Annotated in this window: 93 protein-coding genes (1 of these 93 cut by a window edge); 25 read left to right on the top strand and 68 right to left on the bottom strand. The window is 38.0% G+C overall.

Going from position 1 to position 115,343, the window contains the following annotated elements; genetic code table 11:
* Positions 1 to 2,105 carry the 5' portion of a restriction endonuclease-like protein gene (locus PaeCFBP13512_RS03810; protein WP_137221251.1) on the bottom strand. 343 nt of this gene lie to the left of the window's left edge, so 2,105 of the gene's 2,448 nt are visible here — the first part of the coding sequence; it begins with the start codon at positions 2,103 to 2,105; its stop codon lies beyond the left edge, outside the window.
* A complete protein-coding gene (locus PaeCFBP13512_RS03815; protein WP_137221253.1) occupies positions 2,077 to 4,314 on the bottom strand; it encodes an McrB family protein in 2,238 nt (745 codons plus the stop codon). The genes PaeCFBP13512_RS03810 and PaeCFBP13512_RS03815 overlap by 29 nt, the downstream gene beginning before the upstream one ends.
* A 316-nt stretch (positions 4,315 to 4,630) precedes the next feature.
* Between PaeCFBP13512_RS03815 and dptF the strand changes: the two genes are divergently transcribed.
* Genes dptF through PaeCFBP13512_RS03840 form a run of 5 tightly spaced genes read left to right on the top strand, consistent with a single transcriptional unit; the run spans position 4,631 to position 16,133 of the window.
* On the top strand, positions 4,631 to 6,436 hold the full coding sequence (gene dptF, locus PaeCFBP13512_RS03820; protein ID WP_137221255.1) for a DNA phosphorothioation-dependent restriction protein DptF: 1,806 nt from the start codon (positions 4,631 to 4,633) through the stop codon (positions 6,434 to 6,436).
* 4 nt (positions 6,437 to 6,440) lie between these two features.
* Complete coding sequence (dptG, locus tag PaeCFBP13512_RS03825) at positions 6,441 to 7,853, top strand: DNA phosphorothioation-dependent restriction protein DptG (protein ID WP_161594200.1); 1,413 nt, start codon at positions 6,441 to 6,443, stop codon at positions 7,851 to 7,853.
* On the top strand, positions 7,834 to 13,047 hold the full coding sequence (dptH, locus tag PaeCFBP13512_RS03830; RefSeq protein WP_161594201.1) for a DNA phosphorothioation-dependent restriction protein DptH: 5,214 nt from the start codon (positions 7,834 to 7,836) through the stop codon (positions 13,045 to 13,047). The genes dptG and dptH overlap by 20 nt, the downstream gene beginning before the upstream one ends.
* A 45-nt stretch (positions 13,048 to 13,092) precedes the next feature.
* Positions 13,093 to 14,370 carry an SIR2 family protein gene (locus PaeCFBP13512_RS03835; protein WP_161594202.1) on the top strand — a complete coding sequence of 426 codons (1,278 nt, stop codon included), beginning with the start codon at positions 13,093 to 13,095 and terminating at the stop codon, positions 14,368 to 14,370.
* A 23-nt stretch (positions 14,371 to 14,393) separates the two neighbouring features.
* The gene (locus PaeCFBP13512_RS03840) at positions 14,394 to 16,133 is read left to right on the top strand and encodes a DUF262 domain-containing protein (protein ID WP_137221263.1); all 1,740 of its coding nucleotides are present in this window, start codon (positions 14,394 to 14,396) and stop codon (positions 16,131 to 16,133) included.
* Positions 16,134 to 16,145: 12 nt separating this feature from the next.
* On the opposite strand, the gene PaeCFBP13512_RS03845 is transcribed toward PaeCFBP13512_RS03840, so the two are convergent.
* The 6 genes from PaeCFBP13512_RS03845 to PaeCFBP13512_RS03870 form a co-directional block, all read right to left on the bottom strand.
* A complete protein-coding gene (locus tag PaeCFBP13512_RS03845; RefSeq protein ID WP_137221265.1) occupies positions 16,146 to 17,279 on the bottom strand; it encodes a cysteine desulfurase family protein in 1,134 nt (377 codons plus the stop codon).
* An 18-nt stretch (positions 17,280 to 17,297) separates the two neighbouring features.
* Positions 17,298 to 17,675 (bottom strand): DndE family protein, encoded by a 378-nt coding sequence (locus PaeCFBP13512_RS03850; protein ID WP_137221267.1) that lies wholly within the window; start codon positions 17,673 to 17,675, stop codon positions 17,298 to 17,300.
* Complete coding sequence (dndD, locus tag PaeCFBP13512_RS03855) at positions 17,672 to 19,687, bottom strand: DNA sulfur modification protein DndD (RefSeq protein ID WP_137221269.1); 2,016 nt, start codon at positions 19,685 to 19,687, stop codon at positions 17,672 to 17,674. The genes PaeCFBP13512_RS03850 and dndD overlap by 4 nt, the downstream gene beginning before the upstream one ends.
* A 19-nt stretch (positions 19,688 to 19,706) precedes the next feature.
* Positions 19,707 to 21,209: a DNA phosphorothioation system sulfurtransferase DndC gene (gene dndC, locus PaeCFBP13512_RS03860; protein WP_137221271.1), complete on the bottom strand. Its 1,503-nt coding sequence runs from the start codon at positions 21,207 to 21,209 to the stop codon at positions 19,707 to 19,709.
* Between the two features lie 15 nt (positions 21,210 to 21,224).
* Positions 21,225 to 22,304, bottom strand: coding sequence for a DNA sulfur modification protein DndB (gene dndB, locus PaeCFBP13512_RS03865; protein ID WP_137221273.1), 1,080 nt, complete (start codon positions 22,302 to 22,304; stop codon positions 21,225 to 21,227).
* Between the two features lie 259 nt (positions 22,305 to 22,563).
* Positions 22,564 to 23,397: a hypothetical protein gene (locus PaeCFBP13512_RS03870; protein ID WP_137221275.1), complete on the bottom strand. Its 834-nt coding sequence runs from the start codon at positions 23,395 to 23,397 to the stop codon at positions 22,564 to 22,566.
* Between the two features lie 1,289 nt (positions 23,398 to 24,686).
* Here PaeCFBP13512_RS03870 and PaeCFBP13512_RS03875 point away from each other — a divergent pair.
* A complete protein-coding gene (locus PaeCFBP13512_RS03875) occupies positions 24,687 to 25,289 on the top strand; it encodes a biliverdin-producing heme oxygenase (protein ID WP_137221277.1) in 603 nt (200 codons plus the stop codon).
* Between the two features lie 41 nt (positions 25,290 to 25,330).
* The gene (locus PaeCFBP13512_RS03880; protein WP_137221279.1) at positions 25,331 to 27,886 is read left to right on the top strand and encodes a diguanylate cyclase domain-containing protein; all 2,556 of its coding nucleotides are present in this window, start codon (positions 25,331 to 25,333) and stop codon (positions 27,884 to 27,886) included.
* Between the two features lie 64 nt (positions 27,887 to 27,950).
* Here the strand turns inward: PaeCFBP13512_RS03880 and PaeCFBP13512_RS03885 are convergent, their stop codons facing one another.
* Positions 27,951 to 28,391 (bottom strand): hypothetical protein, encoded by a 441-nt coding sequence (locus PaeCFBP13512_RS03885; protein WP_137221281.1) that lies wholly within the window; start codon positions 28,389 to 28,391, stop codon positions 27,951 to 27,953.
* A gap of 283 nt (positions 28,392 to 28,674) precedes the next feature.
* Between PaeCFBP13512_RS03885 and PaeCFBP13512_RS03890 the strand changes: the two genes are divergently transcribed.
* On the top strand, positions 28,675 to 29,676 hold the full coding sequence (locus PaeCFBP13512_RS03890; protein ID WP_193555934.1) for a cation diffusion facilitator family transporter: 1,002 nt from the start codon (positions 28,675 to 28,677) through the stop codon (positions 29,674 to 29,676).
* 46 nt (positions 29,677 to 29,722) lie between these two features.
* Here the strand turns inward: PaeCFBP13512_RS03890 and PaeCFBP13512_RS03895 are convergent, their stop codons facing one another.
* Entirely contained in the window at positions 29,723 to 30,616 is an 894-nt protein-coding gene (locus tag PaeCFBP13512_RS03895) for a LysR family transcriptional regulator (protein WP_137221283.1), read from the bottom strand.
* Positions 30,617 to 30,758: 142 nt separating this feature from the next.
* On the opposite strand from PaeCFBP13512_RS03895, the gene PaeCFBP13512_RS03900 reads away from it, so the two are divergent.
* On the top strand, positions 30,759 to 31,940 hold the full coding sequence (locus tag PaeCFBP13512_RS03900) for an MFS transporter (RefSeq protein ID WP_069326759.1): 1,182 nt from the start codon (positions 30,759 to 30,761) through the stop codon (positions 31,938 to 31,940).
* Positions 31,941 to 32,177: 237 nt separating this feature from the next.
* Here PaeCFBP13512_RS03900 and PaeCFBP13512_RS03905 read toward each other — a convergent pair whose 3' ends face one another.
* Positions 32,178 to 32,825 (bottom strand): hypothetical protein, encoded by a 648-nt coding sequence (locus PaeCFBP13512_RS03905; RefSeq protein ID WP_241669262.1) that lies wholly within the window; start codon positions 32,823 to 32,825, stop codon positions 32,178 to 32,180.
* A gap of 161 nt (positions 32,826 to 32,986) precedes the next feature.
* Between PaeCFBP13512_RS03905 and PaeCFBP13512_RS03910 the strand changes: the two genes are divergently transcribed.
* From PaeCFBP13512_RS03910 to PaeCFBP13512_RS03920, 3 genes are all read left to right on the top strand, one after another.
* Positions 32,987 to 33,913: a dipeptidase gene (locus tag PaeCFBP13512_RS03910; RefSeq protein ID WP_137221285.1), complete on the top strand. Its 927-nt coding sequence runs from the start codon at positions 32,987 to 32,989 to the stop codon at positions 33,911 to 33,913.
* A 116-nt stretch (positions 33,914 to 34,029) separates the two neighbouring features.
* Positions 34,030 to 34,626: a sigma-70 family RNA polymerase sigma factor gene (locus PaeCFBP13512_RS03915; RefSeq protein WP_137221287.1), complete on the top strand. Its 597-nt coding sequence runs from the start codon at positions 34,030 to 34,032 to the stop codon at positions 34,624 to 34,626.
* Complete coding sequence (locus PaeCFBP13512_RS03920; protein WP_137221289.1) at positions 34,619 to 35,704, top strand: hypothetical protein; 1,086 nt, start codon at positions 34,619 to 34,621, stop codon at positions 35,702 to 35,704. The genes PaeCFBP13512_RS03915 and PaeCFBP13512_RS03920 overlap by 8 nt, the downstream gene beginning before the upstream one ends.
* A 118-nt stretch (positions 35,705 to 35,822) precedes the next feature.
* Here PaeCFBP13512_RS03920 and PaeCFBP13512_RS03925 read toward each other — a convergent pair whose 3' ends face one another.
* The 5 genes from PaeCFBP13512_RS03925 to PaeCFBP13512_RS03945 all read right to left on the bottom strand — a co-directional run bounded on the left by PaeCFBP13512_RS03925 (position 35,823) and on the right by PaeCFBP13512_RS03945 (position 42,282).
* Positions 35,823 to 36,821 (bottom strand): Gfo/Idh/MocA family protein, encoded by a 999-nt coding sequence (locus PaeCFBP13512_RS03925; RefSeq protein ID WP_069326761.1) that lies wholly within the window; start codon positions 36,819 to 36,821, stop codon positions 35,823 to 35,825.
* 326 nt (positions 36,822 to 37,147) lie between these two features.
* Positions 37,148 to 38,656 (bottom strand): alpha-glucosidase/alpha-galactosidase, encoded by a 1,509-nt coding sequence (locus tag PaeCFBP13512_RS03930; RefSeq protein ID WP_137221291.1) that lies wholly within the window; start codon positions 38,654 to 38,656, stop codon positions 37,148 to 37,150.
* 169 nt (positions 38,657 to 38,825) lie between these two features.
* On the bottom strand, positions 38,826 to 39,716 hold the full coding sequence (locus tag PaeCFBP13512_RS03935; protein ID WP_241669280.1) for an AraC family transcriptional regulator: 891 nt from the start codon (positions 39,714 to 39,716) through the stop codon (positions 38,826 to 38,828).
* 155 nt (positions 39,717 to 39,871) lie between these two features.
* Positions 39,872 to 41,278, bottom strand: a complete 1,407-nt coding sequence (locus tag PaeCFBP13512_RS03940) for an NAD-dependent malic enzyme (RefSeq protein WP_069326763.1) — start codon at positions 41,276 to 41,278, stop codon at positions 39,872 to 39,874.
* A gap of 137 nt (positions 41,279 to 41,415) precedes the next feature.
* Entirely contained in the window at positions 41,416 to 42,282 is an 867-nt protein-coding gene (locus tag PaeCFBP13512_RS03945) for a LysR family transcriptional regulator (RefSeq protein ID WP_137221293.1), read from the bottom strand.
* A gap of 163 nt (positions 42,283 to 42,445) precedes the next feature.
* Between PaeCFBP13512_RS03945 and PaeCFBP13512_RS03950 the strand changes: the two genes are divergently transcribed.
* Entirely contained in the window at positions 42,446 to 43,375 is a 930-nt protein-coding gene (locus PaeCFBP13512_RS03950; RefSeq protein WP_069326765.1) for a DMT family transporter, read from the top strand.
* Between the two features lie 41 nt (positions 43,376 to 43,416).
* On the opposite strand, the gene PaeCFBP13512_RS03955 is transcribed toward PaeCFBP13512_RS03950, so the two are convergent.
* From PaeCFBP13512_RS03955 to nirB, 6 genes are all read right to left on the bottom strand, one after another.
* Positions 43,417 to 44,280 carry a MetQ/NlpA family ABC transporter substrate-binding protein gene (locus PaeCFBP13512_RS03955; protein ID WP_137221297.1) on the bottom strand — a complete coding sequence of 288 codons (864 nt, stop codon included), beginning with the start codon at positions 44,278 to 44,280 and terminating at the stop codon, positions 43,417 to 43,419.
* A 45-nt stretch (positions 44,281 to 44,325) separates the two neighbouring features.
* Entirely contained in the window at positions 44,326 to 45,006 is a 681-nt protein-coding gene (locus PaeCFBP13512_RS03960) for a methionine ABC transporter permease (protein ID WP_069326767.1), read from the bottom strand.
* On the bottom strand, positions 45,006 to 45,761 hold the full coding sequence (locus tag PaeCFBP13512_RS03965; RefSeq protein ID WP_137221299.1) for a methionine ABC transporter ATP-binding protein: 756 nt from the start codon (positions 45,759 to 45,761) through the stop codon (positions 45,006 to 45,008). Before PaeCFBP13512_RS03965 ends, PaeCFBP13512_RS03960 begins: the two co-directional genes overlap by 1 nt.
* A 279-nt stretch (positions 45,762 to 46,040) precedes the next feature.
* Entirely contained in the window at positions 46,041 to 47,723 is a 1,683-nt protein-coding gene (locus PaeCFBP13512_RS03970; RefSeq protein WP_137221301.1) for an alpha-keto acid decarboxylase family protein, read from the bottom strand.
* Positions 47,724 to 47,951: 228 nt separating this feature from the next.
* Positions 47,952 to 48,272 (bottom strand): nitrite reductase small subunit NirD, encoded by a 321-nt coding sequence (gene nirD, locus PaeCFBP13512_RS03975; protein ID WP_137221303.1) that lies wholly within the window; start codon positions 48,270 to 48,272, stop codon positions 47,952 to 47,954.
* A 15-nt stretch (positions 48,273 to 48,287) separates the two neighbouring features.
* Entirely contained in the window at positions 48,288 to 50,708 is a 2,421-nt protein-coding gene (gene nirB, locus PaeCFBP13512_RS03980) for a nitrite reductase large subunit NirB (RefSeq protein ID WP_137221305.1), read from the bottom strand.
* 336 nt (positions 50,709 to 51,044) lie between these two features.
* Between nirB and PaeCFBP13512_RS03985 the strand changes: the two genes are divergently transcribed.
* A complete protein-coding gene (locus PaeCFBP13512_RS03985) occupies positions 51,045 to 52,079 on the top strand; it encodes a cupin domain-containing protein (RefSeq protein WP_069326772.1) in 1,035 nt (344 codons plus the stop codon).
* Positions 52,080 to 52,461: 382 nt separating this feature from the next.
* Here PaeCFBP13512_RS03985 and PaeCFBP13512_RS03990 read toward each other — a convergent pair whose 3' ends face one another.
* From PaeCFBP13512_RS03990 to PaeCFBP13512_RS04050, 13 genes are all read right to left on the bottom strand, one after another.
* A complete protein-coding gene (locus PaeCFBP13512_RS03990; protein ID WP_137221307.1) occupies positions 52,462 to 52,923 on the bottom strand; it encodes a DUF523 domain-containing protein in 462 nt (153 codons plus the stop codon).
* A 39-nt stretch (positions 52,924 to 52,962) separates the two neighbouring features.
* Entirely contained in the window at positions 52,963 to 53,595 is a 633-nt protein-coding gene (locus PaeCFBP13512_RS03995) for a DUF1273 domain-containing protein (protein WP_137221309.1), read from the bottom strand.
* A gap of 229 nt (positions 53,596 to 53,824) precedes the next feature.
* Entirely contained in the window at positions 53,825 to 54,040 is a 216-nt protein-coding gene (locus PaeCFBP13512_RS04000) for a hypothetical protein (protein ID WP_069326775.1), read from the bottom strand.
* Between the two features lie 55 nt (positions 54,041 to 54,095).
* The gene (locus PaeCFBP13512_RS04005; protein ID WP_137221311.1) at positions 54,096 to 54,671 is read right to left on the bottom strand and encodes a histidine phosphatase family protein; all 576 of its coding nucleotides are present in this window, start codon (positions 54,669 to 54,671) and stop codon (positions 54,096 to 54,098) included.
* A gap of 65 nt (positions 54,672 to 54,736) precedes the next feature.
* Complete coding sequence (locus PaeCFBP13512_RS04010; RefSeq protein WP_441343314.1) at positions 54,737 to 55,963, bottom strand: VWA domain-containing protein; 1,227 nt, start codon at positions 55,961 to 55,963, stop codon at positions 54,737 to 54,739.
* Positions 55,963 to 58,323: a DUF5682 family protein gene (locus PaeCFBP13512_RS04015; RefSeq protein WP_241669263.1), complete on the bottom strand. Its 2,361-nt coding sequence runs from the start codon at positions 58,321 to 58,323 to the stop codon at positions 55,963 to 55,965. Before PaeCFBP13512_RS04015 ends, PaeCFBP13512_RS04010 begins: the two co-directional genes overlap by 1 nt.
* Positions 58,320 to 59,420 (bottom strand): AAA family ATPase, encoded by a 1,101-nt coding sequence (locus PaeCFBP13512_RS04020; RefSeq protein ID WP_193555935.1) that lies wholly within the window; start codon positions 59,418 to 59,420, stop codon positions 58,320 to 58,322. The genes PaeCFBP13512_RS04015 and PaeCFBP13512_RS04020 overlap by 4 nt, the downstream gene beginning before the upstream one ends.
* Entirely contained in the window at positions 59,420 to 61,321 is a 1,902-nt protein-coding gene (locus PaeCFBP13512_RS04025; RefSeq protein ID WP_137221315.1) for a HEAT repeat domain-containing protein, read from the bottom strand. The genes PaeCFBP13512_RS04020 and PaeCFBP13512_RS04025 overlap by 1 nt, the downstream gene beginning before the upstream one ends.
* A 53-nt stretch (positions 61,322 to 61,374) precedes the next feature.
* Positions 61,375 to 62,829 (bottom strand): SWIM zinc finger family protein, encoded by a 1,455-nt coding sequence (locus PaeCFBP13512_RS04030; RefSeq protein WP_137221317.1) that lies wholly within the window; start codon positions 62,827 to 62,829, stop codon positions 61,375 to 61,377.
* 125 nt (positions 62,830 to 62,954) lie between these two features.
* A complete protein-coding gene (locus tag PaeCFBP13512_RS04035; RefSeq protein ID WP_137221319.1) occupies positions 62,955 to 63,725 on the bottom strand; it encodes an SMI1/KNR4 family protein in 771 nt (256 codons plus the stop codon).
* 134 nt (positions 63,726 to 63,859) lie between these two features.
* Positions 63,860 to 64,357: a hypothetical protein gene (locus PaeCFBP13512_RS04040; RefSeq protein ID WP_137221321.1), complete on the bottom strand. Its 498-nt coding sequence runs from the start codon at positions 64,355 to 64,357 to the stop codon at positions 63,860 to 63,862.
* A 273-nt stretch (positions 64,358 to 64,630) separates the two neighbouring features.
* Complete coding sequence (gene aroD, locus PaeCFBP13512_RS04045) at positions 64,631 to 65,410, bottom strand: type I 3-dehydroquinate dehydratase (protein WP_137221323.1); 780 nt, start codon at positions 65,408 to 65,410, stop codon at positions 64,631 to 64,633.
* Between the two features lie 116 nt (positions 65,411 to 65,526).
* A complete protein-coding gene (locus PaeCFBP13512_RS04050; protein WP_308640681.1) occupies positions 65,527 to 66,504 on the bottom strand; it encodes a potassium channel protein in 978 nt (325 codons plus the stop codon).
* Between the two features lie 212 nt (positions 66,505 to 66,716).
* Here PaeCFBP13512_RS04050 and PaeCFBP13512_RS04055 point away from each other — a divergent pair, with 212 nt between their 5' ends.
* Together PaeCFBP13512_RS04055 and PaeCFBP13512_RS04060 are read left to right on the top strand one after the other, a co-directional pair.
* On the top strand, positions 66,717 to 67,331 hold the full coding sequence (locus tag PaeCFBP13512_RS04055) for a TVP38/TMEM64 family protein (RefSeq protein ID WP_069326783.1): 615 nt from the start codon (positions 66,717 to 66,719) through the stop codon (positions 67,329 to 67,331).
* Positions 67,332 to 67,417: 86 nt separating this feature from the next.
* Positions 67,418 to 68,086 carry a TVP38/TMEM64 family protein gene (locus PaeCFBP13512_RS04060; RefSeq protein ID WP_241669264.1) on the top strand — a complete coding sequence of 223 codons (669 nt, stop codon included), beginning with the start codon at positions 67,418 to 67,420 and terminating at the stop codon, positions 68,084 to 68,086.
* Between the two features lie 175 nt (positions 68,087 to 68,261).
* Here PaeCFBP13512_RS04060 and PaeCFBP13512_RS04065 read toward each other — a convergent pair whose 3' ends face one another.
* A complete protein-coding gene (locus PaeCFBP13512_RS04065; RefSeq protein WP_137221325.1) occupies positions 68,262 to 69,875 on the bottom strand; it encodes a gamma-glutamyltransferase family protein in 1,614 nt (537 codons plus the stop codon).
* 178 nt (positions 69,876 to 70,053) lie between these two features.
* On the opposite strand from PaeCFBP13512_RS04065, the gene PaeCFBP13512_RS04070 reads away from it, so the two are divergent.
* Positions 70,054 to 71,232 (top strand): hypothetical protein, encoded by a 1,179-nt coding sequence (locus PaeCFBP13512_RS04070; RefSeq protein WP_137221327.1) that lies wholly within the window; start codon positions 70,054 to 70,056, stop codon positions 71,230 to 71,232.
* Between the two features lie 84 nt (positions 71,233 to 71,316).
* On the opposite strand, the gene gspM is transcribed toward PaeCFBP13512_RS04070, so the two are convergent.
* The 7 genes from gspM to PaeCFBP13512_RS04105 all read right to left on the bottom strand — a co-directional run bounded on the left by gspM (position 71,317) and on the right by PaeCFBP13512_RS04105 (position 78,853).
* Positions 71,317 to 71,886 (bottom strand): type II secretion system protein GspM, encoded by a 570-nt coding sequence (gene gspM, locus PaeCFBP13512_RS04075; RefSeq protein ID WP_161594203.1) that lies wholly within the window; start codon positions 71,884 to 71,886, stop codon positions 71,317 to 71,319.
* On the bottom strand, positions 71,870 to 73,462 hold the full coding sequence (gene pilM, locus PaeCFBP13512_RS04080; protein ID WP_137221331.1) for a pilus assembly protein PilM: 1,593 nt from the start codon (positions 73,460 to 73,462) through the stop codon (positions 71,870 to 71,872). Before pilM ends, gspM begins: the two co-directional genes overlap by 17 nt.
* 16 nt (positions 73,463 to 73,478) lie before the next feature.
* On the bottom strand, positions 73,479 to 74,270 hold the full coding sequence (locus tag PaeCFBP13512_RS04085; protein ID WP_241669265.1) for a prepilin peptidase: 792 nt from the start codon (positions 74,268 to 74,270) through the stop codon (positions 73,479 to 73,481).
* A gap of 89 nt (positions 74,271 to 74,359) precedes the next feature.
* The gene (locus PaeCFBP13512_RS04090; protein ID WP_069326789.1) at positions 74,360 to 74,818 is read right to left on the bottom strand and encodes a prepilin-type N-terminal cleavage/methylation domain-containing protein; all 459 of its coding nucleotides are present in this window, start codon (positions 74,816 to 74,818) and stop codon (positions 74,360 to 74,362) included.
* A 50-nt stretch (positions 74,819 to 74,868) separates the two neighbouring features.
* Positions 74,869 to 76,074 (bottom strand): type II secretion system F family protein, encoded by a 1,206-nt coding sequence (locus PaeCFBP13512_RS04095; protein WP_137221333.1) that lies wholly within the window; start codon positions 76,072 to 76,074, stop codon positions 74,869 to 74,871.
* The gene (locus PaeCFBP13512_RS04100) at positions 76,074 to 77,123 is read right to left on the bottom strand and encodes a type IV pilus twitching motility protein PilT (RefSeq protein WP_137221335.1); all 1,050 of its coding nucleotides are present in this window, start codon (positions 77,121 to 77,123) and stop codon (positions 76,074 to 76,076) included. The genes PaeCFBP13512_RS04095 and PaeCFBP13512_RS04100 overlap by 1 nt, the downstream gene beginning before the upstream one ends.
* Positions 77,124 to 77,188: 65 nt before the next feature.
* The gene (locus PaeCFBP13512_RS04105; protein WP_069326792.1) at positions 77,189 to 78,853 is read right to left on the bottom strand and encodes a GspE/PulE family protein; all 1,665 of its coding nucleotides are present in this window, start codon (positions 78,851 to 78,853) and stop codon (positions 77,189 to 77,191) included.
* Between the two features lie 212 nt (positions 78,854 to 79,065).
* Here PaeCFBP13512_RS04105 and PaeCFBP13512_RS04110 point away from each other — a divergent pair, with 212 nt between their 5' ends.
* Positions 79,066 to 83,682 (top strand): DUF5057 domain-containing protein, encoded by a 4,617-nt coding sequence (locus PaeCFBP13512_RS04110; RefSeq protein ID WP_137221337.1) that lies wholly within the window; start codon positions 79,066 to 79,068, stop codon positions 83,680 to 83,682.
* A gap of 126 nt (positions 83,683 to 83,808) precedes the next feature.
* On the opposite strand, the gene PaeCFBP13512_RS04115 is transcribed toward PaeCFBP13512_RS04110, so the two are convergent.
* From PaeCFBP13512_RS04115 to PaeCFBP13512_RS04130, 4 genes are all read right to left on the bottom strand, one after another.
* Positions 83,809 to 85,629, bottom strand: coding sequence for a hypothetical protein (locus PaeCFBP13512_RS04115; protein WP_137221338.1), 1,821 nt, complete (start codon positions 85,627 to 85,629; stop codon positions 83,809 to 83,811).
* A gap of 49 nt (positions 85,630 to 85,678) precedes the next feature.
* The gene (locus PaeCFBP13512_RS04120; RefSeq protein WP_161594204.1) at positions 85,679 to 86,257 is read right to left on the bottom strand and encodes a PulJ/GspJ family protein; all 579 of its coding nucleotides are present in this window, start codon (positions 86,255 to 86,257) and stop codon (positions 85,679 to 85,681) included.
* Complete coding sequence (locus PaeCFBP13512_RS04125; protein ID WP_069326796.1) at positions 86,241 to 86,777, bottom strand: type IV pilus modification PilV family protein; 537 nt, start codon at positions 86,775 to 86,777, stop codon at positions 86,241 to 86,243. The genes PaeCFBP13512_RS04120 and PaeCFBP13512_RS04125 overlap by 17 nt, the downstream gene beginning before the upstream one ends.
* 276 nt (positions 86,778 to 87,053) lie before the next feature.
* Positions 87,054 to 88,178, bottom strand: coding sequence for an FAD-dependent monooxygenase (locus PaeCFBP13512_RS04130; RefSeq protein WP_137221340.1), 1,125 nt, complete (start codon positions 88,176 to 88,178; stop codon positions 87,054 to 87,056).
* 311 nt (positions 88,179 to 88,489) lie between these two features.
* Between PaeCFBP13512_RS04130 and PaeCFBP13512_RS04135 the strand changes: the two genes are divergently transcribed.
* Both PaeCFBP13512_RS04135 and PaeCFBP13512_RS04140 read left to right on the top strand, forming a co-directional pair.
* The gene (locus tag PaeCFBP13512_RS04135; RefSeq protein WP_137221341.1) at positions 88,490 to 89,173 is read left to right on the top strand and encodes a hypothetical protein; all 684 of its coding nucleotides are present in this window, start codon (positions 88,490 to 88,492) and stop codon (positions 89,171 to 89,173) included.
* A 93-nt stretch (positions 89,174 to 89,266) separates the two neighbouring features.
* Entirely contained in the window at positions 89,267 to 89,689 is a 423-nt protein-coding gene (locus tag PaeCFBP13512_RS04140; RefSeq protein WP_137221342.1) for a VOC family protein, read from the top strand.
* Between the two features lie 112 nt (positions 89,690 to 89,801).
* Here PaeCFBP13512_RS04140 and PaeCFBP13512_RS04145 read toward each other — a convergent pair whose 3' ends face one another.
* The 8 genes from PaeCFBP13512_RS04145 to PaeCFBP13512_RS04180 form a co-directional block, all read right to left on the bottom strand.
* Entirely contained in the window at positions 89,802 to 90,476 is a 675-nt protein-coding gene (locus PaeCFBP13512_RS04145; protein ID WP_069326800.1) for a deoxynucleoside kinase, read from the bottom strand.
* Complete coding sequence (locus PaeCFBP13512_RS04150; protein WP_069326801.1) at positions 90,454 to 91,095, bottom strand: deoxynucleoside kinase; 642 nt, start codon at positions 91,093 to 91,095, stop codon at positions 90,454 to 90,456. The genes PaeCFBP13512_RS04145 and PaeCFBP13512_RS04150 overlap by 23 nt, the downstream gene beginning before the upstream one ends.
* An 84-nt stretch (positions 91,096 to 91,179) precedes the next feature.
* Entirely contained in the window at positions 91,180 to 91,572 is a 393-nt protein-coding gene (locus tag PaeCFBP13512_RS04155; RefSeq protein ID WP_069326802.1) for a response regulator, read from the bottom strand.
* 124 nt (positions 91,573 to 91,696) lie between these two features.
* Positions 91,697 to 92,416: a Na-translocating system protein MpsC family protein gene (locus PaeCFBP13512_RS04160; RefSeq protein ID WP_241669266.1), complete on the bottom strand. Its 720-nt coding sequence runs from the start codon at positions 92,414 to 92,416 to the stop codon at positions 91,697 to 91,699.
* Positions 92,417 to 92,550: 134 nt separating this feature from the next.
* Positions 92,551 to 93,231 (bottom strand): DUF2294 domain-containing protein, encoded by a 681-nt coding sequence (locus PaeCFBP13512_RS04165; RefSeq protein ID WP_069326804.1) that lies wholly within the window; start codon positions 93,229 to 93,231, stop codon positions 92,551 to 92,553.
* Positions 93,232 to 93,378: 147 nt separating this feature from the next.
* Complete coding sequence (locus PaeCFBP13512_RS04170) at positions 93,379 to 93,786, bottom strand: response regulator (RefSeq protein ID WP_137221343.1); 408 nt, start codon at positions 93,784 to 93,786, stop codon at positions 93,379 to 93,381.
* A 121-nt stretch (positions 93,787 to 93,907) separates the two neighbouring features.
* Complete coding sequence (locus PaeCFBP13512_RS04175; protein WP_069326806.1) at positions 93,908 to 94,582, bottom strand: Na-translocating system protein MpsC family protein; 675 nt, start codon at positions 94,580 to 94,582, stop codon at positions 93,908 to 93,910.
* A 211-nt stretch (positions 94,583 to 94,793) separates the two neighbouring features.
* On the bottom strand, positions 94,794 to 95,564 hold the full coding sequence (locus PaeCFBP13512_RS04180) for an SDR family NAD(P)-dependent oxidoreductase (RefSeq protein ID WP_175425135.1): 771 nt from the start codon (positions 95,562 to 95,564) through the stop codon (positions 94,794 to 94,796).
* 373 nt (positions 95,565 to 95,937) lie between these two features.
* Between PaeCFBP13512_RS04180 and PaeCFBP13512_RS04185 the strand changes: the two genes are divergently transcribed.
* Positions 95,938 to 97,149, top strand: coding sequence for a stalk domain-containing protein (locus tag PaeCFBP13512_RS04185; protein ID WP_441343316.1), 1,212 nt, complete (start codon positions 95,938 to 95,940; stop codon positions 97,147 to 97,149).
* A 152-nt stretch (positions 97,150 to 97,301) separates the two neighbouring features.
* On the top strand, positions 97,302 to 97,883 hold the full coding sequence (locus PaeCFBP13512_RS04190; RefSeq protein WP_137221344.1) for a TIGR00730 family Rossman fold protein: 582 nt from the start codon (positions 97,302 to 97,304) through the stop codon (positions 97,881 to 97,883).
* Positions 97,884 to 97,958: 75 nt separating this feature from the next.
* On the opposite strand, the gene PaeCFBP13512_RS04195 is transcribed toward PaeCFBP13512_RS04190, so the two are convergent.
* From PaeCFBP13512_RS04195 to PaeCFBP13512_RS04205, 3 genes are all read right to left on the bottom strand, one after another.
* On the bottom strand, positions 97,959 to 99,143 hold the full coding sequence (locus PaeCFBP13512_RS04195; protein ID WP_137221346.1) for an MFS transporter: 1,185 nt from the start codon (positions 99,141 to 99,143) through the stop codon (positions 97,959 to 97,961).
* 186 nt (positions 99,144 to 99,329) lie between these two features.
* A complete protein-coding gene (locus PaeCFBP13512_RS04200; RefSeq protein ID WP_137221349.1) occupies positions 99,330 to 100,361 on the bottom strand; it encodes a Gfo/Idh/MocA family protein in 1,032 nt (343 codons plus the stop codon).
* A gap of 14 nt (positions 100,362 to 100,375) precedes the next feature.
* Positions 100,376 to 101,212 (bottom strand): sugar phosphate isomerase/epimerase family protein, encoded by an 837-nt coding sequence (locus tag PaeCFBP13512_RS04205; protein WP_137221351.1) that lies wholly within the window; start codon positions 101,210 to 101,212, stop codon positions 100,376 to 100,378.
* 128 nt (positions 101,213 to 101,340) lie between these two features.
* Between PaeCFBP13512_RS04205 and PaeCFBP13512_RS04210 the strand changes: the two genes are divergently transcribed.
* On the top strand, positions 101,341 to 102,258 hold the full coding sequence (locus tag PaeCFBP13512_RS04210; protein WP_241669267.1) for an AraC family transcriptional regulator: 918 nt from the start codon (positions 101,341 to 101,343) through the stop codon (positions 102,256 to 102,258).
* Between the two features lie 160 nt (positions 102,259 to 102,418).
* On the opposite strand, the gene PaeCFBP13512_RS04215 is transcribed toward PaeCFBP13512_RS04210, so the two are convergent.
* The 4 genes from PaeCFBP13512_RS04215 to PaeCFBP13512_RS04230 form a co-directional block, all read right to left on the bottom strand.
* A complete protein-coding gene (locus PaeCFBP13512_RS04215) occupies positions 102,419 to 103,255 on the bottom strand; it encodes a DUF4261 domain-containing protein (protein ID WP_137221353.1) in 837 nt (278 codons plus the stop codon).
* Positions 103,256 to 103,452: 197 nt separating this feature from the next.
* A complete protein-coding gene (locus PaeCFBP13512_RS04220; RefSeq protein ID WP_069326812.1) occupies positions 103,453 to 103,719 on the bottom strand; it encodes a NifU N-terminal domain-containing protein in 267 nt (88 codons plus the stop codon).
* A 59-nt stretch (positions 103,720 to 103,778) separates the two neighbouring features.
* A complete protein-coding gene (locus PaeCFBP13512_RS04225; protein ID WP_069326813.1) occupies positions 103,779 to 104,234 on the bottom strand; it encodes a HEAT repeat domain-containing protein in 456 nt (151 codons plus the stop codon).
* 93 nt (positions 104,235 to 104,327) lie between these two features.
* Positions 104,328 to 104,504, bottom strand: coding sequence for a DUF3934 family protein (locus tag PaeCFBP13512_RS04230; RefSeq protein ID WP_069326814.1), 177 nt, complete (start codon positions 104,502 to 104,504; stop codon positions 104,328 to 104,330).
* Positions 104,505 to 104,694: 190 nt separating this feature from the next.
* Here PaeCFBP13512_RS04230 and PaeCFBP13512_RS04235 point away from each other — a divergent pair, with 190 nt between their 5' ends.
* Positions 104,695 to 106,944 (top strand): hypothetical protein, encoded by a 2,250-nt coding sequence (locus PaeCFBP13512_RS04235; protein ID WP_137221355.1) that lies wholly within the window; start codon positions 104,695 to 104,697, stop codon positions 106,942 to 106,944.
* 87 nt (positions 106,945 to 107,031) lie between these two features.
* Here PaeCFBP13512_RS04235 and PaeCFBP13512_RS04240 read toward each other — a convergent pair whose 3' ends face one another.
* From PaeCFBP13512_RS04240 to htpG, 4 genes are all read right to left on the bottom strand, one after another.
* On the bottom strand, positions 107,032 to 107,319 hold the full coding sequence (locus PaeCFBP13512_RS04240) for a hypothetical protein (protein ID WP_137221357.1): 288 nt from the start codon (positions 107,317 to 107,319) through the stop codon (positions 107,032 to 107,034).
* Positions 107,320 to 107,405: 86 nt separating this feature from the next.
* A complete protein-coding gene (locus PaeCFBP13512_RS04245) occupies positions 107,406 to 108,023 on the bottom strand; it encodes a DUF6707 family protein (protein WP_137221359.1) in 618 nt (205 codons plus the stop codon).
* 184 nt (positions 108,024 to 108,207) lie between these two features.
* The gene (locus tag PaeCFBP13512_RS04250; protein ID WP_069326818.1) at positions 108,208 to 109,908 is read right to left on the bottom strand and encodes a methyl-accepting chemotaxis protein; all 1,701 of its coding nucleotides are present in this window, start codon (positions 109,906 to 109,908) and stop codon (positions 108,208 to 108,210) included.
* A 359-nt stretch (positions 109,909 to 110,267) separates the two neighbouring features.
* On the bottom strand, positions 110,268 to 112,166 hold the full coding sequence (gene htpG, locus PaeCFBP13512_RS04255; RefSeq protein WP_069326819.1) for a molecular chaperone HtpG: 1,899 nt from the start codon (positions 112,164 to 112,166) through the stop codon (positions 110,268 to 110,270).
* 203 nt (positions 112,167 to 112,369) lie between these two features.
* Between htpG and PaeCFBP13512_RS04260 the strand changes: the two genes are divergently transcribed.
* On the top strand, positions 112,370 to 113,401 hold the full coding sequence (locus PaeCFBP13512_RS04260) for a BtrH N-terminal domain-containing protein (protein ID WP_137221361.1): 1,032 nt from the start codon (positions 112,370 to 112,372) through the stop codon (positions 113,399 to 113,401).
* A 78-nt stretch (positions 113,402 to 113,479) separates the two neighbouring features.
* Here the strand turns inward: PaeCFBP13512_RS04260 and PaeCFBP13512_RS04265 are convergent, their stop codons facing one another.
* Both PaeCFBP13512_RS04265 and PaeCFBP13512_RS04270 read right to left on the bottom strand, forming a co-directional pair.
* Entirely contained in the window at positions 113,480 to 113,860 is a 381-nt protein-coding gene (locus PaeCFBP13512_RS04265; RefSeq protein WP_069326821.1) for a response regulator, read from the bottom strand.
* 57 nt (positions 113,861 to 113,917) lie between these two features.
* Complete coding sequence (locus PaeCFBP13512_RS04270; protein ID WP_069326822.1) at positions 113,918 to 114,961, bottom strand: fatty acid desaturase; 1,044 nt, start codon at positions 114,959 to 114,961, stop codon at positions 113,918 to 113,920.
* Positions 114,962 to 115,343 lie beyond the last annotated feature (382 nt).

The raw sequence follows: 115,343 nt of genomic DNA on the forward strand, positions 1-115,343 counted from the left end.
TAATAGCTTATACCCGTTCTACCTAAGGCTTCAAACTTTCGTCTGGATTCACACATCGCTACATACTCAATCTGTGTAATAACCTGTGTATCTACAAAGTTAGCTAACGGAACATGATAAAAGCGATGGGCAAGAGCCACCTGTATCTGCTCCGGTCCTCGCACCGATCCAATCAGCATATTTTTGTCGACTAATTTGTTTTGGTAATAGGCTTGAGTTCCCCGTGGTGAAGGAGAACGTTCATACGCTTTTTCAGGGCTATCTTGAATTAGCTCATCCAAGAATTGCTCGACCAGACTTGTCGCATTAGGCAAAAAAGGAAAAGCTCCTACATTCAGCTTACGTATACTGCGGTAAAAGTGATGTTCACGGAATTGTTCTTCATCACCATAGGGAAATAATACATACGCTCCAAACATACTACGCTCGTACTTCTCTGCTGTGGACGCATGGACAATCGCATCACGGTAACGATGCATCGTATTAATATCTTCTTCTTGCGGTCCCGGCTTGAGATAAGCAGAAGCATACGGCGAGCCTTCTACTGCGGCATTTAACTTGTATTTGGCATCAAAAATAAAACTATATTCTTTTTTCTGCCCTGCATCTACCTTCATTAAAGACAGCACATTATCCGGTCGCTGTGGCAATGTAGGGGTGACCTCTTTGCTCGGTAGACTGTTGTAATAGAGCACAAACGTTTCATTATTACGCGGATTCAGATATTCCATACGAGATTGCTGTCCTCTGCCTAACGTCACAAATAATCCGCTATGGTTGAGCCGGATCAGATTTTGCTTAATCAATGGATATTTACGGCTAAGCAATTCATTTAACTTCAAAAAACACCAGTATTCATAGATTTCTGCAATATCTTTCATGGATAGACGCAATAGATCGCTTTGGATCGACAAACCTTTTAGTAGCAAAAGGTAATACCGATACATTTCCCGATACCCCGGTGCCATCTGGAGAACCAGACTGCTACTCATTTGTCGCATGGGTGAGATCGCTTGTAACCATTCTAGAGATAACAACTGTTCTAATCGGGAGATCATCTGGTCTACACGCTGTACGAACACCGGATCATACGCTCGACTACGGAAATTCTGTGGTTTTGTTAACTGGTTATACTGATCTCGCAACTGTTGTAACTTGCTTGAAATGCGCTCTAACATCCAACGCAAAAACCGATTTTCTGCGGTATCATAAGAGATGTGCTTGACCGTATCCAGTAAATGAGTCGGTTGGTAACGCTCGGCTCCAATGGGTAACCATCCATGTACAGCATCTTGCTCTACATACTGCGGATGTCTGGCTAAATAAGCATTGTTGCGATTACTGCCCCGCTTGACCCTTGCTGCTGGTCTACGTTCTAGCGATTGATCCAGCTTATGATGAGGTTGTCGATTGATTCGCTCCATCGCCGTCTCCATCTGGTGAAAGAGATGAGTAATCAATGCAAAAAACTCACTCAAACTCTGGTGCTCGGTCTCTCGAATACGCACAGATTGGTATGTTCGTTTGAGAAAGTCGAACGACAGATTATAGACTTGCTCATTCACTTCACGAAGTAACTGGATATAATCTTGCTTATAATCCAGCTTCGAAGGAAAAATTTCCAGTTCGATCGACAACAATCGCTGTCCTCCACTGCGTAATTCCAATTCAGTAAAACCGACTTCATTTTTAAAATTCAACAGACCCGACAATACCTGCTCCCCTTTAGACGTGACAGCCTCACGAAGAGCTAAGCTATCATGGTGAAAAGTTAGAGGTAAATGCATATCATTATCTGACTTAATCAACAAAAATTCATAGTTCTGTTGCTCATAAAAACAAGGAAAAGACGGTGTTGTCCCGTCCCATAGTATCAGTTTATTTTCAGTTGGTGAGAACACAGAGATCTTTTCAATAACTACATCCGGTGAAAGAGAACGACAGATCAGATGCGCATCGACCCATTCTCCTTCTTGGCGGTGCAATTGTAACGTTTCGACCACCGGATGATACGGCTTGCCTTTAATATAAATCGTTCCAATATTACATGTCACTTCTAATAGATCAGTACTATGGTTAAGAAATCCAGTAGGATGTGAATCCATCTTCATCTAACCTCACAATCATATCTACCAGCTTATGTGCTGTCTGTGGATAGTTTGCTTGTGGTGGCGTATTCCCGCGATCCCATTGCCGCCAGAACGCATCATCATCTTCCATCGGTGAAGGAATACGGACACTGTCTTGTAAGCAAAAGCTCAATAATTTCACCAGTACACGTCGTACACCAGACTGGCTTCCTTGAATACGTGGCAAAATCTTCTGCATCACCTGTAGATCAAACGCTTCTTCTTCACTCATCAATCCAAAACGTTCATTATAGATCACATAAAAGCACACCGCATCCCTTATCCGAAAACCCACATGCGCATGGATATCTTCCAGTATTTCATTAACCGTAACCAGTCGCTCTGTAGTACGCGTAATCAGCTCTGCATAATGGTCATAAGCGTCAATCAACTGCAAATAATCTGCTCGTAAAAAAGACTGTTCTACCGGTACTGCTTCTACGATCTGCTGACTTTCTTCTCTTAACTTGGGCAACTGCATCAGATCAATAGTGTTAAATTCAAGCGTATTCGCCCGATCCAGTACTTTTTTGCTAAATGGATACGTTGTCTCATCCATATTTACGGTTCCGATCAGATACACATTTTCTGGTATTCCCAGATTTCCATATCGTTCTAAATCGCTTTCCAATTCTAACGTAGCTGCTGGAATCACCGGATCAGTCACAATATGTCTACCCTGCCACGATTGAGTCTCCAACAGACTCAAGATATCACTGAAATAATGTTCCACTCGCGCCAAATTCATCTCATCCAGACAGATAAAATAAGGCTTATGGCGGTTCTCCGGTTGAGATGCTTCTGCAATTACTAACGTAAGTGGCCCTGGCTTAAATGTGCCAGATAGATCTTTGTACCCGATCAGATCGGTCGGATCGCTCCAATCTGGACGTACAGGAATTAAGCGAAATTGTCCATTGAGCGCTGTAGCACCGACTGCTTCAGCGAACAGACGAATAAGACGCGTTTTCCCTGTGCCAGAGATACCTGCGAGAATAACGAACGGGCGTGTTTTGAGAGACAGGTAGAAATTGTCGATCAGGTGAGAGGGGAAGTAGAATCCACGTTGAGTGATGTATTCGCGGATATTCCCAAGTGTCTCCTGTACATCCCGATCTCGAATATGAGCGGATACTTCTTCTTCGCTTTCTTCATCTTGCACAATTGTAGTCCAGACCGTATTCGGTGTGATCGCCTGACTCTCAATATAGAACATATAACTATCCATCGCATCCCATAGATCGGTAATCAACTGCTCATTATCCGGCATATGTTCCCGTTCATAATGGAAATAAGCAATCGTCGACGTCTGGTAATCATCCCCCAGTCGTCCATCATTCAGTTCAATATCATCCGATCGATTCATCCGATTCTCTGGTAACTGTGCACGTATTTCTTTGGTACGCTCTTGTAGATAGGTTGTACTGTCTGCTCTTCCCAAGTGGCTACGTGCTTCGCCCAATCCTTGATTCAATGTTAGATACACATGCTGCATATCTGCTGAAAATAAATACGCCACATACACCCCACGCTGAATTGTATCCGTAATCTGCGGATACATTACTGCTAGCCAAGGAATCGTCGCCCAATTCCCCCGCCCTACCGATCCTTGCACTTTAAAGTGATTATGGATAAATGGCAATGACTTGAGGTGTTCCGGTACCGTCTTACGCACATATTCAGCAAGTGGATGTCCGGTAAGCGGTTGAGATTTGGCTTGAGTGTAAGATGACATGATGTTCAACAAGTCTTCTCGCAGAGAAAAGTTCGATTGAGGTGGTGCATAATAAGAATCTAATTCATCTTGTGCATACTGGTACAATTCATCCAAAACAGACTGATCCCAACGATCATAATATTCTTTTTTGAAGCCTAAGGTGTAACTACCATTAGGATGATCCAGGATCGATGAGAGTGCTTCGATTTGTGTATCTATAATAGTTTGAACTCGATTTAGAGAAATATCTGCCCAGCGAAAAGCCATACGAGAAGGTGGTGCATCTACAGGTAGGTTATTAGCTTCACGCTCTTGAAAGTAAGACAAAAACCGTTCTTTGATTCTCGTTAATGAAACTTCACGTAAATGTGTTAATTTTATTTCTTCTATTAACACAATAATTAAAATCATTTTATAAGATTTTTGTTTGTGTATAAAAATATTTTGAAGCTCTATTGGTAAAGTCATAGCGATTCTCCCTAAGTTATCATATCTTTTAATTAATCATTACACTTTCACACTACAATTGAGACTTAAATAATGCAAATCTAAGTAATTATAGAATTAATCATTATGAACAATTACTCATTTTCAAATGTATTTGTATGCTATAGAAAAATTTCACATAAAATTGGATTCACATTTCCAATTAAAAAGGATACAATAAAAAAGTTAGTAGCAACTAGCGACCTACGCCCTAAGTACCAATATAAAATTAAATAACTATTAACTACTTAATTATATAATTCACAAAGAATAAAGATTACTCCTTGGAGGATACTGAATGGAGACTAATATTCCAATACATTTTATTGATATGCTAAAAAGATGTAAACAATCGTCAAAAGAAGCAGTAGAAAACCTAGAAAGTTTCAGCGATTTTAAACAATACATGCATATTCAAAGACCAGTAGAAAAGGAATTAGAAGAATATATTAATGAAGCCTATTCTTCTACTACTGCTCAACTTATTTTGGTTTGTGGCGGTGTTGGAGATGGTAAATCTCATATCCTTTCTTATTTAAAAAACAAATATGATTTTTTAAATGATGAAAATATATTCTATTTACACAATGATGCAACAGAAAGTTTTTCTCCCCGTAAAACATCTATTGAAACGTTAGCAAGTGTACTCCATCCTTTTTCTGATGAAGGTTTAGAGCTACATGATACAAAAAATATGGTGTTAGCTATTAATTTAGGAGCATTAAATAATTTTATTGATTCGGAAGAAGGTAAATCCTTTAGTCGATTACGTGAGTATGTCTATCAGAAGAAGATACTTGAATCCGTCATTGACGATGAACCATGCGCAGATGATAACCTGTTCAAATATATTAATTTTAGTGATTATCATATGTACCAGCTTACTGAAGAAGGTCCGAAATCTGATTATATTAAAGGATTATTTCAAAAGATTACTCAACCAACAGATGCGAATCCTTTTTATCAAGCTTATTTAAATGATCTACAAGAAGATAAAGAATCTTCTGCTAAAAATCCTATCATTCAAAATTATGAGTTATTTCAACAAGATGATGTTCAGGATCAAATTATCAGCTTGCTTATTCAAGCCATGGTCAAAGAAAAATTGATTATATCTACACGTGCTTTACTTGATTTTATATATAATATTTTAGTTCCATCTTCTATGGAAAACCTAAATCATTTACAAATTTTAGAAATCGTTAATAATCAAGATTTCAAAACATATACAACTTGTTTATTGCCTTTTCAATTATTTGAAAAATTTGATGCTTCTCCAATTCATCAAGCAATTCATCAAATCAATCCAACACGTTTGAGAACAGAAAAGTTAGATCAACATCTAATTGATTTCAAGTCACGCAAAGATGGATCATACTTGTTCGCACAATATATTAGCATCAATCAATTGCCTTACTTTGCAAGATCATTAATTCCTAATTCACCTTGGAGAAACCCAGTAGATAAAGATCAAAAGTTTAAACAGACTTTAACCAAATTATTTGTATACCTTTATTATCTTATTCCTAACGAAGTCCATGATTCTTTTAAAGATAAAACATACGAAGAATTTATGCGCTATCTATATTTTTGGAATAAAAAGGATATTAGTAAGTTGTCTAAATTGTACCGCGAAGAAGTACGTCAAGCAATTTACAAATGGAACGGTGAAGGTAGTTCTGATTTAATTTATGTGCAAATTGGACAACCTCAAACACAATATTATGCATTACAAAAATTAGAAATCGAACCTTATGTTAAACCAAATGCTATAAATCCAGAAACAAATTTATATAAGTTTTTACCGATGTTAACTTTAAAATTTAAAACTAAAAATGCTCATTATATAGAGGAAACTTCTATTCCCTCTATAGATATTGATTTTTCATTATATGCACTATTGATTCGTATTAAAAATGGATATCGTCCAAATAAAAAAGATAAATTTCAATTTATCAAATTTGTAGAATTTATCGATAACCTTATTAGTTCAGGTAATCAAAGTGAAGAAATTATTTTTGAAAGTAAACAATTTGGTAAATCTACTCGATATGTTTTGAAATATGATACAACGTTTGATCAATACTCTTTTATGGAGATGTGAGTGTATGAGCTATCAAATTAATATAGAAGCGATCAGAAACAAATTTAAATTTGATTCTTCTATCAAACATAATCCAAAAATAGAATTAGAATTACTTCCTTACATCACTAAATTTAAAGATACTCATTATAATTTTAGAGAAGTAACTGGTGAATTTATTCGATCTATTGGAAAAAAGAAATTAGCTGAGGTTGTTGATACAGATCAACTTATCAATAAAGTAATCGATTCTATTGATTTTCAAGATATAAATCAACGTAGCGAGTTTAAACAAATGCTTAAAACTTTATTTTTAGATGAAAGTAATCAACTTTATTTATTCCATCCTCAAACTTTGTATTATATTAATACTGAAGGAAATGAAAATAAGCGCTTAGCTATTTTTCTTTATAACATTTTGTGGGGTTCAGAAAATGCTTGGATAATAGAAGCAGATCTAGAAGAATATTCAGATCTTATGAGTAAGCTTCTATTTAGAGCTTTGCCACAATTAACTGATAATAAAATCAAAAATAAAAATTATATCTCTATGTTACCTGAAATATCTCAATTGTTCAGACAGGACTTTAAATGGCTTGCAACTAAAAATGAATTATTTACTACTCAAGTCGAAAAGCTGATTGCTTATTATTATTTTTTCTATATTACTCAATTTTCTATTAGAAACGAATCATTGTTCAAACCTATAGAAAAAGATATACGTCCAGTATATTTCACTTTTGAAAATGAAGAGCGGTTATCTAAAACAAGAATCAGTTATGAGTACGGTTGGAAAAGTTTAGAAAAGTTAATTAATCGAACCTTTTCACATATTAATTTTTTGAAAATGCTTAATTTAAACGATTCTAATAATGAATCGCAAAATGAACAGGATACCGTAATACTTTCGTATCAAAAAATTACTGAAGAAATCTATTTAATGTCTCCAGAAGAGCAAGATATACTTGATCATCAAGTTTCAATTTTGATTGAAGAGTATAAAGAAAAATTGTCACATGACAGTAAATGGGGTCTGTTGGGAACCATTTCTGAACCATATGATTTACCCGTACTAAATAGACTTTATTTGTTATTTAATATGATTGACCATCAGTTCAATCAGACTTCTCGATCTAAACCTTATAACGAATATAAACAATGGTTTGTTCACTTCTGTCAAAAAACATTTTTAAAATCACGTGGAAGATCTGGAAAAATGTTGATTTTAGATACAGATTATCTATTATTTCTAACTAAACTCATGATTAAAGACGAATCAAAAATTAGACTAAAAAATTTATTTAGTGAATTTGAAATTAGAGGTATTATTTTTGATCGTGATACTCAAGAAGCTATTGTCGATTATTTTGAAAAATTAAACTTGTTAGAGAAAAAAAGCGATAGTGGGGATGCTATATATGTCAAAGCATTTTTATAATTATTTAGCAGAACAAATCCAAAAATTCTTTAATCATATTGATATACAGCCAGGAGAAAAATACCATATTCAATTTGAACGTACTGAACAAGTACAGGCACTTGTAGAACAAGTAAAATTATTAAATCATATTGAGCCTTTTTCAATGCATACAGAAGATGGTTTTTATCAATCTATATGTTTAGTCAATAACTCAACACAAGTTTTAATAGCATCTAATGTGGATGAAGTCACTCCTGATTTTTTGACTACTCTTCGGAATAAAGTAGGAATAAAAGAAGAACCTTTTTCAGACAAAGCAATGTTACTTATTCATAATTCTAATTTAGATAGTTTAATTCAAGGAATGACTTCTTTTTCTAAAGAAGGAATGCCTTTTCATGTTCATTCTATCGAAAAAAATTTACAACAACTAATGGATGATTCTAGTCTTTCCAAAGAGGAAAAATTAGTACTCAATTTTAGTATGTCTAATAACAAAGCACAACAAGGATTACATGAACAGGTAACTCTATTTGATTATGAGAAAGTTCTTACTGTTCTAAATAATCAAAAAATGGATTCTAGCTACTACAAAGATTTTGGATTATTTTACGATTCTGAATTATTTAATACTCCTATGACGGATAAACAAGTAAAAGAACGTTTAAAAGAAAATCAGTCTTTATTTAAGGATGTTGAACTGGCTCATCAATATGGTCCTATTGATATTAGTTTGGAACGACATTTTGATGATGCTGGGGTAAGAACGTTATCCTTATTAGAGTGGCAAGACACCGATTTTGGTGCAGTACGCCGTTCTAATCAAAAAAAATTAGAAGGTAAGGGTTTGGAGTATATAGAACCTAGTAAGAAATTAACTTTTGAAGGATTATCTTATTGGGAAAAATCAGAAGGAGAAACGAAGAGTAAGCAACGTAAAAGAAATATTATTATTTTTAATCCTGAAAAATTAAATATTATTACTATTGAATTTCCATTCAACGATTTTATCAAAAATCAATATATTACTAATAATGTAATTAAAAACAAATTGATTACTGAACAAGCAGGAAAAAAACTAAAAATCCAGTTACATCATGAACCAGGTGAAACAAGCTTTTTTGGTATAAAGTATAAAACTGACGTTTCTCCTGCATATGAATTTAAAATTGCTGTCGTAGAATCATCAGAAAAATTTTTACAATCGATTCAAACTTCATATACAGTTCATTTATCCAAATCAGCTAAATCTAAAGGTTCTCGAATCTTAATTAATTCAGATGATGAACAATGGATTTTTAATAAAGATGCTGAAAAAGTTGTACATGTGGATCTGAATGAAGATTCTGAACAAAATCTGTTTGAATTAAGTGAATCGGATGAACTCGTTATTTCTAAAAATATAGAAAACTCAAATGAAGAAGAACTCATTTACTTCTCTATCAAACTTTTAGATACTGAAATTCCTTTTGCTGTACAAGATGTAATTGAACGTCCTGTACCTATTGGTGGATTTAATGTTTGGAAATTAAAACGTGAGAAACAAGAACATTTTATCTACCGAATTGAGAACGATAAAATGAAAATTATACAAGGTACTCGAGAAACTTATGCACAAGGGGAATTTAAAAAGAATTTAGATCGCGAGCTTACATTAGTCGCGGATAACCAACTTTATTTTATAGAAGAAGCAGGAGAACTAGTACCTGAAAATATTACAATTACAGATACACTAAAGGAAGCGTATTATAATCTTTTGCGTTATTTTAGAAATAATCAATTATTACCTAGTTTAGCTTATTTTGATGAAGAATATATTGATCTAGCGAAAAAGTACATTTCTATTTATTTGCAAGAATTAGAACAATTAAATAATGGTCAATCTCTGGAACAAACTCAAAGAGATTTAGTACTCATTGGAACTATTCGTAAAGGTCTAAAAGAACCTGAGTGGTTATATACTCCACTCCATCCTTTAAACTTAGCTTATCAACTTCAATTAAATGATCTCTTAGGCTCAGAAGTGATTAATGATGAACTACTTCGTTCACTACGTCCAACTAATCTACTACCTTATGTATCTTTTAATTCTTCTAAATTGTATAAAGCCGCAGAACAAAGCGATTCTTTAGAATGGACAACTTACATTGATCAAAGTCTTCCAAGATTTGAATCGTCTAAGTTTTTTGTGAGTAAGTTAGTACAAGAAAAAGTTGAAGAGTTTACAGAACATTTCTCTTATCTATTTGATTTGGACTATAGAGCACCCTTAAAAATTAACACAATTAATATGGGAGATTGTCAAGAAATTCTTCAAGGTATTTTCGAATACTATAAACGACAATTGAAAAAGAATATTGAGAAAACAGATTTATTACCTATCGAAATTCATATTTATGCTGAGAAAGGCATAAATAATTCTTTTGAAGAAATGTCTCAATATTCCGATGCTGACGAGATTGCTAAAAACTTCAATTTAAAATTAGATTTAGAAGAATATCATTCAGAGGAATTACTAAATATTTTTAGAGATCAAGTTAAATTTTACTCTCAAGATGTAAATACAGATCAATATGAATATAGTCATATCACTTTTTATCAAATGAGTAAAATCGAACAAATAGCTACAAGTAATGCTTCTGAAATTATTAGTGGTGTATCTCTATTTGGCTTAGTTTCTGGTATCCCTTCTGTATTTATTAATGAAGATTATAAAACAGGATTTGGTATGAAATACTATCAAACATCAGATTCGCCATTATTGAAATTAGTTCCTAAATTAAATTCTTTATTACGTGTAGCTCGTACATTAGATAACTATCAAGAAAATATGAATATTGTAACTGCAATTTCTGCAACCCATAAACAAAAGTTAGATTTAATATATGATTCTGCACATTGGGTGACATTCATTGAACCTAAAGTCGATCTAAGCTTCTTTAAAAACAATGATATGCAGAAAGAATTACTTGTTATCCATTATAGTGATCAATATACTTCCTCAAGCGGATTTGATGCGATTACAGTGACTAGACGCTCTAAACAATATCAACGCTTAATCGAAGAATTTTTAAGATCCCATACGATCGAAATTGATCCTGATACTTTACCACCTATCATCAATTTCTTTAATGCTATCAATGGTAATTGGTTATTACGTCTATTAGCACAAAAAAATCAATTTCCTAGAGAAAAAATAAGTATTTTATCTGCGGTAAAACTAGCATTAGCTGCTTTTGCTCATCGTGATATTATTTGGATTCCAATATCTATGGAAGAAATTTTGAGAATTTCTGGTGGAACAGGTCTTAGACAATCAGAAGGTTTATTTTCAGCTAGGAACCTAGGTAGATTTGGTTCTTACAGTGATGATTTATTACTGATCGGTATTGAACAGCAAGAAGAACAATTGTTTGTTCATTACTATCCTATTGAAGTGAAGATTGGAAATAACTCAAACAATGTACAAGAAAAAGCAATTAGTCAAGTTGTAGAAACAAAGAACTTGTTAATCGAATTTTTAACAACAGAAAATAGTTTTACTGCTAAATTATATCGTAACTTTTTTATACAGCTAGCTATTTCTAGTGCTGAGAAAATGAATCTGTATTCAATTTGGCCAGAGCAATATTGGAAAAACATTACGGATAGTGAATGCAGAGGTCGATTGCTTAATGATGATTATCAGATTTCTACTAATCTTGATGAATATATTGGCGATGGAGCTGTTATCTCTTTCAAAAAGGATGTAGTCTTTACTGAAATTGAACATTCTGAAAATGTCATGATCTTTAACTACCCTGAAAGGAGTGGATATGATCTTATTGTTAGAAGTGTAGAGGATATTAAAAATCATATTCAAAGTGATTATGGAGATATCCCTTCAGATCAGTTATTGTCCAATTTATATTCATCTGATGGGTCTCAAAATACAGACGAACTTGATAAAGATATCATTTCTTCGAAAGAAAAAATTATTACAGCAGTAAGTGCTCAATTACAAGTTGATCAAATTATCTCAGCAAATTTAAACAAAGAAAGCTCTAATATAGTAGATTTAGATGAACTCGATCAGAAGCCATTAGAAATATTATTTGGTCATAATGCTCAAACTAATGAAGAAATCAAATGGTATCCTACAACTACGGACAAAGTTCTTCATACCAATACAGGCATTATAGGAACCATGGGAACAGGCAAAACTCAGTTCACTAAATCTCTTATTACACAACTTTCACGCAATAGTAAAGATAATGTTAATAGTACACCGATTGGTATTTTAATCTTTGATTATAAAGGAGATTACATTAAGCCAGAGTTTACTGAAGCTACAAATGCTAAAGTATATAATCTCTATCATCTGCCATATAATCCATTGTCTTTGTATGTAACTAAACCAATTAAACCATTATTACCTGTTCATACAAGTGGTTCACTTACAGATACGATTTCAAAATCATTTGGTCTAGGGCAAGTTCAGTCTATCATCCTTAAAGGTATTATTATGGAAGCCTATGCTAAGAAAGGTATTGTACGTAACGATGCAACTACATGGGAGAATCCTGCGCCTACATTAAGTGATGTATATGATCTGTTTGTAGAAAAAGAGGATACAAAAGTAGATAGCCTTTATGCTGCTTTACAAGAATTATATGAGACAGAAGTTTTTGAACCTGATGCTGATAAAACAATTTCATTATTTGACATGATTGATGGTATTACTGTAATCGATTTATCTGGATTTAGTGAAAGTATTCAGAACTTAGTGGTCTCTATTACGCTTGATGTATTTTATAATCAAATGCAAATGCAAGGACATAGCACAATTGATGGAACATATCGCGAGATCACGAAAATGATTTTAGTAGATGAAGCTGATAATTTCTTAAGTAAAAACTTTACTTCTATTAAGAAAATCTTAAAAGAAGGTCGCGAGTATGGAGTAGGTACAATCCTCTCCACTCAATTTATGAACCACTTCTCCACCTCAGATAATGATTATGCAAATTATATTCGTACTTGGATTGTGCATAGCGTAGCTGAGATGTCTACCAAAGAGATTCGTATGGTATTCAGTACTCAGAGTAAAGGTGAAGAAGAGAATATTATGAATCGGATCAAGTCTTTGGAAAAGCATTATAGCATTGTGAAAAGCGGTGCTGAACACCCCGTTTGGATGAAAGATAAGGCTTTTTGGGAATTGAACTTATAATTATATATTTAAATGAATTACATTATTGAAAACAGGAGAACGAATTTGAAAATATATGATGCAGCAATTCTTGCTTTGAAAGAATTAAATACTCCTTCAACACCTTTAGAAATTTTAGAAATAGTTAAAAAAAATGGATGGTATAGTTTTAATACACAAAATGAAATTGGAGTTTTAACACAAGCTATTCGCAGACATATGAAAGGATATGCTGGCGTACAAGCATCAGGAAAAAAGTTTTTTTTACAACAAGGTAATAAATATACTTTAATTAATCAGCAAGCCCAATCTCTTGTAGTTCCTAAAGAAACGATACAACCTAATTGGAAAATGGATCGACAAGATTACATTATGCAAATAAAAAATGCCTTTCAAAGAGATCAGTTATCTTTATTTCTTGGAGCTGGTGTTTCGACATCAGCAGGATTTCCTACTTGGAATGCTCTTTTAGAGAAGCTAAACGATGCTGTAATCGAACAAATGCATAATAGAAAATTTGGTGGAAAGCTGAGTAGTGAAATAGTCAATAAAGATGATAAAAAAGTAATGTCTAATTTGCTCGCCAGTTTGCGTGATGAATCTCCAATTATAAATGCTTTTTTCTTAGAATCAACAATTAATTCTCACGTAAGTTTAGCAAAACATATTCGCCATGCTCTCTACGGTAAAAACAGTAGAAAAAGAACTTTTACATCAGAAACGTTATCTTGGTTAGCTAAGTTATGTAATCATCGTGGAAAATATAGGATTCGATCTGTTGTAACTTTTAATTATGATGATTTATTAGAACAACACCTAAGTAGAGTACCAGTAGATTTCATGACAGTTTTTAAAGAAGATGATGAGATAAATCCAGTATTGTTACCAGTTTTTCATGTTCATGGCTATTTACCGCAGCATAATTCTGAATTTGATGAATCTTCTGATAACTTAATCGTTTTTAGCGAGCAAGCTTATCATACTGTGTATACTGATGCTTATTCTTGGTCAAATATTACGCAGATGCATGTTTTGAAAGAAAATATATGTTTATTTATAGGACTTTCCATGAATGATCCTAATATGAGAAGAATTTTAGATATAGCTGCCCGTAGAAATTTAAAAAAGGTAAAACACTATGCTTTGATGCAACGTTTAGATCTAGAAGATGTAAGCGAAGATTTAAAAAAATTAAAAAATCAAATTAGTAAAGAATTATTAAATTCTTTTTTAGAAGATTTCCATTTTTCAAGAGAACGTTTATTTGCAGAATTCGGTATAAGAATTGTATGGTTTGAGGATCACGAAGAAATTCCAGATATATTAAAATTAATAGTTAAATAAAAGTCATTTAAAGGAGCCTACTTATGAATTTTCATGCCACTCAACAAACATTAGAAACAGTACTTTCAGCTACAAGAAAGTATATTGTGCCCAGATTCCAAAGAGAGTACTCTTGGACAGTTGATGAACTAGGAGAATTATGGAAAGATATCATTATTAATATTAAATATGAAAATAATGAATTCAATGCAACAGATTATTTTATTGGTTCTTTAGTTTTAGTAGGAACTCAAGATGCCCAAACTTTAGAAATTATAGATGGACAACAACGATTAACATCAATAACAATATTTTTAAGTGCTCTAGTACATTATTGTGACAGCATTCAGGAAGAAAAATTAGCAAATGGTTGTCACCATTACATTGAAGGATTGACAGTTGATTCTGATAAATTTTTCAGATTAGAAAATACAAGATCATCAAATTTCATTAAGCAAGTTATTCAGAACCGTAATCCTATTGTAGTAGAAGCAAATACCACAGAAGAAAAAAATTTATTAGATGCGTATAATTTTTTCCTTAAAAAATTGAGAACAAAACAATTAATTATAGATATTAATAATTATACTGGTTCTAAAAAAGAGAATAAAAAGGACGATGAATTAGAATGTATAAAAGCCATACGAAATCAAGTATTGGCTTTTAAAACAATTTATATCACTGAACCTAATGAAGAAGAAGCATATACTATTTTCGAAACGTTAAATGCTAAAGGACTAGATTTATCTATGGCTGATTTGATTAAAAATCAAATTTTTAAAGTTTTAAGAGATACACACCCTGTAGACTCGGCAAGAAACAAATGGGATATAATAACTAAGAATTTATACGAACGTGAAAATCAAGTTGATATAAAAGTTTTTATGAGACACTTTTGGATTTCTAAATATGAGCATGTAGCTGAAGCAAAAGTATATCGTTCATTCACTACGAATGTTAAAGGAACTAAAAGAGAAACTAAAGAATTTTTGGATAGTTTAGTTACTAGCTCTTCATATTATAAAATGATTTCTTCACCTCATAGTGAAGATTGGAAAGATCGTGATGTTAAAGCAATATATCAATCTTTACAAGCTTTAAACTCTATGAGGATTATTTCACCAAGACCACTTATATTAGCACTTTTTGAAGCACATTCTACAAAAAAACTGTCACATATTTATTTAAAAAAAGCTTTGAAAGCCTTAGAAGATTTCCATTTTACTTTCTCGGCAGTTTGCTCTTTAAGTGCTTCAGGGTTAGAAAGTAAATATTCAAGATTTGCTAGAGAATTAAGAAGAGCAGAAAGTAAAAAAGATAAACACGATTTAGTAGATTCACTTGTTAATGAATTATACGAGAAAAGACCAGATTTCACCGAATTCAGTACTCAATTTTCAAATAAACTTATTTTTTCTGAAGAACATACTAAAGAGAAAAAAACAATACAATATTTTTTTAAAAGACTGGAATTATATTTAATAAAAAATAATGAGATAGATATTCTTAATATGAGCCTTGAACATATAACTCCTCAGTCAAAAGCTAGTGACGTAGAATATACAATAGGAAACTTAATTCCACTTGATCCTGATCTTAATAGTAAATGTGGTAGTAAAGACTTTAAAATAAAGTTGGATCATTATAAAAATTCTAACTTCTTATCAGTAAAAAAGTTTATTGAAGAAGTTGGTGATAAACAAGTTTGGGATAAAGCAGACATAAACCATAGAACTGACCAACTTGCCAAATTAGCGTTTGAAGAAATTTTTACAGTGAAATAATTTCTTAATATTCTAATTAATCTGTTTAAAAAAATCTAACTCTACTTTGGGTAACTCTGAGCTTAAAGTAATTCGAATCGTCTGCCTTACTTCTTCCAATGATTTACCAATAGCACTTAGTACATGACTTGGCTTACTAGAACTACAAGCCGATCCAGAAGAAAGAGCCATGTATTGAGAAAGTTTTTTGAGAAGTAATTCATTATTCACACCAATAAACTGTAAACTAATTAATCCAGGAATCTTATCTTTATCATCACTATTAAATTTCACTTTACCTGACAGATTCGTTTTAAAAATATCTGTCAGGTATTTTTCTAATTCATTCAGTTTTTGAATATTTTGATCTAGATTACTAAGAGCTAATTCGGCAGCTTTGCCTAATCCCACGATATTGTGTACTGCTAACGTACCGCTTCGATAATTATTTTCTTGTCCCCCTCCATGTAGAAGCGGAGTCAGACGGGTATATATTTCTTTGGATTGCTTTCTTATAATGACTGCTCCAATCCCTTTTGGTCCACCCATTTTATGAGCAGATAGAGACAAGAAGCGAATGCCTTTTAATTCTTTTAGATTGATCGGTACTTTACCTACTACTTGTGTAGTATCTGTATGGAAAAACAGTTTGTTCTCCTCAAAAATCTGAGAAAGTTCTTGTATAGGATTTAATGAACCAATCTCGTTATTTCCCCACATGATAGAAGTCAATAATGGCTGATTTTGATCAGTTATTTTTTTTATTACTTCTACATCTACACGTGCATATTGATCTACATCCATATAAGTCACTTCATATCCACGTTCTCCAAGAAATTCAAACGTTTCTATTACAGAAGGATGTTCAGCTTTAGAAGTTAACATATTCTTATTAGCTTGGTCTTCTCTACCGTAGTAATCAGCGATACCTTTAATAATCATATTATTACTCTCAGTTGCTCCACTTGTGAAAATAACTTCATCTGAGTCACAACCTACTAAATCTGCTACTTGTTGACGAGCTATAGCCACTGCCTTTTTCGCATTTTCTGCTAATGAATAAAATTTACTTGAAGGATTACCATACTCTTCTTGCAAATATGGCATCATCGCTTCAAGTACTTCTGGATGAATTTTAGTGGTAGCACTATTATCTAAATAAAGCATTCAAGATCACTACTTTCATTAGAGTAGCAACGCACGAACAAAACGTTCGTAATTGCCTGCACTTTTATACTCAGCAGCTAGAGAACGAATACCTCTTTCCAAATGAGCATTAAAATATCCCGGAAAGTATTGTTCATCTGTAAGTTCTTTTCCTGCTGCTTGTGTAATCATTGCTCGGAATACATAATCGTGTTCACCTGTGACCGTATTACGGTTTAATACTAATCCATCTGTAAAATCTTTTACAATTGGCTGAAGTTCTACATCAGCCCTATTGTTTTTCAGAGAGAGAGCCACCGCATAACGTATAAGTAAATTAGGTGTTATTCCTGTAGAAGAATGTAATTGAGTTAATATTTCTTTAGCATATTTGGATGTTTTTAATGTAAAGTTCATAGAGCGCTATTCTCCTCACTAATATTGAAGTAGCGACCTTTAACAATTTCAGCCTGATCTAAGATTTCATTAAACTCTAACGTATAGTAAGTTGAAGTAATATCTTTGATGTATTCGAATTGATCTACACCAATCTCTGAATCTGTTGTAAAAATTAGCACTTGATCGCCACATCGCGGGATAAAATGTTGAATTAATGCTTTTTTATGGTCTTGATCTAATCTTCCTAGCAATGTATCGAATACAAATGGTAATTTCCAACCCGATACTTTGAACATTGATAAAATAACGGTAAGCATGAGCATTTCTTTCTCACCAGCAGATAAACGTTCTTTGGTAATTTCTTGTTTTTGCTTATCATACAAATTCAACTCAAAAGAAGAATGATTAATATGCATTCTTTCAATATATGACTTCTTACGGAATAAAATATTAATTAATTTGGTGGCTTCATTGGATACATCATCTAACTTCTTACGCCATTGTCGTTCTCTGAACTTACGACTTACAGTAAGAAGTTTTTCAGTCATTGCGAAAGAGTTCTCAGCTTTATGGAATTCACGAATTTTATCTGTAATTTTACTTGAAGCTAAAACTTTACTTTGTATATTCTCTCTTAGTAATTGAATATCATAGATCTGTTGCTCAAGTAGAAGTTTGAATTGCTCCGCTTCTTTTGTTTTACTTTCAATACTATTCAGTAGTTCTTTAAATTCACTAGATTGATCATTACGTTCTACAGCTTTACGCAATTTTTGTGACTCTTCTAATAAACTAGCATTTTTATCAAATAGAGTAATATAACTATTGATATCTATAGCTATAATACGATTAAATAAATTATGAATTTCACTACGTTGTGCAAAAGATGCACGATGCAAAAGATGAATATTATCTGGTTTTAAAATATCCAGTATACCGTTATACAATTGATCTACATTTATTGAATTAGAGTCACTTGGAGATGAAAACAAGTCTTTAGATGGGTTCATTGTTTGAATTAATTGATTCAACTTCTTTTTTTCTAAAGCTGTCATCACAAATTCATAGGATTCGTAATTCTTTTCAGCAATTAATTGCTGGTTTACTTCTTCTAATTGCTTGCGTGCAATATGAAAAGGTAGTAACGTATTAATAAAACTTCTAACTTGATCAGAATTGGCTTTACGTTCATTTTCAATTATATTAATACGGTTCATAAGCTCATTTCTTTTTTCTTGAACTAATCCTCCATGAACTTCAAAATCTTTTTTGTCTTGCTTGATTGAATCTTCTAGACGATTGACTTCCTCTTCGTATTCCACAATAGCAATTTCTTTTTCATTTAAAATTACCTTCAAATCATTAATTTCTTTTTCTAAACGTTCTTGTTCTTCAATTTCTTTAGCTGCATCTGCATTTTTCTGAGCATATTGAATTCTATAAGTTTGTAGATCTTTTTCTAAATTCATAAAAAGATCTAGATTAAATAAAATTTTACCTGATTCTCTCAAGTATTCAGGAATTCGCTCTTCTGATACAATTCGTGAGATATCTTCTCCATCAAATAGACACAATTCAAATAATCGAGGAGGCATCTCTTCACGTAATCTGTTTTGAAAATCAGAAATTTCTTGAGCATTTAAATGTTCCCCATTCTTTTGAACAGAAAAGTACTCCCTTATTTTCTGATCTTTTAATCTCCAGCTCCGAACTAACGAGTACTCGTTAGGTTGAAATTCTTCTGTAGATATATAGTTAAGTGCAATTTGAAAATTATTTCCGTTAGCTTGTACAGCTTTTCGGTTCAATAATGATCTTATTTTCCGAAAATAAGGTTCATTGTCTGTCACGAATCCATATGCCATTGAGCCAAACAAGGCGATACGTATAGATTCTAAAATTGTTGTTTTACCTGCACCATTTTTCCCACCTAGTAATACCACATTCTTTTTAGAATTTGTTCGGAAATCAAAAGTATTTAGATCTCCGTAAGCACCAATATTACGAAGAACCAATTTATTAATCTGCATTGAGTACTTAATCCACCTTTTATAAATGTAAGAAATCTTGTTTTAGCGTTTTATCAAATGCTTGGAATAAACCGCGTCTAATTTTCACACCAGAATAATCTTTTTCAACTGAAATTAATTTTTTAAGCAAGCTAAGATTAACGCCTTCTTCTTGACATAACGTTTCTAGATCAGTCAATTGATCTTCTTTGAAAACAGGACGATCATCTTGTTGCCAATCATATACTTCACCAGTCTCCTCTTCAACAATTCGAGGTAAGCGATCTTCCCATTGCAAATCATCATGCCAGTATTTGCGAATAGCTTTTAATTCTTCAAATGTAATTAATTCAATAGTTGGATCATGAAGTTCTCTTATTTCTTTTTGTGTACGTAACAATTTTCTTAATATTTCTTCTCTTGCATCTAATGTAAATGGTCCAACTCCGAAGCGTTTAGGAGTATTATTGTCATCTTCATCAATCACTAAAATATCAAGATCTTCAATCGTTGCTAAATTAATATTATTGGTATCAATATATTCTTTAATTTCTGACTTATAAATTCTTGGATGACTTAAATCTTGTGCATCAACCCCACCAAGATTAGTTGTTAAATAAACTTCACCATTCATACGACGTTTTTGTCTTTTGGAGCGATCTTCACGTACTTCTACTAAGAAGTTTCTAAAATCATACAATGGGCGTAACCAATCTACACCATTGTTAATAAACCCACTTAGAGCTTTATCCTCTGTAACAACTGTACATGTCCAGCATCCAAATCGACTGTTACCACAAGACCCGGCGCTCTCTTTTACTTCTTTATCAACAACTAATGGGCATTCGCTGCTAGAGTCCTGATAAAGCTGTAAGAGTTCATTATTATCGTCTCCCCATGGAGATTCGTATTGAAGTAAAAATTCCCACACATCGTCTACACTGAAGCTACGGATAGGTGCAAATACAAAAGCATTTCTTAAAGTAGAATGCTTCATTAATTTTTTCCCCTCAATAGTGTGAGATTGCATAACTGCTGCACGTGTTGCACTTTCAGAATCACGTACACCTAATAACATAACTACTTCGCCGAACTGGTCTACTTTGTCTAAAATAAAACGGTTAGCTGGTTCGATCTTCAAACGATCTGTACACCATCTGAACTTCTGTCTTGGAGTTGGATAACCTTTACCAATAATAGAAGACCAGAAAGTTTGCTCTGCTTTTGGACGGACTTTTTGTGTCTCAAATGGTAAACCGATCTCTAAAGCTCTCTTCTCGATACGTCCTAACGTTCTAGTTATTTTATCAATAATAAGTGGTGTCTCTACTTGAGTATCTGAAGAAATAACATATACTTTTTTATGAAGTTGAGAAGGTTCTAACTCTTGTAACGCTTGAAAAACAATTTGAACAACTGCTGTGGAATCTTTTCCTCCACTGAACCCAACAACCCAAGGTCTTTCATCCTCAAGATACATTTCTTTTACTAATTCTTTGGCTTCTACAAATTTGCTGCCTGTATTAAATATATTAAGTTCCATGTAGAGAAGCCTCCTTTACGTAATCTTATTTTCTATTTTTTGTTCTTGTTCTGTTAAAGGTAAGCCTATTTTAGCCTTAATAAGATTTGCCGTTAATTGAACGGTCTCATTTGTTTTATTAATTCTTCCTGTTTGACCATAGGCGCGACCTAACCAATCTTGCTTATTGTCGCGACTCCAATCTACCTTTTTAAGCTTTTCAATATATGATTCCCATTCATCTGCATGATAGAAATAAAGATAATGTCCAATAATACCTATAGCTTCTAAAAAAACACCATGAGCAATGATAGAATTAATTCTAAGGTCTCTAGGTGATACTTTCTTATCTAATACATCTTGCCATTCCGTTATCGTATCACATAATAGAATCCAAAACTTCTGTACAAACTCTTTTTCTTGCTCAGAAATAATTTCGCCTTTTCGTTTGCCTAGCAATCGACAATTCGTATTAAAAATATGATTTAGAGCAAATAGTTTAGGTGAGTTCTTAGATAAAGATACTTTTTCTCGATCTGTATATCGTTCTAATAAAGGTATATCTTGTAACAGCCCTTTTGTAATTAAAGAAAGTTGATCCCGATGATCATATAAAATTCCAATAGAAGAGGTTGTATTCACAGCATGCCGATTTAGATCTGAAAACATTTGCTGAGAACGAGTCAAACCTAAATCATGAAAGAAAACTACTGAGATCGTTTCTTCTCCTAATTCAGGTGAAATTTTCAATGCTTCTTCTATAGCTGCTCTACGATGTTGTCCATCATTAATTAAGAATTTAGAATCAAGAGAAATCGTAAGATATCCTATATCTTTCAAATCCTTCGAATGTTCTTGAAATACCATTTCTCCATCTACAGATGCCGTTAACGAAGAAAATATGTATTCTTTAGGATTTTCCAGAATATAATTTGTGATATCTGGAATTCTTGATCTATTCATCACCCGTTGTGCCCGGTGCTCAACTGGAATTTCTTCTTCATCAAAAAGAAAAATTCTAGGAATCAAGCGCATCGGACACATAACTGTATAAAATTCTTTACCAGCCTGTTTACCTCTTAAAGCAGGAAATGTATAATTAAAGTTCATCAGCATATTCTCCTATTACGTACGTAATATTGTGCTTTGCTATTTGATTTTACATTAATACGAACGGATGTTCAATACTTTAAAGAAACAAATTCTGACTCTTTGCATTCTTTATCAATAAAAAACAAAGTCGGTTTTCTAAATAAAAGAAAACCGACTTTGTTTTAATCTTGAATTATTTAGGTTTGACGATAAATACATTTTATTAATACGTATATTTAACAATAAACAAAGATTATAAAAAGTTAACCACTTTTAAATAAAATTAGTTTGAGTTGTTTTTGAAATTTAAATAATCAGAATGAATCTCTTTGAGAATTCTGTCTAATAAAATAAAAGTATTACTCCAAATTACAAAAATTATAAATAAATAAAGAGCTTGATTATTTTCAAAAATCATACTTATATATTCGGAATGAACAATATAAATAGACAAAAATCCTACTATAAAATATCCTATCACTCTTCTAATAAAAACATGACGTTTTTCTATATTGAAAACAAAAAAATTCGTATAGTAAACCCAATATACTCCGTATGAAGGAATTAAAAGTAAACCTACAAAGAAAATATTAATTCCCCAATTCAAGTGTGTCAAAAAAATTAAAGTTAGATACCCAATTAAGCTTATTACGTATAAATCTTTTGCCTGCTTAAGTATTAAATTTATAATATTTTGTAAGTAACTTCCTTCGAAGTATTTTTTGTTTATTGATGTGTTTAAATTTCTACAAAAATTTGTAACAAAAAAATTATGTGATATATATAATTTTCGGGCTTCTATGAGAGTCGAACTCAATAAAAAGAATATAAGCAAAAAGCTCAATGTCGTTATAAGAAAAATTTCGCTAAATCCTCTTGTATCAAAATCCAATCGTATTAAGAAAATTATAAGAGTGATAGGATATAAGAGAATCGATAAAAATGAGGTTAGTTCTATTAAAATTAAAGAAAACTTACTTTTAGTTTTTTTTGCTAAACGTTTTCCAAGATACTCTGTTGATCTTATTATTACTTTATCAAAAATAATATTGAAAATAAAAAAACCTAGCGCCATTGTAATTAATGTTAATCCAATAACTTTAATATTTAATAACATTTAGAGCAACAACCCTTTCTATAATAAGTTTGAAATTTAAATTATTACATAATAATCATAGTACGATACAGTATTACTTTCTATGTAATCAATTGTAAATTAGATACTTAATTATTTATATAAAACACCTGCAATCAATCTGTATTACTTGAGATTTAAATTAATTACATGGTCAATAATATATTTAAGAAAAGAGAATTTGGATATGTCAATTAAATCAAGATAATAATTGTTTTAGTAGGGAAAGGATGTATTTATTTTAGAGAAAAACAAAAAATGAGGAATATCTATTTCAACTAGATATTCCTCATTTTTATTCTAAATAGAATTTTTTCTCAAAACAATATCATGACTAAGATTGCAACCGTCTCTCCCTACGACTCAAAACATAAATCGAAAACACACACGTCATTGGCGCCAAAGTAGCTACGTTGATCGTCCAATCGCGATACATAATTTGCTGTGCTATACTCGCTGTAAAAATAACAAAACAAACTATCATCGCAAGAAACACAATTGTATGCGCAGGATGCTTGGAGCGTTTATAAATCATATGTACAATGCCCCAGATCACCAAACCATAAATGATTATATTAACAAGTATAACCAGAGCCAAACCGTATAGATCTGACATTATATCACCTCCTCTTGCTATTTCTATTGCTCTTTTGATTGTTTATTTTACTTATTTTACTATAAAATGGAATAAAAGATAAATGGATGATCTATAGAGGAGGGTATTTATGGCTTGGGGAGCGATTTTGCCGTTTGTGTTATGGATCGTGATGCTTGGGTTATTTGGACTGTTCTTATACGGGTTTATCGTGTTGATATCTTATTTGAAACGGAAACAGTAAAGCCATACACAATACTATATTGGACATATGCTCTCAAAGACCGAAAGAGATGTTTGAGTAATATTCTTTGTTTTTAGATCAGTCTACTTGTATTTCAAATTTTAGACACTTTTGAATGAATAGATTGGGCTAATTTCACTTAAACAGCACTTTCATCCAGTACGATACACGTGATAAAATAGATAGAATGAAAATAAGTACACAAATGTGTTGCTTCTATAGAAGAAACCTAATTTCGTTATCCTCATTTTGTTGTATTCATCACATGCTTGTACTATACTTTAACTCCCCAGCGATCCAATTTTTTCTATTCGATCGATGTACGATAGTCCGTATTTTCTGGATGATACTAATCGTAAATATAGACATACCTTGTAATTCTATAACTTATTATTAAGTAACTTATTAATCAATATTAAGGTGAGATGATAAATGACAATTGAATTACTTGATCGCTTACGCAAAGATACGGCTGTATACCATGAACAGATAGAGGGTAATTTCTATGCCAAAGGTATTATGGCGAAATCACTCACTTTGGATGAATATCGCACTTATCTTGCGAAGTTCTATGGCTTTTTAAAACCTTTAGAGCAACAAGCTGTTCAGCATATGGACGATTTGGGGTCTAATGCTGGTTTTGATATGAACGTACGTGCCAAATCCCCCTTGTTGGAACAAGATTTGATTCACTTAGGTATGACTGTAGAAGAGATACACCAATTGCCTTTGTGCACAGACTTACCGGATATTTCAACGCCTGCACGAATGTATGGAGCTTTTTATGTGATCGAAGGGTCTACACTGGGTGGACAAATTATTACGAAGCAGTTAATGAAGTTCTTGCCTGTTGATCCTGAAGGTGGTCTGCATTACTTTAATGCGTATGGTGCAGAGACTCGTGCCCAATGGTCGGCTTTTCGTGATCTATTGTTACAGACAGGTGTCACCGAAGACGATAAAGAAAATATCATATCTACCGCTAAAGAAACATTCCGATTACTTGATCTATGGTTAAGTACCCATCCTAACTAGCAAAAGAATAACATCATGATCTACAGGAGGCTAACCAATCCATGGCTGGTACAAATAATAATGAATATGATTTATTAAATCGTACACTTCTTACCGAAGGTAAATTTACAACTCAGGAACCGATCGATCTGACCAATTGTGATAAAGAACCGATTCATATTCCCGGGCAAATTCAACCTCATGGTGTCTTACTAGCCATCACCAAAGATGATGAGCATACCATTGTACAAGCTAGTCGCAATACGATGACTTTATTCGGTGTAGAAGCAGAAGAGTTATTAGGTCAACCTCTCGCTACACTGATCGGTGAAGAACAACTTATCGCTCTACTCCAATATGATCTCAGTACACAATCTACTTCTGATCTACAATATACACGTTTGAATATTAATGTTCAGGATACAATTACTGAATTTTTTGTGATTTTGCATGAAAGTGAAGGGCTGCTTATTTTAGAGTTCGAATTAGATACGATTGACGAACATACGGTAGCGAATGATTTTGAATGGATTCGTACCTTTTTTGGACGGGTCAAGCAGACTAAGAGTCGTAATGAAGCCAGTCAGGTTGCCGCAGAGCAAATTAAACAAATGCTTGGATATGACCGTGTGATGATCTATGAATTCGATGAGAACTGGAATGGTAAAGTCATTGCTGAAGCAAAAGAAGCGGAGTTAGAACCTTTTCTAGGACACAACTATCCGGCTTCTGATATTCCCAAACAAGCTCGTCAGTTATATCTACGCAATTGGTTACGTACCATTGTAGATGTCCATTATACGCCAGTAGAGATTATCCCTACAGTGCAACCGATAACGGGTAAGCCGCTCAACTTAAGTCTGTCTATTTTGCGTAGTGTCTCTCCTTTGCATATTGAATATCTGCATAATATGGGCGTTGGCGCAACGGTAACGATCTCGCTTATTCATGATAATCAGCTATGGGGATTAATTACCTGTCACCATTATTCACCTAAATATATTCCTCACCGTGTTCGTAACCTGTGTAATTTTCTAGGTTCGTTCTTCTCTAGCGAATTGTATCAACGACAACAGATTGATGATTATGAATCTGAAATAGCAATGCGCCGTCAGGCTGCTCGAATTGCAGATGTATTTATACGTAATACCAGCTTTGTACGTGTGATTGAGCAATTACAAGAAGAGGAAAAAACATTGCTTGATCTGATGAGTGCTTCTGGCGCAGCCATTAGCTATCAGGATAAATTATTGTTATATGGACAGACCCCTACTGCTGGACAAGTCCGCGAACTTGCCGGTTGGTTAGGTGGCAAAGCCAAAAATTACGTCTATGCTAATTCGCGTCTTAGTCTAGATTATGAACCTGCCAAAGCCTATAAAGAAAAAGCATCTGGAGCGCTCTATCTTGCTCTTTCTCCAGGGCAACAAAATTATATTATCTGGTTCCGCCCTGAAGTGCTTCAAATTGTAGAATGGGCAGGAGATCCAGTCAAAGCTGTGATTCAAGATAATGATGGTATGCGCCTTTCTCCACGTAAATCTTTTGAGAAATGGAGACAAGTGGTTCAGTCGACTTCATTCCCGTGGAAAACAAAAGAAATCAACATCTTGCCTGAACTCAAAACGATTGTTCATCGGCAAACAGAGAATCAATTGCAACAAGTAGAAGAATTAGCACTGCAAAATGCACGTATTTTACGTCAAAATGAGCAACGCTATTTGCAATTAATGGAGCTGTCTCCTGTTGCTTTTCTGACGATTACCAATGGGCAAATTATCTATTCGAACAGTGAAGCTGTCGAATTATTCGGAGCTAAAACGACACAGGGTCTGATTGGCAAAGATTTCGCTCAATATATCAGTAAATCATCTCAAACAGATATGCAAAAAAGTTTGGAAGAATTGCAGGAAAATGTAGTACAGCTTATCTCAACCAATGGATTCTTTACCGATGTCGATCAGAATGTAATGCAACTGGAAGTAACATTAACTTCGATCACGTATGGTGGTCAACCTTCCGTCATGATGATTGCACGGTTGATGGCTTCCAATGTTGAGCAGACAGAAGCCTATACTACACTATCTGATCAACTGCATAGCTATCTCGCAACCGATCCATTAACGGATATCCCTAATCGACCTGCTTTTGAAAAAGCCTTAGAATTAAACTGGGCAAATGCAATAACCGAGCAAAAACCTCTTGCTTTACTGTTGGTAGATCTGGACGGTCTACGTGCTTACAATGCGGTACATGGACTCAATGGTGGCGATCTATGCTTACAATGGGTAGCTGATGTACTCACGATGATTGGAAGTATCCATGAAGCAACGATTGCTCGATTTAGCGGTGGTTCATTTACGGTGATGTTAGTTGGAGCAGATCAAGAACAGGCAGGAAGTCTGGCTAAAGAAATCAGTCAAAGTGTACTTGCTCTACAGATTCCACGTGACTCATCCAATTCAGGTGAATTTATGACCGTAACGATTGGTGGAGTATCTATGATTCCGAACGCTTCCCTACAACCTACAGACTTGATTGATCAAGTCGAAAGATCGTTAATGAAAGCCAAAAACAAAGGTAAAAATCAGATTTTCTGCTGTGAAGCTCAATATTAATTATTATGTATAGACCAACCCCTCTATCTCTTTCCTTATTTAAGGATTGTAGATAAAGGGGTTTTTAGTCTTGCTTCATATCATTGTATCTTTTCTCATTTTCAGTCCATGAATAGATGCCTGCGATGATTCCCACGGTGACTATAATAATAACGATTGCGATCAACGTTGTTGGCGTAAATAAAGTGAGCCATTCACTCCATGTCGATCCATAACTAAATAATTGAAAGATTGCAATAATCGCCAATAATACCAATGCTGTGCGTATACTTTGCCAGATCATATTAAAAGCAAAGCCTCGTTTTCTTGCTTCATGCCATTTCTGATAAAACTTCTTCTCATACCGTTTGTATGTCACTTCTCTGTATATTGCGATACCTATAAGGATCACCAATCCGATATAGTACCAGATCGGATAATCAATCGTAGTGATGAGTGGAATCAACAATAATACCAGACTTGTGACTATCGTTCCTACAAGTTGTACCGCTCGTTCCCGGTTCATATGTATACTCCTTTCGTCTGCTCATTCTGTTCTGCTACCTTTTACATCTACTCCTATCTATTGTAGCATTACTACATTTGCCATCTCCACTCTATATGTTATTACCTACTTATTGATTATGTTTACAGTATCATATTTATTATAAAATTTCTTGTATCCTATGTTTGCAGACGTTATATTACAAAAAGAAAAGCGTTTCGACTTTTGCTAAAACGTGTATTAATACAGGTTGAAAGGCTTGTCCAAACAACATACATAGAACAGATTAGGGGGCTATATCGAAGTGGCTGAACAACCAAAAAAAGAAAGTTTCATGTCTTTAGTCAAAAAAGGAAACAAATCTTCGGCTGTAGCGATGACAGGTAATGCGGTACTGGCAATTTGTAAAGGCGGAGCCTTTCTGGTCAGTGGTAGTGGAGCCATGTTCGCTTCTGCGATGCATTCACTAGCAGATGCAGTCAATCAAGGATTTGTTTTTGTCGGTAGTGTATTATCTGAGAAAAAGCCAACCCCTCGTTTCCCTACAGGGTTCGGACGAGTCATTAATATTTTCTGTATGATTGCTGTTATTGTCGTTACGATTATGGCGTATGAGACGATTCATGAAGGTATTCACTTGTTGCAACATCCAGTCGCTCATTCTGGTGGGGTATGGATAAATATTGCAGTGCTTGTGCTTAATATTTTGATCGACGGAGCCATTTTAATCAAAGCGATGAAAGAGATTTTGAAAGAAGCACGTGCTCCTGAAGCCAAAGGCTTTGCACTGATGCCTGCGGCTTTCAAAAATGTAGGACGTGCGGCTCCACCTACACGCCTTGTATTTTATGAAGATATTGTAGCTGTACTTGGTGCTCTGTTTGCTTTGATTTCTGTCGTTGTGATTGCTTTGACTAACTTTGCACTTCTCGATGGTATCGTCACTACATTAATCGGGCTACTGATGATCGCTGTCGCTTTCCGTGTCGGTTATGACAATATGATCGGACTGATCGGTGTTGCGGCTCCGCAAGATATCGAAGACAAAGTATCACAAACGATTCTTGCTGATGAACAAGTTGCTGATATTCAAATGATGCGTATTATTCAAGAAGGACGCTACTATCATGTAGAAGGTCTGATTGAACTACACAAAGGATTAACTCTTGCTGATGCAGATGATATCAAGTTCCGTATTCAGCAGAACTTGATGACCAACCCTGATATTGCTGACGCTTCGATTTCAATTATCGAAGACGATGGTATTCATAGTTGGGACAAAAAACAAGCAGATGTGTTGAAATAATCCATGTTCTATCGAGCCTCTAGCCCACTGGTTATCTTACAGTGAACTAGAGGCTTTTTGTATTGTGAGCGAAATGCTTTTGGATCAACTCTATAAACATCTGAGCAGCAACACTCATATAGCGATCGGTACGATGCAATAATTCGATACTGCGTACAGGAGCATCATTCACAATCGGGATCGCTATTAATTGATCATCGGGTAGATCTTCGAGCAACGCATGAGGATGAATACTGAACCCGATACCTGCTTTGACCAGTTGTAACTGTGAAGCGGCTGATCCGTTGTCCATCAATGTCTGTACTTTCCAACCTTTCGATTGAAAACAATCATCTATTAACTTACGTCCAACAAAACCAACAGGATACAAGATTAACGGTAACTGTAACAATTCTTCTAATTCAATCTCCGCACGTTGAGTTAATGCATGACCTGAAGGAACAAATAAACTATAGGTTTCGGTACTCAACGGAACCTGTACCATCCGTCGATCCAGTACACCAGACAATCCTATTCCAATATCCACTTTATCTTCAATAACCATGTCATGAATTTCAATCGTAGGGACAATTTCTAAACGTACATTAGGAAATAACTGATGAAAAGCAATCCAGATCGCTCCCATCCGATAATCCAGATCCGAAGGCAAAACAGCGATTCGTAGTGTTCCCCGTTGATTGATCTGTAATTCAGCAATCGACATTTTGGCATTTTGTAGATCACGTAACATTTGTGTGCTGTATTGTTGAAGTAATTTGCCAGCTTCAGTAATTCTTATTTTTTTGCCGATACGATCAAATAAAGGCGTACTCAGTTCATCTTCTAACACTTTAATCTGCTGACTAAGTGTGGGTTGAGAAATCCCTAATCGGTCTGCTGCTTTGGTAAAATGTAACTCTTCGCATACCGTTATAAAATACTGCAATTGACGTAATTCCATCTTCGTCCTCCTCTTATCCTACTCTTTGCTAATCATAGTCTTGTACTATCATAATAATAGAAACAATAGTATGGTACAATTGTTATTCTTTTCTTATACTATACATAATTCATCAAATGATCTATAGAAAAGGAGCCTTAATATGCGTATACGATATTTAACGATGCTTTTACTATTAGCGGCACTGAACTTACGTCCTGCTATTACGTCGATTTCTCCTGTATTGGAAAATATACGGGCTGACCTTCATATTCAAGGTGTGACTGCTAGTCTATTGGTAACACTGCCTGTATTATGTATGGGACTGTTTGCTCCACTGGCGTTATCATGGAGTCAACGTTGGGGATTAGAAAAAGTAATTACATTCTCTCTTCTATTAATCGGTGGTGCAACTTTACTACGTGTATTCGCTGATTCCACACTCATCTTAATGAGTAGCGCTTTACTCGCAGGCATAGGGATCGGATTGATAGGTCCATTGTTATCTGGATTCATCAAGCAGTATTTTCCCAAGCCAGCGGCGATGGTCAGTGTATATTCCGTTGCTCTCGTGATCGGAGCGGCATTAGCAGCAGGTCTAGCTGTGCCTTTGCAACAAGGTTTAGGATCATGGCAGTATTCGTTAGCGTTCTGGGCGTTATTGGCACTGGTTGCTGGATTTAGCTGGTTACGATTAGCTCGATCTCCTCAGACTGTAACCACGACAACTGCGGTCTCTTTACCTTTACGTCAGAAAAAAGCATGGCTATTAACCGTCTTTTTCGGATTGATGGCAGCGATCTTCTATTCGTTAACCACATGGTTATCGCCTATGATGGCACATGCAGGATACAGTAAAATCGAAGCCGGTTATATGATGACTTTATTTACACTGATCCAGATTCCGATAAGTTTCTTAATCCCGATCGGGGTGAGCAAGTTCGGCAAACGGGCATGGTGGCTTGTTGGATGTAGTGTTATGGAAATGATCGGGCTACTGACGTTGCATTTACCTGTATCTCCATGGTTAGCGATTGCGATTCTAGGTATAGGTGCAGGTGGATTATTCCCATTAGCTCTAATGCTACCGATTCAAGAAGCGAACAATGCAGGTGAAGCCAACGCATGGTCAGCCATGACACAAAGTGGCGGTTATACATTAGGAGCGATTGGTCCATTGATTGTCGGTTTATTATTCGATTATTCTGGAAACTTTGTCACTGCGCAATGGGGACTGGGTGTTATGATCGTGCTAATGGTCATTGTACAATGTTGGATTGGGAATGGCGCCAAAGCTGTCACTCAGCAGAAACCTCTCATCCCTGCGACTGAACAAAGTTCTTAACCCATCTTTATCATTGTTATCCTATGGTTGTCGACCAGTAGCTTTATGTTAGGAACAGCATGCTTTACTTTATATCAGAACTATTTGCACGTTTTATAATGAACTTATTTCTTATGGATCTACACATAAAGGCTTCCTGCTCATCAGTTATATGATGATACAAGGAAGCCTTTTAGGTATGATTTGAATGTAACAATTATCGTGTAGATTACTGCTGTACAGAAAGTGGCTGAAGATTTATCCTCTATAGAAACTTCCTACAATCTTCAAGTGCTTGGAGCGCATAATGCGAAAAGGATAAATATAACCGTGATTACCTAACTTTAATGGACGTGGCCAGACATTGATACCGGATGTGAAAAGATACGCTTGATAAATAAATTTGGAACAGTAGCTCCGTTCGATCTGATCGAGATTCGTATTCAGGCGATACGCTTGCACTTGCTGATAATGCTCTTGCGCCCATAATGCGGCTGCTTGTCCTGCTTCTGCTGATTGAGGACGAAACACAATAAATCGATCTTGATCATAAAATCGCTTTACATACCATTCGACTGAATCTGAAAATACCGGTCCATACGGATGCACATGATACACTTTACCATCTTCGCCCAGTATGCCCATATGCCCGGCATAGTAAGTGGATTCAGAACTCGGTGTATACAAAATATCGCCTGCTTGTAGTGGCAATTGTCTAATTTGGGAAACAGGTAGATCGGCTTGTTGTTGACGGGTAGCTGTCCATTTGCGCGGTTGTTCTACGATCACACGATGGATCGCTCCTACAACCGCCAGATATACTTGTGCCCACTGGATTTTTTGGAACCACGATTTGGAAGCTGTATTTATTTTGTTAAGCTGTAATTTAGCATGTAAATTAATCAAAAGATTCCCACCTTTATCTCAAAGTTGCAGTCATCACTATCTATTGTATATACGTATGATTTGGCATTTGGTATCACATGAATCTATTTTGCAAATTCTTCAATCTACTATATGCTTGAAAGACCACGAAAGTAAAATTTGACCACCAAAGGATGTTAATAATGAATATTATCGATTTACATTGTGATGTGTTATATAAATTTGGAGAAGCTAAAGGGAAATTGAATTTTGCCGATTCGCCTGAGCTGGATACCAATCTAGAACGCCTTCTAACAGGTAAAGTGAAAGTACAGGGATTCGCTGTATTTGTAGAACCTGATCTGAAAGACCCTGAGAAATTCCAATCATGCCTCGATCAGATTCATTATTTCTATACCGAAGTGTTGGAAAAAAATCCACAGATGGTACATATTACGAAGTGGTCACAGATTGAGCAGTTGCAAGCACATCAGATCGGTGCTTTTCTTACGTTGGAAGGTGTCGATCCTATCGGTAATGATCTGCACAAAATGAATATTTTGTATCGACTGGGTATTCTATCGGTAGGGTTAACATGGAATTACGCCAATCTAGCGGCGGATGGTGCGTTAGAAGAACGAGGAGCGGGATTAACTGCTTTCGGAAGAGAGCTAATCTATTTTAATAATAAATATAAGATTCTCTCAGATGTCAGTCATCTCTGTGAACGTGCTTTCTGGGATGTGATCGAGATTGCCGATTACCCAATCGCTAGTCACTCGAATGCCAGTCAGATTTTCCAAAATCTACGTAATCTTAAAAACGATCAAGCTCAAGCTTTATTTGCTAAAAATGCAATGGTTCATGTAGTGTATTGTCCTTACTTTGTCAGCGACCATGAAACGGTAACGATCCCTGAACTGATCAAGCATATCGACCACTTCTGCTCATTAGGCGGAGAAAAGTTGATCGGACTGGGTTCGGACTTTGACGGGATTATGTATCATATTCAAGGATTAGAGCATGCCGGGCAAAGCCAGAATCTAATTAACGAGCTGTTGAAGCATTATAGTGAAGAGCAAGTACACGGATTTGCTTATCAAAATTTTATGAATTATGTATTGAGATAAAGAGGCTGTCATAAGCCTCTTTTCTTTATGTACAAAAATATATCTTAAAAAGTGAACCTTTCGCCAATATCCAGCCAATCTATCGTATACATATCATCAAGGAGGTGCACTTAAAGATGTCTGAAGAAGAATTACAGAGTTGCCTACAACGAGTACAACAAGGAGACAAAGAAGCTTTTGCTCAAATGTACAGTCAGTATAAAGATCATATTTATCGAATGGTAACTTTTCTAGTCAATGATCGCAACGATACGAACGATGTTGTAAGTGAAGTGTATATTGCTTTATTTCGTTCACTGGCTAGTTATGATGTGCAAAAGCCTTTTACTGCTTGGCTTAATGGAGTGATTATGTTCCAGACTCGTAACTGGAATCGCACACTATGGCGTAAATTTCGCTTACAGACCAAAACGAAAGATCAAGCTGTACATAGTATATACCTAGCAGATAGTGCAGATTCAACCTTGCTTCACCATGAGCAACAACATGAACTGCTTCAGATCGTACAGAAATTGCCATTCAAGCTCAAAAGTGTGGTGTTACTAAGGTATTATCAAGAGTATTCTTTTCAGCAAATCGCAGATGTTTTAGAAATACCGTTAGGTACAGCAAAGTCACGCCATCATAAAGCTATCCAGCAATTACGAAAGTATATCGATGTATTGTCCCTGTCCCACTCGCCTTTGCTCAGAAAGGAGAATCGATATGAGTAAATTACCTATGTGTGAAGCTGAATTGACCGAAAAGTTAAAAAAGAATCTGCAACAACAAAGCTTAAGTATCACTTCTCCACCTGAACTAGATCGTAAAATTGAACAGTTGTATGATGCTTATGCCGACTCTTTAAATCATTCTGCTCGTAAAAGTACTAAAAAGAATAGTAAATCTAAAAAGTCCTTCTTTTTCAAACGTCATAAATGGGTGACTGCTATTGTCACTGTACTTTGTATTATTGTTCTAAGTAGTGGTGTCTATGCTTCTAATATGGTCTATTCGATTGTTACAGGTCATACTTTGCTTAGTTATACAACAGACACTAAATATGATGTTACTTTAGAAGAAGGTAAAGAAATCATGAGAATTGTGAAACAAGTTCAACAGAAGCTAGCTCCTGGAGAAGCTGCTTATGTTTATAGTACAAAGGTCAACCCACTTGAATATGGCCCTGTGATTAAAGTGAAAAATCCTCATTCTTATTCTACTTTATCAGAATGGAAAAAAACGATTGGATCTGTTATTCATCAAGTAGCTGTACCTCATAAGTTACCTCAAGGATATACCTTTTCTTACGGAACTGATGATTATATATATGAAGGTGCATACGAAAATGATAAACATCGCCAAATTAAAATGATTAAAGGATTACTCGCAAATAAAATTGAAAATCCGACTGCTGATTACGCATGGATGATTGATGATCGACCAATTAGGAAAAGATATAAAATGCCCACGCTATACTATAATGGCAAACAAGCTAATTCTAACCATGAAATCAGACTAAGTTATTATATTATTGCAAATAATCCAAATAAAAATACTAAAATTGACATAGTAGATCCTAGTGATACCAATCAATCTACTATTTCTTCAAGTAAAGGAAATATGGTATATAGTAAGGTACAACGTACACCTATCATAGGAGAAAATAAAGAGTTTGAAGAATTTTCTCAATATTTGACTTGGAGTGAATATAATAAATATACTCATCAATCTATAATGTATACACTCAGCTCAAATACACCAGAGATCACCAAAGAAGAGCTAGTTAAAATGGCAGAAAGTATCAAATAATAAAACAAAAACTCACCAGATTGCTATGATCGCAATGGTGAGTTTTTTGTCTATCTATTTAATTACTATATTAGATCATGTCATTCAAAAAGTACTCGTGTGGATATTCAGTACATTATTAATCTTCGAAAGAATACTTTAATCCCCATTGTCCACGGACTTGATCCAGTAGACGCATGATATCTAGTGATTCTTCCAGTGAAATGACTTCACTTTCCAGTTCTCCTGCTTGAATCAGGCGACCGACTTCTTCGGCTTCAAATGCATATCCTTCACTTGGACGATCATCTTCGAATTTCTCGACTTCTTGATCGCTCACATGTAGAGAAGCTTCGCGGCTGAATAAGAATTGTGGAATATGAATATAACCTTCAGTTCCATGGATATAGGCTTCATTCGGTAAATCTACACGAATCGCACCATTCAGTGTTGCTGAGCGTCCGCCTTCATAAGCAAGCAAGATCGAGAACTGCTCATCGACTCCTGTCTCACCGATACTTGCTGTACTGTACACCTTCTCAGGCTTCGCACCAAAGATCATCGAAGCAAAAGATACCGGATAGATCCCTGCATCTAGCAATGCGCCTCCACCTAATTCTGGATTTAACAGACGGTGTTCAGGGTCCCAACCCATACGGAAACCAAATTCCGCTTTGACCAAGCGAACTTCACCGATCTTGCCATCGCGAATCCATTCACGCACACGACGAATCGGTGGTAAAAAGCGTGTCCACATGGCTTCCATCAAGAATAATTTTTTCTCACGAGCGACAGCGATCATCGCTTCCAGTTCAGCCGCATTCATGGTAAATGGTTTTTCGCATAATACATGTTTCCCTGCATTCAAAGCATCAATAACATTAATCTTATGTAAAGGATGCGGAGTCCCTACATAGATCACATCTACGTCAGGATCTTGCAATAATTTGTCATAACTATCATACGCTTTGGGAATATTATATTTACCTGCAAATTCGTCAGCGCTTTCTTGATTACGTGAACCCACAGCATAAGCGATACCATTGGATGTGTGTCCCAGATCAGCGACAAATTTGTTAGAAATCATTCCTGTACCAATAATTCCCCACTTCAACTTACCTTCGTTCGATATAGACATGCGTTAATTCCTCCTATCAGTTGATGTTGCATAGTGCAGTATTTCGTTATTCTAATACTTCCCCAATAATGGGTTAGATTAAGCGTACAAGTTCATATTTGCGAAGTATAGCAGTATTCTGATCTTTTATAACAGATATTTGTTGTCACATGGATCATTCACCTATCAAAACTTAGAAAGTACATACCCATAGCACGGATAAAAGAAAAGGTGAAAAGACAGCAACATCCTGCTTTTTCACCTTTGAAGGGTATATGATCTATTTCCACAATAGAATAAGGATGAGATTTATTCTTATATAGATAGTCAATGTTGCTGTCTTTTACCTATTCTTGCTGAACCTTTTCTCGATCTTTACCTTTATCAGACTCGCCTGCATTTTTGTTAGCCGCATCCCGATCTTCTTGCATTTCAGCTACACTTTTCACTTTTAGGCGAGCAGCTCCTGCATACTCCTGAGTCGGAATAAGGTTGCCCGAAGCAAGGCGTTCTTTGGCAGCGACAATCGCATCTGTATATTGAGGTAACCATTCTTCGCCAGCAACCAGCATTTCATCGACCATTTGCCAGATTTCTTTGGGATTACAGACAGCCCCGACCAACGGGTCCATCATAAAGGCTTGACGAAGAAGGAAATCATCGCCTGTGATCGCCGCTTCTACAGCTAAACGTTGCACCGAAATACTCACATTACATACAGCAGCAGGACCGAGCGGTAGATCACCTACATGTGGCATTGAGATCCCGTTGCGATCGACATAACCCGGTGCTTCAATAATGGCATCATTCGGTAGATTAGAGATTACCCCGTTGTTGACCACATTAAAATGCCCCCGATAAACACGTCCAGTCTCCAACCCTTCGATAATGTAGGAACCGTGCTCTTCTCCACGCTTTTCAGGTACAAATCGCATAGGCTCGTCTTTCATCCAATTCGGAAAATCTGTTTCAAACCAATTGCGACCTTCTGTACATACCCGTAGATATCCACCGGTCTCACCATTGATCCAGTTGTTAAGATCGATCCATTCGCCGATTTCTTGTGGACGCTTGCGATACCATGGCACATATTCACTCAGATGACCATTCGACTCTGTACTGTAATAACCGAAGCGGCGCATCATATCGATCCGTACTTTTTCAGTACGACTGTATTCTTCGTGATTTTCAAAAGCGTCCAATAAACCTGCTGTTAAGTCTTTGCCTTCATGAGATGCTTGGATATACCATGTCTGATGATTGATACCCGCGCACACGATATCGACATCTTTCTTTTCCAGACCATAGACTTCTGCAATCTGGTGATGTCCATGCTGTACACCATGACATAGACCGATCGTATTCACGCCACCGTAGACATTGCAAGCCCATGTCATCATCGACATTGGATTCGAGTAATTGAGCAATAATACATCTGGAGAAGATACTTCACGAATATCCTTGCAAATGTTTAACATTTCAGCAATTCCACGTTGTCCATACATAATGCCACCTGCACATAACGTGTCGCCTACACATTGATCGACTCCGTATTTCAAAGGAATATCGACATCGGTTGCAAAAGCTTCGAGTCCACCTACACGAATCGTACACAATACATACTTGGCATCTTGCAAGGCAGCACGTCGATCAGTTGTGGCTTGAATCTGAATCGACAGTCCATTTTCTGTAATATCCCGCTGACATAACTGAGTCACCATATCGAGATTATGTTGACTAATATCGGTAAATGCAATCTCAATATTACGGAACTCGGGCACCGTCAACAGATCACGCAACAATCCACGGGTGAATCCAATACTTCCTGCTCCAACAAAAGCTACTTTAAAAGACATATCATATCCTCCATTCTAAAATACGCTCTATTTGCGTCTGGTGCTCAAAAGGTTTTATATGCTTTTATTGTAGCGTGGTTAGACAAGGAAGCGTTACCAAGATCGTGACTACTTTGATGATTAGTTGTCTAATATCCTAACCTAAGCGCTTGGCAGTTAAAGCGCGATCTTACTCTTCTACATACTGCCGATCATAACGAACCACATTTCCACGGTATTCCGCAGGGGTCTGTCCGGTATGCTTTTTAAATAACAAATGGAAGTATTGCCGACTACTCACACCGATATAATCAGCAATCTCTTGAATCGGAATATCCGTCTGCCCTAGAAGCATCACTGCCTTTTCCATGCGTAAACGGGTTAAATAATCGGTCGGTGTGGTGTTCATATGTTTTTTGAAAATCCGATGGAGGTAGCCGGGATGTACATTGACGGCTGATGCGATATGTTCCACCCGAATCGGACGATCATAATTCTGATGAATATACTGAATACTACGCTTCACATACCATTCGGTCTGAGAAGTACTATGAATCTGGGTATCTTGCCAGAGTCTTGCGATCCGCACCAATAACTGAATAAATAGCAAATCAGCCATCGTACCTGTGCGGTGCTGTTGATCCAGCTCTAACACCAATGATTTCAGTACATAATAGACTTCTTCAGGATCAGAAAGCACAAAATAATGCTGCGGTTGAGATAACAGCTCAGCTAATGCTTCTTCTTCGCCTGCCATTTGAAATAATGAAGGAAGTTGCAACGACGATGGAGCAAAGCCAAATTCAACATTCAGCATACGGCAAGGCGATGATCCTTCAACAATCAAGCGATGAGGGACATTCGCATCGATCATAATAAACTGACCTTTTTTCAACTGCACTTGAACAGGAGCAGACCCATTAGATGCTTGAGCATCTTGCTGAATCTGTAGTTCGATCAGACAATGTCCAGAGATCATATACATAATCTCAGTCGATGGATGTTGGTGGTAAGCCATACTATAATCCTGCCATTGCTTATAATAATAGGCATAAAATTCAGGACGATACTGCTCTGCCATCAACTGTTGACCGAACAAACTTCCTGTTCCTTGTGCAGAAGAGCCTGCATCACGATAAGATTGAATCGGCTGAACTACAGCACTTGCAAAAGCTCGTTCTGACTTGTGCTCCATCGGTTGCATTATTCTTCCCTCCTACCCTAAACAGAGATATTTTAACGGAATTCTGGTGGTGTACGGCGTGCTACACCTGTACGTATAGCCGCTTCTACAACACCTCGACGAACATACTCGACTACTTTTTCGTTAAATACACCCGGAATAATGTAGAGTTCATTCAGCTCATCTTCCTTAACTACTGAAGCGATAGCTTTAGCCGCCGCTACTTTCATTTCTTCATTAATGACTCGTGCACGACAATCCAGTGCCCCACGGAAAATACCCGGGAAACATAATACATTATTGATCTGGTTCGGATAATCACTTCGTCCTGTCGCTAGCACACGAACATGAGGTTCAGCCAGTTCAGGTTCAATCTCAGGATTCGGATTCGCCATCGCAAATACAATCCGATCTTCTGCCATCGTTTTAATATGTTCAACTGTTAGTAGACCCGGGCGAGATACACCGATAAATACATCTGCTCCTTGAATAACTTCAGTCAGTCCTCCACGTTCTTGATGAGGATTCGTATGTTCTGCGATCCAGTTCCACATATCATGTGGATATTCTTCGCCTTTGACCAAAGCGCCACATTGATCGACTGCAATCACATTATGTGCTCCTGCTGATAGTAGCATTTTGATACAAGCTGATCCTGCTGCGCCTACACCTAGTAGTACGATTTTGGCACTTTCAAGCGGTTTGCCGACGATCCGTAGAGCATTTAATAGCCCTGCAAGCACCACCACAGCTGTACCATGTTGATCATCATGGAAAACAGGAATATCCAGTTCTTCTGTTAAACGGCGTTCGATTTCAAAACAACGAGGTGAAGCAATATCTTCCAAGTTGATTCCTCCAAATGAAGGAGCCATCCATTTAATCGCATTAATAATTTCTTCGGTATCTTTGGTATCCAAGCAGATCGGAAAAGCATCGACTCCGCCTAACTGTTTGAACAACATCGCTTTACCTTCCATCACAGGCATTGCCGCTTCTGGCCCAATATCGCCAAGACCCAATACAGCTGTACCATCAGATACCACTGCAATCATATTCCGTTTGATCGTTAGTGAGAATGCTTTTTGCTTATCTTCATGGATTGCCATACATACTTTGGCAACACCCGGTGTATAGACATGGGATAAATCTTCACGGTTTTTAACAGGGAATTTCGGTTGTACTTCTATCTTACCGCCTAGATGGGCAAGGAATGTACGGTCAGAGACGTTAACTACTTTGACCCCGCTTAGTTCTCCAACTGATTTGAGAATACTTTCCCTTACTGTCTCGGGTAGATTCACTGTTAAATCTCGAGTTGTACTTTCAGGGCTAGCATGAATAACGTCAATCGCTACAACGTCTCCACCGGCATCACTAATCGCAGCAGCCACTTCACCAAATGTAACTTGTTTTTTATCCATTTCCAGACGAATGATCATACTTGTTCCGAGCGCCATAAGGATACCTCCTAATAATGTGGGTAAGATGATTTTGCACTATTCATTCTTTTTTAGATAACGCTTACATTATAAAGTTCGGACTTATTATAGCATAGTTTACAGGTAAAAAACTTCCAGTTTCTATAGCCCCTTATTCAGCTATGAGAAGTGCGTATATACTCCAAAAATCGTTTGGTTGCCGGTGATGCTTTTTTCAGTGAATGCACAGCTAACCCTAATGAACGATAGCTTGGATATTCCAGTTCGAGCATTTTGACGTTATGATCTCTGCCTTGCAATACAAGCTCTGGTAAAATGCTGATCCCTAGACTATTTTCGACCATCGCGATAATCGCATAATCATCTCCGACTGAAAATTTGATATCTGGTATAATTGCAAATCGTGACAACAATCGTCTCACATCATAATCTGATCCTTCACGTGGCATAATAAAAGATTCATGCGCAATACGTTCTAACGGAAAGCGATCTAGATGACTGAGCGGATGATCCAGCGGTACTATCGCTAACATCCGATCTTTTTTCAAAGGAATGACTTCGAATGAAGCTTGGCTAGGAATCGTAATAAATCCACAATCGATCTGTCCATTTGAGATCCAATCTTCAATCTCCTGATAATCGCCTTCGACTAATTTGAAATGGATATTCGGGTATTCTTGCTGAAAATACTTAATCATTCCAGGTAGCCAGTGTACCGATACACTTGTAAATGTGCCGATTCGGATCGTTCCTGATTCCAATCCATGAATCGATGTTATCGTCTGCTTCAACTGTTCATTCCAGTTCATAATCTCTGTGATGGGCTGAACTACCTGTTCTCCATTTACCGTTAATCGTACACCTGAACGATCTCGTAATAATAAAGGAAAGCCAAATTCAGTCTCCAAACTATGTATAATATGGCTTACTCCTGATTGAGTAAATCCCAGTGCTTCAGCCGCTTTGGTTAGACTGCCTAGCTCCACGACTTTTAACAGCACTTCGAATTTGTGAATACTCATGCGTGCGCCTTCTTCCCTTATGATCCGCTCTCTCGATGATCTCAAATAGCCATTAGTTTTACTCATGTGATCCATGACAAACATTCAGTGTACTTGAGAATATAATATTACTATACTGAATTTGGAACATTTTGTTAATACGTTATTTTGAAGGTGGGACATCGTGAAGCAGTCTAGAGCAGACTTGTTAATTTTGCTGGTGACGTTATGCTGGGGATCCTCGTATTTATTTATGAAAATGGGGCTAGGATCGCTATCTGAATATAATCTGATTGCGCTTCGCTTCGGGTTGGCATTTATATTAACAGGTATTTTATTTTTTAATCATTTACGCCGGATCGATTGGATAACACTTGGTTACAGTGCACTAATCGGACTTGCGTTATTCGCTGTGTTTGTGTTTATTATGTTCGGACTCAAAACAACCACCACTTCAAATGCTGGATTTCTTGTCAGCCTAACCGTTATTTTTGTACCGCTTATTCATTTTGTCGTATTTAAAAAGAAACTGCGTATGACTCAAACACTAGGGGTATTGTTAGCTATCGTAGGTATCGGGCTTCTGACATTAAGTGGCCCGCTGGGTATTCACTCTGGTGATCTGTTGTGCATTTTGGCATCAATCTGTTATGCCGTGTATATTTTGCTTACCAGTGCAGCAGCCAAAATCGTTCGTAGTACACTGAATCTAGGGATATGTCAGCTTGGATTTGCTGGATTGTATGGATTGATCTTCTCCTTTATATTCGAGTCGCCACATCTTCCGTATACCCTTAATGGTTGGATCGCTGTGTTGGCTTTGAGTGTGGTATGTAGTGCTTTTGGATTTATTATTCAGCCTGTTGCGCAGAAGTATACTACACCAACACGTACAGGATTGATCTTCTGTATGGAGCCTGTATTCGCCGCTTTGTTCGCATTTCTATTTGAACATGAAGTTCTATCGCTTCAAGGTTATATCGGTGCAGGGATTGTTCTGCTGGGTGTTGTCGTATCTGAATGGAAATGGAAACCGCGCTGGACTCGCAATCAGCAACATCAAAAAGTTCAACCGCTAGATATCCAACAAAAAGAACCTGCACACCTCCCATAAAGGGTTGTATCAGGTTCTATTTTTATGCTATTTCATTTCATTTAAAAAGCAGGTACAGCGATATCTGCATATTTATCTTGTAAAAATTGCTTCACTTCAGGGCCTGCCATCCGTGCTTTTAACTTCTGGATCGCTTCTGAATCTTTATTATCTTCACGAGCGACTAGATTAATCGCAAATGTAGAATCTTCTTTTTCTGTAACCAGTGCATCTTTGACAGGTGTCAGATTCAATGGTTTCGCATACGCAGGCGTCATTGCGACAAGATCAGCTTCATCATACATACGGGCTAACATCAATAGATCAACTTCTTTAAATTCGAAGTTTTTGGGATTGGATGTAATATCGGCTTGAATCGCGTTCATACCTACACCGTCTTTCAGTGTAATCATTCCTGCTTGTGCAAACATTTGTAAGGAACGACCGATATTGGAAGGATCATTTGCAATTGCAATCGTTGCTCCTTCAGGTAAAGCATTGATATCTTTATACTTTTTAGAGTAAGCACCATAGATAGCATTGTAGATCGGTTGAATAGCGACTAGATTTGCACCTTTACTTTCATTGTATTGCTTCATATAAGGGGCATGTTGGAAAAAGTTCGCATCTACTTCTTTATTTGCTAATGCATCATTGGGCTGAATATTATCAGACAACACGATTACATCTAGATTAATACCATCTTCTTTGAGCAAAGGTTTAACCACATCCAAAATTTCAGTCATTGGTGGAATCAATGTAGCAATTTTGAGTGTAGTTTCTGTAGATGCACCTTCTGTTGCTATAGCTGGATCATTAGATGTTGTTGTCGTTGTGTCTTGCTTCTGACCACATGCTGCTAATAAAAGCATCATAGCGAACATCAAGATCATAATAGATTTGCGAGTTGTTAAAATATTGTTCATTTTTAAAGTTAGCCTCCATTAAAATATAATATTTCAAACCATTACCTAGCGTTTATCAAGCACTCTAGCGACCGTACTACCGATCAATTGTACCGCTTGTACCAAAATAATCATCAAAATGATCATATACACCATTACATCGGTCTCAAATCGCTGATAACCGTATCGAATCGCAAAATCACCAATTCCACCACCACCTACGATGCCAACAACGGTTGAATATGAAATAAAGCTAATCGTTGATGTGGTTAATCCAAGTACCAATCCAGATCGAGCTTCGACATATAAAAATTTGAAAATAATCTGCCATTTGGATGCTCCCATCGCTTGCGCAGATTCAACCACACCCCGGGGCACATCCAATAATGATTGTTCGACTAACCGTGAATAATAAGCAATTGCGATAATCGATAACGGTACTGAAGCCGCTTCGGTTCCTATCGCTGTGCCAACCACTAGACGTGTAAATGGAATCAGAAATACAACCAGTAACAAAAATGGAAAAGAGCGAATCACATTAACCAGTGTATTAAGCACAGCTGCCACATACGTATTCTCGTATAATTGACCTTTTTTGCATAAATAAAGCATGGTTCCAAGAGGCAATCCCACTATAATAGCTGCTAATAGTGAAATACCGACCATCGAGAACGTTTCACCTATGGCTGACCAAATCTGCGACTGATACAGATCAAGCATTTCGCTAAACGTACGATCTTGATCCATTATTCACCCTCCTTATAGCCAAGCAATTGCTCGCGATAAGATAAGGTATATGCAGGCGATGCTGTAAATCCATCTTGCGCTCGTGAAAAGCTTTCGGTGATCTTTCCTTGTTCCATCACAGATACGGTATCGCATAGACTACGCACCACATCCATCTCATGCGTGACAATCACAATGGTAACTCCTAATTGTTGATTAATCTGACGCAATACATCTAGAATACCGGCAGTGGTCTTAGGATCAAGCGCAGAGGTAGGTTCATCACATAATAACACTTGAGGATGGTTAGCGATTGCTCTAGCAATACCGACACGCTGTTTCTGTCCACCGCTGAGCTGTGCTGGATAATCATTACCTTTATCCAGTAAGCCTACGAGCTCAAGACATTCTAGCACTCGTTGTTGCCGCTTTGACTTGGGTACTCCAGCCAATTCAAGCGGGATTTCAATATTTTTGCGAACTGTGCGATTATGAACCAGATTGAATTGCTGAAACACCATTCCAATCTGTTGTCTGGCTAAGCGAAGTTGATGATCTGATAATCCGGTTAAACGCTTACCATTTACAATGACTACACCTTGATCGGGACGTTCTAGAATATTCATCATCCGTAGTAATGTAGATTTACCTGCTCCACTACTGCCAATAATGCCATGAATCATACCCCGCTCAATATGCAGACTGACATCTTGCACAGCTGCATTCGTATTCCCCATCTTGCCAAAATATTTGCTCACGCTTTCCAGCGAAATCATTCCAGTTCCCTCCTCATCTCATAGCCGGTCTGATGAGAAACTTTTTATTCAATGTGTAATACAAATCTAGTGAAGCTGTTATACTCTATACTTCTGCTATATTATAAGGAATGTTATATGCTGTGTCACTACTTTTATTTATATCATCACTAAATATTCATTTGTTATGCTGTTCTGCTTTATGTAGACAAAAAAACATCTTCTCTATACGCAGAGAAGATGTTGATATATCGATTCATTTGATTGTATCACTTAAACCATTTTTTATCAGTTTGGATGTTATTGTTGCTGTTCTTGTTTTTGCAAAAACTCACGTGTTTTGCGTAGATACTTCGGTGCATCCATCGGATCATCAATCATCATTTCGATCAAGCATAGTTTTTGATTTTGCTGTTGTTCAGCTTCTTGAATCGCTTGATCTAATTCTTGATTGGTATGCACTTGCATTGTATACGCATCTCCACCGAAGGCTTCGATTAATTTGGTATACTGCCATCTCGGAATATCGTTATACATTTGCTTATCAATATCTACTTTTACATTCAGATACTTTTCAATCGTATAACCTTTATTATTGAGAACGAAAATAATCGGTTTGCATCCTTGTTCTAACATAGAGCTGATCTCTTGCACGGTTAATTGTAAAGATCCATCTCCTGTAAATAACAACACACGACGATCAGGAGCCGCTATACATGCACCAAAAGCAGCCGGTGTGGCATATCCGATACTTTGCCAGCCCGCTTGCCCGATATATGTTGCACCTTCAGGCAATTGAAGCTGAGAAATACCATATGTGAATGTACCCGTCTCTGCGATCACAATGTCATTTGCTGCTAATAATTGTTGAAAACGTGGATAGTAATTGCCTGCGTGTAACGGTTGGTCTTTTTCAGCAGATAATAGCTTCTCCGTATCATATAGGAATTCAGTTACTACAATCTCTGCCTGACTTCTCCAATCCAATTGAGCTAGCGCTTCTAACATGTCTTTGGCAAGAATATTAGGATAAACAGATTCACCAATTTTGACATGATCCGGTTGGATATTAATCACTTTTTGAAAATCTAATTCAGCTGTAAAATTGGCTGTATTCAGGTCAGACCAGATCAAGCCTGCCGCAATCACAAAGTCTGCATTTTCGACTGTATGACGTACTTCCTCACTACCAAAAGTCCCTCCGTACATTCCGATATAATGCGGATGACGTTCATCAAATCCACTTTTACCCATCATCATCGAAGCCGCTGGAATATTCAGATTCTCAGCCACTTGTTGAACAGGCATTTGTAGATCGTAACGAAGAACAGGATTATCTGATAAAAGAGCCCCGTTATTCGAGGATTGAATTAACTGATCTGCATGCTTCACTGCCGCTTGCAACGAATTGGAATGAGTAGATACTTGTAACGACGGTTCAATATGAGTCGTAATCGATTCTAATACCTGATCCAGAGCAAGCACTAGATAAACAGGCTTTTTAGTTGTCTTGGCAATATGAATCGCCTGTGGAATCTCTATCATTGCATTTTCTGGCGTTACGACTGCACTATAAGCTGTAATAGGCTCATACGCTTGACGGAACACATCATAATTTCCATCGAGTAAGCTATGATGCATCAACTGATGATCTTGCTGTGCTTGAGACTTGGGAGCACCTACAATATGAATAATCGGTACACTTTCACTATAAGCGCCTGCAATCGCATTACATGCGCTCATTTCTCCAACACCAAATGTCGTGATTAAAGCAGATAGCCCTTTGATTCGGGCATAACTATCTGCCGCATATCCAGCATTCAGCTCATTGCGTCCGGTTATAAATTCAATACCTTCGTATTCTTCTAACGTATCTAATAAAGTGAAATTATAATCACCAGGTATCCCAAAAACTTCAGTCAGTCCTTCACGCTTGAGACAATCGAGTAGATATTGACCTAACGTAATATTTGTTACAGACATTATTTTTTCCTCCTGTGTATTGCTAATGGTTAAGCTTTGTTATCGTTGTATACTTTCCATAGTCCCTGTCTTGCTTTAAAGACATTACCCTATTTCAGAAGAATTATTGCCATTTTTTGATATTTTCTTTAACTGATCTTTAGTTTCGTAAGTATAATCAACACAAAAAAAGCGGTCTTCTAATAGATAGAGACCACTTTTTGTTGGATTATTTTGTTGAAAATCAGATTAGAGTTGTACCCATACCACGTCTGCTTCTAGTTTGGTTGGGAACACAGTCACCTGTCCTTCATCCGGTGCTTGCACAAGACCTGTTCGCAAATCAATCTGCCAATCATACAGCGGATCATATAAGATATGCCCGGATACAATCCCTTCTGCAATAGGGCCACCTTTAGGATGAGGGCTTTTATTTTCTAATGCAAAGACTTCTTCATTGGAGGTACGGAAAATAGCCAATTCTATCTCTTTCAATTGCACCACACGTCCAATCTGTGGCAAAAATTGATCAATGGATCCGATTGGATAAAATGTTTGAGTATCATTCATTATGCTTCTTCTCCTTTAGACTTCCATTTTATGAAAAAGAGCTTCACGAGTTGGTGTATCGTTAATCACTTTTTGCCAAGGATCTTCGACTTGTGCCAGTGCAAGATTGACCCGTTCGATCAATTGTTGACGATTTTCTACATTGGTCACCACTGCTTCATAAATAGTTGGTAGACCGATACGTTCTACCCATTCCGATGTTCTTTCCAAGTATTTACCTGTTTCGCGGTAGTATTGAATAATCGCTCCACAAAGATCAATCAATTCTTGATCGGTTTTCACTTTGCAGAATGAATCGGCTAGACGGGCTTTGATCCCTCCGTTGCCTCCGATAAAGATTTCCCAGCCGCCATCGTTACCAACGATTCCGATATCTTTAGTACACGATTCTGCACAGTTACGAGGACAACCGTTGACTGCCATTTTGAATTTGGCAGGGAAATCTAAGCGTTCAAAGCGACGTTCCAGATCAGCACCCATACCCATCGAATCCTGTGTTCCAAAACGGCAATATTGAGCACCTACACATGTTTTGACTGTTCGTAACGATTTGGCATACGCATAACCGGAAGGCATATCTAATTCTTCCCAGACTTTTGGCAAATCTTCTTTCACTACACCGATCAAGTCGATCCGTTGTCCACCCGTCATTTTCACTGCTTGTACATTATATTTGACAGATACATCAGCGATCCGTTTTAATTCTTCCGGTGTAGTTACCCCACCATACATACGAGGTACAACAGTATACGTACCGTCTTTTTGAATATTTGCATTCATCCGTTCATTCACAAATCTAGATGATTTCTCATCTTGATATTGTGCTGGATCAAGCATACCTAGATAATAGTTGATCGCTGGACGGCATTTCGAACAACCTTCAGGTTGCTTCCACTCTAGTACATTCATTACTTCTTTAATGGTTTTAAGTCCTTTTTCTTTGATTCCAGCAACTACTTCATCACGACTAAGTGGTGTACAGCTACACATGCCCTGACTGGCTCCAATCGTGGCTCCGTCACCCAGTACATATTGCAAAATTTGTTCAACAACAGGCTTACATCCACCACATGAACGGCTTGCTCCGGTACATGCTTTGATCTCATCGACCGTTGTTAATCCTTTTTCTTGAATAGCACTGACAATATCAAGCTTGGTGACACCGTTACAACCACACACAATCTCACTATCTGCCATCGTATCGACAGATGATTTCTTTTTGCTATGATCGCATCCGCCTGTACCCATCAATTCGGCATATAATTCATCGGTCATCGGTGCACCATCACGAATCAACTTTTGCAATGGAGCGGCATCCGTAATATCTCCAAAAAGAACAGCACCGACAATCGTTTGATCTTCTAAAATGATTTTTTTATACGTGCGTTTCCAATCATCACGCGCTGTAATCACTGATTGGTGTTCATTTTCAATAAATACGCCTGCTGAAAATACATCTACACCGGAAATTTTGAGTTTGGTCGAGACCACTGAACCTTCATACGGCTGAGTATCAATCCCGCATATATGTTTCGCCAAAATCATTCCTTGTTCAAACAGTGGAGCAACCAATCCATAACAACTTTCTCTATGTTGTACACATTCACCTACAGCGTAGATGTTATCTACAGAAGTCTGCAAATAGTCATTCACAATAATGCCTCGACCGGTCTCGATGTTGCTTTGTTTGGCGACTGCAATATTAGGCTTAATTCCTGCCGCCATAACGACGAATTGAGCAGGCAATGTCGTACCGTCTTTGAATACCAATTGCTCTACTCGTTCTCCACCTAGTAGTTCAACTGTCTGTGCACCCGTCAAGAATTTGATACCTTGACGTTCTAATTCTTTACGTAACATCGATGCGGCTACAGAATCCAATTGACGCTCCATCAGATCATCCATTAAGTGGACGACTGTGACATCCATTCCTAGACTCACCAATCCTTTAGCGGCTTCTAGTCCTAACAATCCTCCACCAATAACAGCGGCTTGTGGATAATGGGCAGCAGCATCGATCATTTGATGGCAATCGGCGATATCACGGAAACCAACAACTCCTTGTTTGTCATGACCCGGTATCGGTAAAATAAACGATTGCGATCCTGTGGCGATAATCACTTTGTCGTATGGAACCATCATTCCATTATCCGTATGAATTATTTGTTGCCCGGCATCGATACGTGTCACGGTTGTACCTGTATGCAGTGTGATTTGATTTTGCTCATACCATTCATGACTATTCAAAATAATATCGTCTATTGTCTGTGTACCTTCCAAAACATAAGACAACATAATCCGGTTATAGTTCGGATGTGGCTCACTGCCAAATACCGTAATATCGTATTGTCCACCTAATTTAATAATTTGTTCTAACGTTGCGACCCCCGCCATACCGTTACCTATTAGAACCAGTCGTTCTCTTGTTGCTGTCATATCAAAATCCCCCTTTTTTGATGTGAATCTATATGCCATTTGTTCCATGAGTATGTTATATATAAAACAATCTTTAATATCTAAAATTTATTGGTTTATATTCAGTATATCCATCTTACTTTCTATATGTAGTGATCTAAATCACAAGCTTTTCGAAATATAAAGACACAAAATAACCCTTTTTATCAAATTGGTCATTAGAATGTATCCATTTTGCAAGGGAAACCGTCTATTCGACACGATAGATGGGCTTATAGTGCCATGTGCAAAAAAAGAAGCTATGACAAAATACAAATTAGCTTAGAAGATTAATCATAAAAGCAATGGAGGGTTATAATGACCAAAACATTTAAATACAGGCTTGAACAACAAACAGCCTATGAACATAGTGGTGGCCAAATGCGTGAGGTGTCTGTCGCAGACTTTCCTGTATCCACAGCGATGACTGGTGTATCGTTACGACTGGCTCCGGGAACATTAAGAGAATTACACTGGCATGCCAATGCTTCTGAATGGGGTTATGTCGTTAGTGGCAGTTGTCGAACAACGATTCTACATCCTGATGGAACAACGTACATAGATAACTTTAATAGTGGAGATGTATGGTATTTTCCCAAAGGCTACGGTCATTCGATTCAAGGCATGGGACCGGATGAATGTCATATTATTCAGATTATGAATAACGGTTCGTTTACCGAAAAACATACCTTTAGTATTACCGACTTTATCGCCCAGACTCCGATCGAATTAGTCGCTCAGAATCTAGGTATTTCGATTGAAGATGCACAACGTTTGCCGAAAAAGGAATCTTATTTTGCTTACGGGCAGGTACCGGATGATTCTACTTTGGATGCTACAGCACGTAGCGCTACAGGGCTTACCAGTATGCATCGCTATCCACTAATGGCTCAAGATCCCAAGCGTGTTCCCGGTGGAGGTACAGAACGGGTCGCTTCTGCACGCCTATTCCCGATTTCTACCAATATGACAGGAGCGATTATTGAGATTCAGCCGGGCGCACTACGAGAAATGCACTGGCATCCAAATACAGACGAATGGCAATATTATATAAGTGGTACAGCACGTATGGCTGTTTTTTTGGGTCAAGGAGAATTGATTGAAGATCAGTTTGAAGCTGGAGACGTGGGTTATGTTCCAGAAGGAGCCGGGCATTACATTTATAACAATGGAACTGAAGTGTGTCGTATCTTAGTAGGCTTTAACCACGGGCAACATGAGACGATTGATCTGACCAAATGGATCTCCAGTACACCAAACGATGTTCTAGCGACTAATCTAGAAATCAACCGTGAACAAGTGAGTCAATTGCCTCAACGTCACTGGTTTATCGCTCCTGCTGCTTTGCAGTAAACCGTTTAATATTGCATTTTACATCTACATCTACATCTACATCTACACATGATGCTATTTGAGAATGTGGATACTTATACAGTTTGTAGAAATAAGATTATTGATACTATTTATTGATATATACTGAACCTGAATATTATGCTAATGATGATTTTAGTTTGTCCCAAAGATTGACTGCACTTATCCTATTTCTATAAAAAAGATCATGCCAATACACCATTATCTACATTAAGATATCCAAGTACGTACGGTACCTGGCGTAGAGTGTATCGCATGATCTTTTTTTATATGGATTTGTATATGGAAAGGAACATGATTGTTCGTTATTGATAAAATTATCGCTCTCTAGTATTACTCTATTAAAATAAGAAGGCAGTGACTCCTATTGTTCTAGCAAAAAATCACAGGTATGTTCATCGACAACTTGAATATGATTTTGCCGAAAAAGAGCGGCTGTTAAGCCAGAGCCAATGATCTTATTTCCGCTAAATGTACCATCATAGACCATCTGACTTCCGCAAGAAGGGCTGTTGGCTTTTAGTACTGCTACTGTAATCTTTGCTTGTTGCGCTTGTTCCAAAGCGACCAAAGCTCCTGCTTTGAATGATTCGGTGACATCTTCACCCGATACAGTCATCACTTTGGCTGTTCCAGACCAGACATCTTCGGCTGTTCCGCCTACAATTTCTGCCGGTTCGCGTGGTGTAGTCAGACCTCCTAACACTTCCGGGCAAAAAGCGATCGCTTTGCCTTGCTGAATCAGTTGATCTAAAGGTTGCACTAAATTGCTTCTGCCATCATACCTACAGGCTATTCCTGTCAGGCAAGCACTGATGCCAATCATGCTCCACTCCTCCTTTTTACCTACTTTTTTCCAAATCGATCAAATCTCTTCAAAAGGATCGTGATTAGGATGGGTTCCATCGATCGTTTCGGTCGGAGATTCTGCAAACGATTCTTCCAATTGCTGATCGAGTTGCTGTTCATCGGCAATACTTTGAATGTCTTCTGAGCTAATACTGATATAGATATAACCATCTGCTTGTTGCTTTTTCAACGCTTTTTCTTTAAAAAATCGAGGGCTTCCTTCGCCTCCGTCTTCATCATAAACCAGTAAAATACCGTCTGTTTTGCGAAATAACAAATCATCCCGAGCTGTAAATTGCCAGATTCCTTGATAGGGCTGTTTACTGACTAGACCGTAATAATCGACACCTTTACAAATCTCTTCATAATACGTCTTTTTATCTTCACTCCACTTTTCTTCAGGATTCGCAAAAGCAGAAAGAATGGATAGTCGTAACTGAGGATATTGTTCTTTCAGTGCAATCACCACTTCACAAGCCCAGAGATCAACACCATACTGCCCGGGCGTAATCACCCACTCTAATCCTTCTTCGATCAGTGGTATTAATTTGCTTCGTAGTGCCTGCTGAATAAAGGGAATCCCTTCATGCTTTTGTCCAAAAATATTCAATTCATGTGCACGATAACCGGTCACCAATAAATTCTTCATGCCTTGCTGTCCTCCGCTTCTGTTCATGCTCTTATTCCATCATAACATGAAGCGAAATAAAGCAAAAATCGATCGGTATGGAATACGAAGAATAGTCAATTTTGATATATGATAAAAAAAATAAACCTACTCAGTATCAACACTGAATAGGTTTACTTCATAAGATTCGATTATTTTCTGTATACCATTATCTTTTATTGCATGTGGTCACACTGATATTACAAAGTGCTTAGGTTCCCATTTTCTTACGTTGGTTATTTACTTTTTTGGTCATCTGGCTTTTCATCTTTTTACCGCCGCCATCAAATCCATTATTAGAGCCTTTACCTTGTTGGTTTGCTTGCTTTTTCATTGCTAACAAACGTTTAGCCGCTTCAGCCTGGCTGACTTTTTGTGCTTGCTTGGATTCTTCTGTTACTTCATTGTGTTCTTGTTCTGTACTCATTGTGTTCACCTCAATTTCATCATAGCATAAGGGATGGTTCAACTCCACGAATACTTTATCTTCTTAAGCTATTTATACCTTTAAAGGATTGCCATATACGTTCCATATGAAGCAACTGATATTCATCATCAAATACCAATTGATACACATCTGGATTAGACAAAGCTTGCCAGTGTTCAAATTGAATCTGATCATTATAATATTTGAGTAAAAGCGATATTAAATTGCCATGCGAGACCACTGCAATCTGCTTGGCATCTGTACGTATAGCTTTATCAAGCACAGCGATCCCTCGATCCATCGCTTGCCGACTCGATTCTCCACCGGCATAACATAGATCCAAATCGTCAAATGTTAACTTTAACTTTTCTAACCAATCGGGTAGATTGTCCTGAGATAAGACTCGTTCTTGCAAATTGATATCGGTATGAATCGATAATGATTTTTTAACAGCAAGCGGTTCGATCGTGCGATAAGCTCTCTCATAAGGACTAGATACAATATAATCGATCGGAATATCATTGAAACAATCAGCTAGCTGGAGTGACTGTTTTTGCCCGAGTGTAGTTAAGCGTGCATCAGGTGCTTGTCCTTCTGCCTGACAATGACGAATAAGAAAAATATGCTTCATCGGTCACGTCTCCTTGATCTTGCTTCATCTGTGCGATCCAAGGCTGATACATACATATATCAAGATTAATCGATAGCAATACCCAAACGCTTCACCAGATCAGTCAAATCTTGCCCTTTCAACGCACCTTCTACTAATGCCGGTAATAGAGCTGGTGTACAAGCAAAGCTAGGCGTACCATCACGAGTGAACTTTTGAGCTAATTGCTTATCATAAAAAGGCTTACCTTCATCAGACAGAGCAAGCAAACATAGTGTTTTGACACCTGCTTCTTTCAATTCACGCATCCGGCGAATTAGACGGGCTTGACTGCCACCTTCATAAAGATCAGAGATCAGAATAAACAGCGTTTTTTTCGGTTCCTCGATAAATTGTTCGCAATAAGCGACTGACTTATCAATATTGGTTCCTCCACCTAGCTGTATCCCGAATAACATATCAACCGGATCGTTGTTACATTGTTCTGTCAGATCCACAACACTCGTATCAAAAGCCACCACTCTTGTATCGAGTGCAGGCATACTCGCAAAAATAGAAGCAGTCACCGACGCCCAAATAATCGAATCTGCCATGGAGCCACTCTGATCAATATCAATAATGACTTTCCATTCGTGACTACGACGTGCACGATCGAAATAATAGAATTTCTCAGGAATGATCTGACGACGTTCTTGATTATAATGTTTGAGATTACGCTGAATCGTGCGCTTCCAGTCAATTCCACTTAACGAAGGCAATGGTGAATGTTGACGACGATTAAGTGCTCCTGTTACAGCACGACGTATATCTTGTTCTAATCGTTTGACCAGATCATCGACAACAGACTGGATCAGTAAGCGCGCGGTTTCTTTTGTTTTTTCAGGAATTTTACCTTTTAACGCCATTAATGTACCCACCAGCGTAATATCCGGCTTTACTTGAGATAATACTTCAGGTTCAAATAAAAGCTGTTTCCATCCTTTACGTTCCATCGCATCATTCTGGATAATAGATACCACATCTTCTGGAAAAAAAGTACGTACATCTCCCAGCCAGCGTGTTAATGTTGGCGAAGAAGGACCTTTACCTGCTCCTTTTCCACCTGTATTACCGCCTCCGGAATTACCTCCCTGACCTGATGTATCATCATAAATAGCTGCCAATGCTTGATCCATAATCTTTTCTTCTTCTGTAAGTGTAATTCCTTCGATTGTACTTGAAGTCTGACGCTCCAATTGTTGCTCGGCATCAGCTCCTAGAATCAATCGCCAACGGGACAATCTTTGATGTTCATTATCAGTAGGATTCATCATCAAAAGTCTTCGAAATCAAAATCATTCAGGTCATCAATCATTTTGGCTTCTTCCTCCTTCAATTCTTCCGTCAGGATTTCAGCAGCTTGTTCGGTATTCACACCCCATAATTCGCCTAACAGTTCAGCAATCATATTTTTCTCAGATGGCGAAAAGGTACTAAATGCACGTCTTAAAAATACAAGAGCACGTACAAAATCATCATCTTCTAATGATTCAATATATTGATGAAGTTGCTCCCATAAGCTTGTACGTGACAATAACATATAGCGATTACGACTGGATAGTCCTTCGAACCAACCTGCTCCCAGATCAGCAGGTACACCTGGCGATAATCGTCTCGATACCTCTGCCGCTAGTTGTGTTGCCGACACCTGATTACGCTCAATCAATAACGAACAAGCGAACCCGGATAATTTGGCATTCAAATCGTCTCGTTCCATCACTTCAGTAAGTTGCTCTATCCATAATTGGTAATCCAGTTGCTCGCTATGATCCAGTCCTATCGTATGCAGTTCGCTAATCGACTTCATCATTTCATGGGCTACTTCATCATTACACTGACAGCTAGTCACCAGAAATAAAGAAGCACGCGTGAATAACTGCTCTAATAATGGGATCAAAGGCATCGTATCTATGCGGCGAAGATCACCATATTGAATAATTTTGGATAAGCTTCTGGCGGCTAATGTAATCTGGATAACATCTTGATTATCGACAGCCAGTCGTTGTAGCGTCTGGCGACCATTTTCTAACTGCGTAACCATGCCACTTTCACAAGCGATTAAGATCAGGTCAGATGCTTCTGCAATCGTCAAACAATGATCTAACTTTTGCTGTAATACATAAGCGGCGGCAATTTCTACCGTTTCACCTAGCAACGTCGATTCTACCACTTGAATCTCCACTTCAGGCGACCACTGAATAATCCAACGTTCTGCCCATGTGGCTTGATCTTGCTGAGTCTGTTGTTGTTGAACAAAATGGATATTTAACAGACGTAAGCGATGAAATAAAAAAGAGCGGTGAAGATCCAAAAAAGCCGACTCTTTCGATTGCACACGCCGATTTTCACGTAAATCTAGCATCAGGTCTTGGGCGATTGTGGTTTTGTATTTGGTTAATTTCAATTGTTGTAATAAGCGATTGAGATCATCTTGAATCGGAGTCTGACTGACCCCTTCAGCAAGCTGTCCAATCGTTGTTCCTACGTTGATCTGAGCTAACGATTCAGCGATCACCGATAGATCACCATGTCCGAGTAAAGTCTGTGCCGCATCCTGTAGATCACGCAACACTGGAATACTTCCTCCATGTAGAGCAGATAAAGATTGTGCCATCCGTACCGCTTCGATCACTTCAGCCGTAGAACGATGGGTACCTGCTTTACGCAATAATCGAGCTACAGAAGATAAATAAAGATGAGGCAATTCATCTAAAGCCTCACGGTTCATCTGTTGCCACATCATTTCATAATAATGAGGAGCATGATTCCCTGCACCATAGCCAGACATCGACGACAATTTATAGTAAGAATAAGGCATCAATGTTAGCTTGGTTGAAGATGAAGGCAGACTTTGTAATTCTTGATCTGTCATGATATCTGATACATGACTAAGTGCGGCAGCATGATAAGCACCGCAGACTACGAGAATGTCTTCTGGTTGATAACCACTTTCAATCGTTTGCTTAATCTGTCGACGCATATACGATTCTCGAATCGCATTATAAGCATGCTCGCTAGCGGAAGAATGTTGTTCTTCTGCTTCTGTTAATTCACGCATCTGCTCTGAAAACTGTAAAATAGCTTGTCGATACGCATGTTCATTTAAATTATGTTCATAATTGCGTTCCCAGTACATATCATAGTCATCTTCACCAGACAATTGCGCAATCCGATCATACAGCGATTCATGCACAGTTTCATGCAAGACTTCTGCTTGAGGCGTGACTTGCTCGGGATCAGGTGTAGGCGATGATTCTGCTCGTTGCTGTTGTTCACGCTTACGCATATCTTGTAAAGCAATCATGACCGATGAAGGTAAATCGATAAATACAGATTGAGCTTTATGATCGGCTGCCCATTTCATCGCCTGATATTCAGGAGAGTATGACGCTAGCGGCCATAATGCAGTACGTACAGGCAATTCTTCGGTAAAAGCTAGAATCGCAATTGGCGGCTTCGTCTGGCGCTGTGTAATATGCCTAATCTCTGAACTGGCATCAGAAGGACCTTCGATCAAAATGATTTTGGGCTTGATTCGATTCAGATCATCAAGCAGATGCTTTGAGCCACCAGGGGAAAGGTGACGCACTCCGAAAATATGCACACCGATACCAAGCTCAAGCTGGCTACTCACTCGTTCATCTCCTTACATGCTTGATATAGACCACGCCACTGTTCTCCCCGCTTTTTCATGACATTATCCAAGTACTCTTTCCAGACAATACGATCTTTATCATCGTCTTTGACAATAGCCCCTTGTAAGCCTGCGGCAAGATCTCCATCGGTTAATTCTCCGTTCCCGAAGCTTGCGGCTAACGCCATACTATTCGTTAATAAAGAGATCGCTTCTGCGGTCGAAATAACACCTGCCGGAGATTTTAATTTATCTTTGCGATCCAATGTCATTCCGCTACGTAATTCACGGAATATCGTCACTACTTTGAGCAATGCTTCATCTGCCGGTACAGCAGCTTGCAGATCATAGGCAAAAGCAATTTCACCTACCCGTTTACGTACGATATCCATTTCATTCTCCAGACTTGATGGAGCTGGTAACACAATAATATTAAACCGTCGCTTGAGTGCCGCAGACATTTCATTAACTCCACGGTCACGTGTATTAGCGGTAGCAATAATTGAGAATCCTTTACGAGCATTCATTTCTTTACCTAATTCCGGTACAGCAATCGTTTTTTCGGACAAAATCGAAATTAACGCATCTTGCACTTCCGAAGCACAGCGTGATATCTCTTCAAAGCGAGCGATACCGCCAAGTTCCATCGCACGCATAATTGGGCTTTGTACCAATGCTTCTGGTGTAGGACCATTAGCCAGTAACATCGCGTAATTCCACGAATAGCGAACATGTTCTTCACTCGTTCCTGCTGTTCCCTGTACAACCAGATTAGAATGCCCATAGATAGCTGCCGCCAAATTTTCAGATAACCAAGACTTCGCTGTTCCGGGTTCACCAATTAATAAAAGGGCACGATCAGTAACCAGTGTTGCAATCGCCATTTCTACCAAGCGACGATTACCAATATATTTAGGTGTAATCGGGACTTTGCCTGCTTGACCACCTGTAATAAACGTCAATACCGATTGCGGTGACATTTGCCAGCCCGCAGGAATTTTGCCACTATCATGTTGACGTAAAGCTTCTAACTCGTGCGCATACAATAATTCTGCCGATTGTCTCATCGTATCTTGTAAAGATTCAGGTGTACTCATTATTTCATCCCTTTCAGTGTGTGGATTACGAACTCTAATTGTTCTGCTGCATATCCTCTGAATTTGGGAATAGTAGCTTCCCGATTTTCCGGTAATAAGGCTTCTAAGCGCTCTATATCTTCAACAGGGAATTCTAAAAGAGAATGAATAATATAAGGTTCAAACATATATGAATTTGAATTACGACGATCATCAATCGCTTGCCACATCAGTTCACGTTTATCTTCTTTGGATATGCCTAGACGTTCTTCAAGAGCACGTAAAATCAGAGTAGCTGTGCGATTGCGAAATTCTGGATTATCCTTCAATTTTTGTCGTAAAAATTCGTCTACCCCTTTAACACCCGGACGAGCCAGACCGGCTACCAGTTCTACATCATCTTGTTTCATTGCAAATTCCAACCAGCGCTTGTCCCATTTTTGTTCGATTTCTGATAATGGTAAAATCTTTTGCGTATACGCATGTTGTTCTTCATGACCTAATGAGAAACTTTCATACCCATTTTCGATTAGCATTGGTCGCATCGTAGCGATCACTTTGCCAAGACGTGCTTTGGCATCTTTATTGATTTTGGCTTTCATTTGAGACACGACTCCACCTACATACTGATCATAGACTTGTTCTGGAGACAAAATCTGGATTGATAAACGGAAAGCTGAGGGCACAAAATTAGCATCTTTTTCAGACACTTCATATAGCAATTCCAAGTCTTCTAGACTTCCTCTGTATTCGATATAACTAGCAGCATCCCATAATAGATTACGCCAATCTGTAATCTGATTCGTCGCACTTAGATTGTACAAATAAGTATAATGTTTTAGCATATCCTGATAACTTTGATGCACCGTTTCATTCGGGCTATGTGTCCACATTTTGCTAAATAATAATAATCGTTCAGCTAATTTTTCAAGTGCTTTGTGATCTATATATTCTTGTTGTTCTGATTGGATGGCTTGCTCGACATCTTTGGCAAAAGCGACAGCTAACTGATCTTCTAAGGCTTGTGATACTTCTTGATAACGAACCGCATCGACAATGTATTCCAAGTCTTTGCCGTTTGAAGCTTCTAACAGACAAGCAATGGCTTGATTCGACGAACTACCCGCCAGTGCATAATAAGCAGATGCACGTACATTTTTCTTTTTATCTTTGGTCCACTGAATCAATTCAGGCACATATTCTTCATGACCTACTAGAAAACGAATCGCTGTCGCACGTATATCCTCTGAAGCCGATCGAGCGAGTTCACTGTATACATCAAGTAGATCCAATTGATGTTCTTCCGCAATGGTATGAATCGCTGTTAGCTTACGTACTTCTTTCTTATCTCCTTGAGGGTCAAAAATATCTCTTAAATAAGGAAGAATAGCCAGTCCATATGCCGGTACAATCTTACGCGTCATCAACTCTGCAATTTCAGAATAAGGATCATATAATCCTTCAATAGCCAGTGGCATTAATCGGGAATCTTGGAAAATGCCTTCTTTGAACGCTTGTTCAATCACTTCAAGACGTCCACCACCTGTAGTCGATAAAGCTTGCACGACAGGCGCTAATTTACGATAAGAATACGAGGTGATGGGTACAATAGAATGTTCCTGTTGCTCCATTCCTAAAGGCTTAAGGTCACCTACTACCGTCGCATTTCCCTGTGTATGCAGGACAGAAGATAATAGTAATGTGAGATTCTGTAGACGTTCTGAGCTACTGCTATCATGGGTCTCATCCAATACATTCTGAATACTATCTCCAAGACGCTTGAAAATCGGTGCTTTTTCCCCTAACTGCTGAAATCGAGGTAATAATTTGCGTAGCCGTATATCTTCGACTGCTAATTCACTACCTGCAATATAGAGCCGTCTTGTTTCTTGATACAATTCTTGTAATAACGCTGTACTCATACGTGTAACCTCCTATTATTCGGATGATTCATTATATTCTGCGTTATCTCCGTTCAATACAACAAACGCATAATTCCATTTCCATTAATAATCGAAAGCGGTTGAGCAATTAATTGCCCTGTATCCATCTGATGTTCAAATACCAACAGTACTGTTACATCTTGCAGCGTTTCCTGTGGCAAATAAGGAAGTAAGCCTGTACTTGTTCCAATAGGCAGTGAGATATCTGTTAGTCCAATCGATTGACCTTCGCTATCCTTCATCACCAATTGACCATCTTCGCTCTGATAAAATTGACTGACTTGAAGTAAAAGTGCTGGATAAGGATCAGCTAATGGATTCTTTAATTGATTTTTGATCAATTTGAGCCCTTCTGCAAAAGAAGTATAGGCTTGGGCATGAATAGATTGCACATCTTGTTCCGTCACAGCCCGCGTCGCTAGACTTTCCCAACGTACACGCGGATTAAGATCACCCGGATATACATACAGTGGCTTCGGACAAGCAATTTCGGTAAACGTATCCTCTTCACGGATATGCTTGGCTGCTTTGTACGGACGATATTGTAATGTACGGCGAATATGGTGAGTACCTAGCTCTAACCAGTATCCCAAATCTATAAATTCCATTCTTCCCGGATCGTCATAACTGGTAAATGCCAACTGAATTAATTCTGCGCCTTCTGTCATGCGCTGATGTTGCTCTAATTCACTTAACTGCCATGCATGCCCTAACCATTCTTCAATCGTCGATTCAGCATCCAAAGCCAGTTCTGGATCTTCAAGCTTGGCCTGTAAATGTGTCCTTCCTTTACGAATCAACGCATGAATTAGCGTTAACTGTTCTACTGCATATGTATAGTTCGCTTCAGGATTATTTTTGGGAGATAACAATCCTGCCAGACGACGCAATTCCACTTGCGCTCCGGTGAGGTAATAATTGCCCATTTGTTTGACATGTTCTTGAATACGCTTGATCACTGTTGCATCGACTGTGCTTAGACCATTACGGATTAAAGACAACGTGAGCTTTTCCAAAATATCAAGTCCCTCTAACTGAGCTTGGACTTTCTTTTTCAGCGCATTTTTGTTGACTGTTTTCTTTTTTGGTACTGCTTTGAGCGTAGGATCAGCTTCTATAGCAGCCGCTTTTTCTTCACGCTTTTCAATTTTGTTTCGTTTGTCTGCGATATCTTCTGGAATGGTAGCTGTTGTAAATGTCTGTCCTGCTACATACGCATACATTAATGCCAATGCATGTTTGCAAGGGAACTGACGACTCGGGCAACTGCATCTCGACGTGGGTTCTTTGTCTGGTTGTATAAAATCTACCGAACATGCATAATTGCTTTTCCCACTACCTGCACACTCACCAAATAATAAGGTGCCATCTTCTGTTTGATGAAGTTGTACTAATTTATTTTTTTGAATTAATCCTTTAGCATTTTTGATTGCTGCTGCATTAGGTGCAAGTCCGTCTACATATCCTTCTGTCAGTTGAATTGCCATATAAATCCTCCTTTAATAGTCAAAACATAAGATGTATGCGTCTCTATATTGTATCTAGTATATCCTGTTAGCAGAATTGTATACTTTATTATAGAACATTTGTTCTTATTTTTAAAGAGGAATAATTATTCAGGACTATCTTCATACATATGATGCTGTAACAGTACGTCTAGTAGTTGTTCACTTGCCTCTTTATCATGATCTTCGTAACATAAGACTACTTCATAACCATAAGCATAATTAAAGCGAACATAGCCTTGAATCGAACGCCAGAATAACAGGCAACTGTAAGGCGTCTCAATCTTCAAATCAGCGGGCAGTTGTAAATCAATCTGATGAGCGATCTGTGTTAACTGCTCTGCACTTGAACTGATTGACAGTAAATCGTTGCCTTCAGTCGGTGGATGAAATGTTAATGAACGATACCGTTGATCCTGATTCCATGATTCATAGTATCGATTCTCCTGCATAATTTGAAAAGAATCGCCGTAAGATATCTTCAACCATTGATCCATCATTTCAATCCAAGAAGCTTTATGATCTAAAAGACGTAGCTCAATCCGTTCAGAATGTCTAGGTATCCATAATAGATCCTTGACTTGAGAATGAAGAGCAAGGAAGTCGCCATCTATTGTTGTAGCAATCACTACACATTCAGCCAACTGTTGATTATGGATAGGACTATCTTTATCATATTCCCATAACTCATATTCTACAAATTCTGTTAACTGTTGCTGGTCTGGAAGTTGTACATTCAGTACTCCACAATAAGTACCCACTCCATATTGCTCTAGAAATTCACGATAAGCTTCTGGCAGTTGTATATGATGAGTATGTTGAAACTGAACCAGTGTCTCGTGATCTACATGCTGTATATGTTCATTCACCAGATACATAAAGTCACCTGCTTTCTGAAGTTATTATAGGTTTATTGTACAGATAAATAACATGAGAATAAACATTTCCAAATTTAAGAATACTTATTTTTGAAAATAACTATAGTATGCATTAGTTTCAGAAAATTTAACCATTATTGTAGAAAATGTCTTACTACAATAGTGATAGTAGATCCTAATATAGCACTTATTGTAAGCTTAAATAAATCCCATCTTACAGCTTTACGATGCTTTTTAATTTCTTGCTTTATATACAAAAATTCGAATTCTAACTGAACTTTTAATTCTTCTTTGTTCTTTAAAATAAATTGATTTAAATTAAGATTATCTATACTAAAATTTGTCATTTCTTCACATGTTTTAATAATAGTTTTTATTTCTACCTCTAGATAATTATTAATTATTTCATTTGCTTTATCGATATCTTCTATTTTCAATCCTACTTTAAATAATTTATTTAATAAAAGTAGTAACTCATTCCCTAAAGCTATAAAACCTCTATCTATACTATTAGTAAGAGCAATTGTACTTTTTATATTATTCTTTGAAATGTATTCACCCAAACTTTTATTAACTTCATTATTTATTCTTGCTGAAACACCAATTAAAGCCTGATCTATCAATTTCTGCATTAGTTTCTCATCTCCAATGTACTTATAATTGAAATCATTAAAAGTGAACTAACTTATAGCTCGGAGCGAAGGATATCTAATCATTCTGAAAGAGCGAAGCGCTCGCCTTTGTAAAAGGATATCAACTGCAAAGCAGTTATCAAAGATATCCTTTTACAACAAGCGACGGTAAGAAAGATTAGATGGACATAGCGAATGACCTTTCTACAATATTCTTTTACGTTATATCAAAAAAGTCCCTCTAACCATTCAGAGGGACTTTACAAGATTCACTTACAAATTAGCATGTAATAAACTCAAAATACTACGCAAGTCAGACACAGGCACTTGTCCGGGAGCAGACGATTTTTGAATGGCACCGAATGTGATCGCCGATCCGAATAGTTCGCCTGTTAAACGGCTAATCATACCTTTGCCTGCCATCGACATGGTGATCATTGGTCGATCGGCATGCTGTTCTTTCATCGTATTGGTCGCATCGAGTAAGGTAATCACATCGCTACTGATTTGAGGCATAACAGCGATTTTGGTGATATCTGCACCTAATTGTTGAGCACGCGATAAGCGAGAGATCAGTTCTTCTTTAGGTGGTGTTTGCTGAAAATCATGATTGGAAATAATCACAAACGTATTATGTTCGTGGGCTGTTGTTATCAATTGCTGAATAGCTGTTTCTTCATTAAAAAGTTCGACATCTATAAGATCGACTTCGCCTGTCGCAGCGATTGCTTGATTTAATTCGACATAGTAGTTGCTACTCAGCTCGCATTGTCCGCCTTCTTTGGCACTACGGAATGTGAAAATAAGCGGAGTCGATGGAAGAATATCACGGATACGTTCCAACGTATATGTCACCTGATCCAATTGCTCTACCTGTTCAAAAAAATCAACACGCCATTCGACCATATCAATATCTGCTAATTTGAGTGTATGCGCTTCTTCTATGATCTGCTCGGTTGTATGCCCTGTTAAAGATACACAAATTTTAGGCTTTCCTTCGCCTATTGTAAGGTGCTTCACTCGTACCGGTTTGAATGTATTTGTATTAGACATCTGATTCGAACTCCTTTGCGATACAAAATAGATTATCGTGTCTGTAACTACATTATATTATAGCCCAATTTAGAGCATGCTGACACAGAACGCCATTGAAATCCAACAGCAACCGATTAGTCTTTATTTATCAGACGAATATGAGTTTCTGGATCACAAATCACAAACAACTTGGCTTCTGCTGGCATAGGCTCAGACAGTTTGCGATTAATAGTCATATCGTTACGATCACTGATTAATGTTGCACCTTCTACTAATAATGCTTGAAAGGCTTCTCCATACGTACGCCAGCCTGGTTCTGTAGGTACATGATAGATATCTTCTCCATATTGACGATTGAGCAATTGAGCCAACACATCGTTATTGCCTTCATTTAATGCCGAGCGTACAGCCAAGCGTGAAATAGCATCATGAGACAATACAAATTCATTCACATGCACATGATGGAAATTTTTAATATGGTTTTCTAACATGATTTCGACGGTGGTATGTACGTGAGAAGCTAACCGTTCCACACTGGAAGCGACCAGTAGTGATTTGCCATCGACTAACGAAGCATCATCAATACGTGAATCTGCAAAAATAATAGCAGAGCGTGCTGTACTGATTTCTGCTTGTAGTAATGTTTCGTCTTTGGTCGGATCACCATTTACATAATGAACTTGTGGATGATCGTATGGATGCTTTTCCAGTTGATCAATAATAACAACATCAATTTCTGGATGACTGGCAAATAGTTCATCTATTGCATAATGTGCTTTTTTGCTCCAATTGATAATAATAATGTGATCTTGTCCTACGTATTTCAATTTACCTGCTCCTCTTCTCCGATTATATTCTCCCATCGAATCTACAATTTTACTAATAATTAAGCTCAGTAGACCAATGCCGAAAATATACAAAAATACTGTAAAGATTTTACCAGCTATACTTTTCATAAAATAATCGCCATACCCTACAGTTGCCATGGTCGTCAGTACCCAGTACAACGCGTTAAACCAGTGGGTAAACGTATCCGGTTCGATCATATACGCTATCGTAGCTGACAATAGTACAAATAATACCGTTGTTGTCGCTAATACTGATTTGCGCATTCTGACCATTTTGCGAGAAAGTCGAAGAAACATATGCATAATCCTTGGGTGTACTCCTTTATTCTATTGACATCGATTGGCTGAAAATAACTTGAATGTTAAATAATTCGACAACTGCGTGTATTTTGCCTTTTTTGTGGATGCATCCGTTATACTACATAGAGAAGATGTCGCGCTTATATTGCCAAGCGCTGGAAAGGATTTATATTTTTATGGATATTTCGCAGTGGTTATCTTATTTGACGGAAGAGAATCTGAAAAGTTGGATGGGTGAATATCGTTCACTGGGTCCGCTTGCTAGTATGTTATTGCCTTTTCTCAAATCCTTTATTCCTCCTTTGCCTACGATTGTGATTTTGGGGGTAAATGCGGCGGTGTATGGATTGTGGGTTGGATTTTTGTATTCATGGATTGGAATTACGGCAGGTTCGCTGACTGCTTTTTGGTTGGTACGTAAGTTGTCTGAACATCGATATTTATCCCGCTTGGTACGTAATCCCAAAGTAGTCAGTACACGGCGTTGGATTCGGAATAATGGATTTAATTATATTTTTTTATTGAGTCTTTTTCCTGTAGGTCCGTTTACGTTATTAAATGTAGCGGCTGGACTGAGCGGGATTCGATTTCGTTCGTTTCTGATTGCAATTATTTTCGGTAGAGGGATTATGGTATTTGCGGTTTCTTTTATTGGTGCAGACTTGTCTCGTTATCGTGAAAATCCGTGGAATCTGTTGTTAGTGTTATTGTTTGTGATTATTTGCTTTGTATGTAGCCGTAGTATTGAGGCTTGGTTTAGTCGCCGCGATTCACTTACTGAACAACCATAGTTGTTTTCTATTGTAAAAAATAACATAAAAGATACGTAGAATCGAGAATTTAAAGGCATGATTGGGTAATGAAAGATATAGAATGATTGAACGAAAGGAACGTGGCTATGGATATTGCACAATTTATGTCTTACCTCCAAGAAGGTGATATTGATCATCTGATGGGTCAATACCGTGCTATCGGTCCGTGGCTTAGTATATTGCTTGCTTTTCTCCTATCTTTTATCCCGCCTTTGCCTACGATGGTTGTGATCGGACTGAATGTAGCGGCTTTTGGGTTATGGTCAGGTATATTGTACTCATGGATCGGTGTGATGAGTGGCGCTATCCTTGTATTCTGGTTAGTGCGTAAACTTTCACATTACAAATATATCGATCGTTTTTCTCATAACAAAGGCGTGCAAAAAAGTATACGTTGGATGAAAAAAAATGGGTTTATGTATATTTTTATGTTTAGTCTATTGCCGGTTGGTCTGTTTACGTTGCTTCATGTAGCGGCTGGACTAAGCGGAATCAAATTCCGTTCTTTTGCGATTGCCGCAGGGTTAGGACGAGGAATAATGATTTTTATCGTCTCGTTTATCGGAGCCGATTGGGCAAGTTATTTCCAACAGCCGTGGAAATTGTTTATTGTCGCCGCATTTGTTATTGTTGGATTTATTTTTATCCGCAAAGTGGAAGCTTGGTTTAGCAAACGGGAAGAATCAGAAGTATTGGATATCGAGCCTGAACCTCAAGCTTGTAAATCATCTTAAATCCAAAAAAAGCGCCTAATCTCAACCTATCGTTGGGAATAGACGCCTTTTTATTTACAATTATGTCGTTCATATCTAATCTATATTCCTGTAGACGATCTATTGGATTTATTTATAGATCAAAACTATCTGAAACCTATAATTTAACTCGTATACCATTCTATATCCCTTCCATTTACCAAGCTGCTATCGTACCATCTGTTCGCCACTCTGTGCCACCGATCAATACACCTGTCTCGGGATCTCGTAAAATAATCTGTCCCCGACCAAATCCACCGACACTGTTAGCACGTACGATATGATGCCCTTTGCGGATCAGACTTTGAGCCAGATGTTCAGGAAAATTCGGTTCAATTTCTATTGTTTTGCCTTCTACCCATTGCCAGCGTGGTGCATCCAGTGCCGCTTGTGGATGCAGATGGAAATCGATCATATTCATGACGACTTGTACATGGCCTTGAGGTTGCATAAATCCACCCATCACGCCAAAAGGACCGATAGGCTGACTGTTTTTGGTCAAAAAGCCCGGAATAATCGTATGATACGTCTTTTTCCCGGGTTCTAAGCGGTTATCATGCGTGGGATCAAGAGAAAAAGAATGTCCTCGATTTTGCAGTCCAATTCCTGTCCCCGGAATCACGATTCCTGAGCCAAAGCCCATATAATTACTTTGGATATAAGACACCATATTGCCTTCTTGATCTGCGGTGGCTAGATATACCGTTCCACTGGTTGTAGGTTTTCCGGCTTCTGGTTGTAACGCCTGTTCACTGATCAATGCACGTCGTTCATCAGCGTAATGATCGGATAATAAATCCTCTAATTTCATCGTCATTTTATCATGTTGTGTAATATATTTGAGTCCATCGCTAAATGCTAACTTCATCGCTTCCATCTGCTTATGGTGCGTATCTACCGTATCCCGACCTGCAAATTCATATCCTTTGAGTACATTAAGAGCGATCAATGCAATCAATCCTTGACCAGACGGCGGAATTTCCCACACATCATAGCCTTTATACTGGACTCCAATCGGATCGACCCATTCAGGATGGTATGCCGCAAGGTCTTCTTTACGTAAAAATCCGCCGTGCTGACGTGAGAATGTATCGATCTGGTCTGCTATTTCGCCACGATAAAAGGATTCTGCGCCTGTCTCGGCAATACTACGTAATGTCTTGGCATGATCTGGGGAACGCCACATTTCACCGATACGCGGTGCTCTTCCTTGCGGAGCAAATGTTGTAAACCAATGTTGGTACTGATCTGCCGTTAATATTTTAGCGAACCGTTCATACGCTAGATTCCAGTAATACCCTAACGTTGGCGATATCGGAAATCCTTGTTCTGCATAATTAATTGCTGGTTGAAGCACTTCAGTTAAAGGTAATTTCCCAAATTTCTGTGAGAGTGCTTGCCATGCCGACGGTGCTCCCGGTACGGTCACTGGAATCCAGCCGTGGGTCGGAATCTTATCATGCCCTGCTTGCTGAACCGCTTCAATAGAGATACTTTGAGGTGCAGGTCCATTAGCATTCAGTCCGTGGAGCTTGCCTTGTGTCCAGATGATAGCAAAAGCATCGCCTCCGATGCCATTAGACGTTGGTTCAACAACAGTCAAACAAGCGGCTGTCGCAATGGCAGCATCAATCGCATTACCCCCTTTTTTCAAAATATCCAATCCCGCTTGCGCTGCTAACGGTTGCGAAGTAGCGACCATACCATTGTGAGCATAGACCGGTTGTCGTTCTGAAGCATAAGGATGAGATAACGGATCAAAAGGAATCATAAGTACCTCCATAGGATGAATGATCAATAAGTTATGTATTACTATAGTCTATTTGGAGTCATAATTACATTAGACCCTATGCTAAATATCTCTAAAAAAGGATAAATCGTATTTATTATTTATAAATAGGTATAATAGAAGAGTCGCTTAGATTACAAAATGATAATGGAGGTAAAGAATGAAAGGTAAAATGAACTATCGCTTAATACATAATAGTATATTGTGGGTAACTATGGTTTTATTTATAGCAACATCAAGTGCCTTATTTAATCCAGATCATGCTTTGGCAGCAGATTCCAGTATTCGAACAACATTGAACGATTATACTATTCTTCGGCAAGATACCAATCAGATTGCTTATATTGCGTCTATTATGTCAGATCAAGGATTACAAGAAACGATGGTCAAAACATATGATCGCAAACAGAATCTTTCTAAAGTCTTATATACTGTCAAAAACGATAACAGAGATTCTCCTGATCTTTCTAATGTGCAATTCTCACCCGATGGTTCAGCCGTTACTTTCTTAGCCTCTTCAATGATCTGGCACAAAGGTAAAGGGCAACCTGATTTTGTTAGTAAAATTCAATCATTTGATCTCAACACAGGAAAGTTAAATACCCTTCTTACAAAGAAAGAAGAGATTCACAGTTTCGCATTTGCACCTGATGGTCGATCAATATTTATTACTATGGGGATCCAGTCCAAGCCTGCTCCTAAACAATGGTTTAATTTCAATAGTACTATTTTTGAGTATAATCTTGCTTCTAAGCAAACAATGCAACGAACTACAGTAAAAACACATGGTGGAAGTATGAGATTTTTAAAGATCAGTCGAAATGGGAAATTTATATATACTACGATGACAGATCCGCGCAAAGTTAAAGTTGAAAAAGGATCTTTAGATGTTCCGCAACAGATTTATCGTTTTCCTTTAAATAATGTACATTCCGATGGCGTTCAAATCAGTCCTACTCATCCAGAAGATATTAATAACTTCAGTTGGAATGATGATGAGACCATACTTTATTATTCAACAGTTACCAAACATATGGAGAGTACTGGCGATCTAGAGTTCGAAATTTTCGCTTATTATCCTAAAACCAAAACAAAAAAACAAATGACTTCTTTAGGTACAGATACTGAGAATCCAATAGCGATTGGAAAGCAATTATTTTTCACAGTAGATACTGCTGGTGATGTAATCTATCCTAATCCTCAGTTAACGGTTATGAATATCAACACAGGAAAAACTAAAAGTATTATCTTACCTGGATTAACTACAATGGAACAAACCAATCAACAAGTTAAACAAGAGATTGCAGAAGAACAAAAAAGACGCTTAAACTTATTTTAATCATAAGCCCAAATAAAAAAGCTACTACAAACAAGCATTCTTGTTTATAGTAGCTTTTTTGTATGATAATTCCCTATAGGATATTTAAGGCGATGTATAATACGCAGTAAATGAAACATTCGCTGTCAAAATCGCACCTGATTTGCCGGGTGTATAGGGTTGTTGGAAACTAAAGGAATCGACGGTCATCAATCGAGGAAGCTTTTGTAATTGATTCATCCATTCCCGAATTTCCGTATATCCACCTTCTAATTCAGCATTCATCCGAATCTGTCCTACATTTACGCCTAGATTTTCAGCTGCAATCTCACCGCTAGTATTGCTATCAATATTAACGAATTCGACATCCGTGATACGAGCATAACTGTTCTGACTGACTTGTTGCAGCTGCAATAACAACTTTTCACTTGCTACTGCTGAAGGGATAGCCGCTTGGATCGCTTGCTGTGCATCGGTCGGCTGACCGCTTTTCAACTGAGCAATTTTCGTCTGAATCAGATTATACTCCTGTTGCATTTGAGTTAATTGATTATCATATTGTTGAGATTTTTGAGATAAGGGGTGAAGTACCCACATGTAAAAAGCCAATAAAATCACAAATAATAAAATAATACCTAGCAAGATCACATTACGATATTTATTGAGCTGTTCCATTTGGTCCCCCCCCTCCCTCTGCTGGTGTAACGACAGAAGACGTTGCATACGTATCACCTGTTACACTTTGTGCTTGAAGATCAATCGTGTAGATCACTAGATATAAGGAAGGCTGTCCTTTGGTCGGTTTTACGGCTGAATCTACTGAGCTATCCCGAGTCGCTTTGTTGACAGTAGCTGATTCGACAAAAGGCATACTTCTTAACTGCACCAGATAATTAGCCGCATCACTAAAATTACGCATACTTGTCGTCAATAATAGATTCGAACTCCGATTGTAGGAGATATCTCGAATCATTCCGCTTTTCGGTAATTTTTGAGTCAGTGAATCGAGTATACTTACCACGTCTAACCGATAATTCATTACCGCATCAATCACAGTCTGGTTAGCCGTTGCTGAAGGACCACTACCATTCCATTTGGACAATTCTAGCTGTGCTAATGTATTCCGGTCGCTCCATTGCTGTATCGCACGCTCTTGTTCTGTCACTGTTCCACGCTCACTGATCATATAGAAAATAGCTCCACACATAGCAAGTACCCATAGGGCACTTAAGCCTACAGTCAAATAAGAAAATTGATTTTTTTCTCGCTTTTCTTGTGGTAACAGATTAATCGGTCGTGCATCTTCCCGGCGAAGAGCCGCACCGACAGCGACACGATAACTATTCAAATCAGGATCGGATTGAAAAGCATGTTGAGTCGTTTCAAGTTCGACAGCTTCGACTTGGATATCAGGTAGAGATTGACTTAATTCATGGGCTAACAATTCTCGTTCTTCAGGCAATCCTGTTACAAAAATCTCTTCGATCTTAATCGAACCATCATGTAAGCTATATTGATAAAAGTTCAACATCCGTGAGATTTCAGGAATAATATCTTCAACCTGCTGACGAGTTAATGAAGTATTCAGATCATCGAGCACTGAACTCTCGTCGAGTCCTCTAGTCGATTCTATACTGCGCATAAAGACAGGCTGTCCACTGCGGAACATATAGATATCTAATAAATGATCGGTTAAATGAATCAGCATCGTATTAGCAAATGATCGTCCATGTTCAGTAATCACTGTTCTTGCTAGTGCGGTTGCAGATAGCTCTACAGCAACGACTTTGATACCTGCTTCTCCCAACAGGCTGATATAATCTTTAATCAACTGACTGGGTGCAGCAAATACAAGCAAGTGTGTATGTTCTTCATCAATAGACGTTACAATATAATCGTATACAGGATTTTCAAAAGGTAAGTGTAGCCCTGTCTCTACTTCCAATTCCACCAATTGACTGACTTGCTTGGCATTGGTACTTGGAATACTCATCGCGCGAACGAGAATACGAGAAGGTGGAATCGATAGTGTGACCGATTGCCCTTTTAACCCTTCATCTGTCACCCATTTGCGTAGTAGCTGATTCATCTTTTCGGTATCTACGATTTGATTCTCAACAATAACGCCTGAAGGAATCGGTAAAAACTTTTTACTTTCCAGTTCCCACTGCTTTTTCTTTTTTAAAGAAACATAGCGAATCTCTGTCTGTTCCAGCGATAAGCCGATGTGAGGTAAATTTCGTTGAAACATAGGGGCTAACCTCCTCCTAACCAATAAGCGAAAGATATGCGTCTATTATCTGTGCTCCATACATAAAAGCAATTAAAGTGCCTGCTGCTAAAAAAGGACCAAATGGAATCGGTTGTTGCTTTTGCACTTTACCGAGTAGTCTTAATCCCATTCCTACTAGTGTTCCAAGTAAACACGCTATAAAAAGAGCAAGCAGAATATTTGAAAATCCGATGACCCATCCGTACAAAGCAAAAAGCTTTACATCGCCCATGCCCATCCCACCACGACTGATAAAGGAAATGAGCAACAAAATACCCCCACCTGCAATCGCTCCACTCAGATGTGAAACGATACTCATCGTGCCAGGTAACCATACGACCATGATTAGAAAAATAGGAGCAAAAAAGAGTAACACTTTATTCGGAATTTTCATCACTTGTAGATCTGATAAAGTAATAATCACTGACAAGCTCACCAATAACCAACCGATTAATGTATCGCCAGTCCATCCAAAATGAAGAAATACCCATAGAAATAGTAGACCTGTGATCGCTTCTCCGATTGGATATTGAATCGATATTCGTGTGTTACAATGCCGGCACCGCCCTTTTGTACCGATATAACTAAGCACAGGAATCATATCCAGCGCAGATAAACGGTGCTGACAATGTGAGCAACTGGACGGTGGGTGAACAATCGACTGTCCTTCAGGTACACGCCATGCAACCACATGGAAAAAGGAACCCAATACCATACCCAGTACAACAATATAGATATTTATCCATAACATCATATCCATTGTGATGTAATCTACTTTCTTATTCATGATTTCAAAAAGACCGGAAACATGGTTCCGATCTTTTGTAGGTTTTTGATTCGTTTATGATTGAATGATTAGCTTTTAGCTATTGTTGTTTAGTTAGCTGCCGGAGTTGCGGGAGTTGCACTCAGAACTTGAGCCGCTGTGTATGCTCCATTTGTTGATCCCTGACCTACAGGTGCAAGAGTAACACTCACCAGCTCACCTTTTTCTGTAAATACTACAGTTGCAGCTGTTAATGTTTGTTTCGAACTTGGTAAGCTAGTATCAGCATTCAAATATCCAGTACTTGTCATGTTAGCCAATGTTACTGTTCTGTTTGCAACAGTAGTGAAATCGCCATTTTTCTCACCAATTACATACAGACGAGCTGAATTGTATACTTGCGAAGCTGTAGCTAAATCACCATTTGCTTTGGATTTATTAATAACATTACCGATCATTGGAATAGCGATAACAGCGATGATAGCCATAATAACGATAACAGCTAGCAACTCAATCAATGTAAACCCTTTTTCCTCTTTACCCATACGTTTCATCACTTTGCTCATCATTTTGAATTCCTCCAGTTAATTAAATGTAGTGTTGTTCTTGATGTGAATACTTACAGATTGTTATACAGACTGAACATCGGTAGCATAATAGCTGCCACAATAATCCCGACAATAGCAGATAAAAAAGTAATCAATAACGGTTCAAGCAATGATTTGAGTCGATCCACTGTGTTGTCTACATCCATCTCGTAGAAATCAGCCACTTTACTCAGCATCTGATCCAGTGCACCTGTTTCTTCACCAATAGCAATCATTTGAGTCACCATCGGTGGGAATACCCATGCTTTTTTAAGTGGTTCTGATAATGGATTTCCTTTACGCAATGACTCTCCTGCCTGACGCAAATACCCTTCGATCACTTTATTGCCAGCTACTTCTTCTACAATAGTGAGCGCTTGTAGAATAGGTACTGAACTCGCATATAATGAGGAAAACGTACGAGCAAATTGAGCAATAGAGCCTTTTTGATTTAACTTTCCGAAAATAGGGACTTTGAGCTTGGCATAATCAATCCAATAGGCTCCCCGTTCCGAACGTTGAAGAATAATATAGGAAATGATAAGAAGCAGAAGCACCAATACCCAGATATACCACTGCTTTTGTAAACTATTACTGAGTGACAATACAATCACTGTAATTGCAGGTAACTTTGCATTCATCGAAGCAAACATATTTACAAATTGCGGAATAATAGCTGCCAGTAGATATACGGTTACTGCTACTGCTAGAAGACCCACAGTGACAGGATACGTCAATGCTGATTTGATCTTTTCACGTGTACCATGACGTTTTTCAAAATAAACAGCGAGACGATCTAACGTTCCTTCCAAATCGCCCGATTCTTCACCAGCTCGTAACATGCTGATAAATAGCGGTGGAAAGACTTTTCGATGTTCTTGCATCGATTGTGACAAAGCAATTCCGCGCATCAGACTGGCATATACATCTTGTAACGTTTTGCGTAATACTTTACTTTCCGTCTGGTCGGCAAGGATTCGAGTAGCATCCAGAATCGTAACTCCTGCACGAATCAACGTCGAGAACTGCCTACAGAAAATAATGAAATGAATCGTTTTAACCGGACTACCAATATAGATTTCTTTGGAAAAAAGGGTCATCCGTCGTTCATTCAGTGAAAATACAGTTAATCCACGCTTACGTAATTCTTCCATAGCAGCTGTTTTGTCCGTTGCATTTAACGTACCTTTGAGCTGTTTGCCACTATTGGTTCGTACCTGATATTCAAATTGAGCCATTAAGCATTCACCTCAGCAAGATATGGCTTCCCTACCGCTGGCAAAATCTGTCCACGTTGCAACAGATCTCGGATATTCATATCCAGTGTATGCATGCCTAACATTCGTCCCGTCTGCATCAGACTTTTGATTTGATGTGTTTTTTCAGTACGAATCAGATTGGCGATCGCTGGCGTCTGCATCAGAATCTCAGTCGCACATACTCGACCTTGCCCATCAGCTAATGGTAATAACCGCTGTGAAATGATAGCTGTGAGTACCGAAGCTAATTGGATGCGTATCTGTCCTTGTTGATGAGCAGGAAACACATCAATAATCCGATCTACTGTCTGTGGTGCATCACTGGTATGCAAGGTTGCGAATACGAGGTGCCCTGTTTCCGCTGCGGTTACAGCGGCAGAGATCGTATCCAAATCTCGCATTTCCCCTACCAGTAATACATCAGGGTCTTGCCGTAATGCTGCCCGAATTCCATTGGCAAAGCTTGCTGTATCATGTCCAACTTCCCTTTGATTCACCAATGAATATCCATGTTCATGTATATATTCAATTGGATCTTCTAACGTCACAATATGCTTGCGTTGATGGGTATTGATATATCCAATCATTGCCGCCAGTGTAGAAGATTTACCGCTACCTGTAGGCCCTGTGACAAGCACCAACCCTTGAGGCTTTTCAGTTAATCCTTTGAGCATCGGCGGTAATCCCAAAGACTCTAATGTAGGAATACGATCAGAAATCGATCTTGCTGCGATACTGATATGACCTTTTTGGCGAAAAACATTGATCCGATAACGCGATCCATTTTCAAGCATATACGCAAAATCCAATTCGCCTGCTTGCTGAAAAGTAGCCCATTGATCTTCCCGTAATAGCATTTGCGCCATTTCTTCTGTATCGCTAGCTGTAAGAAGTTCCCCTTTACCTGTATGGAGCATCCCGTGAATCCGCATAATAGGTGCTGATCCGGTCGATACATGCAAATCAGAAGCTTCTGCATCTCGCATGTTACCAAGTAATTCCTTGATACCCAGACCGATATGAGCCATTCCTGTCTTTCCCCCTTTAACATTCAGATCATGTTCATTATTTCTAGAGTGATAGATAGCTGTTATTAATAAGCAACGGTTTCACGCATCACTTCTTGAATAGTAGTTACACCTTCTGTGACTTTATGCAATCCATCTACCATCAGTGTGACCATATCCTGCGCTTGGGCAGCTTCTCTAATCGCTTCGATCGCTGCACCTTCGGTAATAATTCGGCGTAAATTTTGATCGATCTTAAGCACTTCCTGAATCGCTACACGTCCACGATAACCAGTTTTATTACAGTTACCGCAACCTTTCCCCCGATGGAGTACTTGTACATCTAAGCCATGAGTCTGAAGTACAATCTGCTCTTGGTCAGTCGGTGTATAAGATTCTTTACAATCCGAGCAAATGCGACGCACTAAGCGCTGAGCGACAATCCCGATTAATGAAGAAGCAATCAGATAAGGCTCGATGCCCATATCTCGCAAACGCATAACAGTACTGACCGCATCGTTGGTATGAATCGTCGATAACACGAGATGACCTGTTAATGAAGCACGGACAGCAATTTCTGCGGTCTCATCATCACGTATTTCACCGACCATCACGATATTAGGATCTTGTCTCAAAATCGAACGTAATCCGGCAGCAAATGTTAACCCTATCGAAGGATTCACCTGAACTTGATTGACACCTTCTAATTGATATTCCACCGGATCTTCAATCGTAATCACATTGGAACTTTCGGTATTCAATAGATTAAGTGCTGAATATAACGTTGTTGTTTTACCGCTACCTGTAGGGCCTGTGATTAACAAAATGCCGTAAGGCTGTTCAATCATTTCACGAAACCAGACTGCATTTTTACGATCAAATCCAAGTTGTTCTACCGGCTTCACTCCTGTACTTAAATCCAAAAGTCGAAGCACGATTTTTTCGCCATGCATGGTTGGTAATGAAGATACCCTAATATCGACCATTTTGAGATCAAACTGTAGCTTTATTCGTCCATCTTGTGGTAAACGACGTTCAGCAATATTTAATTTCGCCATAATTTTAAGACGAGCCGTGATAAATCCTTGCATTTGCTTCGGTATATGACGCTCTGTCCGTAGCACACCGTCGATACGATAACGAATCACCACATCATTTTCACCGGGATCGACATGAATATCAGAAGCTTTCAAATGAACCGCTTGCTGTATCATCTGATTGACCAGTCGAACAATAGGTGAAGCTTCATCGGTAATCTCGGTTTCTTCGATCTCATCTTGCGTAGGCAATTCGCCCATCATTAGACTCATCGAATCGCGCAGTCCATAGTAATGAGCAATCGCGCGCTGTAATTCATCCCGACTAGAGATCGCTGGCTCAATACGGAAGCCAGTGGTCATCCGCAAATCTTCGATCGCAAAGTAATCCAGTGGATCAACCATCGCTACCGTTAATTTACTACCATCTTTCATAAAAGGAAGCACTTGATATCGCTTCGCCATACTTTCAGGAATGATCTGCGTAATCGCTGGATCAATCTGATATTTAAAAAGACTCACATGAGGAATACCTAATTGAAGTTCTAACACTTCAATCAACTGCTGCTCCGTGATGAATCCTTGAGCTATTAATACATCACCAAGCTTGCGTTTGGATTTATTTTGTTCGGTCAAAGCTTGTTGCAATTGTTCTTGCGAAATTAGACCACTTTCAAATAGAAGATCGCCTAATTTCTTTTTCAACATTTTCATTCATTTCAACTCCATAGCCATTATGATGACGTACTTATGGATCCATATATGCTTACTTATTCAATAGATAGAATGACAACTAATAAATTGAGTGAAATGACTTTTTGAAATACCCTTTGCAACCGATATATATATCATCTACTCCATTTTTATCGGATAGCTTTACAATATTTGTTATATAACGAACTAGAAATATTAAGGAGAACTGATACATGAATATCAGAAAGCGCTGGATCCCTCTTGTTATCGTACTTTTATGCCTAATAATCATACCGATTACCCATATGATGGTGGGTGCTGCTTCCGCATATCCAGTACGTATTTTAGAAATTAGTGATGATGGAACGTCGTCACTAAAAAGCCAGCTTGCAAATGTGTCTAATTTCACTGTCCGTTCGATTCGAATGAAAGAATTTGTAGCCCAACGTGAAGAATTAGATGGCAAATATGATGCCATCTACATTGGCAAAGGAACGTATAGCACTACAGGCGTTCAAGGAAATAATCACAATACCACTCCCGTCATGAACGATATTACACATCTCAAAGCGGATGATATTGTGAATAGTTACATCAATAAAGGATTACCGGTTATTTTGCACAATTCGATTCTGAGTCAGACGGCTAATACGTCCAAAGCTCAGGCAGATCAGCGTATTTTGTATGATACATTTGCTAAATACAATCAGAACGCATCCAAAGTGAATAATGTATTTTTTGTCGATGATAGTGGATTAACTGCACTCGTAACACAGATGAAAAATTCAAGTTCTACGATTAGTGCCTTACTGATGCAACGTCCTCAGTTTACAGTGACTTCAGCACCTATTGATTATTCTGTGAACAAGACCAATGCTTACAAACAAGGGGATACGATCAATTTTGCTTTTAATGTGGATCGTATTACGGATTTTAGTAGTGGAGGAGTAGAAGCGAATCTGTATCTGGGAATCGATAAAGTGATTACGATGGATAGAGATCAACTGGTAGCGACGACTTCACTCACTCAATCCAATGGAACGCTACAATATAAGCTTCCCAAAGCATATTCAGGTCTACTGTATTGGAAATTAGAAATTGTAGATCGTCAAAGTAGCGGACAACTCAAAAACTACACCACAGGGATTATTCGATATCAAGATGAAAAAACCGTCGTGCGTGTCCTTCAAGTATTACCTTCTGATGGAAATGCTAGCAGTCTGTTAAACACTGCTAATATGACACAAAGTTATCTCAATAGTGATAATTATAATTTGAATATTACTGTCAAATCGTTCAGTGAATTTAATACGCCTGCTGTCTATGGCACGTTAAATGGAACGTACGATATGCTTGTCTTTGGTTTTCGGGATGAATACAATCAGTTCGCTCCGTTAACCGATGCTTCTGCGACAGCGGTTCAGAAATTTATTGCGTCTGGTCAAGGGGTTATGTTTACCCATGATACGATTTATGACAAAAGTAATACTAACTCTAGCCGATGGCTAAGCTACTTCCAGCCGACTTCGGGTCAGATTGCACCCAAAACGAATATTGGTCTGAATGCAGTCTCTGCTTCTTCAAGTACAGCTGTAGTCAATGATGGCTTATTAACACAATATCCATTTGACCTCAGTCAAGCGCCTACAAATACAGGCGGTTATGTAGGTCAAATCAATCTTACGCATGACCAGTACTATACGCTGAATTTGGAAGATCCCGATGTCGTCTCCTGGTACAACATTATTGGTAGTAGTCGGGATGCCGCTGATAGCTGGAATCATTACTATACGTATTCCAAAGGAAATGTAACATATTCAGGTACAGGTCATACCAATAATAAATTCCCTCAATGGGAGCAGAAATTATTTGTAAATACATTGTATCGAGCATTTATCGGATCGAATCATGCTCCGTATATCACAATCAATGCCCCAACCGATCAGAGCACTAAGCCTTCTTATCTGAAAGACCTTGTTCTAAGCTATATGCCGAATGACTTGGATCTTAAAGATCGTAACGTATATACTAGCGTCAAATTCAAATCAAACGGCGTGTATCTACCTGACCTTGAAATTTCAGAAAAAACAGTCTTATCCGGCCAAAATGTAACCGAAACATTTACCAATCCTTTACCACAAGGCGGTACTCTTCAAATTGAAATCACAGTCCGTGATAAGCAAGGAGCTGTATCTAAGCAGATCACAACATTAAACATTCAACAAACGCGTGCCAATTTGTTAACCGATCGCAAAATTGTATCCGGTGTACAAAATGGAGAAATTCAGCGTAATGCACCACTTACAATGTTGTATTCAGTGACTCCGCAACCGATTGCTATTCAGACCGTCAATTCACAAGAACAAGGGTTTAGTAAGCTTCTTATTTCCAATATTCAATATACTGAGAAGTTGCCACCCAACTTAGAAATTGTTGGTAATTTACCTGAAGGCATGACCAAAGAAGGTACGTTAGTTACAGGCTATACATTGAAAAAGACGTTAACTGATATTCCGTACACTCTAACGACCAAAAATAATGTTCAATCGTATACACCGGATAATCCAAATGCACTTACCTTCTCGGTAGCCGTAACGCCCGTCAGTAAGGGTACGTATAATCTGGTTAATGCCAAGCTAGATTATGCAGATATTCATAATGCTTTTGAAACTATAAGCGATCTTGGCACACCGGGAGATTACAATATCTTTATGCTAGGCGATATCAATATGAATGCTTCTGGATTTTCAACAGAAGGTCGTGTTGCAGGAGCTGGAACAGTGACGCTAGCCGGCGGATTCAATATCGGAACCAAGCTTACTTCTGCCGCAACAGGAACAGGCGTATTGGTAGCAGGTAAAAATCTGAATTTGAGTCTTGCAGGTGGGACGGTCAATTACGGGAATGCTGTTTATGGAGGAATTGCATTTAGTCCTTTCTATATCAAAACGGTAAAAGGCACTCCGATCGACTTCGATGCCGCAGGTGCACAGTTACTCAAAAAGACAGACCGATTAGCAACGGTTCCTGCTACAGGAACAACCAAAGTGGAAACGTCGGGTACGATCACATTAACAGGTACAGACACTACCACTAATGTATTTAATGTGTCAGGTGCAGACGTCAGCAAAACCAATTCATTTAATATCAATGTACCCGCAGGCTCAACGGTACTGGTTAATATTGATGGAACAGTTGTAAGTATGAGCGGTGGATTAACCGTAAGTAGTGGTGTTGATCCTAAGAAAGTATTGTTCAACTTTAGCGGAGCCACTGCGCTTAATCTAGGCAGTATCAATATTCCGGGCACAGTACTTGCTCCACGAGCAGCGGTTACCTTCGGCGGAGATATTCGAGGAACATTGATCGGAGGATCCTTAACAGGGACAGGACATAGCGCTTCACTTTATCCATTTGAAGGCGATATTCAAGTCGCTACACCTGTACCTACCGAACGAGTCAATATTGTATTCCCAGATATTATCTTCTCATCTGTAGTACGAATTACCAGTCTACAATTGCCTAATGATACCTTATGGGTGGGTGATCAGAAAACATTAATTCCGATTGTTTTACCAGCAGATGCGAATAACAAAGTACTGCAATGGAAATCAGACAATCCGGCTGTTCTAACGGTAACACCTACGGGTGAAAATGGAACAATCACTGCTGTTGCACCGGGTACAGCTCGTATTACGATTACATCAACAGATGGTAGCAATATTTCTACAACAGCCACCGTTGTGGTGACGAATCCAGGGGTATCTATTGTGGGAGCAGATCAACTTAAAGTAGGCGACAGTACTACATTACAAGCGATTCTAGTACCCGCTAACCCTAAAGCAACGGTCACATGGACATTTAAAAATCCAGCAGACAAAGACAAAGCGACACTGACTCCAACCACTCTCGATCCATGGAAAGTCGTTGTTCGTGGCTATGATTCAGGAACAGTAACACTGGTAGCTACAGTGACGACCAATGGGGCGCCAAGTCGTACCTATACAGACGAACATCCAATTGTGATCACTAGACCAGTAGAGAAGATTACTATTCAAGGTCCAGATATAGTCGCTGTAGGTTCAACGATTAATCTGCAAGCGATCATTTCTCCTGCGAATGCAGATGTACCGAAGTATAGCTGGTCATTTGAAAGTCCAACCAGCTCTACAATAGCTGGAATCACTTCCGGTACAGGAGATACCTCTACAATTACAGGGAAGCAAAAAGGAATAGTCACTGTAGTCGTAAATGCAGGTGGAATTGAAGTGAAAAAACAAGTACAGGTGGTTCAACCTGTGCAAGGACTATCGATTATCGGAGCCAACAAAGTCAATATTAGCGAAAGCATTAAATTACAAGCGATCTTAACACCAGCAGATGCGGATATACCTGATTTCAAATGGTCTTTCGCTGATCCTGCTCAAAGTAGTTATGCTACGATTATAGGCACAGGCAATACAGCAGTCGTCACCGGTATCCAAAAAGGAACAGTGACCGTAGTCGTTAGCGGAGGCGGTAAGCAAGCTCAATTGGATGTGCAGGTTGTGCCTGTACTCACTGGGTTACGATTACCAAGTGAGATCCAGATTTGGGAAGGCGATTCGATGAATCTGAACTCGGTATTGTTCTTCACTCCTGCGAATGTCGACTTAACCGCTGCTCTACAAAATGCGCTTCAATGGAGCACGACCAACACAGGCAATATCTCGTTAACCAAAGATGGTATTGTGAAAGGAATACGGAAAGGAACGGCTGAAGCCACTGTGATCTACACCGATCAAAATTCGATTCGGGCAACAGTTACGATTAAAGTACTCGCCAAAAATACAAACGGTGATCGCTATTAATTCATTTCCACAGTAAATCATCCAATAACAATACCAAAAAGGCACTTACGATCTGAATAAAGATCATAAGTGCCTTTTTATTGTGCAACTGTACGCTTGAGATTCGCTATACAGCCACTCTATTTCTTATTTAAGTTCTAACTTACCTACACGTACATTGACTTGTTGAATCCGTGGTAGGCCTGCCTGTTGATCTGCATATACTCCTTCATTATAGGTTACCCGGAAGCGACTTCCTACATTGGAAGAAGGATTGACTTCGATATCGCTTGCGCCTCCGACAGCATCCCCGACCACTGCATTAACAGTCAGATCGCCTTTAGCAAAAAAGCCTCCATCCAACCAGAATACCGATCCGACCCCATACAAATCTGCCGCAGCTTCGGTATAAAAGAATCCTTTAATCGTTGTCGGTGTACTACTGAATGCTTCGATACGATTGAGTAAAATACCACCTTTGGACATTAAGACAACCTCTTTGCCATTTAACCCTTTGATTGTAGCGTCTTGAAGAACAGTTGTATAATCGGCTGGATTGCTTGGTTTCTTCATGACATAAATAGTTGCGTCCAAATCAGCTTCTCCCTGAATATTCACATTACCTGCGGTAAGCATATTGGCACGAATCTGAATCGAATTTTTCTGGTAATTATCAATCGTCAAATTCCCATTGAGCAAAAACCATTTTCCTGCTTTTTGTGCATAATTCAATTGATTAAAAGTAACGCCATCCAGTTCAAGATCACCGTTAAATAAAACAGATTGGTCTAGAGTAGCAAGTGTGACTTTAAGTTTAGCCATCTGTTCTTCATACGACTGCATAGCGGCAACCGCGGCATTGTATTGATCCCACTCGGTAGATGGAGCGCCTATTGCAGGACGAACGGGAGTAGCTGGCTTGGTGGGTAATGTTAATTGCTTGATGCCATACCGTTTAGCAACATCGGTCATCAGTTGAGCTGGGTTCTGTCCTGTATTGATGTACATCGTCTGGATATCATTTCGATTGACCGAGACCGCTTCAGCAATTTTGTCGATAAAGGTCTGATCCAGATTGACCTGTACGAATTTCTTTTTGTTTTTGATATTAACTTGTTCTAATGAAATGCCTAACACTCGTCCTAGACTATCATTAGCCAGTGTAGGGTCCATATTAATCGGCGTATACTGGTTACTGACTTTCTCCTCTTGAATCGCTTCTAACGATTGTACATAAGCATCTCCATTAAGATGTGGGTATTGAGTTGCTTTGGTATGACTGGCTGCTTTGTACGTATAGCGAGCCGTATGACTGGTCATCAGACCATCACCTGCGTAGATATTCCCTATAATATTGGGTGCTCCATTTAGAATCAGATTATGTTCTGAACCCAGTGCATAACTTAGAAATTCGGGAAACGTATCAATATTTACTTCTTGTACCAGTGTGCGAACTACACCATTTACATTGGCTTGCGCCGTTAAAGTAAGTGCATACCGGGTTAACTGGGCAGTTGCGCCTTTCTCTGGTCCTTTATAAACAATAGACATCAGCTTAGACTGTGATTGCCCTGCTCCTGAGACTTGCAGATCAGTACTCGTCTTCACACCTGCATTGATCTGATTCTGAATCTGTTGCGTAATACTCAGAATATCTGTATTTAGACTAATCGGATCAATATTTTGCTTCTGATCCAATTGAGCCGTAATATAAGCTACCGTTTCATCCAATGACTTCTGCGCTAGATGTAGACTTTGTACATCATTTTCCCGTGTTTCGGTGCGCTTGGCTCCACCTACGGTTGCACTTAATACTGCCAGACCCAATACAGTCAAGATCAGAATGACAAACATCACCATGACCAATGCCGATCCTTGCTCTTGCTTATATGGAACAGATCTACCGTTAGTATAGGTATGACCTAGCCACAGCCGAATCTTGTGCGTCCACTTTCGAAATACAGACATGGATAACCTCCTTTTTCAACCTCTAGCCTTATCCTATAAGTATGGATTATCAAAATCCAAAATTACTTTCAAGCACTAGACTTTTACTCTGACCTTGTACTGTCTGAGCCAAAGCTAATTTGATCTGAATAATGCCGCTATTATAGACTGTTCGACCATCGGACTGAATCTGGATAAACGAACTATCTCCTAACTGAGACTGCACCGCTCTAACCTGATCTTTGGGAAGTACAATTGATGTTACTGTAGAAGAGCTACTAATACTCTGCAAATCACCGATATAGAGCGACCCTGCTTGCATATAAATATTCAAAGCTTCTATCGTACCTGTTCCACTCGTTATAGCGGGATCACGTTCCAGACGAATACCTATATTTTTGCCATTTACAGTTAACTGACGAACTCGATCCGGTGAAAAAGTGTATAGCTCTGTAATAATCGAAGACATCAAAATATCGCCTTCATCACGCAAAGAATTTTCAACTTTGATCTGGTTGTAACTACGCATTCCAAAATGAGCCACTCCATAGACCATCGTCATGACCATAGCTACCAACAGCAGTGTGGGAATCATTTCGACTAATGTAAATCCGTCCTGACGACGTAATCGATCAACGAATTTTCTCATCTGTGATATATCCCTCCACAATCGTTCCGACCTGACCTGCTTTTTCCTCAGGTCCATGTACACTGATCTGGATAGGAAGCAGATATGTTGATTCTTGGGCTTTGGCTGTACCTGTTGTACTGCTAGAAGTCGCTGTTGGAAGTAAGTTCTTCTGATATTGAATAGCGACTCGATATTGCACTCCATTAACAATCGGATTCAATACCGCAGCTAACACTTGAGGTTGTTCCACCAGCGTAGCGTATAGACTGCAATTACTGATCGACTCACACTTTCGGCTATCGACAGTAGAATTGGATTGAAAATACGTTTTCCATGTATCAAAATCTTGCTTTTCAGTATAAACTAATGCGTTACGCGCCAGATTCACCATCACTGTTTTATTCGCATTCGTTTTGGCATAAGATAAAGAATCGCTAAAGTAAGACATCAATACTAATGAAACAATCGCCAGAATAACGATTGACGCCATCACTTCGATCAAGGTAAAGCCCTCTTCATATTTGCGATACTTTTTCATCGGTAGGCTCCTTTTTCTCTAGCTGTCATCATAGATGTAGCATCCGTTCATTAGAGATATGCTCTTATCTACTTCTTCGACCAATAACGCTCTTAACTTTATACATCCTTTTTCAATTTCAAATATAGACTCTTCCAGAAACGATAAAATGCCTGATGAATCGTCAAACCTTCCTAATTTTGTATACATCTATCTAACCGAAATAAAGACAAAGAAAAAAAGCACCTTATAGGTGCTTTATAGATCATGGTTATTTAAATAGCATAATATCTGTACTTAATAGGCTCTTTCTAGTAAAGCATCACACTGCTGAATAATCTCTTGTTGCGACGATTTACCAGACATTTCATTAATCAGCAACTCTTCAGACAACCGTTGCACTTCTCGTGCTCTTGGATATCTTCGGTCATAATAAGCCGATAACGCTTCAGATAACGAGTGATGTTGATCTATTTCCTCGGCTAACACGATCGCATCTTCGATCGCCATAGCTGCACCTTGTGCCAGATTAGGAGCACTTGCATGAGCCGCATCTCCGCCGATCACAACACGTTGGCTATACCATTTTTCTTTCAATACAACCTGACGAATCATATTGAATAGAATCCGGCTATCCGGTTGGAAACAGTTGTTTAGGAAATCTTTTTTCCATTGAAAAGGTTCCAACATATTACGTACCGTATCATAACGTTGTTCTTTCGGATCACGATAATCTTCGTCAACAGGCTTCAAAATAAACATATATCCATCGGTTGCAGTTAACGGAAAAATACCTACTTTGTTGTCTTCATTCAGTAGCATATAGCTTGTTGTCGTTAATGTACCGGCAGGAAACTCAATCGGTACACGCCATGAACCCATCCCTAGATAAGACGACTGAACCTCGCGTTGAAGCATCATATTGCGCACTTTCGAACGAATACCGTCAAAGCCTACTAATAGATCCGCTTCTAAGATCGTATCATCTTCAAAATAAACGGTGACCCCGTTTTCATTTTCTTCATATGTTTTCAGCTTTTTATTCCACTGCATCGTCACACCCAGTGACAAAGCTTTAGTGAGCAAAATATCATTTAGACTGGAGCGCCAGATCGAGTTACGACCCGGTAAATCTTCATTCAAAAACTTCTGGTTCACCTCTAATAGTACACGTCCTTCTTTGTTCAGAATATGCATACTATCTAACTGTACCCCTTGCTCCAGACACTCTTCGTAGACACCCAAATCTTTTAATACTTTAAACGTGTTCTGAGGTTGTGTAATGCCTGTACCGGCAGGTGCATCATGAGCACTGCCTTCGCATAAAGTCACTTGAAGCCCTATTTTCCGCAAAGAAATCGCAGCCGATAATCCTCCGATTCCTGCTCCGATAATAATTACATTTTCTATAGTATTCGACATAATGCAGCTCCTTCTGTGTAATAAAACAACTTGATGATTGAACAGCATTTTCAACTGCATCTAGAAGAATAGTTAAAAATAAGCTATATCTCATATTTTACATGTAAAATTTTTAATATGTAAGATTGCTATTTTTTCAAAAGTGTGGACAAAGAAGGAGATTATTTCCTATTTTCAAAAGAAGAGCCTATACAAAATTGGTTCTATTCTATTAAAGTTTATGTGCTTATCCTCTACCTTCAATATATGAAATTGATCAAAAAGGTAATATATCCAGCATTGAGTTCGTCTAACTAGAGGAGGTGTTCATCATGAATGCAAAAAATCAAAGTTTAACTATAGCTTCTGTATTATTGCTTACCCTCACTATGACAGCCTGTCAAAAACAAACAACGGTTCCAGCTACAGATTCACAAGCCAAGCCAGCAGTATCTACGACCACAGAGGATCAACAGGTGGATAAAGATCAGGTAGCAGACAGTACAGAATCTTCAGAAGACGAAGCAACAGCTTCAATAGTAGAACGTGAATCTACGAAGTCTTTCGATATGGGAATAGGCGATAAACGAACAGCTACGCTTAACAAGAGCAATGATTATTCATTATATGTGTTTGATGGATACACATTAGATACTGCAAACCATCGCCTTCAATTGACGAATAATCCTAAATACTATGCCGACATCGAAAAATTATCTTCTGATTTCAACCTAGACGAGTTACGCACAAAAGGAATAAAAGAATTGGCAGCGTATGGCGAAGCAAAAGAATATAAAGGCGACCAGTTAGCTGAAGGTCCAATGGTACAGGCAAGCTTACTGTTACAAGTTTCGAATGAAAAAGGATTGTATGATTATATTGTCTGGGAAGATAAAAAGAGCAAAGATGCTTATATTTTCCGTGTACAGTCTCCAGAAGGCAAAGAATCTGAGACTTTCTTAACACCAGCCCTCACATCGTTATCAAGTATTGCGTCTACCGGACAGCAGAATTAATACTATAAAAAAAGCCATCGATCATACTATAATAAAATGTATTCATGTACCATCTAAATGTAACTGACATGATGTATAGGAGGCATTTCTATTATGATTCAATCTATCGTTCATATTGCATTAGTCGTCAAGGATTATGATGAAGCTATCGCATTTTATACGAATAAGCTTCATTTCAATGTAGTCGAAGATATTTATCAACCTGAACAAGATAAACGTTGGGTCGTCATTTCTCCGCCAGGTTCAGTAGGAACCACGATTCTTCTCGCAAGAGCATCCAAGTCTGAACAGGAACCGTTTATCGGGAATCAAACAGGGAATCGAGTATTCCTTTTTCTAAATACAGATGATTTTTGGAGAGACTATCATGATATGGTAGCCAATGGAATTGAGTTTGTTAGAGAACCTAAAGAGCAAGACTACGGCATGGTCGCTGTTTTCAAAGATTTATACGGCAACTTATGGGACTTATTAGAATTAAATAAAGATCATCCTATTGCAAAGCGTATCTCTTAAAGAACAGATTTTTATGAAACTGAAATGGGTTCAAATCGCATATTTGGCATCAAAAAAAGACTCTCGTTATGAGAGTCTTTCGTCTTTAATAGGTGAGTTACCTCTATGTCTACTACGCTTGTTCCACTTGACTCAAATTCTTACTACGAGACAACTGAATCGCTTTACCTACTTCATGCAAAATAAAATCAACCGAAGCTGGATCATGAACATCATATTGATCAATATTCAGACGCAATACCGGACATCCTGTAAATTCATTAATCCAAGTCGAATACCGCCCATGCATCTGCTCCCAATAGGAACGCTCTGTCTCAATCTCCATCTGGCGACCACGTAGCTCAATTCGGCTTAGAATCGATGGCAGACTGCCTTCCAAGTACACTAATACATCGGGATGCGGGAAATAAGGCGTCATCACCATCGCTTCGAATAGACTCGTATATGTCTCATAATCCGTTACAGACATGGTGCCTTTATCTGCATGCATTTTGGCAAAAATACCGGTATCTTCATAGATCGAACGATCTTGAACATAACCGCCACCTGCTTCAAAAATCGCTTTCTGCTCTTTAAATCGCTCTGCTAAAAAGTAGATCTGAAGATGAAAGCTCCACCGTTCGAAATCATGATAAAACTTTTCCAAATATGGATTGTGATCCACTTTTTCTAAAGATGTTTTGAAATTCAAGCGTTCTGCTAACACAGATGTTAATGTTGATTTACCTACACCTACAGTACCAGCGACAGTAATAAGTGCATTATCAGGTATGTTGTATTCGTTCATGTATAAGCTCCTTTAGATCAGAAGCAATCTGTGCGAAATGCTCCTTATTTTCCACAAAATCAATCAAATTGCCATCAATCGTAATGATCTGAGTCGATGGTTCATTAATCGCAATCGAAGCCATCGCTTCTTCATAATCAAGAATCAATTGTTCCAAATACGCTGTATCCATCGATTGTTCAAAAGTACGTTCCCGCTTTTTGATGCGATATAATAACGTTTCTAGATCAGCCCGGATATACAAAATAATATCAGGCTTAGGTAGATCATCGGTTAACAAATGGTAGATTTGACGGTATTTATCCCGTTGGACACCTTTCAGTGTACGTTCCGAAAAAATCAAATTCTTATAGATATGATAATCGGAAATAACAGGCTTATGATTGGCTATATATTGTAGTCCGGTATCTTCCAATTGCTTATAACGATTACAGAGAAAAAACATCTCTAGCTGAAAGCTCCATTCGTCGATATTCTCATAAAACTTACCGAGAAAAGGGTTTTCTTCTACAATTTCTTTGATAATCGAGATATTCATTTCCTGAGCTAACATCGTTGCAAGTGTTGTTTTACCAGCACCAATAGCGCCTTCTACAGCAATAAACGGGGTTTGTTTCATAGATGTGGATGTCCTTCCTGTTACAATAATCTTCAAACAGACTTATGTATTGTATCACAAGAAGAACGATTGTAGCTGTCTATGTTAAGAAGTTTTTTGCTCAATATAGGCTTCTAATAATTTGGCGAATCGTCCGATATGAATCGGCTTGGTAATATATTGTTCAAATCCAGCAGCTTTCCCTTTGCGAATATCTTCTTCCAGTACAAAAGCACTGATCGCCCATACGGGTATCGTCGATGTTCGAGAATCTGCTTTCAATTGAGTCAGACCTTCATATCCGTTCATGCCTAGAAAATGAATATCAGATAATATTAAAAAAGGTTGTGTTTGTATCGCCAATCCAATACCTTCTTGAATCGTAGATGCTTCTAACAACTCAACAGATGGCAATTTCTTTTTAATCAAATGACGCATCAGTAACATATTAACTCCATCATCTTCAATATATAGAATCTGGATTTTGGTAGGTTGCATGTAATCCTTCCTTTCTAAAAAAGAAAAAGCCGAAAAAGAGGTTGTTTCACCTCTTTTTCGGCTTAATTCCAGCGCATATATAATGTCTGTATCATTACCGTATATTTATATCGTTCAGTATTCTTTATTCTTCAAAAACATATACAACCATACTCTGATCACGTTCAAAGTTCCAATCCGCATACAGGTCGACTAATTTCTTTTGTAAAATACATTCCAGATCGACGTGTTGTTCTAACAACCGCTTTTCTAGTTTACGTTTGGTTGACTTCAATATATTTTCATAACCGAGATCAATTAATTCTTTTTCAAGTAATATGGTTATACCCTTTCGAAAGATAATTAACAATCTAGGATGAACCCACCAGGAGTCGATAAAAGCAGGTGTTTTCTGAACTTCAGCAGTTACTTTCATCACTTGATCATGGATTTCATTTTTCCCTTGATAATCTTCTGTCTCCATCCAGCTAGAACCGAACAAGCCAGCGATCACGCCGGAAGAATTGTGCAAACCCCAATCATAATACATATCTGTCACTTTCAAATCTAAATGGTCATTTAAAAACACTTTAAGCTCAGGTAACATAGATTTCATAATCAGTTCTCGTGTATAACGAAAAGCTTGTTCTTCCTCTTGGCTCAATAAAAATTCCTCTACCGGACTCAAAAAGTTCCGTAAATGAATCAAAATGCAGCGATCGGACAGAACAATATGTACTGATTCTGGTCCTTTACCAAAGCGTTTTCTTAGCATTTTACTAACAAAACTGGTTGCTTGGCTTACCAATTCATTGTATTGCATACCTTTGCCTCCATACGAATATACTCCATTTTGCTCTATCATTCACATGGAGTGTAAAGATCACAATACAATAAACTCAAATGTGCATATTCAATATAATGATATTCAAAAAGGAATTAAGATTCCCTTGCTAAAGTATTATAGCATTTTACGATGTTAACCACTAGCCCATTTCGTTATTCTTCAAACGTATACATAATCATACTATGATCGTTCTCAAAACTCCAATCCACATAAAGATCAGCTATTTTTTTGTTGAAAATAGGTTCGATCTGAATTTCCTGCTCTAATAACATTTTCTCGATTTTCCCTTTAGTCATCCGTAACATATTTTCATAACCCAGACCAATCAGTTCTTTTTCCAAAAGAATAGTGGTTCCTTTACGAAGAATAAATAATGTTTTGGAGTTGATCCACCAGGAGTCCATCCATGTCGGAGGTTTTTGCAATTCAGTCGTGGCTCTTATAATCTCACGATGTAATTCTTCTTTACCTTCATAGTCTTCTTGAGTAGCATTGAAATCATAATCCAGCAATCCTACAATCACTCCCGAAGCGTTATATATCCCCCAGTCATAGTACAGATCAACGACTTTTAATTCTAACTCTTCGGTCATAAAATTTCTAAGCTCAGGCAACATCGATTTCATAATCAATTCACGCGTATAACGAAAAGCTTGTTCTTCTTCCTGACTTAGCAAAAACTTTTCAACTGGACTTAAAAAGTTTTTGAGATGTAAAATGATACATTGTTCACATAAATACACAGATACCGCTTCAGGCCCCTTACCGAAACGATTTCTTAATAATTTTGTAGTATAACTTGTGGTTTGATTAATTAATTTTTTCCGATTCAATGATTACACTCCCAATATAATATCCCAGTTCCATTCCTAGATTTGGGTATGTTACATCATTTAGTATCTGTACAATGGCTATACAGATACTTGTACATCTGATTTAAAGTAAAAGATTTGACTTGGCAAAACATCACTCCTAGTTTACTAATTCGTATTTATAGTTCCAACCATTACCGTATTTTTAATTAACTTCACTATTTTTTGGATATCATATGGCTTCGTAATATACTTTTCAAATCCTGCATTCAGTCCATTTTTGATATCCGATTCAAAAACACTTGCGCTAACTGCCCAGATCGAAGTAGGTTCTTGAACCGTACATGATTTAATTTCTTTCAAAGCTGTAAATCCATCTTGATCAGGTAATCCTATATCTAATAAAATTAACGATAATTTACGCTCTTTAGCAATCTCGATACCTTGTCTAGCCGTCGTGGCTTCAATTAATTTGAGCGAAGGTAACTTTTTCAAAAAGATATGACGCATCAAGGCTAGATTAATTTCATCATCCTCAATATAAAGAACCTCATTTTGTACTTGGTTCATATTCATCGATATGCCTCCTTTAAATAAAAATAGACCGAAGAAAAGGTAGTTTCACCTGTTCTTCGGCCTAATTTCAGCGCATAATCATGTCTGAATCATTACCGATCATATATTCTTTATCGTTATATTATTTAAACGTATACACAAACGTACTATGATCTAGATCAAAATCCCAATCAATATAAATATCCGCCAATTTTTTGTCAAACAATTGACCTAAGTTCGTATTTTTTTTAAGCAATCCTTTTTCTAACTTTCGTTTAGCGACTCTCAATTGCTGTTCATATCCCAATTTAAACAGTTCTTTCTCTAGAAGTATGGTTATACCCTTTCGAAAGATAACTAAAATTTTGGAGTTGACCCACCATGAATCAATATAAGAGCTTCTTTTTTGAACGATGGAAGTGACATCAAGTATCTGATCATGTGCTTCTTGTTTGCCATTATAATCTATAGGTTCTTCAAAATGAGCCGTATCCAAGCCAACAATAATTCCCGAAGCGTTATGAATACCCCAATCATAATATAACTCATCTACCGTTAGATTTAAATCCTCATTCAAAAAATTCTTTAATTCAGGCAACATTGATTTCATGATCAATTCACGAGTGTAACGGAAAGCTTGTTCTTCTTCTTGATTTAACAAAAATTTTTCGACAGGGCTAATAAAATTGTTGAGATGAAAAATAACGCATTTGCCTGTTACATAGACTGATATAGATTCTGGACCTTTTCCGAAGCGGCTTCTTAATAACTTGGTCGTATAGCTAGTTGCTAAACTAACCAGTTGCTGATCATTCACTAGACACGCTCCTACCTGATCCTATATCTATTCAGTTTCATTAATAAATATAGGTACTACCTTTATTTACAAACAACTTATTTTACAATTATAACCAACTTCTCTATCAAAAATATATTTATTAGAATAATTAGTTCTTTTGTACGCATAATATGAATAGTATGATCCACAACTTTTGCTCATCACTGTCTATGGTCTTATAAAGAATAGTTTAAATTGTAGGCATTACATTACCGCCAGTGACAGGAATATAAGCACCTGTAATATAACTGGCTAGATCAGAAGCAAGAAAAACTACAACATTGGCGATCTCTTGATCGGTTCCTCTGCGTTGCAAAGGTACCTGACGAATGTACGCACTATCTTGCCTTTCAGAAGGGTCTATGCCAAGATCACGCTCGCTTAATGTCCAACCAGGAGCGACTTGATTGACTGTAATCTGATGCTCGCCTATTTCTTTGGCAAGAATGCGATAAATCCCGTCCATACCACGTTTTCCAGCTACATATGCTGATTGCGTCGGTCCATTTTGCATCGCACATTCCGTATTAATCCCGATCATTCTACCGTATCGTTGCTCTATCATATGAGGAACGAATACTTTAGCTAGATGGACGGCTTGTAACACCGTTGTCTGGAATTGATCTATATAATCCTGCATATTTTGTTCTAAAATAGATGTCCATTCATACTGCGAAACAGCATTACCTACAACAATATCAGGCATAACGAAATTTGTCGATAATGTATGCTTCATTTGAACTACATCATCCATGTTCCCTATATCTGCTTGGACAATAAAAACAGAACGTCCTAGCTGCTGCAATTCTTGTTGTAACAACGAAGCTTGTTCTTGATTACGAAAATAATGAAGAATCAGATTAGCACCACTTTGAGCCAATGTACGTGCCATAACACGACCTAACTGACCTGTTGCTCCTGTGACTAATGCTGTTTTACCACTCAAATCGATCGCAATCATAACGTGCCTCCCTATACTTCTACTTTTAGCTTAATAGGTCTTAGCGTTGTGGCATAATTCATTATTTATACAGATGTTAGAAATTATAGTATAAAAATAGGATCAAGTCCAAAACCTATAGAAATGATGCTTAAACGATATAGTACGGAATTACTTTATTTGGTAAAATGATTAAGATTATCGTATTTTGCTTGGCAAAAATCATTTTTTTATTTTATGTTGCCAAACGCTTAGGTAAGATATTTTGCTTTGCAAAAATCACTTTTTTATTTGACTCGGTCGCGTTTATGGGGCCAAACGCTTAGGAGGAATGAAGTTGAATAGGATAGTTAAATTGGGGTTGTGTCATACTTTGTTGATGGGTAGTCTTATTATGCCTGTATTGCCGTTTACCTCTTCGGTAGCTCAAGCTGCTACAAGTGGTGGGGTGAGCATTATGTTGGATGGGTATGCTTTGCCTTTTCCTGTTCAGCCTGTCGCTATTAAAGGGACAACGATGGTTCCATTCCGTGCGATATCAGAAGCGCTAGGGATTAACGTACAGTGGAATCAAGCTTCCAAAACGATTACAGCTTCCAAAAAAGAAGCTTCTACTACCAAAAAAGTCGTTTTAACGATGGGCAGTACACAAGCTACAGTCGATGGCAAAACTGTTTCTTTAGCGTTAGCACCACAGACGATTAGTAACAATACAATGATTCCACTCAGCTTCTTCAGTCAGCAATTCGGAGCAGGTGTGCAATGGAACCAAGCTACGAAGACTGTCTCGATTACGTCTCCTCAAGAAGATCTGTATACGATGGGATTCTACGCATTATCTTCATATGATGAGCGTGCGATGATTCCTGATTTTGATACGATGGCATTTGGTTGGAGTCGTATTGATCTGAATGGGAAATTCACGATTGCTGATACAGGCAAAGAATATCGCTGGCCTCAATCCGCAGGTGCTGATACACCAGAGTCGATTATTCAGAATACCGCAACACAAGGCACTTCACCTTATCTGATGGTCTATGCTGTTGATGGACATGGCGAATTGACCAAGAATTTGGAAGACCTTACTTTACAGCAACAAACGATCAAAGGTATTGTCGATACCGCTACGCAAAAAGGATTTAAAGGAATTGTACTCGATTTCGAAGGCTTAGGATTAACCGGAGATAAGCTTCAAGCGCAGAAAGACTATAATGCATTTATCAAAAACATAGCTACTCAAGCTCATCAAAAAAATCTTAAATTAACCGTTGTGCTTCACCCACTTAATAGCTCTTATCAAGGATATGATTATCGCACTTTAGGTACGTTAGCAGATGATATTATTATTATGGCATATGCCTATGATAATGAAAAAAGCCCTGAACCCCTTGCCAAAGTCGATGAAGCCATCACATTAGCATTAAAACAGATCAATAAAAATAAGCTGATTCTAGGTATTTCTTTAGGTAGCGAAAATGCTGATTCGGTCAATTCCAAAATCGGTCTAGCCAAACGTTATGATCTCAAAGGCATCTCGATCTGGCGATTAGGTATTGTAGGTCAAGCTGCATGGAATACTATACATGAATCTATCGAGTTTAATTGAGCTTAATATCTATTATTCAAAAGCTTTTTCCTTATATTTAGGAGAAAGTTTTTTTATTTAAATGATTATAATACATCCATTCATTCTCACGTTGTTATATGTTATATTGATACCCGTACTTATTTTCAGATCAAATAAAAGGAGATGTTACAGTGAAAAGTATAGCTATATTTTGCGGATCAAATGATGGAGCATTATCCGCTTATCGAGAACATGCTATCGCTTTAGGGCATGAGCTAGCTAATCGTGGCATTACACTAATCTATGGTGGGGCTAGTGTAGGATTGATGGGTGCAGTAGCTGATGCTGTTTTAGAAAAAGGGGGTAACGTGATCGGAATATTACCTTATTTTCTCCAGACTCGTGAAATCGCCCATAAACATCTGACTGAATTGATCGTTGTCGATTCTATGCATGAACGTAAAGCCAAAATGGCAGAAATGTCGGATGGATTTATCGTGTTACCCGGTGGTCCTGGTACGATGGAAGAATACTTCGAGATTTTTACATGGGCGCAATTAGGATTGCATGAGAAACCTTGTGGGCTGATGAATATAGAGCATTATTATGATCCATTAGTTGCCCTTTTCGATCAGATGGCGAATCAACGATTTATGCAACAAAAGTATCGGGAAATGGTAATCGTCGATACCACTCCTGAAGGCATACTGGATCAATTTGCTCATTATAAGCATCCATCGGTCAAAACGTATCTGACTGAAGATCGTACATAAATAATGATGTATCTATAAAAATAAAGAAGCAGCATCGTCCCTATTCGGAATGATCTGCTTCTTTGTTAGATACCCTTATTGTTTTCTCCATCTCGCAATACTCCAGATGAGCAGTGACAACAGCATAAAGACTCCGCCGGATAGACTCACAGCACTCCAACCGCCGATTTTCCACATATAACTACTTACGGACGAGCCGATTGCTCCACCGAGAAATGTACTCACCATCAACACCGTATTCAGACGGCTACGTGCACTATCATTTAAAGCATAGATCCGAGCTTGGTTAGAAACTTGTGCTCCTTGCACGCCTAGATCCAGTAGGACGATTCCGATCATAAGACCGATTAAGCTACCACCCCACCAGCCGAAAAAGGCAAAGGAAATCAGCGTGATCGTTATCATACACCCTATAATCCATTTGGGTTGTATACGATCTGCAATACGTCCCACTACAGGAGCACCTAATGCACCGACCACGCCCACCAGTCCGAATAAGCCTGCAATCTGACTACTATAATGATAAGGCTCTCCTTCAAGGTAAAAGCTAAGTGATGTCCAGAATACACTAAATGAAGCAAAATTCAGCGCACCAATCAGTGCACCTTCACGTAGCACAGCATACTGGCGAATCAATCCACCCATGGATACGACCAGTTCGTGATATGTCGATTTCATCAATGGCTCTACATGAGGTAATTTGCGTCGTAAAACGAGAAACAGGATGAACATTAAGATTGCTGCTATACCATACATCCAGCGCCATCCCCATGTGCCACCGATTAATCCTGAGATTGTTCGAGCTAGCAAGATGCCGAATAATAATCCACTCATCACGGTTCCGATTACTTTACCCCGCTGTTCTGGTGTAGCCAGTTGAGCTGAGAAAGGAACTAGAATCTGTGGAACAACAGTAGTCAGCCCTATCGCAAAGCTAGCAATATACATCCACACAATATGAGTAGAAACTGCCGCCGCTAACAGCGAGATCGTAACCAAAATCAACAAGGTTGAAATAAGCTTACGTCGCTCTCGAATATCACCTAAAGGTACAAATAGCAACATCCCTAACGCATATCCAATCTGTGTAAACGTAGAGATATATCCTGCTCGATCCCGACTAATACCGAATGAAGTCGCCATATCTGCAAGCAGTGGCTGATTATAGTATAAGTTAGCCACTGCTAACCCTGACGCAATCGCCATAATCCATAATAAACTTTGGCGGAGCACAAATGGTTGTGATTGTTCTGTATTCATAAGCGACCCCTTTATATTCATTTTCGCTTTATGATTATACCTTATAATTCAATTAATGATATTCAAAATTTGGTATATCCTTTTACAGTCCAAACAAAAAACTATATTCTACATAGCGCCATCTCAAACGCTATCTGAATATAGTTTTAATGATTCTATAATTTTGAATATGAAAATAATCGAGAATTAGGCTAGCACCTGAGCCACACTCACTTTGTCTCCTGCACGATCTGCTGACAACATCTCTGCCTCAACCAATTGTAATGAACGAAGTGTACTTTCAGGTGTTGCTTGTAACATCGGTTGCCCCTCTATGAGACATTCTATAAAATAACGAAGTTGACGATAATATCCTCGATCTGATGATAATTCAGCAATATAACCTGCACCATTATTCGGATTAACTTGTACGATATCGTTGATAAAGACAAGATTACCTTGTTCAAAATTGACCCGATAGCTCATCTCAAATCCATAATCCCCTTGTAGTGTCCAATCGACTTGAGCGTTAACCACTTTGCCATCTGCATAGATATAATTGGTCGATACCACATCATATCCGCTACCTGGAACAACATTTCGTGCTATCGAAGAGACATGCTCGGGCAAGCCAAAAATCCATTGAATCATATCGACATCATGAATATGCATATCTAGCATCGCTCCACCACTACGCTCTTTCTCGACAAACCATCCTTTAGGTGTTGCTCCGCCACGGAAAAATGTAGCACTGATCACTTGCCCTAACGATTGCTCGGTCACCACTTTTTGTAAATATTCATAAGCAGGCCAGAAGCGCAGACATTGCCCGATCATCAACTGCTTCTGATGAGCATGAGCCGCATCTACCATTTGTTGACCAGCAGACGTATGAATCGCCATCGGCTTCTCACAGAATACATGGTATCCACGGGCAAGAAGATCGCAAGCAATCGGAGCATGCAGGTCTGTTGGTAAAGTCAGATCAATCACATCCAATGACTCATCAGCCAGCATTTTCTCCAAATCATCATATAAATGGTAAGCCGATAGATCCATTTCTGCGTGATCTGTATCTGTTGCTATATTACCTGTCACGTTCTCATACTTTAATTCTTCAATACGTATATCGCAAATGGCTACAAGCTGTACATCTACACCTTCTGCTGCGAGCCGAACATAATTTTCAAAATGCATATGTCCCATCATTCCAAAACCAACCAATCCTACTTTAACCATAATTGACTCCTCCTTTATGCTAAAATTGCATCCATTGAATAAGACGTATTGTAAATGATTTGATTCGAATGGTATTTGTAGGCAGGGATCATTTCAGCAGTCACATAGTTGGTATAGCCTATTTTACGCAGAGTGGCAACAACAGCAGGATAATTAACATCACCAGCCAGCAAATCAACAAACCCTGCAAGTCCACCTACTTCACGTCGATAGTCTTTGAAATGTACCTTTTTGATATATTGCCCTAGAATCGCTATCCAGTGTTCAGGATAACCTGAATAGACTACATTGCCGACATCGAAATAAGAGCCAACATAATCAGAATGAATCTCATCTAGAAATGTTTTCATTTCAAGCGGTGAAAGAAAAAACTTATTCCATACATTTTCAATACCGATCTGTACACCGACAGCTTGCGCTTCTTTGGAGAGGGTACTAATTGCTTCAAGTGCTCGCTCGTAGGCGATATTATAAGCAACAACAGGGTAATCAGGGATAAAGTCTACTCCCACACCTCCGGGAATCACTAGAATCGTATCTACGTCTAGTGCGGCGGCTACTTCCAATTGCTTACGACAAATATCGATAGCTTGCTGACGAGTCGCTGGATCATCGCTAGTCATCGCATATTCCCAATATAGCCCTGTCGCTAATCCACTAATTTCTAAGCCTTCACTTGCCACTGTTTCACGAATCGCTGACAATTGTGAATCGGTAACATCTAGCCCTAATTCTCCTTCAGCATTAAGTGATAATTCGATCCCTGCAAAGCCTGCATCTTTTGCGATGTGTGCGCATTCTGCAATACTTAATTGATCCGAGAACGACCAGATATTAATTCCTTTTTTCACAATACCGCCTCCGATAGATAGTTGTTAATTACGAAGCAGAAAGGCTATAGATTTATTGATATATCAAGTGATTAACGTTATTCTATCAACAATAAGAGCAAATAGATTTAGAAGAAGGAGAGGTTTTTGTGGACAATTCCGGTTTTTCGCATCCGATGTTTTATCGTAAACAGCGCCTTGCTCCAATAGAACAATGGTCACCGAATATTCATTATGCTCAGCATCAGAAGTTACCTACAGGAATATTAGATCAGCGCATCATTTATGATTTTGAACTGTTATATGTACGTAAAGGGGAAGCAGTTACTCATTTTGAAGATGATAGTATTGTGATCCCAGCAGGGCATTTGTTATTGATTCCAGCAGGTGTTGCTCATCGTAACGAAGTCAGGTCTACGCCGAATGCCCATTTTATTGGTATTCATTTTGACTTTTTTCATGAGCTTCAGATTATACGAGATGAAGATTTAATCGTGAACGAACATAAGATTATTGATACCAAATTTGCAACTGAAGCGATAGCTGAAGGATTCGAGCCTCTTTCCAGTCAGCGTCTATATCTGCCTTCTCCCTCATGCGTGCAATTGATCGAACAACTGGTTCAAGAATTTACGATGCGTCCACCGGGTTATCTACTGGTCTGCAAAGCCTTATTACTACATATTCTCGGTCTACTTCTTCGATCTCAGAAATCGTATAATCATATGAAACCACCTGTACAAGGAGATCGAATCTTAGACATCATGAATCAGATCGAACTTTATCCTGCGGATCATTGGAGTAATGCTAGACTTGCCCATGAACTTAATATGAATGAGGATCATATGATCAAAGTATTTAAAAAAGTGGCGGGTATGCCTCCTGGAGAGTATGTACAGATGTTACGTCATCGTGAAGCAAGGCGATTATTGCGAGAAACCAACGGATCTATCGAAGAAATAGGGCGACAAGTCGGTTATCACGATATTCATTATTTCAGCCGTATTTTTCGTAAAAGTGAAGGCATTCCTCCGCGGGCTTATCGTAATTTGTCACGGATATTGTAATGTCCTCTCGGATATTAATGCACTCTATGATTAAGACAACTATGATGAGCGTATACATATCCAAATCAAGCACAAAAACGGCTACCTTGTAAGATAGCCGTTCTCAGGTAAAAATTATATAGGATTCACACACTACTTCTATCAAACAGATACTTACAACTTAATAACCAATCTTAATGCTCTCATTCTCAACAGCTACGCCCTGCGATAACGTTAACGACAGACGTTGTTCTTCTGAGAAGCCAATCGTTTCCCCATGCTCTAAAGTCACATCGTAACTAATAATGTAATCGACAATCATCATCGTAAATTCAAAGACATCACTTAGTGGATGCTCGGAATGAATGATTTCGATTTCGTATTTTCCGAAATTTTGCAGACCTCTTGTATATGCAGAGCGACCTTGCTCATCTTGATATAATCCGATAAAGACCCATAATTGTACAGGTAATTCTTCGTCTTTCAACATTTGAGCACTTTCGACATAGCTCTCCGCAGACACGACCATCGGTTGCATATAGAACGCTAAAGCATCTTTCATCTGCATCAGACTGCTTACGATTTGTGTAAAGAGTAAATGCCCTGCAATCGGATTCGGTGCACCGGATACACTTACGATCACATGAGAACGATGAGTCGCTACCACTTGCTCTGCTTCTGGCCATAGCAGATTATACTGACAGCATTCTTCTACTTCACGGTTAGGAATCGGTGCTGGCATATGAGCAACCACCACCTGCATCCCTTCCACTTCAAAAACGATATTTTCTTCATTCGGCTGATTTTCAATCACGATTTCTGCATCTTTATGTAAATAACTTATAAAGGATTCCCAGTCACAAGTCTCACTGCTGAGTAAGGCAAATCCAAGCAACATCGGTGTCTGCCACGAATCCGCTTGATCTGGCAATGCGGTCGACATCGGAACGATATTATTATATTCTGAAGATGATGTTGTTTCTTCTTTATTTTTACGAAATTTATCAAAAATACCCATAGTGTGATACTCCTTCGCAGATCGTATAGTGGTTCGATTTCACAAAATATAAACCTGTGCATATTGTAGCAGGAATGCGATCAATATTCACTTGTGTTCCTTTATTTGATATAGATGCACTCATAATGATATAAAAAAAGAAGAGCAATCTGCTCTTCTTTTAGCGTACGAATGAAAGTCTAATGATTGTGCTACAATTACTCAGCATTCTCAAAAGCAGCTTCAACTTGTGGAATAATATCATCCCAGCTCGCATCAGGTAATTTACTTATCGTTACAAAATCACGCATCCCAAAAATATTATCAACACCGTCGATACTGATCAATGCGCTTGCTAGTGGATGATCTGTGCTATCACCTGCTTTAAGCGAAGTGCTAGCTGGACCTTCAAAGATATGTTGATTGGCATTAATTTTGACCGCGTTCGGGTTAGGTGTGTTCTGGATACTCATTTCGATAGCCATAGGGTAATTCCTCCTGATAGTTGGATTAGGGAGTAGATGTTGGTACTAAACAGATCATCTTACTTGGTATCGTAAGATTCCCATTTTGCTTTTAACCAGTTGTCGAACTCTTCGCCTTTTTCGCCTTCATACGTGTTGTAGATATCTGCACGCATTTTTTGCAATTTCACTTTGAAATCTTCAAAGCTATGATCTTTAGGCAAGCTCTTTTTGATACGAATCAATGTTTTAGTTAATCCTTTGAACAATTCAGGCTTCGCTTTAGATGGTTGTTGTACATCTTGTCCTAGACCTCGCAATTGCTTATACGCTGCATCTTGCACAGCATATACTGGATCATTGTTCATCATATGCGTAAGCAGATCAATAATCGGCTGGTGGTTGTATTGTCCTAATTCATTGACAGCGTTTAGACGCTCCTGCCAATCGGATTTGCGGTGAGCCGCTTTTTTTAATTCTTCATAATTTTCTGGTAATTCAAATGACGTACTTTCGAAATGTGATTCTTCTGTCAAAACATTCAATCCCCTTCTATTTTCAAATCCCGTTACTCTTTATTATAATTCAGCTTCTATCTCGATTGAAAGACATTTCGCTGAAAATAACAGTTAATCTGTACTTTTAGTGGTCGGTGTAGACTTGGAATTGCCTTTTTTATCTTTGTCTGCTCTTGTTGCATAAGGTTTAGGTGCACTTTTGGTTTTTTTAGCGCTAGCTTGCCAGCGATTCCAACCTTTTTTGCCCGTTCCGCGACCTGTTCCACCTTTGCTTTTTGCGTTAGCCAAAATATCACTCCGTTAGATGTAATACATAAATCTGCCTGTACGTACAGACATCCCTATGCTTCTTTGTTCTATTGTATCAAACCCTGCCCTATATCACCACCAACTGGAAAAACAAACATCACTTATGTTAAATTTAATATTGATATGTTGAGGCGAATATTAAAGGTTATGGAATAGGAGATATATAGGCATGCGCAAAGTAGGATTATTTATTTATTTAATTCCCATCATTGTGATCAGTATGATTGCATGGAATGATTATGCCGGCGGAATCGAAGAATTGCAAAACAATCCGTCTGCTGTACATGATATCTTTTATTTGGATCAAGGTCGAAAAATAGTAAGTATTGCGGATGGTGAAAAAGGTCTGCGAGGGATGATCTATAATGTAAGCAATCATCAATTGGAGAAAGAAATCCCGTTCGTTTCCGATATATTCAAAGACACTGCTGTCGCTTATCAGAATAAGCAATTGGTTGTTGCAACAAAAGACAGTAATGATGTTCTGTCTGTTCATTTGATTGATGCCGATGGAAATAGTAAACAACTGAATCGTAATTCATTGAAAGTGAACGACTATTTGAAAAACAGTACATATACATGGCGTAACCGACTGATCGTGATCAATGATGATTGGACGAATAAAAATCAAACAGCTTCCATGTCCGAAATACAAAATGGACAACTACATTCTGTCGATTTGAGCGATCCTTCTTTGTTGCCTGCTAGACCTACTTCTATAGATGCTAGTTCTAATAGCTTTGAAAGTGATGTCGCCATTCCGATGCTGGTAGCTACGCTTAAAGATGGCACTTCTGCTTATATCAGTGGTATTTTGGATGATCAGTATCGCCCTGCTATCTATCTTGCTAAAGCTGATCAAACGAGCTTTGAAGCCGAAAAACAAGCTCAACAACAGTTTGTGCAACATTTCCAAGCGAATCCAACACGTTTATTACAAGTAGAAAGCGATAATCCAAAACAAGTTCGTTTTTACAATCAAGCAACAGATCAAATAGGCGCATTACTGCCTACGCCTCAACCTGTGTATCAAGCTCAGATCGTATTGCTGAATGATCAGGAAGTGCTTATAACAGGTTCAACAAACAAAAATGAAGCGGACGGCAAATTAATAGGTTATATTTATAATGAAAAAACAAAACAATTTACAGATATCGCTCCACTTCTCACTAACAAAACCTATGATCAATTAACCAATGTCAATTTCACCTTCTATAAAGAAAATACGACCACACCACTTTATTATTCAGATACCGATGCTTCGGCAGGTTGGTTCGATCCACAAAGTAATACCGTTACCCAGATGACAACAGCTGAAGTAGAGCAATGGCAAGGAAATGATCCTGCTAAGCAAAAGTCGTGGCATGGGTTTCTAGCATATCTTTTGGAAGGTGGTCCGATTATATTTAATCTATTGATATGGTTGCTTATTCCTTTGATTTTATTGATCATTCCGCTCATTATTCATTTCGTATTACGTAGACGCAAAGCCAAGCAACTTCAGACAGGAATCGTAACGCAAGCAACGATTATTGCTCGTATGGAGACAGGAACCTATATCAACGATCAACCGCAAGTTCGATTTACTGTTCAATTCGAAGATGAAGGTGTATTACGTAAATTAGATATCAAAAAAGTAGTTGCTTACCTACAGATGCCATCGATTGGCGATTCTGCGATGATCAGCTATGATCGCCGTAAACAGACAGCTATTTTTCTAACAACCGAAGATATTCCAGCACAACCACCATCTCAAATCCTTTATAACGCTGTGCTTCAAAAAATTGATACTTATGATCCAGTCAATCGAGGTCAAGCATTATTGCTACATTTTGAATTGGATGGTCAGACTTATTCTGTTCCGGTAGTACAACCAAGTGGATTCCACTATCGTCTAGGCGACCAAGCGAATCTGATCCAAATTGGAGGTATGACTCGTCTACTCAGCTATGGTGTACTGACTGATTTGAACAAAACAGACGAGCTTACACTACAAGGTGAAATTATTGGTATTCAGTCTTTTCCCGTTCATATTCAGCAACGGCAATTGATGCTGTTGGAAGTATTAGTAACTCAAGACAACCAACGTATTCAGAAGGTCAGCAGTCAATATGTGCCTGCACAATTAGCTTTGTCTGTCGGCAATCAACTTCCAGTGACTGTAAAGCAAAATGAATTCCAACGTGATCTACGCTTGATGCAAGGCAAGCAAGGAAGTGCTCAAGTCATCGCTGTAACCTTTAATGGAACTACAGGAGAGCGCCCAATCGCACGCATCACGGCACAGCGTGGTGGTTCAGAGTATGTATTAGAACAATCGATTGAACCTGTGTATGGCGTAGAAGTAGGCGATGAATTGTGGATTGCTTATGATGAACAGACACGAGAAGCGATGATTGTGAAGTATGCTTCGATGTAGATAGATTTTAGACAAATTAAGAATATAAAATAAAAAACCTTCTTCTTTGCATGTGCAGAGTGAGAAGGTTTTTTTTATACTATCATTTTAACTAAACGTAGCGAAATAAGCTTTGGATAAAAACAACATAGCTACCATCACTAGACTAGCTATGACATAACCTGATGTTCCTTTGGCTCCTTCTTTTTTCAAAAACAATCCGCCTACTGTCGTTCCGAGTAAAAGTATCCCAGGACTTGCGATTATCAACGCTAATAAAATACCCGTCAAAGGAAATCCGTGTGCAAAATAATGACTCACTTGAATAAACATAAATACAACAGATGCTAAATGAAATAGCGCTACTGCTCCCCACAACCACTTAAACCATTTCATCATATTTATTCCTCAATTCATTATTTACAAATATATTCGATTTTTAAATACATTTATTACTAATAATTTATTTTTTCTCCTTTTTTTCATTTGAAAGGCTCCACCTTTTGAATACCGATTTGCTTGATAATTTCGTTAACTCGCTCTATATACTGTTGACTCTCTGCATCTATTTTCTCATCTGTATAAGGAAGTTGAGCGCCTAATTCTTTAATTTTGAAAAGCTTCATGATATACAAAATACGCTGTTCACATTCCATAGAGGGTTTCTTTTGTGTGATCGCTGCATCTATCGTTTTGATGTTTAATGTCTCACCTTTTACAAAGCGGTCTTGTACATTGTGCTTCACTTTCACTACAGCTTCTTCGCCTGTCTGGAGTGCATCGTTTATCCATTTCATAGCTTGATCGTAGACATCTGACTGTCCTTCTTCACGAGCGATTCGTGCTTGCAAAATCAATGCATGCTCTACCCATGTCCAATAATCATAATTTTCTGCAAACGGAATCTGGGACAGTTCATCCAGTAACTCTTTGATCTGTGGCTTCTGATCGCTTTGAGTGATATATAAGAGATAACTTAATTTCACCAATGCCGCCAGATACGCTTTTTGGATCTTTTTATATTTGGCTGGAATCTGCTCTATGTATGAATGTAGTTCTGCTTTCTTTTCGATACGGGTAAATACTTCTTTTAATTGCATCGTAATCCCCTCCATCTGAAATATAGCTTTATTATATTCTAGTTGCTTCCACTTCTTCATGATCTTAACATAAAGCCACAACCTTTTCTCGAAACAATGTGAGAAGGTCGTGGCTCTATTGGTTGTTATATTTGCTAATTATCGTTGTGCGATATAAAGATAGTATACCTGATCTAGTCGAAAATTATACTTTGCAGAAAGCGATCAATTGTTGTAATTCTTCTGCTAACTGTGATAGATGACGAGCAGATGAAGCTACATCTTCCATTGTAGATAACTGTTCTTCACTAGCCGCATTCATTTCATCAATACCCGCAGAACCTTGCTGTGATAGTGCACTTAAATGTTCCATCGCTTCGGCAACTTTTTGAGTTTCTTGAGTGGCATTATTGATTAATGTATTTGTTGAATTGGTTTGTTGGACAGTTGTATTAATAGATTGCTGAATCGCTTCAAATGCAACTGTGACCCGTTGTCCTCCATCAATACTAGCTTGAACACTGTGTACAGAACCTTTTGCTTTATCGACAGCACTTTGACTTTCTTGTTGTACATCTTTGATCAAGCTAGTAATTGTAGTGGAAGAGCTCGCTGAACTTTCAGCCAGTTTACGGATTTCATCAGCAACTACGGCAAATCCTCGTCCAGCATCACCTGCACGCGCGGCTTCAATAGAAGCGTTAAGTGCTAATAGATTGGTTTGTTGAGCGATCTGCTGAATAGCGGAAGAAGCAAATCCAATCTGCTCTGATTTCGCATTTAGATTCGTAAGCACATTTAATGTAGAATGAATATCGCTTGATAATTGTTCAATACGATTTGTAATATCTCGTACTTCATCAATTCCTTTTTCAGCAGTTTGTTGCATGTTTTCGGTCATTTCGCCCACTTGTTGGCTCGTATGAGAGATTTGATCCATCTGACGTGCCATTCCATTTACCGAATCTGTCACTTGAATAACTGTTTGGGTCTGGGAGGTAAAGCCAGTTGCTAATTCGCCAGAAGACGTAGCAATATGAGAAGAAGCCTGTGCTGTTTGCTCTGCACTAGCGGTTAACTCTTCCGAAGATGCAGACAGCGTCATTGCACTTTCATCTACACTTTTAATAATTTTACGCATACTTGCTATAAGCGTATTAAAAGCGGTAGCAACCTGACCAATTTCATCTTTTGCCTGGTAATCTGCTGCTGTTGTAAGATCCCCTTGAGCCGCTTGATTCATCAATTGTTGAACTTTACGTAATGGACGTGAAATAAGTAATGCAATCCATAAGCCGACTAACAAAGACACGAGCAATCCAATAATAATAAAAGTAACCATAACTATAGTAGACCGACTATACGTATTATCAGCCGTAACTTTACTTTGATTGGCTTCATTTACCATACTGGTACGCAAAGTATCTAAATATTTATTCAAAGTAATACGTGTATTTTCTAAATCAGTGTAATTTGACTGAGCAGTCGTAAGATCGCCTGCACCTACCGCATCTAAAATATTCTGCCGAGCGTCTGAAAATGCTATATTTGTTTCTGTAAGATTAGCTAAATTTTGCTGATTTTCAGGACTAAGAGTCGTTTGTTTAAGCAATTCGTATTGTTTACCTGTATCCGAAGCTGTCGTAGCCACTTCTTTTATCAATGTTTCTCTTTCCGTCATATCTGTTGTACGCGTAAGTATTAATAGGCGTTTGGCATTGTTACTATAATTAATAATAATCTGATCCATAGCCATCACAGGTTTCATATTTTTCTCGTACATATCTGTTGCAATGTTAGACATTTGTTTTGTTGAAGTCGTACCGTTAAAGCCTAAAGCAAGCAATAATAGTAGATTAATAATAATTAAAATTACAATTTTGGTACGAACACTTAGATTCTTCATATTCAATAAACCCCTCTGAAAGTTTTTTAGTTTTTATTAGTAATGCCTGATTGTGTATTACTTCATATCACCAACCTCTATCTATGATGTTTATCTAATTAGAATTTTGAAGTATATCGTTATTCAAACTAATGACTTAGCAGCTTAAATTTTGATCAATTAAGACTTTAGCAATACATTAGCTTCAAATTTAATTATAGTTATATGTCGGTAGTACTAATTTAAATATGTATAGCAAATCCACCATTTGTTGTAAAAAATATTATTTTGTCGTTTATTGACGAATAAAAGCACAAAAAAACTCCTTAATCATAAGGAGTTTTTTTGTGCTTTTATTTTTTATAGATTAACTATTGAATTTAAACCATCACTTTACAAATATCGTTCGTAAATTCTACTGGATCTTGTACCGGTAGACCTTCGATCAACAATGCTTGATTGTATAGTAAGTTCGTATACAAGTTCAACTTGTCTTTATCGTTTTCAAGCGCATTTTTAAGTGATTGGAATACATCATGGTTTACGTTGATTTCCAATACTTTATCAGCTTTCACACCGCCACCATCTGGCATTGCTTGAAGAATTTTTTCCATTTCAATCGATAGCTCGCCTTCTGTAGATAAGCAGACAGGGTGCGATCTTAGACGTTTGGATGCTTTGACATTGGATACTTTACCTGCCAAAGTCGCTTTCATCGCTTCAAATAGATCTTTATTTTCGTTTTCTTCTGCTTCTGTGGTTTGATCTTTCTCATCTGGTTCGATTCCAAGATCGCCACTAGATACAGATTTGAATGCTTTATCTTTGTACGTGTTGATCATTTTAATAGCAAATTCATCAATATCATCTGTAAAGTATAGAATTTCATACCCTTTATCAGATACCATTTCAGTTTGCGGTAATTTCTCAATACGTTCAATCGATTCACCTGCTGCATAGTAGATGAACTTCTGATCTTCTGGCATTCTGGATACATATTCGTCCAGTGTTACTAATTTCTTCTCATGGGAAGACGCAAACAACAGAATATCTTGCAAATCTTCTTTGTGCATACCATATTCGTTATAGACGCCGAATTTCAATTGTCTGCCGAACGATTGGTAGAACTTCTCATAGTTCTCACGCTCTTCTTTGAGCATCGATTGCAATTGACCTTTGATTTTGTTTTTGATATTTTTAGCGATTAATTTCAATTGACGATCATGTTGTAGCATTTCGCGTGAAATGTTAAGAGATAAGTCTTCCGAATCGACCATCCCTTTCACGAAGCTAAAGTAATCAGGCAATAGATCGCTACATTTATCCATAATCAATACGCCATTAGAGTATAGTTCTAAGCCTTTTTCATACTCTTTGGTGTAATAATCAAACGGTGTATTTTCTGGAATAAATAGAATCGCATTATAGACAACAGCTCCATCTGCGCTGATATGAACATGCTTCAGTGGTTTGTCAAAACCATAACGTTTTTCATTATAAAAGTTCTCGTAATCTGCGTCGGTTAGCTCGCTTTTGTTTTTGCGCCAGATCGGAATCATACTGTTAACCGTCTGTTCTTCTGTGTATTCTACATATTCTGGTTCAGCATTTTCGTCCGTGCTTTCTGTTTCTACAGGACGACTGCCGCTGATATCCATTTTGATCGGGTAACGGATAAAGTCAGAATATTTCTTAATGATCGCTTTTAGACGATATTCTTCCAAATATTCATCGTATTGATCATCTTCTGTATTTTCTTTGATTTTGAGCGTAATCACGGTTCCTACAGTATCTTTCTCTGTTGGTGTGATTGAATAGCCTTCTGTTCCTTCAGAATGCCACAGGAACGCTTGATCACTACCTAACGCTTTACTCGTTACAGTTACTTCATCTGCCACCATAAACGCCGCATAGAAGCCTACACCGAATTGACCAATAATATTGTGACCGTCTTTTGCTTCATTTTCCTTTTTGAAAGCAAGCGATCCACTTTTGGCGATAATTCCTAGATTGTTCTCAAGGTCTTCTTCGGTCATACCAATCCCTGTATCAGCAATTGTTAACGTTCTAGACGCTTTATCCGCAGATACTTTGATATAATAATCTTCTTTGTGGAATGTCAAAGAATCATCGGTTAATGCTTTATAGTAAATTTTATCAATCGCATCACTTGCATTAGAGATTAATTCGCGCAAAAAGATCTCCTTTTGCGTGTAAATAGAGTTAATCATCATTTCTAATAATCGTTTGGATTCCGCTTTAAATTGCTTGGTAGTCATGAAAAGTAAGTCTCCCTTCGATTCTGCTTTTTTTAGCACTCTGACAATACGAGTGCTAATCGCTACCTTTTATATACCATATACTGATTTTGAATGTCAATTCTTATCACTTAATTTGTTTCTTATATCTGGCAGTAGTATGATAACAACATACATAAGATGTTCTTACTATACACATATGAAGATAAGGAGCGAAATTATATATGTCTTCCTTTTCCAATTTGCTTGATTTGAAACCTTTATCTGGATTCGACTGGTCTTGTTTCAATGGGAATATTGCAACCGCTATCTCTTATTTTGGTAACGATTACTTACACGCTTTTCAGCAGTCATGGACGTTTTCACGATTCGATCAACATGATCTTCCTTATCATTCGCTAGGTCAAGAAACCTATACGTATGAAGAGATTTTAAAATATGCCAATGTAGATTCTATGCTTCATCGTAATATCGCTTTACCGGATGCACTCCACAAAATTCATCAAGAACTTGAAGCAGGTCGACCTGTATTGGTTAAATGTGATGCATTCTCTTGCCCATGGTTTCCTGATAATTATCATACTCTGCATAACACACATTTTTTTATTATTGTTGATTATGATGCACAGACGGATGTATTCTCTTGCACAGATGTCTCCTATATGACTCATAATTATAAGCAAAGTGTAGCTGATTTTAGTCAGGGCTTTCTTAATGAAGTGATGACATTCTCGCCTACTACTCGTACTGCTCATACTGAAGAGATGGATATAGATTCATTATTACTGAATATTGCCAAAACCAATCTTGGGCTCCAACCTCAAAGCTATTCTATTTTTGATTCGATGCGTACATTTGCTGATCGATTCGAAGAATGTTATCAGTTAGCGGTGACAGAAATAAACCAATTCGATCTGGGTGCTGCTAATAAGTTACATCTTGAATTATTGTATATTATTCAAGCCCGTATGCAGTTTTTGAGATGGTTAGAACATTATGCGGATACTGAAAATGTAAATATACAACGTATACGAGCCGCTTTTGAACAATCTATCAAAAGTTGGTCGATTGTCCGTATGATGTATCTCAAATTATATGAACCCAAATCTAACAAAGAACATATCTTTAGTACATTGCCTGAAAAGATTAAAGCGATTGCCGCAATGGAAGAAGATATCGCCTATACTATTTTGCATATGGAACAGATGCGAGTACTTAACCTCAAGCTATCTCCAGCTCATACTTCTATCGGGTAGCAGGTCTGTCTCTCCCGTCAAAAAACACAAAAAAAGAACTGCCCTTTGCGGAGCAGTTCTTTTTTGACATATTATCGTTTATCGTAAATCTTCCCAATCGCTGAGTGCTTCTTCAATCACTCGTTTGCGTAAAGGTTTACTGATATAGGCGTTCATTTTAGATTCTGAAAGTAAATCTACATTCAGAAGATCAGTAGAACAAGCAATAATATAAGGCTGTTTCTCATTTTCTGAAATGGCGGATCGAATCTGTTGAACAGCTTCAATCCCACCCAATTCTGGCATACGCAAATCCATAAATATCATATCGTATGAATGTTGTGCAGCCAGTTGTACAGCTTCTTTACCATGCCTTGCACCTTTGACTTTATGCCCTAATTTCCTCAACATTTCCATTAACACATAACGGTTAATATCATTGTCATCAGCAATCAAGATCTCAAGGTTTTTTGTTGTCATATATTCGGAAGAATAGACCACCTCTCTAATAAACCTGGTGATACATCTATCCGATCGTTAACCTGCTTTTTGATGTTGTTTTTTGTTCTTCACTTTGAGTGAAGTATCAATATCTTTGAAGCCGATAAATTTCTTTGTATCTTCATTCCAAATACGGAAACGTAACGACTGCAAGCTAGTCAATAATGTAATTGTCTGTACATCTTGCAATACAGGACTTGTATTATGCGCGGACTCCAAGAAGTAATTGGGTACACGTGAGCTTAAATGATGAATATGGTGGAAACCGATGTTACCGGTAATCCAGTGCAATACTCTAGGAAGTTTGTAGAAAGAGCTACCATGCATAGCCGCTTTAACATAATTCCAGTTTTCTTCTTCTTCAAAGTAACTTTCTTCAAACTGATGCTGTACATAGAACAACCAGATACCGCCTACACCAGACATAAAGAAGATTGGACCTTGAATCATTAGAAATGCTTGCCAACCGATTCCCCAGCACAGCAAACCGATAATCACAACAAGCGCTACGTTAACCATATACGTATTCATACGCTCTTTTTTCGGAGCACCTTTACGGTTAAAACGGTAGATCAATAAAAATGTATAAATAGGACCGATCGTAAACATAATCATCGGATTACGATACATACGGTACACCCAACGACGTAATGGAGATAATGCTAAATATTCGTTCACAGTTAATGTCCAGATATCGCCTGTTCCGCGTTTATCTAAATTACCATTAGTTGCGTGATGCATAGAGTGGCTATAGCGCCATTGATCATAAGAACATAAAGTCATAATACCTGTAATGTTACCTACAATAGTATTTGCTTTACGGTTTTTGAAAAAGGAACGATGACAGCAATCATGAAAAATAATAAAGGTGCGAACTAAGAATCCGCCAGCAAGTACCATAATAGGGATAGTCAACCAGTAGGATACTGATAAACTAAGGTATGCAAGATACCATAGACCGAAAAATGGAACAAGTGTATTAATCAGTTGCCATACACTGTATTTCGTGTTTGATTTCTCATAGGGAGCTAAACTTTTACGCCAATTGTCTTGATCTTTCGTCACACGCGCAGTGGACATATTTGGGTGCTTCCTCTCTTGGGATCGATTCGTAACCTACTTCACAATGATTCCACAGTAGTCACTCATGGAACCCCCGAGAAAGATTAAGTTATCACATAGGGCTTTTTGAACATTTTCGAAAAATTAGTACCTGCCTATATACTCTATTGTATTACGTTACATAGGTGCTTGTAAACCAAGCTAGCTCTTTTCACAGGATATCCATACAATATGTCTAAAAACCAAACTTTTACATATTCACATATATACATAACAAAAAAAGATTATTCAAAGAACAGCATTTTCTGCTGATTCTCTAAATAATCTTTGGTCAATTGCTTCTTACACACGAAGCTATTTTGTGTACCATTACCCGGGAAATATAGAATTCATTATACGA

The organism is Paenibacillus sp. CFBP13512, assembly GCF_005233705.1.
Taxonomy (GTDB): Bacteria; Bacillota; Bacilli; order Paenibacillales; family Paenibacillaceae; genus Saccharibacillus; species Saccharibacillus nuruki.

What these genes read in the sequence shown, in the direction of transcription:
- PaeCFBP13512_RS03815 (WP_137221253.1), bottom strand. Translation starts at nt 4,314, where the DNA reads ATGACTTTACCAATAGAGCTTCAAAATATTTTTATACACAAACAAAAA.
- dptF (WP_137221255.1), top strand. Translation starts at nt 4,631, where the DNA reads ATGGAGACTAATATTCCAATACATTTTATTGATATGCTAAAAAGATGT.
- dptG (WP_161594200.1), top strand. Translation starts at nt 6,441, where the DNA reads ATGAGCTATCAAATTAATATAGAAGCGATCAGAAACAAATTTAAATTT.
- dptH (WP_161594201.1), top strand. Translation starts at nt 7,834, where the DNA reads ATGTCAAAGCATTTTTATAATTATTTAGCAGAACAAATCCAAAAATTC.
- PaeCFBP13512_RS03840 (WP_137221263.1), top strand. Translation starts at nt 14,394, where the DNA reads ATGAATTTTCATGCCACTCAACAAACATTAGAAACAGTACTTTCAGCT.
- PaeCFBP13512_RS03845 (WP_137221265.1), bottom strand. Translation starts at nt 17,279, where the DNA reads ATGCTTTATTTAGATAATAGTGCTACCACTAAAATTCATCCAGAAGTA.
- PaeCFBP13512_RS03850 (WP_137221267.1), bottom strand. Translation starts at nt 17,675, where the DNA reads ATGAACTTTACATTAAAAACATCCAAATATGCTAAAGAAATATTAACT.
- dndD (WP_137221269.1), bottom strand. Translation starts at nt 19,687, where the DNA reads ATGCAGATTAATAAATTGGTTCTTCGTAATATTGGTGCTTACGGAGAT.
- dndC (WP_137221271.1), bottom strand. Translation starts at nt 21,209, where the DNA reads ATGGAACTTAATATATTTAATACAGGCAGCAAATTTGTAGAAGCCAAA.
- dndB (WP_137221273.1), bottom strand. Translation starts at nt 22,304, where the DNA reads ATGCTGATGAACTTTAATTATACATTTCCTGCTTTAAGAGGTAAACAG.
- PaeCFBP13512_RS03870 (WP_137221275.1), bottom strand. Translation starts at nt 23,397, where the DNA reads ATGTTATTAAATATTAAAGTTATTGGATTAACATTAATTACAATGGCG.
- PaeCFBP13512_RS03875 (WP_137221277.1), top strand. Translation starts at nt 24,687, where the DNA reads ATGACAATTGAATTACTTGATCGCTTACGCAAAGATACGGCTGTATAC.
- PaeCFBP13512_RS03880 (WP_137221279.1), top strand. Translation starts at nt 25,331, where the DNA reads ATGGCTGGTACAAATAATAATGAATATGATTTATTAAATCGTACACTT.
- PaeCFBP13512_RS03885 (WP_137221281.1), bottom strand. Translation starts at nt 28,391, where the DNA reads ATGAACCGGGAACGAGCGGTACAACTTGTAGGAACGATAGTCACAAGT.
- PaeCFBP13512_RS03895 (WP_137221283.1), bottom strand. Translation starts at nt 30,616, where the DNA reads ATGGAATTACGTCAATTGCAGTATTTTATAACGGTATGCGAAGAGTTA.
- PaeCFBP13512_RS03900 (WP_069326759.1), top strand. Translation starts at nt 30,759, where the DNA reads ATGCGTATACGATATTTAACGATGCTTTTACTATTAGCGGCACTGAAC.
- PaeCFBP13512_RS03910 (WP_137221285.1), top strand. Translation starts at nt 32,987, where the DNA reads ATGAATATTATCGATTTACATTGTGATGTGTTATATAAATTTGGAGAA.
- PaeCFBP13512_RS03915 (WP_137221287.1), top strand. Translation starts at nt 34,030, where the DNA reads ATGTCTGAAGAAGAATTACAGAGTTGCCTACAACGAGTACAACAAGGA.
- PaeCFBP13512_RS03920 (WP_137221289.1), top strand. Translation starts at nt 34,619, where the DNA reads ATGAGTAAATTACCTATGTGTGAAGCTGAATTGACCGAAAAGTTAAAA.
- PaeCFBP13512_RS03925 (WP_069326761.1), bottom strand. Translation starts at nt 36,821, where the DNA reads ATGTCTATATCGAACGAAGGTAAGTTGAAGTGGGGAATTATTGGTACA.
- PaeCFBP13512_RS03930 (WP_137221291.1), bottom strand. Translation starts at nt 38,656, where the DNA reads ATGTCTTTTAAAGTAGCTTTTGTTGGAGCAGGAAGTATTGGATTCACC.
- PaeCFBP13512_RS03935 (WP_241669280.1), bottom strand. Translation starts at nt 39,716, where the DNA reads ATGGCAGAGCAGTATCGTCCTGAATTTTATGCCTATTATTATAAGCAA.
- PaeCFBP13512_RS03940 (WP_069326763.1), bottom strand. Translation starts at nt 41,278, where the DNA reads ATGGCGCTCGGAACAAGTATGATCATTCGTCTGGAAATGGATAAAAAA.
- PaeCFBP13512_RS03945 (WP_137221293.1), bottom strand. Translation starts at nt 42,282, where the DNA reads ATGAGTATTCACAAATTCGAAGTGCTGTTAAAAGTCGTGGAGCTAGGC.
- PaeCFBP13512_RS03955 (WP_137221297.1), bottom strand. Translation starts at nt 44,280, where the DNA reads ATGAACAATATTTTAACAACTCGCAAATCTATTATGATCTTGATGTTC.
- PaeCFBP13512_RS03960 (WP_069326767.1), bottom strand. Translation starts at nt 45,006, where the DNA reads ATGGATCAAGATCGTACGTTTAGCGAAATGCTTGATCTGTATCAGTCG.
- PaeCFBP13512_RS03965 (WP_137221299.1), bottom strand. Translation starts at nt 45,761, where the DNA reads ATGATTTCGCTGGAAAGCGTGAGCAAATATTTTGGCAAGATGGGGAAT.
- PaeCFBP13512_RS03970 (WP_137221301.1), bottom strand. Translation starts at nt 47,723, where the DNA reads ATGTCTGTAACAAATATTACGTTAGGTCAATATCTACTCGATTGTCTC.
- nirD (WP_137221303.1), bottom strand. Translation starts at nt 48,272, where the DNA reads ATGAATGATACTCAAACATTTTATCCAATCGGATCCATTGATCAATTT.
- nirB (WP_137221305.1), bottom strand. Translation starts at nt 50,708, where the DNA reads ATGACAGCAACAAGAGAACGACTGGTTCTAATAGGTAACGGTATGGCG.
- PaeCFBP13512_RS03985 (WP_069326772.1), top strand. Translation starts at nt 51,045, where the DNA reads ATGACCAAAACATTTAAATACAGGCTTGAACAACAAACAGCCTATGAA.
- PaeCFBP13512_RS03990 (WP_137221307.1), bottom strand. Translation starts at nt 52,923, where the DNA reads ATGATTGGCATCAGTGCTTGCCTGACAGGAATAGCCTGTAGGTATGAT.
- PaeCFBP13512_RS03995 (WP_137221309.1), bottom strand. Translation starts at nt 53,595, where the DNA reads ATGAAGAATTTATTGGTGACCGGTTATCGTGCACATGAATTGAATATT.
- PaeCFBP13512_RS04000 (WP_069326775.1), bottom strand. Translation starts at nt 54,040, where the DNA reads ATGAGTACAGAACAAGAACACAATGAAGTAACAGAAGAATCCAAGCAA.
- PaeCFBP13512_RS04005 (WP_137221311.1), bottom strand. Translation starts at nt 54,671, where the DNA reads ATGAAGCATATTTTTCTTATTCGTCATTGTCAGGCAGAAGGACAAGCA.
- PaeCFBP13512_RS04010 (WP_441343314.1), bottom strand. Translation starts at nt 55,963, where the DNA reads ATGATGAATCCTACTGATAATGAACATCAAAGATTGTCCCGTTGGCGA.
- PaeCFBP13512_RS04020 (WP_193555935.1), bottom strand. Translation starts at nt 59,420, where the DNA reads ATGAGTACACCTGAATCTTTACAAGATACGATGAGACAATCGGCAGAA.
- PaeCFBP13512_RS04025 (WP_137221315.1), bottom strand. Translation starts at nt 61,321, where the DNA reads ATGAGTACAGCGTTATTACAAGAATTGTATCAAGAAACAAGACGGCTC.
- PaeCFBP13512_RS04030 (WP_137221317.1), bottom strand. Translation starts at nt 62,829, where the DNA reads ATGGCAATTCAACTGACAGAAGGATATGTAGACGGACTTGCACCTAAT.
- PaeCFBP13512_RS04035 (WP_137221319.1), bottom strand. Translation starts at nt 63,725, where the DNA reads ATGTATCTGGTGAATGAACATATACAGCATGTAGATCACGAGACACTG.
- PaeCFBP13512_RS04040 (WP_137221321.1), bottom strand. Translation starts at nt 64,357, where the DNA reads ATGCAGAAATTGATAGATCAGGCTTTAATTGGTGTTTCAGCAAGAATA.
- aroD (WP_137221323.1), bottom strand. Translation starts at nt 65,410, where the DNA reads ATGTCTAATACAAATACATTCAAACCGGTACGAGTGAAGCACCTTACA.
- PaeCFBP13512_RS04050 (WP_308640681.1), bottom strand. Translation starts at nt 66,504, where the DNA reads ATGCGCAAATCAGTATTAGCGACAACAACGGTATTATTTGTACTATTG.
- PaeCFBP13512_RS04055 (WP_069326783.1), top strand. Translation starts at nt 66,717, where the DNA reads ATGGATATTTCGCAGTGGTTATCTTATTTGACGGAAGAGAATCTGAAA.
- PaeCFBP13512_RS04065 (WP_137221325.1), bottom strand. Translation starts at nt 69,875, where the DNA reads ATGATTCCTTTTGATCCGTTATCTCATCCTTATGCTTCAGAACGACAA.
- PaeCFBP13512_RS04070 (WP_137221327.1), top strand. Translation starts at nt 70,054, where the DNA reads ATGAAAGGTAAAATGAACTATCGCTTAATACATAATAGTATATTGTGG.
- gspM (WP_161594203.1), bottom strand. Translation starts at nt 71,886, where the DNA reads ATGGAACAGCTCAATAAATATCGTAATGTGATCTTGCTAGGTATTATT.
- pilM (WP_137221331.1), bottom strand. Translation starts at nt 73,462, where the DNA reads ATGTTTCAACGAAATTTACCTCACATCGGCTTATCGCTGGAACAGACA.
- PaeCFBP13512_RS04085 (WP_241669265.1), bottom strand. Translation starts at nt 74,270, where the DNA reads ATGAATAAGAAAGTAGATTACATCACAATGGATATGATGTTATGGATA.
- PaeCFBP13512_RS04090 (WP_069326789.1), bottom strand. Translation starts at nt 74,818, where the DNA reads ATGATGAGCAAAGTGATGAAACGTATGGGTAAAGAGGAAAAAGGGTTT.
- PaeCFBP13512_RS04095 (WP_137221333.1), bottom strand. Translation starts at nt 76,074, where the DNA reads ATGGCTCAATTTGAATATCAGGTACGAACCAATAGTGGCAAACAGCTC.
- PaeCFBP13512_RS04100 (WP_137221335.1), bottom strand. Translation starts at nt 77,123, where the DNA reads ATGGCTCATATCGGTCTGGGTATCAAGGAATTACTTGGTAACATGCGA.
- PaeCFBP13512_RS04105 (WP_069326792.1), bottom strand. Translation starts at nt 78,853, where the DNA reads ATGAAAATGTTGAAAAAGAAATTAGGCGATCTTCTATTTGAAAGTGGT.
- PaeCFBP13512_RS04110 (WP_137221337.1), top strand. Translation starts at nt 79,066, where the DNA reads ATGAATATCAGAAAGCGCTGGATCCCTCTTGTTATCGTACTTTTATGC.
- PaeCFBP13512_RS04115 (WP_137221338.1), bottom strand. Translation starts at nt 85,629, where the DNA reads ATGTCTGTATTTCGAAAGTGGACGCACAAGATTCGGCTGTGGCTAGGT.
- PaeCFBP13512_RS04120 (WP_161594204.1), bottom strand. Translation starts at nt 86,257, where the DNA reads ATGAGAAAATTCGTTGATCGATTACGTCGTCAGGACGGATTTACATTA.
- PaeCFBP13512_RS04125 (WP_069326796.1), bottom strand. Translation starts at nt 86,777, where the DNA reads ATGAAAAAGTATCGCAAATATGAAGAGGGCTTTACCTTGATCGAAGTG.
- PaeCFBP13512_RS04130 (WP_137221340.1), bottom strand. Translation starts at nt 88,178, where the DNA reads ATGTCGAATACTATAGAAAATGTAATTATTATCGGAGCAGGAATCGGA.
- PaeCFBP13512_RS04135 (WP_137221341.1), top strand. Translation starts at nt 88,490, where the DNA reads ATGAATGCAAAAAATCAAAGTTTAACTATAGCTTCTGTATTATTGCTT.
- PaeCFBP13512_RS04140 (WP_137221342.1), top strand. Translation starts at nt 89,267, where the DNA reads ATGATTCAATCTATCGTTCATATTGCATTAGTCGTCAAGGATTATGAT.
- PaeCFBP13512_RS04145 (WP_069326800.1), bottom strand. Translation starts at nt 90,476, where the DNA reads ATGAACGAATACAACATACCTGATAATGCACTTATTACTGTCGCTGGT.
- PaeCFBP13512_RS04150 (WP_069326801.1), bottom strand. Translation starts at nt 91,095, where the DNA reads ATGAAACAAACCCCGTTTATTGCTGTAGAAGGCGCTATTGGTGCTGGT.
- PaeCFBP13512_RS04155 (WP_069326802.1), bottom strand. Translation starts at nt 91,572, where the DNA reads ATGCAACCTACCAAAATCCAGATTCTATATATTGAAGATGATGGAGTT.
- PaeCFBP13512_RS04160 (WP_241669266.1), bottom strand. Translation starts at nt 92,416, where the DNA reads ATGATAGAGCAAAATGGAGTATATTCGTATGGAGGCAAAGGTATGCAA.
- PaeCFBP13512_RS04170 (WP_137221343.1), bottom strand. Translation starts at nt 93,786, where the DNA reads ATGAATATGAACCAAGTACAAAATGAGGTTCTTTATATTGAGGATGAT.
- PaeCFBP13512_RS04180 (WP_175425135.1), bottom strand. Translation starts at nt 95,564, where the DNA reads ATGATTGCGATCGATTTGAGTGGTAAAACAGCATTAGTCACAGGAGCA.
- PaeCFBP13512_RS04185 (WP_441343316.1), top strand. Translation starts at nt 95,938, where the DNA reads ATGCCTGTATTGCCGTTTACCTCTTCGGTAGCTCAAGCTGCTACAAGT.
- PaeCFBP13512_RS04195 (WP_137221346.1), bottom strand. Translation starts at nt 99,143, where the DNA reads ATGAATACAGAACAATCACAACCATTTGTGCTCCGCCAAAGTTTATTA.
- PaeCFBP13512_RS04200 (WP_137221349.1), bottom strand. Translation starts at nt 100,361, where the DNA reads ATGGTTAAAGTAGGATTGGTTGGTTTTGGAATGATGGGACATATGCAT.
- PaeCFBP13512_RS04215 (WP_137221353.1), bottom strand. Translation starts at nt 103,255, where the DNA reads ATGGGTATTTTTGATAAATTTCGTAAAAATAAAGAAGAAACAACATCA.
- PaeCFBP13512_RS04220 (WP_069326812.1), bottom strand. Translation starts at nt 103,719, where the DNA reads ATGGCTATCGAAATGAGTATCCAGAACACACCTAACCCGAACGCGGTC.
- PaeCFBP13512_RS04235 (WP_137221355.1), top strand. Translation starts at nt 104,695, where the DNA reads ATGCGCAAAGTAGGATTATTTATTTATTTAATTCCCATCATTGTGATC.
- PaeCFBP13512_RS04240 (WP_137221357.1), bottom strand. Translation starts at nt 107,319, where the DNA reads ATGAAATGGTTTAAGTGGTTGTGGGGAGCAGTAGCGCTATTTCATTTA.
- PaeCFBP13512_RS04245 (WP_137221359.1), bottom strand. Translation starts at nt 108,023, where the DNA reads ATGCAATTAAAAGAAGTATTTACCCGTATCGAAAAGAAAGCAGAACTA.
- PaeCFBP13512_RS04250 (WP_069326818.1), bottom strand. Translation starts at nt 109,908, where the DNA reads ATGAAGAATCTAAGTGTTCGTACCAAAATTGTAATTTTAATTATTATT.
- htpG (WP_069326819.1), bottom strand. Translation starts at nt 112,166, where the DNA reads ATGACTACCAAGCAATTTAAAGCGGAATCCAAACGATTATTAGAAATG.
- PaeCFBP13512_RS04260 (WP_137221361.1), top strand. Translation starts at nt 112,370, where the DNA reads ATGTCTTCCTTTTCCAATTTGCTTGATTTGAAACCTTTATCTGGATTC.
- PaeCFBP13512_RS04265 (WP_069326821.1), bottom strand. Translation starts at nt 113,860, where the DNA reads ATGACAACAAAAAACCTTGAGATCTTGATTGCTGATGACAATGATATT.
- PaeCFBP13512_RS04270 (WP_069326822.1), bottom strand. Translation starts at nt 114,961, where the DNA reads ATGTCCACTGCGCGTGTGACGAAAGATCAAGACAATTGGCGTAAAAGT.